The organism is Shewanella sp. M-Br (assembly GCF_036245925.1).
Lineage (GTDB): Bacteria > Pseudomonadota > Gammaproteobacteria > Enterobacterales > Shewanellaceae > Shewanella > Shewanella oncorhynchi.
This window is the reverse complement of sequence record NZ_BJBV01000018.1, coordinates 1-113,737: the sequence shown is the minus strand read 5'-3', so window position 1 is coordinate 113,737 and position 113,737 is coordinate 1. Positions and strand designations below refer to the sequence as shown.

Sequence of the window (113,737 nt, the reverse complement as noted above, 5' to 3'; positions counted from 1 at the left end):
ATGGTTAGCAGCTTATTCAGCGCTTAACCGTTGACCCCGCTGGGTCAGTGGATGCGCATTATAGGGATGTCAGATTTTACCGCAACCCCTTTGGCGCGAATAATTACGAAAAACGATTCAAGCGCACACTTTTTAAACTAAAAATGGTATTTTAACGCCAATATTATCGAATTTGTGCTGAGTTATGGGGAAAGATAAGGTTCATCAGCGCTAGAAATGACAAGAGCCAACCTATTGGTTAGCTCTTTAATCTCATGCGAGATAGCTTTACTTCTGATTTCTATCGAACAAGAGCGACAGCCGACACAGCTTATATCGCAACCTTGGTTGACGAATCAGCCCATGATGAACTGATTATAAGTAGTAGAACTCCAACTAACCCACGCTTTTTAAGTAAGCCGGCACATCGGCAATACTGTCGAGTACCACTGTGGCATCACTGTCATCAGCAATAACCTTACCACTGCGCACTAATATGCGTGTGGTCACGCCCGCCGCTTTCGCTGCCTGCATATCTTCGGCTTTGTCGCCAACCATGACTGAGTGCGCTAAGTCGATTTTTAAGAATTGTGCCGCATCATTAAGCATACCCGGCTTAGGTTTGCGGCAATCACAATCGACCTTATATTCCCCTATACCTTTTTCGGCATGGTGCGGGCAATAGTAAATACCATCGAGCTCGACCCCTTTGTCGGCAAAGTTCCAATCCATCCACTCCGTTAAGCTGTGGAATTGGTCTTCAGTGTACATGCCACGGGCAATACCAGATTGGTTAGTGACGACAACTAACTTGTAGCCCATTTCTTTTAAAGAGAGGCAAGATTCAAACACACCGTCAATATATTCGAAGTCATCCACTAGGTGGACATAACCATGGTCTTTGTTAATCACACCATCACGGTCTAAAAATACTGCTCGACTCACTGTAATACTCCCAAATCGCCTAAGGCGTTATCGCGCTATTATTCCATTCATTATCAGAAATTGCACCGCGAAGTTATGCTTTTAGCGCTAAATTGCACGTTAGTGATATTTCGTGGCTGTACAGGCAAATCTCTATGGACAGCTTGTGTCTATGCGAGATAGTAATTGTCCCACCAAATCAGCGTACAAAAAATCCAGCAGTGAAATGTGTAATTGCACTTTTTAATCAAAATACTCAATCGAAGAAGCTGAACAGCGTTTTTACAAATAATTGCCACTGTTACCATCGAAGCCACTCGCAAGTAATGCGCTTCAAATCGTAAGAGAAAACCACAAAAAACCCCGTCGTTTGGACATTGTTAGTCTCTTAGATGCTGCACTCAATCAAGCATTTCCCTTTATTTGTGGTGTTTTTAACGGTAATCTTGGGCAAATAACGAGAAAATACCCGAAATAGACGGAAATAATGAGTCGAACTACGCCTATCGTCCACAAAACCCGCACCCAGTTAGTTGTGGAAGTGCTCAGAGAGAGAATTCTTTCAGGTGACATAGCCGCAGGAGAACCCCTCAGACAAAGTGCCTTGGCTGAAGCGTTAAATGTCAGCCGTATTCCGGTGAGAGAAGCATTATTGCAACTCGAAGCCGAAGGACTCGTTAAGTTTGAGCCCCATAAAGGTGCGACCGCGACCGTGTTATCCGTCGAACAAGTCACCGAACTTTTTGAATTACGTGCAATGATCGAAACCGATCTGCTTGCGAAAGCGATCCCACGACTTCAAGAGGCTGATTTAGAAAAAGCAGAACGTGTACTCGAGCAATTGGAGTCGGCCTTCAAACATGAAGATGCCGTCGCCAGTTGGAGCGAGTTGAATACGCAATTTCACACTTGCTTATATCAGGCGGCTAATCGCCCACACACCCTTGAGGTTGTTCACGGCCTCAATACTAATTGTGATAGATACATTCGTTTGCAGTTATTGCTCGCGGGGGGAATTCCTGCCGCAGAGCATGAGCACAGGGCTTTGCTCAACCACTGCAAACTGAGAGAAACAGAAAAAGCGACGGCGCTACTGCGTCATCATATTCTGCATGCCGCAATGACAATTCGAGATCTCGTCGCCAAACAGGTGGTCTAGATCACGGACGGCCATTAGAGTTGCCGATAAGCTTTGTTGTCGATTCAAGGCAGCGCTCAGGTTCTGCCTTTTTTATTTGAGAGAAACCACCATGCAGTACGCCACTATCACAGGTTGGGGCAAATGTGTTCCACCAGCCACGCTGACTAACGATGATCTTGCTACCTTTATCGAGACATCCGACGAATGGATTAAATCTCGCACAGGGATCAGCCAGCGCCATATCAGTCATGTAAATACCTCTGAACTTGCTTCAGTTGCAGCACAACGTGCGCTCGCAGCTGCAGGTATTGATGGCAGTGAAATCGACATGATCATTCTGGCCAGTGCCAGCCCAGACACTTTGATCCCAAATATTGCATCCACTGTACAAGCTAATATTGGCGCCAGTTGTGCCGCATTCGATATCAATGCTGCCTGCAGTGGCTTCTTATATGGATTAGGTTTAGCCAGCTCACAAATCAAGAGTGGCCAGAGCAAGAAAGTATTAGTCATTGGTGCTGAACGTTTATCTTTCTATTTAGATTGGTCACGCCGCGAAACCGCAGTGCTATTTGGTGATGGTGCGGGTGCCGTTGTGGTTGAAGCGACAGATGTTGCCGGTGGCGTGCTCGGTTATGAACTGAATAACGATCCTGAAGGTCGTGATATTCTGAAAGCGGGCTTTGGCACGGCGATGGACAGATTCTCAGCCGACTCATTGGACTTTTTCATTGAATTCGATGGCCAAGAAATCTTCAAGCGTGCGATTAACGGAATGAATAAATTGAGCACTAAAGTGCTTGAAAAATGTGGTGTTGATAAGGATGAAGTGGATCTCGTGATCCCGCATCAAGCCAACGAACGTATTATTGATACCTTAGTTAGCCGAATGAAAATCCCGAAAGAAAAAGCCTTCGTGAACATCGCTAATTATGGCAATACCTCGGCGGCGACGATTCCAATTGCTATTTGTGATGCGTTAGAACAAGGCATTATCAAGCCGAATCAAACCATACTCTCTTGTGCCTTTGGCGCTGGCTTAACCTCTGCTGCACTCTTGCTGCAATGGGGAAATCGCGTCACACCTATCAATATCAGTGATGCCGAGTTACCGCCTTGCGATAAAACAGGCATAGAGTTAGTCAAACGCGCTGTAGATTATTTTTGTAAGCCGTAAACGGTTTTTGCAAAACGATTACATAGTGTTTCACTAAAACAAAAAGCCATCTTAATCGATGGCTTTTTTAGTATATGACTACAGAGCTTATTCATTCAGCTTGCTAATGATCATCTCATCCCAATAGATAGCTTGATTAAAATGTTCGGCGAGTTTTTGATTTAACTCGTTAAAGCCTTTAATCACGCCTTCGCTGCCACTAATACAAGACCAGACAAATCGATGGCAATTATTGTCGAATAAATCATATTCCAGATACTGATAAATCGCCTGTTCAGCACGGGGCAACACAGACTCGGCAATAAGAGGCTGATGTTGGTGATTACAGGCAAGATAGATTTGGCTACCGGTCCGTCCCGCTAAAAAACGCTTTACCGATACAGCCCGCACCAGCCCTGAGCCATGTAACTCTACGAGGCAATCATCACCAAGCCAAATACCAGTATGCTCAATCACACCAAAAACATAACAACAGACGATACTGCCTGGGATTGGCGCAACTTGTTTTAATCCCTTTTGCCATTGACTCGGCGGTGCCACCATAGCGCGATTGGCAACGGGGTACTTAGGGGCCTTACCGAGTAATCTGTCACGCTCAAGTTGCTGACGCTGCTCGCGCTCATCGGCCAGCAAAACCGCACCGATTACGGCACCACCCACCCAAAGTAAAGGTAACGGCATCATATTCTCCTACACACTCAACTTAGTAGAGTGAAGTACAAGTTGGTTGGATTGCCAAGTTAACGGCAGGTTGAATTTGAACAGAGGATTAAATGTCAACTGAGTTTAGCTTGTCAGTGATTAACCTAAGATGAAATCAAAGTGAAATCAATCCATCTCAAATGGATTCACTCACCACAAAGAGTGATTTCTGTTAACACTGACTAAGTCGATTTTTGCAGTAAATCAGCCACAGTAAGCTTTGCTGCACCGCCCATGGCGGCCATTTGCGCGAGTAATAATTCCCCACAACCTAAGGCATCGGTCAGCGCGCTATGGGCCGCATAAATAGGTAAACCATAACGCTCGCGACAAGCGCCAAGGCGCAAACTCCCCTCTTTAATCACTGAGTGCTCCCGTAGTAAACGGTGCTTTTCAACCATTAAAGTATCAATTGCAGGTAAAACAAGGGCTTGATGATAAATCGTCAATAAATCCTGCTGTAAAAAACGACAATCTAAAGGGGCATGATGTGCCACCAGCACGCGTCCATAGGTTTGATTGATAAACCAGCCCATGGCTTCCTCAATGGTGACGGCTTGTACCAAATGATTATCAAGAATGCCGTGGATCGTCGCACTTTGGCCTACACTACCGCGAATTTGCACTAACTTTTGCTCGGCGCGTGCCAACGGGATCTCACCGCGCTCAATCGGCACCAATCCAATGCTGAGAATTTGATCTTGCTGTGGATTGAGCCCTGTCATCTCCAAATCCATCGCCGTTAACGGCGCTTCGGATAACGGCATTGCCAGTAGAGGCAACAGCGACTGATAATAGCCTTTAAATAAATGATGTTGGCAACGCAGCGCCCGCCAATTGAGCTGAGTTTTCAGCAACAATGTATTCATATCAAAAGCTTCGCATAAATTTCATCTTCATCCCCGCCTGCGCCTCATGCACGACTTTAAAAGCGTCACGTAACTGATGACGAACCAGCGAAGACAAATGCCCAGGCAGCAAATAATTACTCACCTCTACCCCTTGATTATGTTGATAACCTTGGTTCGATAACCGCATATGGGCGATAAACTCGTGGGCATCAGCCAAATTGAGCGCATCTTGTCGATTGAGGATATTCGCATCCATCAAGGCACGAATACGTTTTGCAGTATTCACTTCTTTAATGCCCGCAGACAAGGCATAGACACGGGCAATATCGTTAATCAAAGCATTACCTTTATGCTTCAAATCTATGCCTTTAACTTCGCTACCATCCCGCTCGAGTACAAATTTGCGAAAAAATCCTAACGGCGGCGACTCCACCAGCGAATTGCCAGTCATACCCGCGAGAAAAATATCGTTATCGCGGGTTTGAGCTAAGACTTTATCCTGTAAGGCATCAAACAAGATTTGTGGACCGTAAACCGATCGCATATCGAAGAAGATGCTGGCGTGCATTAACGCCTTAGGCTCAGGCGTTATGACCCATTTTTCAAATACCTGTTGCCACTGTTTGAGTGACATCCGCCATTGGGGATTTTGCGCCATAATATTGCCGGGACAAAATTCATAACCGCATTGGTCAAGCCCTGCGCACACGGCATGGGTTAAGGCATCAAAATAACCTTTAGCAAAATCATCCATCTCTTCTGCGACTAACAAGCCATTATCTTGATCTGAACACGCAGCCTGATCTTGTCGTCCCTGGGAGCCAAATGCCAACCAGCAAAAGGCCATGGGCGGTTCACCGAGTAATTGCTGATTGAGCACAATTAATCGCCGCGTCAGCGCATCGGTGACAGAGGTTAACACTCGGCCAATTTCTTCAGCTCTGGCATCGGCACTAATAAGATTTTGCAGCAATAGGGGAATTTGCTTACTGACGCCAATTAAACTGGCAAGATCCTGCTGCCGTTCAATCTCACCAATCAACAGTAGCGGTTGTGAGCCCTGCCCTCGCAAGATGTCGGTACTGGTCACCATACCGATAGCTTTATCTTGATCGATAATCGGTAAGTGATGAATGTTATGCTCACTCATCAGCAGCATAGCTTCAAAAATCAATGCATTGGAGGAAATCGAGATAGGTGAAACGGTCATGGCTTGATGCACAGCAACGCTGCCATCAAGCCCTGCTGCTAACACGCGATTACGCAAATCCTTATCGGTTAAAATGCCAACCAATTTATGATTATCCGTCACCAATAAGGACGATACTCGGCGATTTCGCATCAAGAGTGCCGCCTGAGTCACGCTAGCTTGGGCATCAATAACGATGGGAGTGGAAGACATCAAGGTACTTATCCGACTTGTGGTCGTCAGATCCTTTGCCTTAAAGCGGGCCTCATGGCGTAAACGCTTTGCGAAGGCGCGGGTAAAAAACTTATCGAAGTGACGACTCTCACTCCTAAGGCTATCAAACAAGGCTTGGGGCAGATGATAAACTAGACCGTCTTCAAGAATAGCGACTTTATTAACGACTTTTTCCCCTGATAACAAAGTAGAAAAGCCAAAAAACTCACCCTCGCCCACTCTATCCACCAACACGCCGTCAGGATCGCGCACCTCAAAGGCGCCGCTACGCACCATATACAACTTAGGCGAATTCGCGTCGAAATTAACATAACCAGAGGCTTTGCTGTAATACCCAACAGTAACAGCCTTAGCGCAGCGCACGACTACATCCTCAGGCAGAGCATCAAAGGGCACAAGCCCCTGTAGAAATTGCACTACGGGTTGTAACTCACTGGCATTCATAGGCAACACCTTCTTTAGGCGAATTTTTACTGAGATGTCATCACTATAGCCTGCATTGTCGCTACGCTACATTCGACTAAAGTCAGCCGCAAGCATAATAAAGTGACGCCCCACAGAGTCATAACGGCTGGCCAAAAAGCAATAAAAAAGAGCGCCGAAGCGCTCTCTTGTGTTGATACTCACCATTACGCAGTCAGGTTAGTGGCCGCTTGCTTCACCCGAACCTTTAGGGAAACGAATCGATTCAACCATCTCCTGAACATGCAGTGGTGTTGCCGCAGTGACTCGACTCACTATCGCTGCTACACCGAAGTTCACCAGCATGCCTACCATACCAATACCTTCTGGTGAAATACCCAGGAACCAGTTAGCAGCTATGTTAGCCGTTGGATCAACAAATTTGAAGTAGATGATATAACCCGCAGTAAACAGTAGACCCGTTAACATACCGGCAATCGCACCTTCTTTATTCATTGTCTTAGAGAAAATACCCATAACAATGGCAGGGAACAGTGAGGAAGCCGCTAATCCGAAGGCGAATGCCACCACTGCCGCCACGAAACCAGGAGGGTTCACCCCAAAGTAACCCGCAATCACAATGCCGATACCTGCCGCCAAGCGAGCGTATAGCAGCTCTTTTTTATCGGAAAGGTTAGGCATTAAATTCTTTTTCAATAGGTCGTGTGAAACCGACGTTGAAATCACCAATAGCAAGCCTGCAGATGTTGATAACGCTGCTGCTAAACCACCCGCCGCCACGAGGGCGATAACCCAAGCTGGTAAATTAGCGATTTCTGGCGTAGCAAGTACGATAATATCGTTATCAATCTTCATTTCATTTTTGCTAGCGGGATCTTCAATCTTACCTGACGAATAGTAAATTTTACCGTCGCCATTTTTGTCATCCCACTTAATCAAACCGGTTTTTTCCCAGTTCTTAATCCAATCTGGTGCAGACTCATAAGCCACACCTTTAGAATCGGGACCGTTAATAGTTTCAATCATGTTCACGCGGGAGAACGCTGCTAACGCAGGCACTGTGGTGTACATAATCGCAATAAAAACAAGCGACCATCCTGCAGTGATACGTGCATCTTTCACCTTAGGTACAGTGAAGAAACGCACGATAACATGGGGTAAACCCGCGGTCCCCACCATCAAGGCACCCGTAATACAGAACACATCTATCATGCTCTTAGAACCGTCGGTGTAAGGTGCAAAGCCGAGCTCAACCGAAACGTTATTGAGTTTTTCTAACAAATATACACCGCTATTATTGCCAGCGGCATCCAGTAACTCAGCACCAAAACCAATTTGCGGAACTAAGTGGCCTGTCATCATCACTGAAAGGAAAATAGCCGGAACCATAAAGGCGAAAATCAGTACGCAGTATTGGGCAACCTGAGTGTAGGTAATCCCTTTCATACCACCGAGTACCGCGTAGAAGAACACGACCGCCATACCGATATATACGCCCGTATCCACATCCACTTCAAGGAAACGCGAGAACACAACACCCACGCCACGCATTTGCCCTGCAATATACGTAAAGCAAATAAAGATAGCGCAGATAACCGCGACTGTACGTGCCGCCTGTGAGTAATAACGCTCACCGACGAAATCTGGCACAGTAAACTTACCAAATTTACGTAAATACGGTGCCATACAAAGGGCAAGCAATACGTAGCCGCCCGTCCAGCCCATCAAGTACACGCTACCATCGTAACCGACGAAAGACACAATACCCGCTAACGAAATAAATGACGCCGCTGACATCCAATCTGCCGCCGTTGCCATACCGTTCACAACAGGGTGAACACCGCCGCCAGCAACATAGAACTCTTTGGTTGAACCCGCACGGGTCCAGATTGCAATCCCAATGTAGAGCGCAAATGAGAGCCCTACGATAATATATGTGAGTGTTTGAACATCCATCTCAAAGCTCCTTAGTCTTCTTGTACGTTATATTTTTTATCTAAGGCGTTGGCTTTTGCCGCGTAGACAAAGATAAGCGCAACGAATACATACATAGATCCCTGTTGTGCAAACCAGAAACCTAATTTGAATCCCATGAAATGGACTTCATTGAGTACATCAACCAATAAAATGCCGCATCCAAAAGAAACTGCCGCCCAAATGGCTAATAAGCTCAGTACGAGACGAATATTCTCGCGCCAATAACCCTTTGCCTTGTCGTTGTTTTCAAAACCCATAGTGACTCCCCTGTGCTGTTTTAATTTTAAGTCATGTTTAATCTAGCAACAGCTGGTGTGAGCACAATCACGACTTTCGTCTAACCCGTGATTCAAAACACTGTCTGCAAATAGCGAATAGAAACAAATTCAAAGAGTTAACAATGATATTACATTTCGATACGGTTTTAACTTTTTTAACAGGTTAGACCAATGTCGAACATGAATGAGTGGGATGTGAATGGAGAAAGAGGATTTTCATCCAATAAATAGAAATAACTTATTGTCTGAACTAGGGAAATTAGAAATTTAAATGACCTTTAATACGGCTCTAGACTGGCTAAAAATCAGATGATTTAAGATTTTTAGCCTAGATTATTGAGGGTTTTAATCATGAGTTTCTCAATCAATTAGAGACGTTAAATCTCTCATCAAACCTAGGTCAGGCCAATTGCTTACCGTTTTATTTCATCATGTTATTTCGTCAAAATGTTAGGGTTTGACTCACTGCCTCTTTGCAGGTTTACAACAAAAAATAACCCAGCCTATGCTGGGTTACTCAATCTACCTTGAGGAAACGTGACTAAGCGTTACTCGCAACAAGCGGCTTTCATCGCATGATACATCGCGTGCCGTCCATCTATAAAATGCCGTTACTTCGCAGCTAAAAACCTCACTAACGCCGCCAATTCTTCTGCGGTATGTGCGGTTGAGGTCAGCATATAACGGCCATTAACCAATAATGACGGTACCCCCTTGATCCCAGCAAGCTCAGCTTGAGAGTCATAATTCATTAGAGTGAATTTAGCATCGACGGAATTCATCGCGGCATCGACATCACCCACCTTAGCGCCTTGGGCAATGAAAAAGGCTTTTACTTGCTCTAGGGTGGTAAATTGCTCACCTTTCTCATGAATTTGCTTAAAAATGGCACCATGGGTTTGCTTAGTCATCTTTAATTTTTGCGCCATATAATAGGCAAACTGGCTCAATTCCCAAGCAGGACGACCTGCACCAACGGGGGTACGCTCAAAGGCCACATCTTTGCCAAGCAGCTTTACTGTCGACTCAATGAGCGGTTCTTGCTTATAACAATGTGTACAGTTATAAGAAAAAAACTCCCGCAGCACTGGCTTTTGCGTTTCGGTAATGCCCGCCACAGTGACATAATCCTTGCCTTCTTCGAAACTTGCAGCCTGCAGGGCAAAGCTGGCACTCAGCATTAATCCGCACGCAAATACTGCTATAGGTCGAACTCGATTAAACACGCTCATTATATTGTCTCTTTTTATTCGTCGTTTGTTTAAATAAGGATTACACATTTGCTCAAGCAAACTTGGGACCCAAAGATAACCTAAAAGTTCGACTTTTACCTTTTACAGTAATGAACCTTTCTCAACATGCCGCTAGCATATCCAGCGGCGAAACATACTGATATCGAAAGCCTAAATCAGTGACAATCGCGTCAGCTTGGATGACTTTACTCGGCATAGATTGTTGATTAAATTCTGGCGCGACTAAACCTAGAGATTCGGCAGCAGCTTGATAAAACTCAGCTTTAGTCGGATGTGAAGGTGCGCAAAGATTATAAATCGGCGCCACTGATAATCCAGAATGAGTTGCCGCGAGAATTGCGCTAACGGCGCGCACACAGTCACTAAGATGGACTAAATTTACCGCGACATTCGCCCCACTCACATCGGTTTTTCCAGCAAGAAAACGCCCAGGATGACGTTTAGGACCGACGAGTCCAGCAAAACGAACGATACAGGTATGGGGCAATGCTTGAAATAAAGCTTCAGCATCTAACAGCACTTGGCTATCGCTTGATTCTGCCATCGCATCGGCTTCTGTCATCAATTTATCTTGGGTCGGATATACGCCCGTAGTGCTGATAAACACAATCCGCTGATATTGCCAGCCTTGAGTTAATGCGATGAGTTGTTGTAATTCTTCAAGATAAGCGGCATTACCACGCTTTAGCCGTGGAGGAATATTGACCACCAGATAATCAGTCTGAAATAAACCGCTTAACGCCTGAGCATCGGGGGCAGATGATGCTTCGTGGCCCAATTGCAGCGGATAGGCTTCAATCCCGACTTCAGTTAATACCGATAATTCTTCGGCACTGCGCTTACAGCCAGTGACTCGATAGCCCTCATGGACAAGTTGCTTTGCCAAAGCAAAACCAAACCATCCACAACCGACCAAAGCAACACTGGATTTTACTGCGCTGTTTTCTGCTTTTACATTCGCCATATTAGCCCTAAGGGAATCACATCAGCGGATAGAATACGGAACTTAGCGCATAAGATTCAAGTTTGTAGCGAACTAAAATAAAAACTAATCCCTTTATCGACTTGTAAGGTACGAATCGCCCCCTCGGACAACTCTTCCGCCTTAATGGCTTTTTGTACTGTCACGCCTTCATTACTTAAAAAACGCAGCGATGGCTCACTACCATCCTCTTTGCAGGCCCAGACTTGGGGTTGACTCACATCTTTAGTCGTCATCATGACTTTTGCGATACAGCCATCGGAGAGTTTCACTATGGTTCCTGGTGGATAAATACCGAGAATTTTAACCAAAATAGCGATTAAAGATTCGGCATGTTTAGTGGCCCGATTCTTAAACAAATAACCTAAAGCGACTTGAGGGGAGGATATTTGTTGACCACTGAGCTGTTGATCGTAGTCATTTGCCAAACTTACGATCTGCGTAATGATAGGAATTTTATGGTCAGTTAACCCATCAGGGAAACCTGAACCGTCAATAAACTCATGGTGGTGTAGCACAATGTGTAGTACTTCTTTAGGGAATAATCCGGAACGATTGAGCATGTCATAGGCGAAATTAGGGTGCATTTGCAGATAATTTGACTCATGAGGTGTTAAGGCTCCGCGCTTACGGCGAATAACATCAGGTACCTTAAGTTTACCAATATCATGTAACAAACTACCAAGAGCAATATCACGCAGTTCCCTTGGACTTAAATCCAGTGCATGGCCCATCATCATTGCTAATACTGCCACAGAGACGCCGTGCTGGGTCACACTGACATCGTTATCATCCATTCCGACCAAAGTGAGGAAAGGTTTGTCAACTTCCTGTAGATGGCTGAGCAAGTCTTCTACCAATGACGCCGACAATCGATAGGCACCTTCGGGATCACTGGCTATCTTGCCAAATACATTTCTGCAGTTATTTACGTTCTCAAGGAAACGTTTTTGGCTTAAACGTATCGCCTTACGGGTATCGGCCTTAAGATCTCGCTCAGGTGGAACTTCAATTTCATCTTCAACATCCTTATCTTCCCTAACTGTCTCCGATCCGCGATTCAATTCAGATAACAAAAAAACATAGGGAACACCTAAGCCACGGATCATTTCGATTTGAGCGGCACTGCTAATATCAACACGGTTAAATAAAAAAGGGTGGTTCGTCCATGACAAAGGCAACTTGACTCTCATGCCAAGTTGAATTTCTGACAGTAACAACTTTTTTTGAGGTACTTTTGCCACGCAATATGACTCCTTTCAAATGTAATGTGGGTATAAACAGATGGCCTCATCTGCGTATCCAACAGGGCACATTTAAGCTAAGTACATATAACTATAGATGATTCAAAGAATTCAATGGCGAAATAAGGTAAAAATCCTTATCAAACTGAGGGATAGAACACATCGTCATGTGCCCCACCGCTCAGATCTAAATAAAGTTATTATATAACAATACGATAAAAACTAAGGCTGAAGTTCTTTAGCTTCTTCTTTTGGCCAATCACGGAGGTAATAACTGAGTCGCTTCGATTTAATAAGATAAATACTCGACCAAAACAACATTAAAGCATCTAAAGCAAGACTCCAATGAAACAGAAATTGGCCATGGATCAATCGCTGACCCAACAAAACGCCATCAATAATCAACAGCAACCACAACCCCCATTTTAAATGCACAAAAATCGGTCTTAACCATTGGGGCGAACGGCGACGTTCAGCAATCACCACAAGATAAATCAAAACAGCGCCAAGTCCCGCCCCGAGTGCTAGCAAAAAATCTGACTTTTCAGGGTAAAAAATCCGCACTAACTCAGAACGATCACCCATCTGAGTCAGCGAGGCGATAAAAATACACCAACCACGCGCGAGATAAGCCAAAAGCGCATATAAAAAGATGGGCGGTTTAATGTGGCCTTTATCATCGAGCCAAGTGATGTGACTAAAATTCAAATAGGTTTCCAATCAGCAAAATCTAAAACAGCATATTAAGGAGATGGTGCCAATCGCAGTTAATTCAATAGCCAAAGCAGATAATCTTTCCGCACCTTGATTATTTTCAGACAAAAAAATAGCGCCTTGGGCCAGGCACTATTTAATATCGGCTATTCGGCGGTATTCACACCTTGATACAAGGCTGCAGCCGCTACAGCCAACGTTGAATCAACATCAAGCCAACGCCCTCTCTCAACTGACGCCAATCAAGCGTTGGCCGCGAGAAGAGCTAACAACTCATCTTCATCCATCACTTTAACACCAAGCTCCTGCGCTTTAGCCAGTTTTGAACCTGCCGCCTCACCTGCCACTAAACAATCGGTATTTTTGGAGACACTGCCTGCCACTTTCGCCCCCAGCGCCTGCAACTGCGCTTTAGCATCATTGCGATTGAGCTGATTTAAGGTGCCAGTCAATACCCAAGTTTGGCCTTTAAGCGGCTGTGCATCTGCACTAGGTGCTTGAATGGCGGGCCAATGCACACCTGCAGCAACTAAAGCATCAATAACTTCAAGGTTATGGGGCTGGGCAAAAAAATGGGCCACATGCTGGGCAACGACAGCACCAACATCTTCTACTTCAGTTAACTGCTCCACAGTTGCCTCCCGCAGCGCATCTAGACTGGCAAAGTGCGCCGCCAAGTTTGCTGCCGTCGCCTCGCCCACTTCGCGAATACCTAAGCCATATAAGAAACGCGCGAGAGTGGTGGTTTTGGCTGCTTCAATCGCGGCAGCTAAATTGGTTGCCGACTTCATCCCCATGCGGTCAAGCATAGTCATCATGGAAGCGGTGAGCTTAAACAGATCCGCAGGACTTTGGACGAGTTCTTTATCAATCAATTGCTCAACGACTTTGTCGCCCATACCATCGATATCTAAAGCCTTGCGGGATGCAAAATGCTTAATCGCTTCTTTACGCTGCGCTTCGCAGAATAAACCACCGCTACAGCGAGCCACAGCCTCACCTTCTAGGCGCTCGACTAAACTGCCGCATACAGGGCAATTGTGTGGGAATACAATATCAGTCGCTGTTTCAGGGCGTCTTTCGGGCACTATGGCAACAATTTGTGGGATAACATCGCCAGCGCGGCGGATAATCACCGTATCACCGACCTTAATGCCTAAACGGGCAATTTCATCGGCATTGTGCAGAGTTGCATTTGATACAGTGACGCCGCCAACAAACACTGGCTTTAAGCGTGCTACTGGCGTGACAGCACCTGTGCGGCCCACTTGAAAATCAACGCCTTCAAGTTGGGTCATTTCTTCCTGTGCGGGGAACTTATAAGCAATCGCCCAGCGGGGTGATTTAGCCACAAAGCCTAAACGTTGCTGCTGGGCAATGTCGTTAACTTTCATCACTACGCCATCGATTTCAAAGGCTAAATCACCGCGACGGCTGAGAATATCTTTGTAGTAGTCATAGACTTGGCTTAGTTCAGCGCAGACTTTAATTTCGCTACTTACGGGTAAACCCCACGATTTAAGCTGCTGTAACTGCTCGAAATGGGTTTTAGCTAACGAATGGGAATCCGGCTCCACCACACCGAGCGCATAGGCATAAAAAGCCAATGAACGGGCAGCAGTAATTTTACTGTCAAGTTGTCGCAAGCTACCGGCTGCTGCGTTACGCGGATTCACGAAGAGTTTTTCATCTTTGGCGCGCGCCCTGTCATTCAAAGCTTCAAAAGCGGCTTTTGGCATAAAAGCCTCGCCGCGTACTTCAACGAGTTCAGGGAAGTCATTACCACGTAATTTAAGCGGGATCGATTTAATGGTTTTAACATTTTCAGTGATGTCTTCACCCACTGAACCATCGCCGCGCGTCGCCGCACGCTCGAGCACACCATGGCGATACAAGATACTCACGGCAAGGCCATCGAGTTTAGGCTCACAACAAAAGCTCACCTCACCCACTTTATCGGTGACACGCTTATGGAAAGCACTGAAATCCGCCTCATCGAAGGCATTATCTAAACTCAACATAGGCTTAAGGTGCGTGATTTGCTCAAACTTAGCCAGTGCCAATCCGCCCACCCTTTGAGTCGGTGAATCAGCGACAATCAAATGGGGATACAAGGCTTCTAACTTGAGTAAACGCTGCATCAACCTGTCGTACTCAGAATCGGTAATGCTCGGTGCATCGTCTACATAGTAACGAATGTTGTGCTCGTTCAGCGATTGGCTGAGCGCCTGCATCACCTGCGATGCGTTTTCTGGGGTGACGTCTTTAGACAGAAGTGTATCGAGTTGAATGTCTTGCATATTCTTTATCCAGAATTCTTTAGAACACAAAAAGTAGATCACAAAAAATGAGGCCGCAATCGCGGCCTCATCAATGTATTAACCGCCAAGTTGCGGTGTCGGCTTAAGCGTTAGCGCGAATGCGGTGTAAATAATCTTGCTTAGTGAACTCACCCCAAGGTTGACGTTGTCCGTCAAGCACGACCGCATCGATATCATCCGCGAGTTGACGCGCCGAGTTAAGCATAATCGAAAAGTTCATTAGGGCGTCACCGTAACAAGGCAAAGTCATGAAAAACACCACGCCTTGGGTACTGAACTGCTCCATATTATCCGGATCAAACACACCAGGCTTTAGCATATTCGCTATCGAGAACAATACTTTACCATTGCCAGCATTATCCACATGGCGATGGAAAATATTCATATCACCATATTTAAAATTCAAAGTTAAGAAACAAGGCAGCAATTCGGCGCCGTTAAGCTGTAGGCCATCTTTAGCGACCACGTGTAATACCAGTACGTCGCGTGGTTCACCTAACTCATCTTCAGCGGCTTGTTCGGCAACCTCTTCTTGATAGCTATCTTCTTTATATTCATTTTCGTCAAACAAGGCCGTTTGCTGCGGAGCTGCACTACGTAACGCATGTTCCTGCTCAGCCGCTTTTTGCGCGACGATAGCCGCATGGGATTGACCCATTGGCGGAGTTTGCGTGCTCGCTTGAGTGTTCAAGACGGGCTCTTGACGCGAGACTTTCGGGCCACGGTGTTGCTCTTTTGCCACGGGTGGCTGCAAGCTAAAATCAGGCTGAGCTGTCACTGGCTCGTGTTTAGGGCCAACTTTCAACTCTGGTTTAAATTCTGTTGATTTAAACTCTTGTGGTTTAAATTCAGGCTTAGGTTCTAGCTTTACTTCCTGCTTCAAATAAGGGTTGGCCGCAGGAGTTTCGTTGTTAGGTGCAAGTTCACCGGCTTTGCGCACGCGTACGGCGCCAATACCATCGGCATCAAACCCTTCTGAATCGATCCGCTTCGGACTCGGCTCACCTTTCTCAGCCTGTTTCTTATAAAAGTTGCTCATTGGGCTATCTTTCAATGACTTAGGCTGTTGTCTTCTGATAGACCAAAATCCATGCACCAGCACAGCAACTATGGCTATGGCGCCTAAAACGAACAATACTAGTTGCAAATCTTCCATTGGTTACCCTGTCTTTCTTCTAGTTATCCAGCGTCAGCCATCGCCACCGCTTGCTCTATGTCTACCGCAACTATACGAGACACACCGGGCTCGTGCATAGTCACGCCAATAAGTTGATCCGCCATTTCCATGGTTATTTTGTTATGGCTGATATAAATAAACTGTACGCTCTGTGACATTTCTTTTAGCAATCGACAGAAGCGTTCTACGTTGGCATCGTCTAATGGCGCATCCACTTCATCTAACATACAGAAGGGAGCAGGATTCAGCCTAAAAATGGCGAATACCAATGATAAAGCGGTTAATGCTTTTTCACCACCCGAAAGAAGATGGATTGTGCTGTTCTTCTTCCCCGGTGGTTGGGCCATGATAGTCACGCCCGTTTCTAACAAATCGTCGTCAGTTAACGCTAAATAAGCTCGGCCGCCACCAAACACTTTCGGAAATAAGCGTCCGAGATCTTCGTTGACTGAATCAAATGTCGTCTTAAAGCGGCTTCGGGTTTCCTTATCTATTTTACGGATCGCTTCCTCTAAGGTTGCAAGCCCTTTATTTAAATCGTCATCTTGATGATCAAGATAAGATTTTCGCTCACTTTGCTGTTCAAATTCTTCGATCGCTGCAAGGTTAATGGCACCTAAACGAACAATTTTCTGCCGTATTTGATCTAAATCACTCTGCCACTTGTCTGGCATCCCCTCTGCGGGCAAGTTTCCAAGGATTTCAGACAGAATGATTTGCTGTTCCTGTAAGGCTTCCAGCTGACTATTCGCTTGGCCTTTTATTCCTTCACGACGTAACTTTAACGTGCTCAGGCTTTGAGTCAAGCCCTCAAGCTTACCAAGCTCTTGTTTTTGCTTTATTCCTATACGGTTTAATGTGTCTGTGAGCACACTTTGCTGCTGACGAACCTCTTTTAAGCCCTGTTGTTGCTCATGTTGTTGCTTTAGTAACTGCGTTAACTGCTCAGTCAGCTGCACACTATTTTGCACCCCACTCAATTGGGCAACTTTGGCAAGTTCTGTTAACACAGACTCGCGGGAGTGGATGAGTTCATTGACACGCACTTGCTGTAACTCAATTTGCTCCGTGCTCACGGCCATGCGCATCGTCACAGCTTGCAAACCCGTCGCAGTGGCTGATAATTGACGTTCAACCTCAGTAATACGCCCTTTTAATGCTTGATGGCGCGCACTATCTGCCTGTGTGTCTTGGATGAGTTGCCGCTGAATATCTTCACTAGCCTGCAGCGTCTCATCGAGCTCCATTTCTTGTTCTACTAATAATTCGCATTGCTCGCTTAAGCGTTCAATATCAATCAAACTCGCACTTAAAGCTGCGTCGAGTATACTTTGCTGTTCGACGCGCGCCTTCACTTGCTCGATTAAACCACTAAGCTGCATCGACTTAGTCGCTTTGTCTAACTGCAATTGATGTAATTTTTGCGCGCCATCGGTCAGTTGCAGTCTTTGTTGCTGCAAAATAGCCGCAAGATCTGTCATCTTGTCTTGCCGAATCTGCAGGGATTGTTGCAAATCGAGGATATTTTTCGCTAACTGAGCTTGCTCTTTACTGAGTTGCACCAGTGACTGGGCGCCCTCTGTTTTCGTGATTAAAAAACCTTGTCCCAGTAGATAACCGTCGGCAGTGACAATCCGTTGATCGGATGTTAGCTGTGGCAGCAGTTCTTTCGCTGCATGGATATCCTTTGCCCACTTAAGCCCCGCTAACCAAGGGGCGAGATTCACCTTAGCCTGTAAAAATTCACTTTGGTTTGATTGTGACGCTAATGCTTGAAACCCCATTTCAGTTTCAGTGACGCCAACGGGCAAGGTCAACAAGCCATTTAGGGCGAGTTCGGCCGCGGTTTCCCAACCATTTTCAACGGTTAAACTCTGCCATAACTGCGGTTTATCACTCTGCTGTTCTTGCTTAGTCAACCACTGTTCAACCAGCTCATGGCGCGCTTTAGTCGCAGTTAATTGCTGCTGAATTTGCTCAGCGCTATGGCGGGCTTCATCTAAGGCTTGCGTACTTGCACTTACACTTTGTTCTTGCTGATGATTAATTTCATTTTGCAGTGTGAGCGCATCATCCAAAGACTCAATATCTTGCTGCAATGGTGTAATACTCGATGCGAGATCACCGTCCATTAACGCCGAAAGTTGCGCCTGCTGCTCACGACTTTGCTGCTGTTTGTGTTGCAGTAATTGCTGCTGATGCACTAACTGGCTGCGACGCAGTTCAAGCTGTAACTTATGCTGAGAAACATCTGCTGCCTGTTGGCGCGCCACTTCGGCCTGCTGCTGACTGCGTTCAATGCTCATTTCCCATTGGGATTGCAGCTCATCCATGAGCTCTTGTTGCTCATCATGCTGTGGCCCAAGTTTGGCAAGTTCAAGCTCTAACGCGCTAAGACTCGCTTTATAGCCGTTAAGCTTATCGGTGTTTTGTTGGATCTGCTCTTTGACTTGCGCCAACTGGGTTTCGAGCTGGGCGTCGCGCTGCTTTTGATTCTGTAGCTGTTGCTCTAACTTAGCGATTTCAGTACCGGTCAGATAATAGGCTTCAACGGCTCGCTGCTCTTGCTCCGCCAATTGCGCGAGTTGCACTTGCAATTCAGTGGTTTGTAATTCATCGGTTTGCGCGAGTGACTGCGCCGCCGCTTGCTGCACTTCAATAGCACTTATCTGCTCAGATAGGCTCGCCATCTGAGCTTGCAACTCTTGATAGCGCATCACAAGGAGTTCAGCATAGGTCTTACGCTCGGCCTGTTTAAGCTCACGATATTGTTTAGCGGCTTTAGCCTGCTGCGCGAGTTTATCTAACTGCTTACCGAGTTCACTGCGAATATCGCCCAAACGCTCGAGGTTTTCGCGGGTATGACGAATACGGTTTTCAGTTTCGCGCCGACGCTCTTTATAGCGGGAAATCCCGGCGGCTTCCTCAATAAAGGTGCGCAAGTCTTGGGGTTTAGATTCAATCAGGCGGGAAATAGTGCCTTGCTCGATAATGGCATAACTTCGCGGACCAAGACCTGTGCCCATAAACAAGTCGGTAATGTCTTTACGACGACACTTTTGACCATTGAGAAAATACCAAGACTCACCGTCGCGGCTCACTTGACGCTTAACGGCGATTTCTTCATAACTGGCATACTGACCAGCGAGGCGACCTTCTTTGTTTTCAAAAATAAGTTCAACACCCGCCACAGACACAGGTTTTCGCGCACTTGAACCGTTAAATATCACATCGGCCATAGAATCACCGCGTAGGTGCTTCGCCGAGCTTTCACCGAGCACCCAACGCACGGCATCGATCACGTTCGATTTACCGCAGCCATTTGGGCCAATAATGGCGGTTAATGCCTGTAAAAAAGGAATTTTCGTGGGATCGACAAACGACTTAAAGCCGGCAAGTTTTATCTGTTTTAATCTCATGGTGCCAGTTAGCGCGTCTCTGAAGTCTGGCCCGAAAATGAGCCTAGCGGTGCAAATGCATTCTGCTGGCAACTTTAACAAAGCAGGCAGCATTTTGTAACGCTTTTTATTGAATTCATGCGGCTTTTAGCTTGTCATCTGTCCATGAGTTGATCACAATCGCATATAGCTGTCGCTTAACTTTTTGGAAAAACGATATGACACAGAAAAAAACCTTGCCCTTCCCTGCCAAAAGTGGCGTTAATTATTTTCTCGATGGCTTTGGTTTAATCACACGTAAAGGCCTGCGCACTTTCGTATTTATTCCGTTAATGATTAACCTTCTGCTGTTTGCTGGCGTCATTTATGTAGCCATAGGCCAGTTAGATACGCTATTCACTTGGATGAATGCCCAGCTCCCGGAGTACTTAAGCTGGTTAAACTTTTTACTTTGGCCGCTCGCCGTCACTACTATGCTGGTGATGCTTGCTTTTGTATTTAGCTCCGTCATGAACTGGCTCGCCGCCCCCTTTAATGGTCTGTTGGCTGAAAAAGTCGAGCAGTTGTTAACTGGTAAGCAGCTGAATACCGGTTCTGGTATTGATTTAATCAAAGACTTACCGCGTATCCTTGGGCGTGAGTGGATCAAACTCAAATACTATCTGCCCCGCGCACTGGTATTTTTGTTATTGTTTTTAGTGCCTATGGTAGGCCAGACGCTGGCGCCGATTTTATGGTTTCTGTTCAGCGCTTGGATGATGGCGATTCAGTACTGCGATTATCCCTTCGATAACCACAAGGTCAGTTTTAAAGATATGCGCTTTGCCTTGAATCAAACCCGTGGCACCAGTTTTAGCTTTGGCGCCACTGTGACGCTATTTTCGATGATCCCCATAGTCAACTTTATCGTCATGCCAGTGGCGATTTGTGGCGCGACGGCCATGTGGGTCGATAAGTATCGTGAAGCGTATCGCAACCATGCCATTGCACCCGAGTAATTACATCAGCAGTGCTGAGTCATGGCTCAGCACTGCTCCCCAATTTTTTTAAACCCAATAATCCAATCATGTTTCGCCTCGTCAAAATCAACGCAAACCTTGTAACAATTACTCGCTATTGTTAACTTCACGTTTTCTGGCAAAATGCGCGCCACGAATGTGTTATTTGAGTCTTTTTTGTTGAAATCAATCTTAGCCATCATCTTATCTAGTCTTGCTTTTCTACCTGTAACTTGCCTTGCTGGCTATGCCAGCCAATTTCAGTTAGCTATTCCAACACTTAACAGTGCTGCCAATATCGACGGTGAGTTGGACGATGCCATTTGGCAACAAGCCGCAGTCACAGAGCTCAAATACGAAACCCAACCAGGGGAAAACATTGCCGCATTAGTGAAAACCGAGGCGCGAGTCTATGCGACTAAAACCAGTCTTTTTGTGGCATTTACTGCCAAAGACATTAATCCCAAACTCATTCGGGCCACACTCAAGGACAGAGACAAGCTGTGGAGTGATGATTTAGTCGGAATTAAACTCGATACTTTTAATAATGCCCGTTTAGCGTACCAATTTTTTATTAATCCCCTTGGCGTGCAATTAGACTCAATTGAAAACGAATTAACGGGTGAAGAAAGCGAAGCATGGGATGGGATTTGGAAATCCGCAGGCAAGATCACCGCCGATGGCTATCAGGTCGAAGTCGAATTACCACTGAGACTGTTCAACTTTGACGACAAGAAAAGCCTGCAAGAATGGGGCTTTGAGTTAATTCGTTATTATCCACGCAATGAAAAACATCGCCTATCGACCCATAAGATTGACCGTAATACGAGTTGTCAACTTTGTCAGTTAGGTGTGGCTTCTGGCTTGGCGGGGGCAGAACAAGGACAGGATGTACAAATCACCCCGACTTTTATCGCCAACCGTAACGAACATAAACAGGCGGATGGCTGGGAAGCTGATAACAATCTCGAGCCAGGTGTAGACTTGCGCTGGGGCATTAATTCCAGCACCTTACTCAATGCCACCATTAATCCCGATTTTTCCCAAGTGGAATCCGATGCTGGCCAGCTCGATGTGAACAGCACTTTCTCCTTGTTTAATGATGAGAAACGGCCGTTTTTTTTGGATAATAAAGACTATTTCGACACACAGGTGAATCTGCTGCACACCCGCAATATTGTTGCACCTGACTATGGTATCAAACTGACAAGTAAGAGCGATGATCACACCTTAGCTCTGCTAGCGAGTAACGATAGCCAAACCACGTTTTTGGTACCGGGAAATTTAAGCTCTGAGGTTGCCTCGCTTGATCAAGAAAGTTTGAACCTTGCGGGACGTTATCGTTTCGACATGAGCAAAACTTTCTCCATCGGCGGGTTACTTACCGCGAAAACGAGCAGTGACAACACTCACAATAGTGCAGCAAATGCCCCCCATAATGGGATCAACAGCCAACCCGATTACCACAACTATGTCATTAGTCTGGATGCGAAATATCAACCAACACCACAGGACAGTTTCACTGCGCAAGTGGCCCAATCGGATACTCAGTACCCCACTGGAGTCTATCGTCAATTTTGTACTGACACTGAAAAGGCCCCTAGTAATGGGTTGCCCTGTGGCCAATCTCAGCTTGATTGCGAACTCGGTCACTGCCAACTCAACGAACAAGTATTACGTAGCAAATCTGATAACCGCTTTGGCGGCAATTTATATCAGTTAACCTTTAAGCACGTAGAACGAAATTGGTTTGCTTACAGTGAATACAACGCCGTTGATCCCGATTTTCGTGCCGATTTAGGCTTTGTCGAAAAAATCGATTACCGCACCTTTGAGGCTGGTGCGGGTTTGATTTGGTATCCTACGGGTACATTTAACAAGGTGGAGTTAGCGGGAGATTGGGATATCACTCATAACCAAGCAGGCGAACGACTTGAAGAAGAGTATGAAGCCTACATCGAAATCCTCGGCGCATTACAAAGCGAAATCACCTTTGGTGTAGAAACCCGTGAACGTGTGGGCCCTCGCCGCGATGCTTCACAACTCACTATCGCCGGAAATAGTCAACTATATGATGAAACCCAAGTGTGGTTTTATGGCGCAGTAACCCCGTTATCGCCCCTGAGTATGGAGCTTGAAATGTACTACGGCGATGAAATTGATTTTATCAATGATAGGTTGGGCACTAAAACGCAAATGAACCCGAGTATCAATTGGAAAATTGCTAATGGACTTTCTATCGATATATCCCATCTTTATCAGCAAATGGATGTGGAACAAGGTGCACTTTTTACCGCTAATCTGAGCGATGTACGCCTCAACTGGCAATTCAGTTTACACAGTTTTATTCGCCTTTCTAGCATTTACACCCGGATAAATCGCAATGTGGCGCAGTATTTATATTCGGCGCCGCAGAGTGAGGAAGCGCATTTAGGCAATGAGCTCCTCTACGGTTATAAACTCAATCCGCAGAGTGTGTTCTACCTCGGATACTCTGATAGTTTACAGGCTAATGATGAGTTAATCCGCCTGACGCGGGACGAGAAAACCTACTTTATGAAGTTAAGTTACGCATGGCTGCTATAAACAATCATTGCCTTAAACAGAAAGCAACTTAGGCAAACAACTGACATAAAAAAGCCCACATCTTCCTCGATGTGGGCTTTTTATTATGACGGTGAGAATCTTAGACCTTCTGCAGAATAACACTACCAATAGAATATCCTGCGCCAAACGAACTCAATAAACCTAAATCGCCAGTCTTAAAGTCACCGGAAAACTTGTGAAATGCAATCACAGAACCCGCAGAAGCCGTATTGGCGTACTCATCTAACACCACGGGCGCTTGTTCCGCTGACACATCATCCCCAAGCAACTTTCTCACCACGAACTGATTCATGTTGATGTTCGCTTGATGTAACCACAAACGTTTGAAGGACTGTGGCGTTAACGCTTGTTCGGCCAGATGTTCATCCAAATGTTGGTAAATCATCGGCAACAGCTCTTTAAATACCTTGCGCCCTTGTTGGTGGAATAGCTTATCGGCTTGATGGGCCGCACTCGGATCGCAGCGGTTCAAGAAACCGAAATTACTGCGAATATTGTTCGAGTAATCGGTAAAACAGCGGCTTGAGATGATCTTAAACACATGGTCAGATTGAGCTAGGCTTTGCTCTTCCAGTACCAGAGCCGTCGCTACATCACCGAAGATAAAATGGCTGTCACGGTCGCGATAATTCACCTGTGCCGAGCAAATTTCAGGGTTGATCACTAGCACTCTTGAGGCAGAACCCGTAGCAATGGCATTAGCCGCGGCGACAATTGCAAACGTCGCCGATGAACACGCTACCTGCATGTCGTAACCATAACCCCGCGTACCCAGTGCACGTTGAATTTCAATCGCCATAGCAGGATACGCACGCTGAGTATAAGCACAGGCAACAATCACTAAGTCAATTTGTTCAGCCTTGAGATTGGCATTTTTAAGCGCCATCAATGCGGCTTCAAGGCCAATCTCAGCCTGCATAGATAATTCGTCACTGCTGCGCTCAGGAATCAACGGCATCATGACTTCGGGATCCAGAATGCCCTCTTTCACCATCACATATCTGTGCTTGATGCCTGAGGCTTTTTCAATAAACTCGCTCGATGAATAGGACAAAGCCGCAACATGGCCTTGCTCAATTAAGCCTGCATTTTCAAGATTGAAAATATCCACATAAGCATTGAAGCTCTCAACTAAGGCTTCATTGGAAATACTGTGGGGCGGCGTAAATAGGCCACTCCCCGAAATGACGACCTGTTTCATAAATGCTCCAAACGGGTACTGGTTGTAAGGTGAGCAGAGGATGCATCATCACTCGTAAGCACAGGTGCTAACTCATTTTGCCCCTGCGCTTGTTGCTCTAATCGTTGCTTTTTATGCATTTGCACTAAGTCTATCACGACTGTTGAAGATATTTTATCTTGGATCCCCTGCCGATTGGCATCCCAAAATATTTGCATAAAGCCAAGTAAGCCTGTGGTAAAGCCTGCGGCATAGCCACCATAACGGCCAAACGCGGCCCATAAACTGATGTTGGCACCATCGAGCTGGATCACCCGAATGCCCAACATCTTCTTACCTAAGGTTTGACCATCAAATCGTGCAGTAAAGACGGTAAAGTAAAACGCTGCCCAACCAAAACCCAGCCCCATATCACTCAGAAAGCCTTTAACCCAAGCGACAACACTATGGCTTGTAGCTTCATCAACGGTTCTGAGGCGAGAATATTGCGAAGAGCTCACATTCACTGCATCAGCCACCGCGCTTTGCGGCTGTACATCCGGCGAAATAGCTTGAATAGGCTGAAGTGGCTCAGGCGGAGAATCTGTTGTCGCCAACTCAACAGGAAGCGTAATAACAGGCCATAGACTGCCATTAAGCACTTCCGCCTGTAACTTTTCACTGTCTACGGCAGGCAAACTACTGTTGGCTATGGTTTCTAGCACCATTTCACGTTGATCATTTTCTGCCATGCCCTTTGATACTGAAGCGCTTTTTATCGCTTCATGTAGGGATTGAACTTGAGTTTTACCACAAGCATAATTATTGCACTGGCTCAACGACATCAATGCTGGTAGTGACGTAATGATTTGTTCACCTAATGCCAATTGTTGCTCTACTCCCTCACTGCTTTTAACGTCTGTTCCATTAAAATCAAACAGATTATTGGCGGTTGTCAGCAACATAAAAACCAACATCAAGGCATAAAGTCCCCACTTGAGTAAACGACCAAACTTACGACTGCGCTTTTCAATCCAGATAATACTGACCACCAGCAAGACAAACATCCAATCCATCTGCTCAGCTAACACAGTGATTAGCAAACCATCAATCAGTATGGCTAACATCCGCTTCAACGGTGTCGCCAATGGGGTGTATAACACGGATGCTGCAATGGTAAATGCCTTTGGTGTTACCATCGTTTTTGGATCTTTACCCAGATCCATTTGTTGCTGCTTCATCTTTGCGCTTGTCCGATACGAGTGATAGGCTAGTTTTACGATTGAGACATCAAGAAGTTATCCCTGTTAATGCCACAATCTTTTTTATGTTAGCAAGAGGTTAACACAGTTAAACTGGCTGCCAATCAGGGTTTGCGAATAACAGCACACCCTTTAATAACCAAATCGAATAAAGAAGAACAAACAATCACTTCTAAAAGCGCCACAGCAGATTATGATTCAGTAGTGCCAACATAGGAGCAAGCAATCCATGAGCAAAATTTTCGAAGATAATTCATATACTATTGGTAATACACCGCTAGTACGTTTAAACCGTGTTAGCCAAGGTAAAGTGCTGGCCAAAGTCGAAGCCCGTAACCCAAGTTTCAGTGTTAAATGCCGTATCGGTGCCAATATGATTTGGGATGCCGAAAAGAAAGGTCTATTAACAAAAAATCACGAGCTGATTGAGCCGACATCAGGCAACACAGGTATTGCATTAGCGTATGTTGCCGCGGCCCGTGGCTATAAACTGACCCTGACCATGCCAAATACCATGAGTTTAGAGCGTCGTAAGCTACTCAAAGCCCTAGGCGCAACTCTCGTGCTGACTGAAGGCGCGAAAGGCATGAAAGGTGCGATTGATAAAGCGGAAGAAATTCGCCAATCGGCTCCTGAAAAATACATTTTATTGCAGCAGTTTAATAACCCTGCTAACCCAGAAATCCATGAAAAAACCACAGGTCCAGAAATCTGGAATGATACCGATGGTGAAGTGGATGTGTTTGTTGCCGGTGTAGGTACTGGCGGTACAATTACTGGTGTAAGCCGTTACTTGAAAAAAGTGGCCGGTAAAACCATCACCTCAGTTGCGGTTGAGCCAGCAGATTCTCCTGTTATAGCTCAAACCTTAGCGGGTTTACCTGTGCAACCAGGGCCGCATAAAATCCAAGGGATTGGTGCAGGCTTTATCCCTGGTAACTTAGATTTAGAATTGATTGACCGTGTTGAGGCTGTAACTAACGATGAAGCCATCGACATGGCCCGCCGCTTAATGCAAGAAGAAGGCATTTTAGTGGGTATTTCATCGGGTGCCGCCGTTGTCGCCGCCAACCGCATCGCTGAGTTGCCAGAGTTTGCAGGCAAAACCATTGTGGTGATTTTGCCATCGGCTGCCGAGCGTTACCTATCTTCAGTCTTGTTCCAAGGCCAATTCGGCGACGAAGAAAACGTTCAATAAACGACGTTTTATCGTCCTTAAAATACCCAGCTTTTGCTGGGTATTTTTATTTATGGCATTCCATTATTTAGATCTCGATTACAGAGCATAAACAAGTTACTGCTCAAGTTTGGATACAGCTCATAGTTCTTTGTATCTCAACTGGCTTTCACGGCTAACTTAGTTATAAAGAACGGACCCGCTCGCCAATTCATTCCTTTTTATGTCTTTTTACCGAACACCAAGTAATATCAGCGCCTTCAATGCGAAGTTTGAAGCTCAAAAAATTGCCTTTGGCCCCATCAGCTTTCAAGTCGCCCACTGCCTACTCAAATTCGATGTGCTAGCCCAAATAGATAACGCGGCCGAGCATGGGATCACTGCAGCCGAGTTAAGCCAATCCACCCCACTGAGTGAATATGCCTTGGGGGTATTGTTGGATATGGGACTCAGTATGGGTTTAGTTTGGCAAAATGAAAATGGCTATGTGCTCGACAAAACTGGGCACTTTTTACTGCATGACGACATGGCCGCCATCAACCTTAACTTTGTGCAGGATGTTTGCTATCAAGGCCTTTTTAACCTTGATACCGCGCTACTCGAAGGCAAGGCCGCAGGACTTAAGGTGTTCGGTGACTGGAATACCATCTACCCCGCCTTAAAAGATCTACCGCCCAAAGCGAAACAGAGCTGGTTTGCCTTCGATCATTACTATTCGGATCATGCCTTTCCACAGCTTCTGCCATTAGTGTTTGCCCATAAGCCAAGCCATTTAGTGGATATAGGCGGCAATACGGGCAAATGGGCACTGAGCTGCTGTGATTATGACGCAAACGTTGAAGTCACGATTATGGATTTCCCGGGGCAACTAGAGGTAGCCACACAAAATGCACTCGCACGAGGTTTTGCAGCGCGCGTGCATACCTTTGCCACCGATCTGCTGGACGACTCCCTACCCTTTGTCGAAGGCGCCGATACTTACTGGATGAGTCAATTTTTGGATTGCTTTTCAAAAAGCCAAATCCTGAGCATTTTACAACGCACGGCAAAGGCAATGACATCAAGCAGCCAACTCTTTATCGTCGAAACCTTTTGGGATAGACAGCCATCGGCCGCCTCCGCCTATTGCGTAAATGCCACTAGCCTCTATTTCAGCGCCATGGCCAATGGCAATAGCCGCATGTATCACTCTAAGGATTTATTGGCCCTGCTTCACCAAGCGGGACTGTATGTGGATGAAGACACAGACAATCTTGGCCTAGGACACACGCTACTGCGTTGTAAACTCAAACCTTAAGTTTAATAGCAACACCAAAGTAAACAAAGCTTATGCAATGAATAAAATTAATCAAATTTATTTATCATGGATGCCCGCAGTACACTAAATACATCAAAACAGCGCCCCAAAAAAAGCGATGTTAAGCATTGTCAGTATTGAGAGGTATTCAAAATGACTTCAAAACGCAAACGCTGGACATCCCACGCAGCTAAACTTCCCAGCCCTATGGCTGGGTTGGCATTGGCAATTGCCAGCTTAGGTTGGACATGGGAGAACATGACACCTTCACTTAATGGCGCAGGACAACTCACAGGCGCCATCATCGCCTCTGTGTTGCTGTTATTGCTCATGGGTAAATTCATGCTTCATCCTAATATTTTAAAGGACGAGCTAAGTCACCCTGTGATTGGTAGTGTAATCCCCACCTTCGCCATGGGCTTGATGGTGGTGTCTAAATCACTCGGCGATTATTTCCCCCATGCAGGCTTAACTCTGTGGCTAGTCGCCATTGGTATCCATGTGATCTTCCTAAGCGCGTTTATCTACTATCGCGCCATTGATTTTAAACTCGAGCACATGGTGCCAAGCTGGTTCGTACCACCCATTGGTATTATCGTCGCGGCGGTGTCTTTCCCTGTATCTGATTACCAATGGTTAGCAAACGCCATTTTGGTTTTTGGAATGTTAGCCTACTTAATCATGCTGCCTTTGATGCTCTATCGCCTCATCTTCTGTCAGGCGATACCTGATGCAGCTAAACCAACCATTGCCATTCTCGCGGCGCCCGCCAGTTTATCACTTGCAGGTTATCTGACCGTTTGCGAGCAGGCGTCGATCCCCTTAGTCGCCTTACTACTGAGCATCGCCATTCTGATGACCAGCATCATCTACTTGGCCTTCTTTCATCTGCTAAAACTGCCCTTTAGCCCAGGCTACGCAGCCTTTACTTTCCCTATGGTTATCGGTGCAACCGCCCTCTTTAAAACCGCAGCTTGGTTAACGCAGTTCAATAACATGGGTGAGTTAGCGATATGGATAAAATACTTAGCAGAATTCGAACTGGTAATCGCCACCTTAGTGGTTGCCTATGTCGCCCTACGTTATTTAGGACACTACTTTCCACTGCAATTTAACGTGGTAGAGCACAAATCAGTTCTAAATAGCAAATAAACAGAACAGCTTTTTGTAAAAATAATTAACCATACAAATGAATTGTTCACTCAAAAAACTAAACAATAAACCGAAAGCGAAGTGAATAGATATTCACTTCGCTTTTATATTTAAACAGTCAAAATTAAATAATCAGAAATAGCATTTGATTAGTTTTTATTCTTTACAACATTTCATTCCATAATTTTACTTCTAGTTTACTGACGCGGTGTAAAAACATCACCATACAAAATTAAACCGCATGAAAACCCTTATTGATAACACTCCTCAATCATCCAATCTAAAATATATGGAATGACAAACCATATCGTTATTAATTTTTACTTTTTCACATAAAATAGTTTCAAACTATTATTGAAAACAACAAAATTAAAACACAATAAAACAAAACATTAGCAACAATAAAAAAACACAAAGAACCAATAATAAAAACAAAAAGCCAAATAAAAAACAAAACCCTCAGATTAAAACCTTATCTGCCACCGATTACACACACACCCTACTTATATCTGCATTTTAAAAAGAGAGTAAATAACAAATTTTAAACAAAACTCCAGCATAACCAATGTTGCACTTGTTATTTTCTTGTGGTTATATCCTGAACTCAATTAAATGAGAGCTTAATTCTTTACATAAGTAACCATTTAAGAAAAATAAAAAATAAACATACAACATGTGTTAAGGGAGAATAAAATGCGTGCAAATTCTACATTAGCCAAAGCCGTTCGCTTTGCATTAATAAGCGGAGCAGCTACTGCCGCGTTAACCACTTCGATAGTATATGCAGCTGAAGATGGTGCCAAAGTTGAACGTATTGAAGTAACAGGTTCACGTATTAAGCGTACCGATATGGAAACCGCAACCCCAGTTACAGTACTAAGTGCTGATGATATGGCAAAACAAGGTTTTACTAACGTACAAGATGCATTGCAGAGCCTGACTTCAACAACAGGAGCAATGACAACTCAATCAGTACATGGTTTTACACCAGCTGCGTCATCAATCAGTTTACGTAATGCGGGTGCAAGCAGAACGCTAACATTGATTAACGGTAAACGTCTCAACCAATATCCTAAACCAGCAGGTGGTACAGACAACTTTGTTGATACCGCAAACTTACCAATGGAAGCTGTTGCTCGTATTGAGATATTACAATCTGGTGGTTCAGCAATTTATGGTGCAGATGCTGTTGGTGGCGTAGTAAACATTATTTTAAAAAGAGATTTTGATGGCGTCGCATTAAAATATCGACATGGTGATACTACTGAAGGCGGTGGTGGAAGCGATCGAATTGCGCTATCTCTGGGTTCATCTTCCGAACGTGGTAACGTCTCAACCTTCATCGAATTTACTGATACTGAGCGTTTGAATGCAACTGATAGAGCTGTTTTTGGATTAGATACAGACAAAGTACCTTATAGTAAATATTCACAATACAGCTCATATGGGGCTGGCATTACAGGTAAAAAACCTGCTGGTGGAACGACACCAAAAGGCCAACGTGTCCTCACTGCGAGTGAATGCGAAGCGGGCGGTTTTCTTTGGACAGGTAGCGCATGTGGCTTTGATCGCTCAAAGTGGCGCGATCTATCACCAGAAAGCACCCGTTTTATCAGTTCAACGAACTTTAACTATGAACTTGCAGATAATTTGAACTTTGTAGGACGTCTTGATTTTGCAGAAGCAAAATCAACAACACGTATCGAACCTATGGGTATCGATAACTACACAGTCAATGTTGCAGGAGACAAAGTAACTTTAGGCGTTGATTTAGATGATTCACTGACAAAAACATTCGACAAGAATACAGGTCTTGGTGGAGATTTTAAAAATGCCGAAAATGGTGACTACAACTATATTCGTCGTTTGCACGAATTCGGCAACCGCGCAGGAGAAACAAGTACCCGTAACTATTTCTTCACCGCGGGCTTGGAAGGCGTGATCGCTGATGATTATAGTTGGGATACATCCGTAAATTACGGCCGTACTAATGTGGATGTATTCAATAGTGGCTTTGCGACTGTGGGTGGATTATTTAATTATCTAGCTCAAGGTACTGACGGTAAATCACTGCTTGCGCCTATCAGCACAAATGATGTCAGCGGTATAGCGTACACTCCGTTTGAAAAAGCTCAATCAACTCAAAAAAATATTCAAGCAAATATCACAGGTCCAGCATTTGAACTGCCAGCAGGTTCAGCAGACTTTGCTTTTGGGGCGGAATATACCACTCAAGACTACTCATCAGAATCTGACTCAGAATCTGTTAAAGGCAATATTCTAAGCCGTGGTGGTTCATCAGGTGCTGGTGAGCGTTCATACTGGGCAACCTATATGGAATTAAAGCTTCCAGTTCTTGAGGACTTAACACTTGATGCGGCTTTACGTTATGACCGATATGATGATTTCGGTGGAAATTTGTCGCCGCAATTAACCGTAGAGTATCGTCCACTTGATGAATTATTAGTTCGTGGCTCTATCAGTAAAGTGTTCCGTGCACCAGATATGCATCGCGTATATGGAGATGCAACTAAAGCATATAGCAATATCATTGATTTTAAACAGTGCCAAGCTCTAGGTGGAACTCCATCTCAGAAAAATCCAGATCCAACACTGAACAAAATCTGTAATGAACTCAATATTGATATCACTACTGGTGCTAACAAAGATCTTAGCGCTGAAACAGGCTATACGGCCAACATAGGTGCTGTATATGGTGGCGATAGCTTAAATGCTTCACTCGATATTTGGGAGTGGAAACTGGATGACATGGTAAGTGACATCTCTGCAAGCAAAGCTGCTCGTGAATATGAAACTTATGCAAACATGATCACCCGTGACGCATTAGGTACTATTACTCACATTAATACCGTCGCACAAAACCTTGCTTATCAGAAAGTTCGTGGTATTGACTTAACCACTGGTTACGGATGGGATGTCGCTGACTTTGGTGAGTTAAAACTAAACTTTAATGGTACTTATATTCTTCTTTCTGAAGGACAAACAGATCCTACAGCAGCAATTGATGATGACATCGATGATGGTGGTTTACCGCAATATAAAGCCAATATCATTTTAGGTTGGTATATAAACGATTTTGAAACAACTTTAGGTGCTTACCACACAGCAAGAATGCATGGTGTTGGATATAAATCGTTTAAAAAAGCTGCATTAGATAAAGGTTTGGCATTCGATGAAAGTGCAAACGAAATTGCATCACAAACGAAGTGGAACTTAACATCGGCTTATAACATCACAGACGCAATTAAAGTGACTGGCGGTGTAATGAACTTATTTAATGCTGGACCAAACTTTGATCCAACAGATACAGCCTGGCCACACTATAACCGCTCATCATATGATGCGCGTGGTCGTGAATGGTTTATCGAAGGCGAAGTTAAATTCTAATCTCGCATTTATTAGTTCGAACCTAATCAAAAAACGGCATCTTCGGATGCCGTTTTTATTTACTTCATTATTTACTTCATTATTTACATATCATAGTAAACCGACATAAAAAAGTGCCCAGCTACCTGCTGGGCACTTTCACTTCAGACTGATAATTAAAGACGTTTTAAGAATGTTTAGTCAGCTTAATCTCACTCTGATGCTGAGTTTTTTCAGTATGTGAATGTGGTGCAGAAAAGTGTTCATGATGAGCTTTGTGTGATTCAGCCAAGGTGACTTTACCCTGCTCTATCCACCAATAACCTAAACCAACAATCACACCGCCACCGACAATATTGCCTAAGGTTACAGGTATTAAATTATTGAATATAAAGTTTGCCACGGTTAAATCGGCAAATTGTGCTTGAGTAACCCCTAAAGACACGAAGAACTCTGGGCTGGCGATTGATTGGATCATCATGCCCATAGGCACCATAAACAGGTTAGCGATACTGTGTTCAAAGCCACTACTGACGAACATAGCCACAGGTAAAATTAACAGTAACGATTTCGTCAGCACATCACGGCTGGCAAAGGTCATCCACACACCTAAACACACCAACATGTTACATAAAATGCCTAAACTAAAAGCTTGGACCCAAGTATGGTGCAGTTTGTGCTGTGCCACTTTAAGTGCATTTAATCCCCAATTACCACCATCGAGCTCATACATACCTGCGGCAGTGATCAAGCAAACCATCAACATGGCTCCGACAAAATTGCCGGCATACACGCGGCACCAACATTTGAGTAATTCAGCGCCAGTGACCTGTTTTTGTGCCCATGCAACAGTACTGAGCACAGAACTGGTGAACAGTTCTCCACCGCAAACAACCACTAAAATTAAACCTAAACTAAAGGCTATTCCGCCAACGAAACGAACTAAACCCCAAGACGCATCGCCTGCGCCAGTGGTTACGGTTAAATAAAAAACAAAGGCTAAAGCGATAAATGCGCCAGCAAACACGGCTAAGCCAAAGGACTGCCAAGGTGCTTTAACCACTTTGCTTGTCCCGTAAATTTCAGCCTGATTGTAACAACTAAAATGAGCTGAAACCTGTGGCGCTTCATGTGCGCTGTTTGTCACAGTTGGAACTGATGACGATGGATTTGGGCTTTTCATTGCATAACTCCAACTTCAGATAAACAAACTTGAACGCGTAGCATAGGTATCTCCAGCAGCGCCATTGCGCAGATAATACGAATCAAAACCGAGATAATGATTTGCTTAAATGATGATTCACTAAAGTCTCGCTTTGTATCATACAACGCGCTTATGCTGTGAAGCAGATATTGCTAAAGCGTGATGCTATTCACACCCAAAATGTGAAAACTTTGAAGCCAAAAACACAAAAGGTTAATTGGTCTTACCATGGTGACACAATTTTCATCGCGAGAATGTGGCTTAATTAAGATGGTATACGATGCAAATCCTGCACGTTTCCATCTCATATTTAGTGAACTAACGCTTAAATTAATGCCCTATAGATTCAAGTTAACCTCAGCAATGACACATTAAATGACCAAGAGCTTGACGCGTGTCTCTCGGTATTCATTAAATTGAACCGATACTTTAGCATTTACAGTTTAGTCCAACAGCAAGTAACAAGTTGCCTGCATCATAACAAACTACTGTATTTAGCCACTCTTTAACCCTTCCTGAATGATTTAAGCATTGCATGCTTTATTTGATGGCGTTATGACATGCCGTCTCCTAAATCGACACTAAGTTAGCAAATAAAAATAAATTAATACAAATAGCTAGCATCAAACTTATTTTTAATATCATAACCACTGTGACAGCTCCCATTATCGAGCCGTGACTCCCACCAATCAAAATCAGCCTATACGAGGATAGATTTATCCTTGCTAAAGGTGGACAGTAAATGGGAACAATATAGGCAGGCTGATTTAAGAGATAATGGGGTTCAGATGTCACACCAACTTAAAAAGCGTGCCGTATTCCCTATTGTGGTAAAAAAATGCTACCTAGCTAGCAAATTTGGGATTAACAGAGCATAAACCAAGCCGTTTAAGATGCGATAGCGACAGACCTATGTTAATATACTTATGGACAATTGGTCTTACCAATTATAAAGATTTATCAGTAGCCGATAATCAAAGTAAGCGAATATTTGTCATCTTATCGGATATCAATAGACAGACTTTTGGAGTGACGAGCGCTTCAAAATCCAGTTCCCATCATAGGGCGTCATCATGAAGGGAGCTTTATTTCAGGAATTAGCTATTGGCTTATACTCAGCATTGCTTAACGCTGATCGCCAATAACCTTTTATCTCAACCAGAAGGTATTAGTACGATGACCGACAAAACTGAACTGTTTGCCAACGCATGGGAAGGCTTTACTCCTGGCGATTGGAAATCTGAAGTCAATGTACGTGACTTTATCCAACAAAACTACGCGCCTTTTGAAGGCGACGAGTCCTTCCTCGCCGGTGCCACCGAAGCGACCACAAAATTGTGGGATAAAGTCATGGAAGGCATCAAACAGGAAAACCGTACCCACGCGCCTGTTGATTTCGACACTAAGATGGTTTCAACCATCACTTCCCACGACGCTGGCTATATCAACAAAGAATTAGAAACTATCGTTGGCTTACAAACAGACGCGCCGCTAAAACGCGCTATGTTGCCTAACGGTGGTATTCGTATGGTGGAAAGCTCATGCGCCGCCTACGATCGTGTACTGGATGAAGATGTTAAATACGTTTATTCAGAACTGCGTAAAACCCATAACCAAGGTGTGTTCGATGTTTACACCCCCGAAATTATGGCCTGTCGTAAATCAGGTATTTTAACGGGCTTACCCGATGCTTATGGCCGTGGCCGTATCATTGGTGACTATCGCCGTGTGGCACTTTACGGTATCGATTACCTGATGAAAGATAAGTTTGCCCAATTTAGCTCACTGCAAGCGCAGTTCGAAGCGGGTGAAGAGTTATCTAACGTTATCCAATTACGTGAAGAAATTGCCGAGCAACACCGTGCATTAGGCCAAATGAAGAAAATGGCTGCCAAGTATGGCTTCGATATTTCTCGTCCAGCGACTAATGCACAAGAAGCGATCCAATGGACTTACTTCGGCTATTTAGCTGCAGTGAAGAGCCAAAACGGCGCTGCCATGTCATTAGGTCGTACCTCTTCATTCCTCGACATCTATATTGAACGTGATCTGAAAAATGGCACCTTAACTGAGCAACAAGCTCAGGAAATGGTTGACCATTTCGTGATGAAATTGCGTATGGTGCGTTTCCTACGTACCCCTGAATACGACGAATTGTTCTCAGGCGACCCAATTTGGGCGACGGAGTCAATCGGCGGTATGGGCTTAGATGGCCGTACGTTAGTGACAAAATCAAGCTTCCGTTTCTTGAACACCCTTTACACTATGGGTCCAAGTCCAGAGCCAAACATCACGGTATTATGGTCAGATAAACTGCCAATCGGTTTCAAAAAATATTGCGCCAAAGTGTCTATCGACACTAGCTCAATCCAATACGAAAACGATGACTTAATGCGTCCTGATTTCCAATCAGACGACTATGCAATCGCCTGTTGTGTGAGCCCTATGGTTGTGGGTAAACACATGCAGTTCTTCGGTGCTCGCGCTAACTTAGCGAAAACCATGCTGTATGCGATTAACGGCGGCGTAGACGAAAAACTGAAAATCCAGATTGCCCCTAAAGCAGACATGATCACAGACGAAGTGCTCAACTTTGATGATGTGATGAATCGCTTAGACGGTTTAATGGATTGGTTGGCGACTCAATATGTCACTGCACTGAACTCAATCCACTACATGCACGATAAGTACTCTTACGAAGCCGCGCTTATGGCGCTGCACGACAGAGACGTACGTCGCACTATGGCTTGTGGTATTGCGGGTTTATCTATCGCAGCCGACTCACTGTCTGCCATCAAATACGCCACCGTAAAACCAGTGCGTGATGAAAACGGCATAGCAGTTGATTTCGATATCAGCGGTGACTATCCAAAATTTGGTAACAACGACCCACGTGTAGATGATATCGCCTGTGACTTAGTTGAACGTTTTATGGCGAAAATTCGCGACCGTAAAATGTATCGCAATGCGATCCCAACGCAGTCAATTCTGACCATCACCTCAAACGTGGTTTATGGTAAGAAAACCGGTAACACACCCGATGGTCGTCGTTCAGGTGCGCCATTTGCACCGGGTGCAAACCCTATGCATGGCCGTGATGAAAAAGGCGCAATCGCTTCTTTAACCTCAGTGGCAAAACTCCCATTTGCCCACGCTCAAGATGGTATCTCTTATACCTTCTCAATCGTGCCAAATGCGCTGGGTAAAGATGATGATGCTCGCCGTACCAACTTAGCAGCATTGATGGACGGATACTTCGACCACAATGACAAAAAAGAAGGTGGCCAACACTTGAACGTCAACGTGATGAACCGCGAGATGCTCGAAGATGCCGTTAAGCATCCAGACAAGTATCCACAGCTGACCATCCGTGTTTCTGGCTATGCAGTGCGCTTCAATTCACTGACGCCAGAGCAGCAACAAGATGTGATCACGCGTACATTCACAAAAGGTCTGTAAGCTAAATTAGTCAAGGCTGTAGTACACTGTGCTACAGCCTCACTTATTTTAACAGGAGTCACAATGGCAGTTATCGGTCGGATCCACTCGGTGGAATCCTTTGGCACAGTAGATGGTCCCGGCATACGGTTTATCACCTTTATGCAGGGCTGTTTAATGCGCTGCCAATATTGCCACAACCGTGACACTTGGGATCTTGATGGTGGAAAAGAAGTTCTGGTCGATGAGTTAATGAGTCAAATCATCAGCTATCGGCCTTTTCTCGATGCCAGCAATGGTGGTGTTACGGCCAGTGGTGGTGAAGCCATTTTACAGGCCGAATTTGTCGCCGAATTATTCACGGCTTGTCAGCAAGAAGGTATTCATACCTGTTTAGATACCAATGGTTTTGTACGTAAGTACACGCCAGTGATTGATGAGTTGCTCGACCACACTGACTTGGTCCTGCTCGACATCAAGCACATGGACGATGAAAAACATATTGAGTTAACTAAAGTCAGCAACCATAGAACATTACAGTTTGCGCAGTATTTGGCAGAGCGTAATCAAGCGACGTGGATACGTTATGTAGTAGTGGGCGGATTTACCGACGATGAAGCATCGGCATTACAACTGGCCGAGTTTATCAAGCCCATGAAAAACATTGAAAAGGTAGAGTTACTACCCTATCACGAATTAGGTAAACATAAGTGGGAAGCCATGGGCGAAAGCTATCAACTCGATGGAATATCCCCCCCGAGTCGAGAAACCATGGAAAAGATCAAAGCGGTATTTGTCCAGCAAGGGATTAACGCGATTTATTAATCCACAGTAACAAAAGAGCCAAAAGGGATAACCGCGGCAACGGCCTAAAGTTCTTCCCAATAACTGGCATCTAGACGCTCAAAGGCTATTTTTAAAATCAGTGCCATATCGAGGTAACAGGCCTTAGCGCCTAACGTGTGGCAATTGATACCCATGGATGACAACTTCGCACTCAACTGGTTAATCCAGTCGAACAGCGTTAACGGTAATGGATGGCGAGCTCGCCAGCCTAACCACAGCAGCCCCTGTAACGGTAAGCTGATGAAAAATAAACCGAGAGTGACAGCTTGGGGCAGAAATGCCCAACCATGAATATACAGCTGGCTCATGCTCACAAAAATCGCCAGCACTGGCATCACCAGTATGGCGAGCTGAGTCGCTCGGACGACCCGATACTCAGGAAAATAAAAACCCAGTTGTCTAACCATAGGCCAAGTCTTCATATACTGATGACCATCACCTAAGGTTTTGAGGATCTTAATGCTCAATCTTAGACACCAACTACAATGGAATACTGCTCTTACCATAGCACAATCTGGCGAATCGCCCCAAGACTGATATGGTAAAAACACCGCAGTTCCTCATTATTTTGAATCGTTATATTAAACACAATGGCAAAGGGTTTACACATGTCAAATAAACTGGTTTTAGTTCTCAATTGCGGTAGCTCTTCTCTCAAATTTGCCGTCATTGACGCGCAAACAGGTGACGACCAAATTTCTGGCTTAGCCGAATGTTTTGGTTTAGAAGACTCTCGCATTAAATGGAAAATCAACGGCGAAAAACATGAAGCAGCCTTAGGTGCATTTACGGCTCACCGTGAAGCAGTTGAATACATTGTTAATAAAATTCTTGCGGAACAACCTGAATTAGCAGCAAAAATTCAGGCCGTTGGCCATCGTATCGTTCACGGTGGTGAGAAATTCACTCGCTCAGTGATCATCGATGAGAGCGTGATCAAAGGTATCGAAGACTGTGCTTCATTAGCCCCACTGCACAATCCTGCTCACCTTATCGGCATCCGCGCGGCAATGGCCTCTTTCCCTAAATTGCCACAGGTTGCTGTATTTGATACCGCTTTCCACCAAAGCATGCCAGACAGAGCTTATGTCTACGCCCTGCCTTACAAGTTATACCGTGAACACGGTATCCGTCGTTATGGCATGCATGGCACGAGTCATTTATTCGTTAGCCGTGAAGCGGCAAAAATGCTCAACAAGCCAATTGAAGAAACGAATGTAATCTGTGCTCACTTAGGCAACGGCGCGTCAGTCACCGCCATCAAAGGCGGCAAAAGTGTCGACACTTCTATGGGGTTAACCCCATTAGAAGGTTTAGTGATGGGCACTCGTTGTGGCGATATTGACCCTTCAATCATCTACCACTTAGTTCATCAACTGGGTTACACCTTAGAAGAAGTGAATAACCTGATGAACAAGCAAAGTGGTCTGCTGGGTATTTCCGAGCTGACCAACGATTGCCGTGGCATCGAAGAAGGTTACGCCGAGGGCCATAAAGGCGCGACCTTAGCCTTAGAAATCTTCTGCTACCGCTTAGCCAAGTACATCGCCTCTTACACTGTGCCACTGGGCCGTTTAGATGCAGTCGTCTTCACCGGTGGTATTGGTGAAAACTCAGATTTAATCCGTGAAAAAGTGCTCAACATGCTGGAAATATTCAATTTCCATGTCGATAGTGAGCGCAACAAAGCGGCGCGTTTCGGTAAGAAAGGTATCATCACCCAAGATAAAGGCACGATTGCCATGGTGATCCCAACGAACGAAGAATGGGTTATCGCCGAAGATTCCATTAAACTTATCAACAAATAAAAAGGCCGAAGCCGTTTGCTCACCCAAACGGCTTTATACCTTACGTAGCCGTACTCACAAGCAAATTTGCAGAAACTATTCTGCCAAAAACCATCGAAACTAGAGGTTTTTATGTCTCGTAATATTATGTTAATCCCCATAGGTACTGGAGTCGGCCTGACCTCCTTAAGCCTTGGGATGGTGCGCGCACTGGAGCGCCACGGGGTTAAGGTTCAGTTCTTTAAGCCTATTTCTCAGCTTCGTCCAAACGATAATGGCCCAGAACGCTCAACCACTATTCTGAGCAAATCGCCAACAGTAAATCCCTTAGAGCCCTTCGACATGGCCCATGCCGAAGCCTTAATTCGCGCCGACCAAATCGACGTCTTAATGGAGCAAATCATCGCCCGTGCGGCCGATTGCGCTAGCAACACAGAGACCTTAATTGTCGAAGGTTTAGTGCCAACACGTAATCATCCCTTCGCCGATGATGTGAACTATGCCATCGCTAAAGCCATGGATGCCGACGTGATTTTTATTGCCACACCAGGCAGTGATACGGCTACAGGGCTAATGAATCGTCTCGAAATCGCCTATAACTCTTGGGGCGGAAAAAAGAACAAACGCCTGATTGGTGCTGTGATCAACAAGATTGGTGCCCCCGTTGACGACGAAGGTCGCGCGCGCCCTGACTTATCTGAAGTCTTTGATCACCAAGGTGTTCAACGCTCAGATGCGGCCAGCATGTTCCAACTGCCGGGTAAGAGCCCACTGCGCATTTTAGGCAGCGTGCCATACAACCTTGATCTTGTTGCACCTCGTGCGTCGGATTTAGCGAAACATTTAAGTGCACGCATTCTAAATGCTGGTGAAATGCATACCCGCCGCCTGCGTAAAGTAACCTTTTGTGCCCGCAGTATCCCGAACATGGTCACTCATATCAAGACTGACTCCTTGCTTGTAACCTCAGGTGATCGCTCAGATGTGATCGTATCAGCCTGTCTTGCGGCCATGAACGGCGTGAAAATTGGTGCCCTGTTATTAACTGGTAGCTACGAGCCAGAGCCAGAAATCCTTAAGCTGTGTGAACAGGCCTTTGAAACTGGTTTACCTGTGTTCTTGATCGACAGTAACACTTGGCAAACCTCGCTCAACATTCAACGTTTCGACCATGAAGTACCCGTTGATGACGCCGTCCGTATCGATCTGGTGCAGGATTATGTGGCCAGCCACATTGACCAAACGTGGATTGAAAGCGTGACTAAAAACTCGCCCCGTGAGCATCGCCTGTCACCACCAGCTTTCCGTTACAAACTCACGGAATTAGCGCGCGCCGCCCACAAGACTGTGGTGCTGCCAGAAGGTGATGAGCCGCGTACCATTAAAGCGGCGGCCATTTGTGCAGAACGCGGTATTGCTCGCTGTGTGCTTTTAGGTAAAAAAGATGAAATCCTGCGTATCGCCGCACAGCAAGATGTGGTGCTTGGCGAAGGCGTGATCATTATCGATCCAGAAGAAGTGCGCGATCGTTACGTAGAACCTATGTTGGAACTGCGTCGCAGCAAAGGCTTAACTGAAGTCGTTGCCCGTGAACAGTTAGAAGACAACATGGTGCTCGGCACTATGATGCTGGCGCAAAACGAAGTCGACGGTATCGTTTCTGGTGCGGTTAACACCACAGCCAATACCATTCGCCCACCACTGCAATTGATCAAAACGGCACCGGGCTCAAGCTTAGTTTCATCCATCTTCTTTATGCTGATGCCAGATCAAGTGCTTGTTTACGGTGACTGTGCGATTAACCCAGATCCCAATGCTGAGCAGTTAGCTGATATCGCCATCCAATCGGCAGAATCAGCAAAAGCCTTCGGTATCGAGCCAAGAGTGGCAATGATCAGCTACTCAACTGGCAACTCAGGTACAGGTTCTGATGTGGATAAAGTGCGTGAAGCAACCCGTATTGCCAAAGAAAAACGCCCAGATCTGATTATTGATGGTCCATTGCAATACGATGCGGCAGTCATGCCAAACGTTGCACGCTCTAAGGCACCTAATAGCCCTGTCGCTGGTCAAGCTACCGTTTTCGTGTTCCCAGACCTTAATACAGGCAACACGACTTACAAGGCCGTACAGCGAAGCGCCGATCTGATCAGTATTGGTCCTATGCTGCAAGGTATGCGCAAACCTGTGAACGACTTGTCTCGCGGCGCGTTAGTCGATGACATCGTCTACACTATCGCACTAACGGCAATTCAAGCCGCACAAAACGACGCAGCTAAAGGCTAACAGCATTAAATCTGCATAGCGTTACGCACAAAAAAGCACTGGTTATTACCGGTGCTTTTTTATGCTCAAATTTAGCGTAAACCATACCGTTGATCGCAAGAATCGCTTAATGGATAAGTCGAAATTACAAAAGATGAAGAAAAAACGAGAAATATCGAATTATGCAGTGTGAATAAGCTCGGCAAATTGCGAAAAATATCCACAAGTAGAAGTGGAACATAATGGAAAGCAGAAAAGCGTCACTTTTTAACCAGCAAATAAAGCAAGACAATATCAGTGACTTACAAAGTATCACTGAAGTCTTCAACATAGTTTTCCACAGTTTCTGTGGATAACCTTTTTATATGACTCCTAACTATATGCCACACACATGAGGTTTGAGTCAATGCTTTTCACAATAGACAGCGAATCACGACAAGACTTGTACATTACAGCTAAAATCGCGATACTCGGAACAAATTCCAATAACTAAAACTTATGCGAACTCTATTTTTTTTCTCCCTCCTGTTTCTCTTCGGTTGTGGCGATCCCTCAACGCAAGAGCAGCGCCAGTTATCACCGGAAGAAGTGAGCTTAGGCTTTTTTCAAGCGATTTATGTTGATCGTAATGTTGAACAAGCCAAGCAATACGTCGACGATCCCATTAAACAAGTGCTCACCCATTACCACATTGCCGCAGCCGTACAGCGTAATATGCTCGGCCTATCTATGACCAATGTTGAAATGGAAATTGATGATATCGATATCGACTTCTTCCGCAAATTTACCAAAGACGTCATTGTTGTGGTCAAAATGAAAGGTCTTAAAGGTGGTCAACCATGGATTGATGACAGGACCATACGCCTACACAAAATTGGGAGCCAATGGATTATCGTCGAACTTCTGCCTGAAAAGCGCAAAGTTAACGGTTAACCCCCTTTCTTGCCTGCTTTCACCGCGCATACCTTGTCATACAATCATTCTGCTTACTTTCTGCCAAAAAAATAGCAACCCTAAGGTTGCTATTTCAATGTGCTTGTTTTGTTACGTCCGACTCATAAGTACCGTCAGTTTAATCGTTATCGATTAAGCTTGGATCACTTCTTCTTCGCTTTCAGCAGGTAAAGACGTTAGTACATCGTCTTTCACTTGATAATAAGCATTTTCGTATTCATGAACTTCCATAACAACTCCTGCTTGATTGGGTAAGGTCGCAGAGGCTTGCCATTCTATGCTGACATTTTGCCTATGAGGAAAGGGATACATTCCGTGGGCGGGAGTATAACAAAGCAAAAGCCATAATTACAGAAAACTTTCAGTTTTGTATAGCCAAACATGGTATTTAAGGCTAGTTATCATTTAAATAGCTCACAATCAGTGATTCGACATGAAAGACTTTCACTTTCTACGAGGGTATTGAGGCCATGCTGACGCCATTTCATCATTCGCTTTATACACAAAAGCGATTAACAGAAATCGCTTACATAAAATGAATCTAGGGAATGCCATTAGATATTCAGGGCAGGCTTTATGGTGAAATTTCGCCCTCAAACACTTAGACCAACATCAAGTCAGTGAAGTGATTGAAACCTATGGGCGATCGCAGCTATCTGAGCGATTAAGCTACTGAATAATAAGTGCAGAGTAATAAGTGACTGTGTAATAAGCGACAGTGTAAAAAACTAAACACTCAACCTAAGCCGACAAAAAGGCCAGTTAAGCTAAATCAGGCCTAGGCTTGAGTCGATAAGCGGTAGCGAAGCACCTTAAGTGACTTCTCTTCCGACACATCCATAAAGGCTAGCGGATTGGCTAAGCGCTCTATGTATTCGAGTGCAGGTGCTGCTTCCGCTACCTGTTGACGCAGGAAAGTGGTATCGAGTTCAGGTGCATTTAGACACAGTAATACTTCGCCATTCTCGGCAAGCAACTCAGGTAAACGCCTAATTAAACGCACATAATCCTTAGTCGCAACAAAACTGCCCTTCTGATTGCTCGGTGGATCGGCAACAACAATGTCGTAGGGACCGAGCTTTTTCAGTTTGCCCCAAGATTTAAAAATATCATGGCCTAAAAAACGGGCTCCCGCGCTAAAGCCATTCAGCAAATGGTTCTGCTTACCTATGCCTAATGCGCCTTTGCTCATGTCCATATTCACAACTTCATCGGCCCCCCCTTGTAATGCCGCGACCGAGAAACCACAGGTATAAGCGAACAAATTAAGCACCTTTTTATAACGGGCGTTTGCTCTCACCCACTCGCGGCCATTGGCCATATCGAGGAAGAGTCCGTGGTTTTGTCCACGCATTAGGTGCACCTGAAACCGTGCGCCATTTTCGCTAACGATATGCGGCTCAGGCACTTCACCTTGCAATAATTGGGTAAACGTCTCCCCCGCACTACGGTATTGGTAGACTAAATTCAATTGGCTATCTGGCCGAATAGCTTGCCAGCGCGCTGCAATCGCCTGTTGGCAGAGGGTTAAATCCGTATCCTCCAAGGGAGTAAAGCTGGTCAGCAATAGTACGGGTGCAAACCAATCTAAACATAGGTGCTCACAACCCACGTAATGCCCACCGCGGCCGTGGAATAACCGCACCGCATCATCACCTAACTCAATTGTCGCTAGCGCTTGTATAAAACTTTGCATCTTCTATTACTTACTCTCAGTTGCACTTGTATTGGCTTCATCGCCATTGGGAATTGCATTTTCCGTGTTACTGGCCAAGAACTTATCTTCGATATCGTCCGATAATAAAATGGCTAACCAATTACCACTCTTACTCGATTCGAGGGCAATTTTAACCACCATAGTCAATGGCACTGACAGCAACATGCCCACAGAACCTAATAACCAGCCCCAGAAAATTAATGATAAAAACACCACTAAGGTCGATAACCCCAGACCGCGCCCCATAAATTTAGGCTCAATGATATTGCCCATCACCATGTTGGCACCCACGTACAAAAGTGCAGTCCCCCCCGCAGCCGCAGGGCCAAGCTGAATAAAGGCCAACAACACCGCTGGAATGGCGGCAATGATAGAACCAATATTGGGAATGTAATTAAACAGGAAAGCAATCACCGCCCATAACATGGCGTAATCCACGCCGATGAAGGTCAATCCCACACCGACGATGATCCCAGTAGCCAAACTCACTAAGGTCTTGATCACCATGTACTGATTCACAGATTGTAAAAAGCGGTCAATCTGCTTTAAGCGCATATCGGGATCGTCCAATGCCAGGTGCAATTTCTTTGGCAGCGACTGAGCTTCAAACAGCATAAAGACGATAGTGAGGATGATCAGAAATAAATTCGCCATCACATTGCCGACACCCGATAGCATATTCGTGGTCATAGACAAGGCCATACCTGGGTCAAAATAGGCTAATACCTGATCCTTCGAAATCTGAATATTTAATGCCTGTAATTTATGGATAATCCACGAAAACTGCTCCACCAGCTGATCGCGATATTGGGGCAATTGTTTAGAAAACTCATTGACAGAACTGCCAACGACTGAGGCTAACCATAGGCCCATCAACACAATAAAACCCATCAAGAGGATCACTGCCAGCCATTTAGGCACACGGAACTTTGTCATCAAACCGATTGCAGGATTACAAATCACCGCAAGAAAACTGGACAGCACAAACGGCACCACAATCGGGCTCGCCGCCTTAATCCCTGCCAAAATAATCACTACAAAGGCCATAACCGCAAAGCCACGATAAGCAGCAGAGGGCGCATTAGGTCGAGTCATTTATTAAAAATCCTTCTTGATCTTAGATAAAATTGTTAGGCTAACCCTTGAAACCACTTAACCTCAGCAACTTTAGCTTAAGATAGCCATTTGTCATTATGAAACCAGAAACCGCGATTATACGCATTAAAAACTTAAGACTTCGTACTTTTATTGGCATTAAAGAAGATGAAATTCAAAATCGCCAAGACGTGATCATTAATGTCGTGATCCATTATTGTGCCGAACGTGCCCGCAACAGTGACAATGTCGAGGATGCGCTCAATTACCGCACAATTACCAAAAAGATCATTGAACTGATTGAGAATAACCGTTTCTCATTACTCGAAAATCTCACCAGCCAAACGCTGGCCATCGCCAGTGAGCATCCTTGGGTTGAATTTGCCAGTGTCGAAATCGACAAACCCCATGCACTACGCTTTGCCGATTCAGTCTCGATGGAGTTATGTTATCAAAAATAATCTGGCTAAAAATACTCCGACTAAGTGATCGTTGCACACCGCATTTTGGTATATATCCGCAGAGCTTAACCAATTAAGAGAGGTTCCATGAATATACTGATCACCGGCGCAAGCGGCTTTATTGGTCGCCAATTAGTCGAACGACTGGCGCCATATCATCAACTGACGTTATTAACTCGCTCAGTGCAACAAACACAAAAAATGCTCGGCAATCAGCACCATTACCTCGAGAGTCTCGATGCGCTAAGCGACTTAAATCACATTGATGCCATCGTAAATCTTGCGGGTGAACCCATAGTCGCTAAACGTTGGAGTAAAAACCAGAAGCAGCGCATTTGTGATAGTCGCTGGAATATTACGGCAAGATTAACTCAGTTAATACAACAGAGTAGCACTCCTCCTCAGATCATGGTGAGTGGTTCGGCAGTAGGTTATTACGGGCGGCACGATGATAAATTACTCGATGAGTCTAGTGGCGCCCATGTTGAGTTTAGCCATGACATCTGTCGAAAATGGGAACAAGAGGCGCTAAATGCAACCTCAGAGCACACACGCGTCTGTATTATCCGTATTGGTATCGTGCTAGGCAAAGGTGGTGCCTTAGAGAAAATGTTACCGCCATTTAAACTCGGACTCGGTGGCCCAATTGGCCATGGACGCCAAGGTATGAGCTGGATCCATGTGCAGGATCTCATTTCCCTTATTGATTTTTTACTCACTCAACAACACTGTAAAGGCATATTTAATGCCACTGCACCCAATCCAGTGAGTAACGCTGTGTTTACCAAAGCGCTCGGAAAAGCACTTAATCGCCCAGCGTTAATCACGACCCCACCGCTTGCATTACGCTTAGCGATGGGCGAAATGTCGGAGCTGCTGACGGAAGGGCAATTTGTTTACCCCAAACGTGCCCTCGAAGCGGGTTTTCAGTTTCAATTCAGTGATCTTGATAACGCCTTAACAAACGTGTTAGCCAAATAGGCTAGCACGCTAGAGCCTAAACTCAGCTTAAATATGCTGATAAAATCAGTCGCTAATGCAGGCGGATCTTAGTACTCAAATCCGCTCAACAGCCAGGTATATTGTAACGTCAATCTTGCCATTATTTTAGCAACACTAGAAAAACAAGAATGTAACATCATGATTTATATTATGATTTAGCGACAATCCGTCCATTTTCTGCTAAACTCGCCTTCATTCGGTCATAGGAGGCACGCATTAATCGCCTCAGCCTTGACCACAGATAGACTCAGCAACACCTCATAAATAGACAGTTATTTATGCTCAGGAACAGGCTATTTAATCTGCTGTTCTTGGTCTGTAGACCATAAAACGATACACACTCGCGCCTACTCGTCCTTTAAATTTTTTATCGGATTGACACTGATCTGTCCTCGACATCAAGCGCTTAACATCCAGCATTAGCAGGTACTTAATAACAAGATGGGTTACTTCTCATTGGACATTGTGCCCAATGAAACGCCCGCACTAAGACAGTTTGTAAGGAATTTTCATGCACATGACCTATATGATTGGCGAGCTAGAATCATTTTTAATTGCCATTTTCGTGCTGTTTATCGGCCACTCTATCAATCGCCATGTACGTGTTTTCAGGCAATATAATATCCCCGAACCCATAGTGGGTGGCCTTGTTGTCGCCGCGGGAGTCACATTTCTTCACTTTCAAAATATCAGTCTCGACTTCAGCCTATCACTGCAAAATACCTTAATGCTGATGTTTTTTAGCACAATCGGCCTCTCGGCAAACTACAAACTATTGCTCAGCGGTGGTAAAAAAGTCTTCATCTTTTTAGGTGTGGCCTCAGTGTATATTGTGATTCAAAATGCCGTCGGCGTCAGTTTAGCCAGTCTATTGGGGCTCGATCCCATCATGGGACTTATCGCAGGATCAATTACCCTGTCGGGCGGGCATGGTACCGGCGTTGCTTGGTCACAAACCTTTGCTGAGCGCTACGGTATCAACACCTTAGAGTTTGCTATGGCTGCGGCAACCTTTGGTTTGATCATGGGTGGGATCATCGGTGGCCCCGTCGCGCAGCGATTAATCGGTAAGCATAATCTTGTTTCTCGCTATGGGGTTGGCCGCAAGCATCACAGTGAACATCCACATTTAGTCACTTATGATCACTTAGAAGAAGACCAAGTCACCGCCAAAACCATATTAGAAACTCTGTTTGTGCTGTTGTTGTGTGTTGCAGGATCAAAATGGCTCACGCTGTGGATCAGCCAATCGGGTATTGCATGGCTAAAGATGCCCGACTTTGTATATGCTCTTTTTCTTGGCGTGCTCATCGCTAATCTCACAGAACTCACCCGCGGTTACAAACCCCATACCGAAAGCATCGATGTGATAGGGACTGTCGCGCTGTCACTCTTCCTCTCAATGGCCTTAATGACTTTAAAGTTATGGGAAATTTTTGATTTAGCGATCCCGCTACTGGTGATATTACTGGTACAAACCGCAGTGTTGGCCATTTTTGCCTATTTCGTGACGTTCAAAGTCATGGGCAGTAATTACGATGCTGCGGTGATCACCGGTGGCCACTGCGGCTTTGGTATGGGGGCAACCCCAACAGCGGTAATGAATATGGGCGCGCTAGTCTCACGCACAGGGCCATCACCCCAAGCCTTTATGGTAGTACCTATCGTCGGTGCCTTCTTCATCGACATAGTTAACTTAATTGTCTTACAGGGCTATCTGAGCTTTATGAAGTAGTTGTTTATAACTCAATCACTTAAAAAATAGGGCGCCGACTTTGGCGCCCTATTTCATGGTTCAAAATAATTAAGACTAGAATTCACGCATTAAGCGTTCAGGCCGAGGCAGGTAATAATCATCATAATCAAGGGAGAAAACGACTGAACTTGAACGGCCAACAATCTCATCACGGGGCACGAAGCCAATAACCCGAGAGTCAGCGCTGTTATCACGATTATCACCCAGGGCTAAATAATGCGCATCCGGCACTGTGACAGGTCCAAAATTGGCAAGCCTTGAGGGTACAGGGTTAAGGCGAATACTATGGACCATACCGAGTAAATATTCCTGCATTTCTGTCACATCAGCGGGAGCATAAGCACTCAATGCTTGGGATGTGTAGCTGAGCAGTTCGCCGTTTAAATACAAGCGATTATCCTGCATCATCACAGTATCGCCTGGCACAGCTATTACCCGCTTAATCAGCTTTTTATCGGCCTTTTTCGAGTCAAATACCACAATATCGCCACGAGCAGGATCTGCCAGTTTAACTAATGCGATATGCGTAAATGGCACCCTAAGATCATAAGCCATCTTATTAACAAGAATGCGATCCCCCTCGACGATAGTCGGCAGCATAGAACCCGATGGCACAGTATTCCAATCTGCCACAGCGCTCCTGAACACTAACATTAAGCTGATAAACAGAAAAAAGGAGCGATTATCCTTAAGCAGTTTTGTTATTCCTTTGAACATAATATTCCCTCTATGGCATATATAAGCTAGTCGATGTCCTCAGTTAGATAGACCCATTGCGTTGCACTAAGTTCTGTTGCTACCTGCTTAAGCACAGATCAATTTGTAAGCCGATGTAAAAAGCATATTCAATTCAAGTGCAGCAGAATCAACCCCATAACAAAAAAGCACTGAGCTTATGTCGCATCAGTGCTTTTAATGTTGGCTCAGCTTGTTGTCTTAATAAGCTTTATGTTTTAGCCCATCAACAGAGTTCACAAACCGCCCTAGCTCCCAGCCTTTAATAGCTCAGAGCAAGATTGGCTGAGCAATTGTCGACAACGCCAAACCCCTAGTAAGGCGACGATTAAGGCTCCAGAAACAGGGGCAATACCCCACCAAGGCCAGTGCATGTATACATTAAGTTCAAATACTTGCGTCTTAAGTAGATATAACGCAAATTCGGCCACAATTACGGCTAACACACCCGCAATACCGCCAAGTAAGGCGAACTCTAAACCCGTTGCACTGCGCAATAACCATCCTGAAGCACCAAAGGTACGTAACACCGCCAGTTCACGTTGCCGAGTTGCCATGCCAGCCTCAGTCTGTGCAATCAAGACTAAGGCACTGGCTAATAACACTAAGGCCAGCACTAAAGACAACGACAGCGACACTTGCTCAATTATCTGCCGCAACTGCCCCACCATAGCGCCAACATCTATGATAGATATCGTCGGAAATTGCTGAATAAGCGCAAGGATCACTGCATCCTTAGGCGTACCATCGGCACTCAGCGCTTGGCCGTTTGTTGCGGGGTCATTTGTTGACTGGTCATTTAAATAAAAACTCGCCATCGAAGTATAAGCAAAAGGCGCGAGCGCTTCTTGAGTGAAAATCATAAAGAAGTTCGGTTGCAGCGTTTCCCAGTGTACGGCACGAATACTGGCAACTTTAACTGTGAGCTCTTGATTATCAATCACGTAAGTCAGCTTATCGCCAAGACCAATACCTAGACGCTCCGCCACGCCGGACTCCACCGACACTTCATCAGCGGCTTGATTAAAATGCCCCTCTAACAGTTCGTTGTTAGCAGGCAGTGTATTGCGCCACGTTAGGTTTAACTCGCGCGAAATGCCCACTCTTCCCTTTTCACCCGCTTCTGACTGTTCATTCGAAATCAGCGCTTCACCGTTAATTTGAGTTAATCGGCCACGGATCACCGGATAAATATCTGTCGCCACTATCCCCTTCGCCGTCATGAAATCATTCAAGGGCTTTGCATCATCAGGCGCAATATTGACAAGGAAATAATTAGGCGCATTTTCGGGCAACTGTTTTTGCCATTCGTTAAGTAAATCTTGTCTTAACGCCAAAATAGTCAATAACAGTACCAGTGCAGCGCTAAAGCCAACCAATTGCACCGCATTTTGCCGCGCACGACGCCTTAGCCCCGCCAGCGCTAATTGCAAAGGATTGGTAGTCTTCATACCAACACTGTGTCCTGCTCGTATCATCACAAATCCAAGCAGACTTAATAGCACAGCCAGCAATAGCACAGCCGCGACCACAGTCAGAGTCAAAGTCCAACTTTGGGAATACAAATAGCCCAGTAGCGCCATAGCCCCTAGACTCAGTAGCAAATGCAGCCACATACCAAGCTGTAAGCCTTCTAACTGACGCTGCAACACCCGAAGTGGCGGAATAGCCAGTAAACGCATCAATGGATAAGCCGAAAACATAAAGGCGCTGATGAGCCCAGTGCTGATACCGAGTAATAATGGCCGTGTGAGTGGCGGTGAATAGGCCGCAATTTCAGGTGGTAATAGATAACTGATCCCAAAATCGAGTAACCCTCCCCCAATTAGACCTAGACCAATTCCCAGTAGTGTTACCAACAATAAATGAGTACCAAACAACAGGCGAATTTGCTTTGCCGAGGCGCCAAAGGTTTTCAGCATGGCCACCACATCGTAATGACGCTGACAATAACGCTGTGCGGCAATACCTATCGCCGCGCAGGCCAATGCAATGCCCATCAAACTTGCTAGCAGTAGGAAGCGCTCAGCTCGCTTAACCGCTCCCGCTATCGGCGAGTCACCGGATTGCACATCGACCCAACGCTGGGTGCTATTCAAAAGCGGTTTAACACTTTGCTCAAAGGCCGTAAGCGAAGCTTCATCGCCAGCAAATTGATACAGATAAGTCACGCGGCTGCCCGGTTGAATCACTCCCGTTTTGGCGACATCCTCCATGCGCATCAATACCACGGGCGATGAAGCAAAAGGATTAAAGCCCGCGTCGGGTAAGCGGCTGATCTCATTGCTGAGCACAAATTCACTGTTACCTAGTTCGATGGATTTGGGATAACCCAAAAGTCCGCCTAAGCGAGTCTCAAACCAGATTTCGCCCGCTTGAGGTAACGCCTTGGTTTTACCGCTGGTGAGTTCAATATCGCCCTTAAGCGGGTAACCCGACTCTACGGCGCGTACTGTGACTAACTGAAACTTATCTCCCGAATAGACCATGGAATTAAATTGCATGTTAGTCACATGCTTAAGCCCAAGCGCTTCGGCTTTGGATAAAATCGCCGCATCAATTTTAACCGGCGAATCGATAATACGGTCGGCAGCAATAAACTGTGAAGCTTGACCACTAATTGCCACTTGCAGACGTTCACTCACCCGCGCCAAGCCACTCACAGACAAAACCGCGAGCGTAATAGCGAGGATAATCAATAACAATTGTCCCTGCTGTAACTCGCGTTTAAACAGGCGCCATGCCAGACTTAACTCCATTATTAAGCCTCCTTAACATCGGCTAGCGGTTCTGTTTGAGTGATATCTTCCTGTAAATGGCCGTTATCCATCACCAATTGACGCTCACACCGCTTGGCCAGCAGCAGATCATGGGTAACAAGGACTAAGGTTGTATGGCTTTCTTGATTAAGCTCAAACAACATATCGGCAATCTTATGGCCGTTGACGCTATCTAAATTGCCTGTTGGTTCATCGGCAAACAAAACTGTAGGTTCACAGATAAAAGCGCGGGCAATTGCCACCCTTTGCTGTTCACCACCCGAAAGCTGTTTGGGTAAATGGGTCAAGCGATGGGATAAACCAACCCGCACCAACATGGCCTGCGCTTTTTCCTTGGCATTGCTCACGCCTGCAAGCTCGGCGGGTAACATGACGTTCTCGAGCGCAGTTAAGGTATCAACTAACATAAAGGATTGAAAAATAAAGCTGACCTTCTGTTTACGCAGTGCCGCTTTTTGCTCTTCATTCAGTGGTGATAATGCCACACCATCGAGCCAAATCTCCCCCGACGTAGGCGTATCAAGCGCCGCAAGCAATCCCAATAAGGTGGATTTGCCTGAACCTGATGGGCCGAGAATAGCCACACTCTCACCTTGCTTGACATCTAAGTTAATGCCCTTGAGGATAGTGAGCGTTCCTTCCTGAGTAATCACTGATTTTTCGAGGTTAACAACATTAATGGCACTGTTTTTTAAGATGACGTTAGACATAGGATCCTTCTTATATAAATCGTTCTGGTATCAATCGCTAAGATTAAAATCAATGGCGAAGACCCTAGGGGCATTCATCCTACTGAGTGTACTCATGGTCACGCCCGCTCACGCGGCAAAGATACTGATCCTCGGCGATAGCTTAGGCGCTAGCTACGGCATGGCAGAACAGTCAGGCTGGGTAGCACTACTGCAAAAAAATCTGCCCGAACATCAGTTTACCAATGGCTCAGTGAGCGGCGAAACCACAGCGGGCGGCCTACGCCGATTACCCGCCTTGCTCGATTCTGTTGCTCCCGATCTTGTGGTCATTGAGCTAGGAGGTAATGATGGTTTACGTGGATTCCCCCCAACGCAACTCGAAAATAATCTAATCCAAATCATTACCCTAGCCAAAGATAGCGGCGCAAAAGTGCTGCTGACCGAGATCATGGTACCGCCTAACTATGGCCCTCGCTATACCCAAAAGTTCACCCAAGTGTATCAAGACATATCTAAAACCCAGGATATAGTGTTGATCCCCTTCTTTATGCAGGATATCGCGCCCCATCCAGAATTAATGCAAAGGGATGGCATTCATCCCAACGAAAAGGCGCAAGCTCAGATTGCGGCTTGGATGCAACCATGGATAGAAAATGCGTTAACCCAATAAAATAGCTGCTATTTTAAGCTAACGAACCGCTTACTTAGCTAAACTCATGTTCAACGGATAAAAACGTGTTCTAACGCAAGATTCACCCTATAGATAAACAGTAAAATTCGTGTTAGCAAATGGTTAACTCAAACAAGGAGTCAATATGTCCCTTAGCCATCAGCAAAAAGTGTACATACCCAAGGAAGCCCGTACCAATCAATACATCACAGCCGAAATCAAGGTGACGGATGAGCTACTCAATCAATATCCCGATTATCAAAGCTGTTATCAAACGTTAAGCCGTTTGATATTTAATTTGGCAGAACAACACGATCTCCGTAATGTTCACGTGATCACTAACGATAAACTGCCAGTAGTGCGTTACCATACCGAAGCATATTGCTTCCAAACCACTGAACAAATTCTATTTTTTTATAACCCAGCCTACCACGAAGCCCAAAACTTATTCTCGCAAGAAAACTATCGCGCCCGTAAACTGCGCATTGTATTTCTCGCCACAGGTGACGATATTCGCAGTAATTCCGCCAGTTTCCATATCAAGGTGCGTGAGTTACTCACTGAATTAATGCCCTTAATGCCAATAAGCGATCTTAAGGTTAAGGTCCGCGACCATCAGCATTTATCCTATGATCTGTTCGCAAAAGCTAAGGGCTATAAAGAAACCTATGGTTATAAACTGCGCGCCATCGGCCCAAGATATAAAGCCAGAAAATGTGAGTTACCAGAAAACGTTAGCTCTCTCACCTATGTGACGGTGAGCTTACCGCTGAGCCGCAAACTCAAACAGGGTTTATTACCTGACTCAGCCACTGACTTTACGCCTTTATATCAGCATCTTGAAGACTGCTTCCTCAAAGCGGCAGCGAATAGACAACTGACACGCCTTGCTATGATAGCGAACGGCTTAACACCGCTTGTGCGTAACAGTAAGTTTGAAAAGCTCGACAGCAAAGCCGAAGTACAAATGATAGGGTTCGATCCTAATGCGACTGAGCAACAAGTTATCCGTCGCTGGGATGCCGATAACTTAGTCGAAGCCGCGCACTTTACCATAGTGGCAGGTACCAAGGATTGTGACGATTCGGGTTTCGGTCGCTTTATGAACAATGTTGAAACAGCTCTGAAGGCCTTCGCAGCGGACATAGGTGTCGATCCGGAGCGTGAAGATCTCATCGTACGCTTCCATCAACATATCAGCTATCAAATCTAACCCACTTCGGTATTAGCCGCGAAAGCTCAGCAAATGAAAACGCCTGCAAATGCAGGCGTTTTTACTTTTATTCACCAATAGACAGAATTACATAGGACGATTTTTTTCTATGAGGCGATTGAAAATAGCGTTCACAGACAAAGAAGCACCGTGGGCAATTTTATCGGCAAGTTTCTTTCTCACCTGATAACGTATCTTGTACACAGTACGCTCTGTGGCGAGTGACATTATCACATCATCGCTGGTCGAAATCGCATCAACTAAACCTAATTCAATAGCTTGCTGACCGTACCAATGCTCGCCAGTGGCGACTTTCACTAAATCCAACTCAGGGCGATACTTACCAACAAACGCTTTAAATAAGACGTGGGTTTCTTCGAGTTCTTCTTGAAACTTCTGTCTTCCCTCATCGGAGTTTTCACCAAATACTGTCAAGGTGCGCTTAAAATTACCAGCCGTATGTTGCTCATAATCAATTTCATGCTTTTTCAGCAGGCGATTAAAGTTAGGCAGTTGAGCAACAACACCAATAGAACCGACAATGGCAAAAGGTGCAGCATAAATTTTATTCGCTACACAGGCCATCATATAGCCACCACTGGCGGCGACTTTATCAACACAGACAGTCAATGGAATATCAGCTTGGCGTAAGCGATCTAACTGGCTGGAGGCTAAACCATAACCATGCACCATACCACCGCCACTCTCTACATTGACAACCACTTCATCGCCTTTTTCTGCGATAGCAATAATTGCACTGATTTCTTCACGCAGTGATGCAACCTCAGCGGCATCGATACTGCCCTTAAAATCAATCACGAACACTTTGCCCGTGCAGGCTTCATCTGCGGCCTTGTCTTTTGCCTTTTCGTCAGCTTTTAATTGCTTTTCATAGGCTTTGAATTGTTTCTTTGACAGAAGTTCTTCTTTTAAGCCATGCTTAAGTTCTTCTAACTCTTCAGACAAGTTAGTGATCCTCAGCTCGCCCTTATCTGACTTGTGTTTTACAGTGGAAGCCAACACCACAATAATAACGGCAACGATTGCGACCACTATTGTGACGGCTTTCGCCAAAAATATTCCATACTCGTATAAAAATTCCAAAGTGTTCTCCGTTAGAGCGTTACATCATTCAGTCAATTGTGCGCTATTCTAACAGCCTAAAGGCCCATAAAAAAACCCAGCAAAGGCTGGGTTTTCCGATTAAGGCAAGATTAGTTAGGACAAGTCGCAATGACCTCACTGTTTGTCACTAAAATCGTCGCATCGCCCTTACCTGCAGTAGCTGCATAGGTTGCCACTTGAGTCTGCATTTCAACCGTGGCAGCCGCGGCCATACCATCCGTTGATTCCTTTTCTTTAGGATCAACAATCGAACTGTGGTGACCTTTAGCGAAGCGTACAACGCCATGACCTTTGCTCGTGCTATCGGCACAAGGTAGCCCGATGGCAGCAATCAGCGGCTCAGTGCCCGATAATGGGAAGTTATCGACGCGATTAGGCAGCACTTGGTCTGCTAAGTTACCGTTACCATCACCCGCCACTTCAATTAAGTGCACAGGTAAGCCAGTCGCTTTTAACATAGCAGCATGGTTAACAGGATCTGCAGAATCTACCGCTGTTTGAACCGCAAAGGCAAACGTCGGAATAAATTGGGCATATACCCCCTGCACCAGTGCCGCATATTCAGGGCTACCAGGCTCATAACCTGCTGTATTAGCCGCATCAACCTGTGCTTGGAAAGTTGCAGATGCCGTAATATTACTAAACAGCACTGGGCCAAAGGTTGCAGAACCTGCGAATGATCCTGCTAATCCACCTGCTGGCGCAACTAAGGATACAGCATTGATAACATAAGCATTTGGTAAGGCATCGCCGGTTGCTGGATTCTTCATACCTGTGCTGGCATAGGTCGCAAAATCGGTGCCCACAATGGCGCCTAAACTCAGACCTTGAGCACTGATTTTAGTCACATCAAATACTTGCGGCTGACCTGCTTGTGCTAAGCCCTGTGCTAAGCCCGTAAGAGCAAGACGCACCCCTAAATGGTCCATCGTCGCTTGACGGAAGTTATCTCGCACCGACAAAGTGCTAGAAATATTCACAAACACCAACGGGTTACCATTTTTAAAGGCATCCGGTTTACCGACAACTGCACCGAAGGCAGGATCTGTCGCAGAGACTTCATAAATCCCATCACCGTTAGCATCGAATGAACGCGCACCGTGAAGTGGCATATCAATAGCAACAGTTGCAACCCCCATTGCCGCATACGTGCCGGCATAGGCCAATGACATTTCTTTACCGCCACCTAAACCGTGAAGGGCAATTGTTGTTGGCCAACCAGATGTAGGAGGAATAAACTCACGACCTTGCTGTTGATAAAAAGCGGCCAATTTCGTTGCATTGGGCATAGAAATCAGTACAGATACTGTTTCATAACCTTTGATTGCTGGAATAGGATTGAACTTAGTCAGATGTTTGGTTTTATCAACTGCCGTACCATCATCTAAAACCCATGTTTTACCCGCCATTAACGAGGGATTAGCTAAAGCATCAGCAGGGTTAGCAATACCATTAGCCACCGCTTGCATACCAAAATTATTCTGGCTGAGTGTGCCCGCTTGCAGTGCAAGTAGCACAGATACAGGGCTATCACCTTGGGCTTTCCAATGACCATTAATTAATGGTTTACCTTCAGCGGATAAACAACCAACTGAAGAACAATCACCGTAAATAGGCAGTTTAATTTTTGCCGTATACACATCAGCCAAGTTTGCGGCAACATAGGCAGCTCCAGCAGCCGGTGTTAAGCCCGCCACTTGAGCCACAGTCAATCCAGTTGGTGTTGGCATCTGGGCAAAGCTTGGTGCATAGGGAGCCCCCTTCGCCATCAGCAATTTGGTGGTTTCATAGACGTTAGCAACAGACTGAGTGGTAAATAAGCCAGAGTAACTGATGGTTAAAGGATCGACCTTATGGGCCGCAGCAATCCCTTTCTCATAACTATTCACTAAGGTTTGCAGCATCAATTGATCTGGTGTTTCTAAAGGTAACGTATTGATATCCAGCTTCAACAAACCATAGGTCGTTGAAGGAGCGATACCACGACCTTCAGAATCTTGAATAAGATTCGTTGTCGCATAAATATAAGATTGCCCAGCTTTGAGTGGCTTAAGCGGAATTATCACCACTTTTTTGCCCGAAGCGGTTGATATAAAGTCAACGCCAAACTGCAACTCAGCACCCACTTTACAGGCTGAAACTGACGGTTTAGCCTTACATTCGGGATCAGATGATAATGCGCCGCCTACCGTGGCTTCAAACATTCTGACAGCACCCGGTTGTGCAACCGATGCCGCCATTAAGGTCAGCGGTGTACCGTCATGTTTTTTCGCCAAATCGATATCAATAGAAATCGGTGATGTTGTCGACCACCCATCTAACGCCCCAAGCGCTATTTGTGGATCAACATAATTGCCCGAGCTTTCACCCGGAATTGATAATGTGCCATCTTTGGTGCCACTGAACAGCAAATCATTCGGTAATGGAACTTTTGAATTAGCAGGGTCGAACACCATGTGCGATTCAGGGATGAGCACTTCTGTCTTATCCTTGAGTTCATTAAAACTGTCCTCACCACATCCTGTGAGGCCCAGTGCAGATGCAATCGCAACACCCAAAATGAGTCTTTTCATCTTTTTTCCCCAAATCTTGTTGTAATAGTTTTGTTTTCCCCAAGAAATTAGTCACAATAGCTTTTAGATCTGTGACCAATAGGGCTTATGTTAGCCCCTAACTCATTTCAAGTTAACGTAAAAATATTGAGTTAGCCACAAGTTTGTCACAAAGATTTTAGCTATTGATAACAAAGTTTCATTCATTTGTTTGAAACATGCGTTTATCACTTCGGCGACTCTAGAAGTGGCGGGCATTCTCGCCAAGAGGAAAAAGAGACTCATGTTGGAATATCAAGCAGCAAAAGATTTACTCAAGGGCAAGACGATTTTAGTCACAGGCGCTGGTGCTGGCATAGGCCGTACCGCCGCCATTGAGTTTGCAAAACACGGCGCCACTGTGATTTTACTTGGTAAAACAGTGAAAAAATTGGAAGCTGTTTACGACGTAATAGAACAAGCAGGTTATCCCAAACCTGCCATAGTGCCATTGGATCTTAAGGGCGCAACGGAACAAAATTATCGCGATATGGCCGATACCATAGCCGAGCAATTCGATCATTTAGACGGCTTATTACATAACGCTAGCTTACTCGGTGCCTTAGGTCCGTTTGAACACATAGATATTCCATCACTCGAAGACGTGCTCAAAGTGAACGTCACGGCCCAAGTCATGCTAACTAAAGCATTACTACCTGTGATGCGCCAAGCACCCAGTGCATCTATTATCTTTACGTCGAGCAGTGTGGGTCGTCAAGGCCGCGCCTATTGGGGACCTTATGCTTTCTCTAAATTTGCCACCGAAGGCATGATGCAAGTTCTCGCCCATGAATCCGATGGCACCTCAGTTCGAGTTAACAGCATAAATCCAGGAGCTACCCGCACTGAGATGCGCGCTAAAGCCTACCCTGCAGAGAATCCACTGGATCTCAAAACCGCTGAGGAGATCATGCCGACCTATCTCTATTTGATGGGTCAAGATTCTAGTGCCGTCAACGGACAGCAGTTTAACGCACAGTAAATTCATTTTTTATACAAAAGCAAAAAGGCCGCTTAGCGGCCTTTTTCATTGGGATAAAACAACTTAGCTACGCTGACGCGATGGCTTAGGTTTTCCCGAACCTGTTACTTTATGCTTACGTACGGCGCGGCGAATTTTAGCACTCTTCACCTGAGCACGGGCTACGCTGTGTTTATCGGCAGCAAGCATAGTACGTGTTTCGGGCTCAAGACCCGCCAGCTTACGCAAGTAGTTAACTTGCTCTACGGGCAATTCAACCCAGCCACCGCGAGGCAGTGATTTTGGCAGTTCGACCATACCATAACGAATACGGATCAAACGGCTCACCTGTACTTCTTGGGATTCCCACAAACGGCGCACTTCACGGTTGCGACCTTCGCGTAAACAAACATGCCACCACTGGTTCATGCCTTCGCCGCCCGCTGGTTTGATGCTATCAAACTGCGCAGGGCCGTCTTCTAACATGACGCCAGTACGTAAACGTTGCACTGTCGCCTCAGGGATTTCACCAAAGGTACGCACTGCGTATTCGCGGTCGACTTCGTTCGATGGATGCATTAAACGGTTCGCCAACTCACCATCTGACGTAAACAACAATAAGCCTGAGGTGTTAATGTCTAAACGACCAACCGCCACCCAGCGTGAATCACGCACTTTTGGTAAGCGATCGAATACCGTTGGACGGCCTTCAGGATCTTTACGACTGCAAATTTCGCCTTCAGGTTTATGATATGCAAGCACACGGCAAATCACGTCTTCGGCAGACTTTAACGAAATGGCTCTGCCATCGATACGCACTTTAGCATCCGCTTCAATACGATCCCCAAGGCTAGCAATTTCACCATCAATACTAACTCGGCCTGCAGCAATCCATGCCTCCATCTCACGACGGGAGCCATGGCCTGCACGGGCCAAGACTTTCTGCAACTTTTCACTCATTAGTATTATGCTCTTCTGACTGTTCTGGCGATGATTTCAAACCTGAAAAAACCGCCTGCAATGACTCAGTATCCGACAGCGGCGGTAAATCCGCTAAGGTGTCTAAGCCAAAATATGCTAAAAATTCTAAGGTAGTGGCATATAACGCGGGTCGCCCCGGTACTTCTTTATGGCCAACTACTTTAATCCAATGTCTATCTGACAAACTTTTTATGATATGGCTACTTATAGCCACACCGCGCACCTGTTCAATATCGCCGCGAGTCACAGGTTGACGATAAGCAATCACCGCCAAGGTTTCTAATGTCGCACGCGAATATTTAGGCGCCTTTTCTTGCCACAGAGGCTGCAAAAATGGACTCAAGACTTCTAAGGTCTGGAAGCGATAACCCCCAGCGACTTTCACAAGTTGTACACCTCTGTCTTGATAATCCTGCTGCAGCTCATCCAATGCAGCTTTTATTTTGTCTCTGGAAACCGTGAAATCCACCAATACAGTGTCTTTCAACATTTTCGCCGACAAGGGTTTCCCCAATACAAACAAACTCGCTTCAATAAGCTGTTTTAATTGAGTAGGATTTATCTGCATCAATTAATAGGCCTTAACGTAAATAGTTGAAAACGGCTCTGTTTGGTACAATTCGACCAATAATTCTTTGACTAATTCCATCAAAGCTAAGAAGGTGACTACCACGCCGGCACGGCCTTCTTCTAGGGTAAATAAACGTTCAAATGCCGTAAAATCTTCCGAGTTCAGCATGGCTAAAATCTGGCTCATGCGCTCACGGGTCGATAACTGTTCACGCTTAACATGATGATCTTCATAGGCATCGATTCGTTTGAGTACATCACCAAAGGCACGGGCAATTTCAAACAACGAAACTTCTGGCGGGATCATTAACGGCTTAATGTCGGGTGCTGCCACTGCTTTGGCTTGAAATACATCCCGCTCGAGCCGCGGTAAATCATCGAGTTTTTGCGACGCTTCTTTAATCACTTCATAGGCTTTAAGCTGCCGAATAAGCTGTGCCCGAGGATCTTCCTCAACCTCATCTTCAGCCACCATACGCGGCAGCAGCAAACGGGATTTAATCTCGGCAAGCGTTGCCGCCATCACTAAGTAATCGGCAGCAAGCTCGATTCTAGCCTGAGTCAGCAACGTAATATATTCTAAATACTGCGCGGTGATTTGCTGAATGGGTAAATCGACAACGTCTAATTTTTGCTTACGGATCAAATATAAAAGCAAATCCAATGGCCCTTCAAAGGACTCGAGGAATACTTCTAATGCCTCCGGCGGAATAAACAAATCCAGCGGCATTTCGGTCATTGCCTGACCACGAATAACGGCTAAGGGTAAACTTTGTTGCGTGCCCTGCATCCGCTATCTTGCTCCGTTAACACTGCGCTATCCAACCTAGGCTAACGCCAAACGCGCGATTATACCTGTAAATCTACGACGATAAAACTGCCAAATGTTGACTACCACTATCCGAATCACTTACCCGCATCCATTAGCGATAAATCTAATGCGGCAGATTTAGAGGAACGGCGTGATATCACCCGCGCCTTCACGTAAAATCTCGGCGCCATCTTCAGACATATCAATCACAGTCGTTGGTTTTTCGCCTAAATAACCACCGTGGATAATCACATCCACTTGATGCTCGAGCAAATCACGAATTTGTTCAGGATCAGACTCGGCAAATTCCGCATTCGGCATCACTAAACTGGTCGACATCAGCGGCGCATCTAAGGCTTCAAGTAAAGCCAGTGCGATCACATTGTCGGGCACACGAATACCTATGGTCTTTTTCTTGTCATTTTGTAAGCGACGCGGTACTTCTTTAGTCGCTTTGAAAATGAACGTATAAGGCCCAGGCGTGCAACTTTTTAGGATGCGATACGCCTGATTATCCACTTTAGCGTAAGTCGCAAGCTCGGATAAATCACGGCACATCAAGGAAAAGTTATGATCGTTCTCAATTTGACGAATTCTCGCCATCCGCGTCATCGCGTCTTTCTCACCAATCAAGCAGCCTAAGGCATAGCCCGAATCGGTGGGATAAACAATTACACCGCCGCTTTTCAATACGGCAACCGCCTGACTTATAAGCCGCGTTTGCGGATTTACTTCATGTACATAAAAAAACTGACTCATGGTCGTTCCATCCAAGATTCCGATTGCCAGACCCAATCAATACCTTGGGGCTGATACAGATTTTTACCTAATTCTATCCAATTGCTCGGAAAGTGAAAATCACTCCCTATCGATGCGAGCAACTGGTTTTGGACACTCAGCGCCACAAGATTGGCCCTGTCGTCTAATGTTTGCTGGCCAAGCACCACTTCCATGGCATCTCCACCCGCTTCTTTAAATTCACGCACTAAGCGCTTAAGCCACTTAGCCGATAACTTATAACCACTGGGATGCGCCAACACGGCTAATCCACCTGCGTTATGGATGATATCAATGGCACTGGCCATATCACCCCAATTATTAGGCACATAACCGGTTTTACCGCGGGCAAGGTAGCGTTTAAAGACGCTCGGCATATCCACAGCATGACCATTTTCAGCCATCCAGCGAGCGTAATGTCCACGGCTCAATGCCGCATCACCCGCCAACGCCTTAGCACCTTCGTAGGCACCTTCAATGCCGGCTTTAGCTAATCTATGGCCAATTTCTTGAGCCCGTAATTCACGTAATTCGCGCTGGTTTTCTAAAAATGCTAATAGCGCTGGATTATCAGCATCGAAGTTAAGCGCCACTATGTGGATATCGTAACTGTTCCAGCGAGTAGAGATTTCCACGCCAGAAATCAATTTCAATGGAGTAGCTTGTGCCTGATTAAAGGCACGGGCTTCAGGTAAACCAGCCACTGTGTCGTGATCGGTAATGGCAAATAACTGCACACCCTTTTCAAGGGCTCTTGCCACCAATTCAGACGGCGTTAACTGGCCATCGGACGCGGTCGTGTGGCTGTGTAGATCAGCCAATATGCTTTGAGTATTCATGGCGCTATTGTACGCGAACTTGTTAACAAATGCGCTGTTATCTCGTATTTTGTGGCTGAGTAACATCAATTTTATGCATCATTGCAGCGAATAAATCGCAGGAAGTGAAAAATATTCAATTGACATTCAGCTCCAGCTAAGGTTTTCTATACACCAATTGACTGAATTAGCGAGACCCTTTTGAATGACACACATTAACGCTTCATTAAACATCATTTGGTGGTGGCACTTCCCAACGTAGCGGGTGGTGTGAAGCTCTGTGCTCATTTGAAAGTGACCAGAATCAACAAGAAGCCCGCAGAAATGCGGGCTTTTTTGTTAGGTGCGAAAAATGTCGGCAGACTCGGGTAAAAAATTAAGAAAGCGAGATAACTCATGATGTTAAAGACATTTTATAAGGTAGCTGGAATATGAACATGCCCAAACAGACATTCGCACGCTCAAGCACACTCAAGGCGGCATTAACCTACCACAGCGATCCACTACGCTTATATCAGCACATCACCCAAGATGCGCCCCATACTATGTTGCTCGAATCGGCCGAAATCGACAGTAAAGATCACTTAAAAAGCATGGTGATGACCCATGCCGCCATGATGATCCGCTGTGACGGTTATCAGCTGACCTTCACTGCACTGACCGACAATGGCGCGAGCTTACTTGCCCCTATCGAACGCTTTTTTAGCCCGACCGCCCACTGCCAAAGCGCGCAATCCACCTTAGTGGTGACATTGCAAAAAGACACTCAATTGCAGGATGAAGATGCACGCTTAAAATCGACCTCGCCACTCGATGGCCTGCGGATGTTTATCCAGCAGATTGATTGTGGCGCCCATACTGACAGCCAGACCAAGCCCGCCTTTGAGGATCTGTTTTTAGGTGGCGTGCTGGCCTACGACTTAATTGATACTGTCGAACCACTGCCCGCCGTACCGAACCGCGATAACGATTGTCCTGATTACTTATTTTACCTCGCCGAAACCTTAATCCTTATCGATCATAAACTGAAACAAGCCGACATCATTACCCATAATTTCAGTCGTGATTCAGCCCAGTATGCCGCCATCACCGCAGCGCTAAGCGAACGAGTTCAGCAGTTAAGCACACAATGTAAAACTCTGGGTAATTCACCTGCCGATATACCGACACTGGTCGCCATCGACGCAACTGAGCAAGTCAATATTTCCGATGAGGTGTTCAAACAAACCATTATCGATTTGAAAGAACACATTATTGCGGGCGATATTTTCCAAGTGGTGCCATCCCGTAGCTTTAGTTTACCTTGCCCGAATACTTTAGGGGCTTATCGTGCCCTGCGCCTGACTAACCCTAGCCCTTACATGTTTTATTTCAGGGGCCATGATTTCACGCTTTTTGGTGCCTCACCAGAAAGTGCGCTCAAATTTGATGCCAGCAGTAATCAGGTGGAAGTCTACCCGATTGCCGGCACCCGCAAACGCGGTAAAACCGCCACGGGCGAGATTGATTTTGACTTAGACAGCCGTATTGAACTTGAACTGCGTTTAGATAAAAAAGAACTGTCGGAACACTTAATGCTGGTCGATTTAGCGCGCAATGATATCGCACGCATCAGCCAAAGCGGCAGCCGCAAAGTCGCCGAATTATTAAAAGTTGACCGTTATTCCCACGTGATGCACCTCGTCAGCCGCGTAACGGGTCAACTGCGCCAAGATTTAGATGCGCTGCATGCTTATCAGGCTTGTATGAATATGGGCACATTAGTGGGCGCACCAAAAGTACGTGCATCACAACTGGTACGCCAAGCAGAAAAAGCCCGCCGAGGCAGCTATGGTGGCGCCGTGGGTTACCTTAATGCCCTTGGTGACATGGACACTTGCATCGTTATCCGCTCCGCCTTTGTTAAAAATGGCACCGCCTTTATTCAAGCGGGCGCGGGCGTGGTATTTGATTCGGATCCCCAAAGTGAGGCTGATGAAACCCGTCAAAAAGCTCAAGCCGTGATTTCGGCAATCAAAATGGGCGCTGGGCTGCCAGTCAATGAATCATCAGCGAATGACGCGTCAGCGCAATCCACTTCAGTAGAATATAAATAGGAGCCAAACATGAAACTCTATCTACTCGATAACTTTGACTCCTTTACCTATAACCTAGTGGATCAATTTCGCAGCCTAGGCTGTGAAGTGGTGATTTACCGCAACGATGTTGCCGCCGACTTTATTGCTGAAAAACTGCTTAACGAACAAGAACCCGCAGCGCTGGTGTTATCACCCGGTCCTGGTGCGCCCCATGAAGCAGGCTCTATGATGGCGCTTATCGCCAAAGTCGCGGGCAAGGTGCCTATGCTGGGGATCTGCCTTGGACATCAAGCTATGGTGGAATATTACGGCGGCACAGTAGCGCGCGCACCTTTTGTGGTGCACGGCAAGGCAAGCCCCACTTTCCATGACGGTACTGGCGTATTTGCCGGTTTGCCTTCTCCCCTGCCCGTTGCCCGCTATCACAGTCTGGTCGCCACTCACGTGCCTGATTGCTTACAAGTGATAGCAACCACTGACACTATGCCGATGGCAATTTTGCACCCGCAGCATAGAGCCGTTGGGTTTCAGTTCCACCCAGAATCGATTCTGACGACGCTGGGCAGCACACTGCTCATTCAAACCTTGGCATTTCTGACCCAAGACATGACAGCAGGAGTAAATGCATGAGTACAAACCATATTCAGCCTTTACTCGATGTTTTATACCAAGGTAAGAGTTTAAGTCGCGAGCACACCGCCGAACTTTTTGGCGCGTTAATTCGCGGTGAAATGAGTGAAGCCACTATGGCAGGCATGTTAGTCGCGCTCAAGATGCGCGGCGAAACCATAGATGAGATCAGCGGCGCCGCCGATGCCATGCGCGCCGCCGCCAAGACGTTTCCCTACTCGAATGGCGATAACCTTAGCAATGGAATCGTTGACATAGTTGGCACGGGTGGCGATGGCTTTAATACCATTAATATTTCCACCACTGCGGCCTTTGTTGCCGCGGCGGCGGGCGCCAAGGTCGCCAAACACGGCAATCGTAGCGTGTCGAGTAAATCGGGTTCATCGGATCTTTTGGCGCAGTTTGGCATTGACTTAACCATGTCACCAGACACCGCCAGTCGTTGCCTCGACGCATTGAACCTGTGCTTTTTATTTGCGCCCCACTACCACGGCGGAGTAAAACATGCGGGGCCGGTCAGGCAAGCACTGAAAACGCGCACTTTATTCAATGTGTTAGGGCCACTTATCAATCCTGCCCGCCCCGAATTTATGTTACTTGGCGTTTATAGCCCTGAGTTAGTCTTACCGATAGCGAAAGTATTAAAGGCGCTTGGCACAAAACGCGCTATGGTAGTGCACGGCAGCGGTTTAGATGAAGTCGCGCTGCACGGCAACACCCAAGTGGCCGAATTAAAAGACGGCGACATCATAGAGTATCAACTCACGCCCGCCGATTTAGGTGTGCCTTTAGCACAAATCAGTGACTTAGAAGGCGGCGAACCAGCGCTGAATGCCTTGATCACCGAGTCAATTTTAAAAGGCCGTGGCACAGATGCACATGCCAATGCGGTCGCCATCAATGCGGGTTGTGCTTTATATGTGTGTGGGATTGCTGATTCAGTGAAAACAGGAACCTTACTTGCGCTCAGTACCATACAAAGCGGTAAAGCCTTTGAATTGTTAAGCCAATTAGCTAAAGTCAGCAGTGAAACAAAGGAATAAGTGGCAATGACTCAAGAACTGATAACAGATAGCCAAGATATGAGAACTCAGCCACAGGCAGCAACAAACCCTATGCCAAAAAGTAATGTGTTAACCCGTATAGTCGATACCAAAGCGGCCCATATTGCCGCCCTGAAGCTGCGTTTCCCCGAGGCCAGTCTGTCGCCAAAAATCTCTGACCGCAGTTTATTTGCCGCACTCAAGGCGCCCAAGGCGGGTTACATTTTAGAATGTAAAAAAGCCAGCCCGTCCAAAGGGCTTATCCGCGATGTGTTTGATGTAGAAGCCATTGCCGATATTTACGGAAAATATGCGGCGGGCATTTCGGTATTAACCGACGAGCAATTTTTCCAAGGGGATATGGACTATATCCCTAAGGTGCGCGCTAGGGTGAACCAACCGATTCTGTGCAAAGATTTTTTTGTGGACGAATACCAAATCAAACTCGCCGCCCACCAAGGCGCCGATGCGATTCTTTTAATGCTGTCCGTGCTCGATGATGAACAATATCAACGTCTAGTGAAAGAAGCCGCTAAGTATCAACTCGATGTGCTGACCGAAATCAGTAACGAAGAAGAACTTAAACGCGCCATCGCATTAGATGCGCCGATTATCGGGATCAATAACCGTAACTTAAGGGATTTGAGTACCGATCTCGCCACCACAGAAACGCTGGCGCCACATATTGGCAGCGACCGCGTGGTGATCAGCGAATCAGGCATCTACAACAATCAGCAAGTACGCCGCCTGAGTCCACTGGTTGATGGTTTCCTCGTCGGCAGCTCAATTATGGCCGAGGCTGATATCGACTTAGCCTGCCGTAAATTGATCTTCGGTCACAATAAAGTCTGCGGCCTCACCCGCATGGAAGATATTCGCGCCGCAGCAACAGCAGGCGCCGTCTATGCCGGGCTGATTTTTGCCGAAAAATCCCCGCGCGCGTTAACCCTTAACGCCGCTGAACAATTGCTCAGGGAATATCGCGCATCCGCGGCTCCCGCCATTGAATTCGTCGGCGTGTTTGTTAATGCCGCGCCAAGCACCATTACGGATATCGCAGCCTGTTTGCAGCTATCTGCCGTACAGCTTCATGGCACTGAAACTGAACTTGAAATCGCACAACTCGCAGAGCGACTTGAGCAAGCGGGACTCACAACTCAAATTTGGAAAGCCGTCAGCGTCGATGCGCAAACGGGTGAGCTTGGTAACTTACCTCAGGGAGCATCGCGATATCTCTTTGATAGTAAAACGGCAGACCAATTTGGCGGCTCGGGCCAAGCCTTTAATTGGCAAAGCATTGATGTGAAATCCCTCTGCCCACAAAAGGCCTATGCCATGTTGGCGGGCGGACTCAACGCCGACAATGCGGCCAGTGCCAATGCCCAAGGATTTTACGGTTTAGATTTTAATTCTGGCCTAGAAACCGCCGCAGGAATTAAATCGGCGCAACTGATCCAAACGGCTTTTGCCCATTTACGTCTCTAGCCTATCGCGCTAAGCAAGAAGCCCTAGATGCTGTTGGTGCTCGACAAGCGTGATGCTCAACAAACAATATGAACCTATTAATGCCAGTGGCCAAATAGATAACGATGCGGTTAACCCCAAGACGCTATTAGCACCATCAAGCCACTGACAAACTGATTGATAAGATAAGGAAAAGGTATGTCAAAGTTAAAGCTTAACCCTTATTTCGGCGAATACGGCGGCATGTATGTGCCACAGATTTTAGTGCCAGCCCTTAAGCAATTAGAAACTGCCTTTGTGGAAGCGCAGGAAGATGACGACTTTAAAGCCGAATTTACCGATTTACTGAAAAACTACGCGGGTCGCCCAACAGCACTGACCTTAACTCGCAATTTAAGCCCAAATCCTATGGTGAAAATCTACCTTAAACGGGAAGATTTACTCCACGGCGGCGCCCATAAAACCAACCAAGTGTTAGGCCAAGCCCTGCTGGCTAAGCGCATGGGTAAAAAAGAAATTATTGCTGAAACCGGCGCAGGACAACACGGCGTTGCCACCGCCCTTGCCTGCGCGCTGTTAGGCTTAAAATGTAAAGTCTATATGGGTGCCAAAGACGTTGCGCGCCAATCACCTAACGTATTTAGAATGCGTTTGATGGGTGCGGAAGTGATCCCTGTCACCTCAGGTTCTGCCACCCTAAAAGATGCCTGTAACGAGGCGATGCGCGACTGGTCTGGCAGCTACGAAAAGGCCCACTATCTTCTGGGCACCGCTGCGGGGCCACATCCGTTCCCAACCATAGTGCGTGAATTCCAACGCATTATTGGCGAAGAAACCAAGAAACAAATGCTGGAACGTGAAGGTCGCCTGCCCGATGCCGTTATCGCCTGTGTTGGCGGTGGTTCCAACGCCATCGGCATGTTTGCTGACTTTATCGACGAGCCCAGTGTCGAACTGATTGGCGTCGAACCTGCGGGTAAAGGCATAGACACGCCAATGCACGGCGCGCCGCTTAAACACGGTAAGACAGGGATTTTCTTCGGTATGAAAGCGCCTTTGATGCAAGATAGCGAAGGCCAAATCGAAGAATCTTACTCGATTTCAGCTGGATTAGACTTCCCATCCGTTGGCCCACAGCATGCGCATCTTAATGCCACTGGCCGTGCCCGTTATGAATCGGCTACCGACGATGAAGCCTTAGAAGCCTTCCAACAACTGGCGCGCTGTGAAGGGATTATCCCCGCATTGGAATCGGCGCATGCTATCGCCTATGCCGTCAAAATGGCGCGCGAGTGCACCAAAGAAACCATTTTAGTGGTCAATCTTTCCGGTCGTGGCGACAAAGATATTTTCACCGTTTCTGACATTTTGAATGGTAAAGAGGTATAACGAACATGAGTGATACATTGACTAACCCAGGCCTTTACCAAGCGGCCCGTTACCAAGCCACCTTTGCCAGACTCAACGCCGAAGGCCGTGGCGCTTTTGTCCCCTTCGTTACCCTTGGCGATCCTAGTCCTGAGTTATCGCTAAAAATTATCGATACCTTAGTGCAAAACGGCGCCGATGCCTTAGAACTGGGCTTTCCATTTTCCGATCCCTTGGCCGATGGCCCAGTGATCCAAGGCGCTAACCTGCGTTCTTTAGCCGCAGGCACGACTCCAACGGCGTGTTTTGAATTACTGGCGCAAGTGCGTGCAAAATATCCTGAACTTCCAATCGGTTTGCTGCTGTATGCGAACTTGGTGTTTGCTAATGGCATAGATGCGTTTTACGCCAAAGCGCAACAAGCGGGTGTGGATTCAGTACTTATCGCCGATGTGCCAGTGGAAGAATCAGCGCCCTTTAGCGAAGCCGCAAAAGCCCATGGTATTGCGCCAATTTTTATCGCGCCGCCCAATGCCGACAGTGAAACCCTTGCACTGGTTAGCGCCAGCGGAGAAGGTTACACCTATCTCTTATCCCGCGCTGGGGTAACAGGCACAGACACGAAAGCTGGCGTGCCGGTAGAGGAAATTTTATCTAAATTAAAAGCCTTTAACGCCCCACCACCGCTCCTCGGTTTTGGTATTGCCGAGCCTTCACAGGTAAGCGCCGCCATCAAAGCGGGCGCTGCGGGGGCGATTTCTGGCTCTGCCGTAGTAAAAATCATCGAAACCCACCAGCACGATGAAGTTAAGCTACTTGCAACGCTTGGGGAATTTACTCGCGCAATGAAGGCTGCAACCTAAGCGAGTCTTGATTTAAATAATCCAATATAAATCAAGAATTCAATTACAAATAAAATAAGTGAGGTAGACTCGTCGCCTCGCTTATTTTGTTAATATTTACCAAGCTCTATGTTTACTCAGCCTTTATCTCCCGCAAACACTATCTATCAAGGCAATACTGACACTCACGCAGTACTACACTGACAGCGTATTTATTTAGTCACAGTTCCTCGATAGAATGCCCTATCGAAGAAAAACGGACTTTTTATGCAGTATCGGATCTATATTCTCGAATTAACGCCTTGGGGCTGTGGTTTTGAAGGTGAAGTTGCAGGTAAATGCGATAATGGTGCGCCAATTTGGTTTTACTACCAAGGTAGCGATCAGCAGGCCGAAATTCGCTTTCCGGTTAACCAATGGGTCACAGTTGAATTGCTTGGCCGATTAGCAAGTGCCAGTCTTCAAGCAGATATGATTAAACAAACGCCACACCAGCATCTGAAATTCCCGTTGCATAACTGTCACTTTGAAGCTTCGGGACAAATCATCGAAATCAGCCAAACACCCGAAGATACAATTTACCTGTTGCAATCAAACCTACCGCTCCCCTTTGATAATGAACTTGGGAAATCCCCTATCTCGCTAGGCCATTGGGTCAATGTTACAGGCGAGCTTTGGGTAACAAATTGGATGAATTGAGTCGATAAAAAAAGGTATAGTGCTAGCCTGTAACAAATCATTCGCCTGATACATATCCATTAGAGGATCCGATGACCATTTCTAAATCTTTACCCGATAACAAACCTCGTACTTTTTTGGGAACACCCAAATTACCGGCCAAGTATGCCACTGTGGTGATGCCATTTTTTCTCTCTATTCTCATGAGTTGTATCGTTTCTGGGATCAGCACTTTCAATGGCGTTGGCGCTTCACCGCAATTTCTCGAACTCTGGCTCGGCGCTTGGCTGATCTCATGGGTTGTCGCCTTTCCGACACTGCTGATGGTGTTACCTTTGGTGCGTAAAATCACAGCTCATTTTGTCGATTTACGCTAGTTTTACGACTTAATCTTCCGATTTAACTATTTTATTTCAAAGCCGTTTTAGGACGGCTTTATCTTGAACTCCTTCTCTTATGCGTACAGCAACTAAAAATTACATCGATAATTGCTCGATCTGTTACCCTGCCAATATTCACTTAAACTAAAACAGTACGACCTACACCATACCAATCGTATTAAATCAAAGCGCTCATTGAGCCCCCAGTCCACGCTTTACAATGGATTTACACTGACCGTTTAGCGGCACCTATGTTTATTGTATAAGGATGACATGACTCCCACCTAAATCAATTTTCCTCTGCTCTCGAACCAACTCAAGCATTAATGTAACCCACTGTATTTATATATTTTATAAAAATAGAGCTCGTAAAACCCTAAATGATACATCCTCAAAACGCTGCCTAATTATCACTCCTTTGTCATTTACTTATTTGTACCATTAACCGTATCTGCCCCCCTTATTCATCAGTTAAAAGTATTAACCCACAGCCTCACACAAATGAGAATGATTTGCATTTAAATATTTTCACATGCTAATTTACCTACCGTTGTCGGGACAGAGACAGCAGGAAATGGCCTAAGGACTGAGCTAAAAATAGCGAGTTGAACAACGCAAGATAAATAGCCAAACAGTCTATTTTGATAACCGCATTCACTTTGGTTTGCGTCCTTAGGTAACTGATTACTGGATCGGCAACGCGCAGCAGCATGTTGCCAAGGAGGCGTAAGTGAGTACACAGCAAAGGGAAATGGATCGCGAAATCTTTGATCTACTTGGTATAGGCATTGGCCCATTCAATCTTGGCCTCGCCGCCTTATCAGAACCTATTGACGGCTTTAACTGCTTATTTTTAGATGCTAAAACCAGTTTTGACTGGCATCCAGGCATGCTACTCAAATCCTCAAGATTGCAAACACCCTTTATGTCGGATCTGGTGACTATGGCCGATCCCACCAGCCGCTACAGTTACCTTAATTTTGCCAAGCAAACGGGCAGACTTTATCCCTTTTATATTCGTGAGAATTTCTTTTTACCTCGCCACGAATACAACTTGTATTGCCAATGGGTGAGCCAACAACTCAGCAACCTTAAATTTGGTTTTAAGGTCACTCAAGTGGATTACAACGCAGGTGAAAGTATTTATCGAGTTACAGGTTTTGATAGGCGCAGTGGCAAAACCCATACCTATCAATGCCGAAAGCTAGTGTTAGGCACAGGAACAGAGCCATATCTGCCAAAGGATTGCCCCATTCAAGATGCGCGGGTCATGCATACCGCCAGCTATATGCAGCAAAAAACCTACCTGCAGAGTCAGAGTGCCATCACAGTAATTGGTAGTGGCCAGAGTGCGGCGGAAGTGTTTTACGATCTACTGCAAGATATTGATACCTATGGTTATCAACTCAATTGGATGACACGATCAGCGCGTTTTTATCCCTTGGAATATACCAAGCTTACTTTAGAGATGACCTCGCCAGATTATGTCGATTACTTCCACGAGTTGACCCCTAATCAAAGATGCTCACTGATCGCCAGCCAGAAACAGCTCTACAAAGGGATAAATTCTGAGCTGATAAACGACATTTACGATTTGTTATATCAAAAGCGCCTATTGGCCGATTTTCAATGCCGACTGATGACGAATGCGGCACTGACTCATATCGAGCCCCAAGCCAATATGCTCAAGTTGCATTTCCACCACAATGAAAAAAATCACACCTTTGAGCAAGAAACGGGCGCCGTTATTTTAGGCACAGGTTACCACTATCGTTTACCCGAGTTTATTAGTGGTATTAAGCAACAAGTCGAATTCGATGACGCCGGACAACTTAGCGTGCAGCGTGATTACAGCATAGATATTCGAGGGGATATTTTTGTCCAGAATGTCGGTTTGCATACCCATGGGATAAGCTCTCCAGATCTGGGGATGGGCTGTTATCGCAACGGCACCATCTTAAAAGCCGTGCTCGGTTATGCGCCCTACCACATTGAGGAACATATCGCGTTTCAAACCTTCGATCCGGCCAAACTTGCCAGTCATCAGCCCTGCGGCGCCAGTGCAATTAACACGCTGGATCTTAATCCAAGACATTTTCCTAAGGCGCCGCACAGAAAAACTCAAGTTGATGCGCCACAAACTATCCCTCCAACCAAGATTCCAAGTTCTGGCGCAAGTTCAACCGTGAGTTCAGGCGCGGGAACCAATATGCCGGTCTTAATGGCGCCGAACCAGGAGGCATAATAATGGCAAGCCAATTTAGCAACCATTGTTTAACACAACTATCCGCTATTTCGAGCATTAATGGTTTTCAGTTCAGAGCGTTAGACCTTACACAAGACATTCCAACACTACAGTCTTGGTTTAACCAAGATTACGCCAAGTTTTGGGGTATGCAGGGCTTGAACCTTGATGCCATAAAAAATCTGTTAGCAACGACAGAGCACAAGTTTGCCTTGATCGGTGAATGGCAGGCCAAAGCGCTATTTATGGTGGAACTCTACGATCCCGTCCACGATGAAGTCGGTCAGCACTATCGTGTTGCGCCGGGTGATTGTGGTATGCATCTGATTATCGCGCCGCCCGATGGCAAACCCGTCAGCGGCTTATCCTTGAAGGTGATGGATGCGATAGCGCAGCTCGTGCTTGAAAAACTGGCCTTTAATCGCCTCGTGGTTGAACCCGATCAACTCAATAGCAAAATTCATCGCTTAAATAGCCTGATAGGCATTCGCTATGAAAAAGCGATTCAGTTAAACACTAAAGCTGCTTTCCTCGGATTTTGCACTGCGGCCCAGCGCCTTCGACCATCGAGCACGCCCTCTTTGACGAGCCTAGCCCAAACAACCTCAGCCCTGCCAAGCTCAGATCAGTCAACGTCTGCTCTGCCAAACTTAGCAAGCCCAGCCCTAGCAAAGCCAAGCTCGCTCGCGGCATCTGCAATCTCTCCCATGACATTATCGACTCTTTAGGTGAATTAGATGAACTTACCCACAAAAGCCTTATTAATTAACCCATTGCCAACGCAAGATCATCATGATCAAGCAGTACATGCTCAACAAAGCTCGGCGCTATCGACAACATCAACTTCTATGCCAGAACATTTAACCTCCGCCTATTGGCAAGCGGCTAATCGTCATTTAGTGAAGAAAATCCTCTGCGAATTCACCCACGAGAAGCTCATTACGCCGACCCTGTACGGGCAAAAAGCGGGGCTCAATCACTATGAACTGCGGCTCAAAGACAGCACTTATTATTTTAGTGCGCGGCACTATCAGCTCGATCATCTCGCGATTGATGCCGATACCATCCGCGTTTCACTTGCAGGACAAGAGCAAATCCTCGATGCAATGTCGCTGATCATTTCCCTTAAAAATGACTTAGGGATCAGTGAAACCTTACTGCCCACGTATTTAGAGGAAATCACTAGCACCCTCTACAGCAAGGCGTACAAGTTAGCGCATCAGGCGATTCCCGCAGCCACGCTGGCGCGAGCCGATTATCAGAGCATAGAAGCGGGTATGACAGAAGGTCATCCGGTGTTTATTGCCAATAATGGCCGGATTGGTTTTGATATGCAGGATTACCGTCAATTTGCCCCTGAAAGCGCGATGCCGATGCAATTAGTCTGGCTTGGAGTGCGCAAGAGTAAGACCACGTTTGCAGCCCTCGAAAACTTGAGTCACGACGCGTTACTCAAGGAGGAGCTTGGCCAGCAGTTCGATGAATTTCAGCAGCATCTTAAAACCCAGCAGCATGATCCACAGGACTTCTACTTTATGCCTGTGCACCCTTGGCAGTGGCGTGAAAAAATCGCCCGCGTCTTTGCCGGCGACATAGCCCGTGGCGATCTGGTTTATCTTGGTGAAGGCAATGAGCAATATCAAGTGCAGCAATCGATACGCACTTTCTTCAATCTTGCATCACCGCAAAAGTGCTACGTCAAAACCGCGCTTTCTATCCTAAATATGGGCTTTATGCGTGGTCTATCGCCCCTTTACATGAGCTGCACACCGCAGATCAATGCGTGGGTTGCAAACTTGGTTGAAAACGATCCTTACTTTGCCCAACAAGGCTTTGTGATCCTGAAGGAAATTGCCGCAATAGGTTATCACCACACCTATTACGAGCAGGCACTCACCCAAGATAGCGCCTACAAAAAAATGCTTTCTGCCCTGTGGCGCGAAAGCCCACTGCCACACATTGCGCCTAAGCAAAATCTGATGACCATGGCAGCGCTACTGCATACGGATCATGAAGATAAGGCCCTTATTGCAGCCTTGATAGCCGCCTCAGGCTTACCAGCAAAGGATTGGGTCAGTCGCTACTTAAACCTGTATTTATCGCCGCTGTTACATGCCTTTTTCGCCTACGATCTGGTCTTTATGCCGCACGGGGAAAACCTGATCTTAGTGCTCGATGAATATGTGCCAGTCAAGATTTTGATGAAAGACATAGGCGAAGAAGTCGCGATACTCAATGGTGCGAAGCCGCTACCTGATGATGTAAAACGCCTTGCGGTGAGCCTTGAAGAAGAGATGAAGCTTAACTACATCTTACTGGATATTTTTGACTGTATTTTCCGCTACTTAGCACCGCTGCTCGATGAGCAAACCAGCGTCAGTGAAAGCCAATTCTGGGAGTTAGTGGCGGACAATGTACGTGACTACCAAGCCCAGCATCCACATTTGGCCGACAAGTTTGCCCAATACGATCTGTTTAAGGACAGTTTTGTACGCACCTGCCTTAATCGTATCCAATTGAATAACAACCAACAAATGATAGACCTCGCCGACAGGGAGAAAAACCTGCGTTTCGCCGGCGGCATCGACAATCCCTTGGCGGCCTTTAGACAAAGCCATGCCTTTAAGCGCCCTATGCTTAGCAGCGCTGAGCAAAGGACACGTTAACACACCACAAAGTGGATAACCCCGAAACTTTAGCATGGGCCAATGTTGGCCCAGCTTGTTTAACCCCCAACCTAAACGGAATTAAAGATCAACATTATGAAGACTTTTCCTCTCTCCAACATCGCACTCGTCTGTCGGCAAGTCCTCGTTAACCCGAAGCTATTGCTGTGCTCAGCCATGTTAGCCACGGTTCCCTATGCCACAGCTGACACTGTCGATGCGGATAGTAAAACTAAAAAGCACCAGAAAGAAATTGAAGTCATCAATGTCATTGGCGCTAAGGATTTACACGACAACCGTTATAAAACCCAAGCAATGAACACGGCAACTGGGCTCGATTTATCCTATCTAGAAACGCCGCAGTCGGTCACGTCTATCACCCGCCAAATGATGAATGATCAACAGCTTAATAGCGTGATTGATGCCATGACCAGCGTTGCGGGGATCAATGCCCGCCCAATGGATAACGACAGATACAGTATTAGTGCCCGCGGCATTGCCGTGACCAGCATTTTGTACGATGGCGTACCCACCACCTACGATACCCGCTTCAACTATGGGGATAATCTGATCGACACCGCCATCTACGAGCGAGTAGAAGTGGTACGCGGCGCGACTGGCCTCATGACGGGAGCCGGTAATCCCTCGGCGGCCATTAACCTTATCCGTAAACGCCCAACTCAAGAGTTTATGGGCAACACCTCGTTAAGTGTGGGCTCATGGAATAATGTGCGTGGTATGGTCGATGTTTCCAGCGGCTTAAATGACTCGGGTTCTGTGCGCGGTCGCGTGGTGGCCGCCTATCAGGATAAAGATTCATTCCAAGACAGGTACGAGCAGCAGCGCACAACGCTATACGGCATAGTCGAAACCGATATTGGCGATAGCACCTTATTCACCCTTGGTGTCGATTACCAAGATGCTACGCCGAGCGGCACTATGTCGGGCGGTTTACCGCTATTTTACAGCGATGGCAGTCGCACTAATTATGATCGTGCCACTTCAACGGCGCCCGATTGGGGCTCGGCGCATACCCAAGGACTCAACACCTTTGCGAGTCTCGAACACAGATTAGATAACGGTTGGAACCTAAAAGGGACTTACACCTACGGCGATAACTCATTGGAGTTCGATGTACTATGGGCCACGGGATATCCTGATCCTGTAACCAATATCGGCGCCACTGCAGGCTCTATCGCCTATGTCGACGGCAGTCGCACCCAACACAATGTGGATTTGCGCGCCGAAGGACAATACCAACTCTTTGGTCAGGAACATCAATTGATGTTTGGCTGGAATGGCCAACGCCAAGAGTTCGCCAATCCCTACTATTATCCCACTGCGGCAGTACCGCCTTTGGGGGATTTTCGCGATCCGAACTTCCAATATCCAAAACCTCAATGGAAGGAAACCTATACCACGGGTTCATTTGGCGAAACCAAACAGAGTGCAGCCTATGTGGCGACTCAGCTTAATCTCAGCGACGCGTTAGCTGTCCTCGTCGGATTACGCCTCAATGAGTGGGAAACCGACCAAGATAATTTTGGCAGCCGTTACGATTTCAACATCAGCAACGAACTCACCACTTACTTCGGCCTCACCTACGCCCTGACCGAGCAATATTCGCTCTATGCCAGTTATACGGATATTTTTGCACCGCAAACTAAGCAAAGAATCGATAAAAGCTACCTAGATCCAGTCAAAGGGAAAAACTACGAAGGCGGGATTAAGGCGAGCCTGTTCGATGAGGCTTTAGATATGTCGCTGTCGGTGTTTGAGATCAGGCAAGACAATGTCGGAGTCAGCACTGGCGATGTGATCCCAGGAACAACAACGCAAGTGTATGAAAGCGTAAACGGTACAAAAACACAGGGATTCGAATTTGAATCGACGGGTAAAATCACTGATGACTGGAATCTTTACTTAGGTTACACCCAGTTCACTAGCGAAGATCCTGAAGGCAAACGTGTCAGTACCACTTCACCACGCCAGCAATTAAAACTCTTCACCACTTATACCTTTGGCGGTGATTGGCATAAATTGCAAATAGGTGCGGGGGTTAACTGGCAGAGCCGCGTCTACCAAACAGTTAATTCGCCACTTGGCAAAGTCGAAGTCGAGCAAGGCTCTTACGCGCTAGCGAGTCTAATGGCGAGTTACGCCTTCACCGAGCAACTTAAGCTCAGCGCAAACCTGCACAACGCCTTAGATAAAAGCTACTACAGCCAAGTCGGTCAATACAGCCAATTCCAATACGGTACGCCGCGAAGTGCCAGCTTAACCTTGGACTATCGCTTCTAAGTCAGACTTTTATTGAGATCGTTCGAAAAAAACCTTGTGAGCCCCAATCTTTGGCTCACAAGGTAATCATTTACATGGGCTTATCAATAACCGCAGCAATCAATCACAGCCATTAAGGAGTCACTATGGCAAGCCAACGGAGAGACACCAGACTGCAAACATTGTGCGATACCTCGCCAAGCCACAACGCGTTGAATCAAACTATTTTGTCACTCAATCAGCTGTTACATGAGCGGGCCCCCTTCTATGGCGAACACCTTAGCGCAACCCAGTCACCTACAGGGCTCAGTTTTAATGAATGGAGCTGCGCCGATACTTATCAAAAACTCATTGCACGTTTTGCCATCGCACACCCTAGCGCAGAAACTCAGGTTGAAACCGAGGTTAGTCAAACAGCTGCAACCAGCCGAGCGCCCGCTTTCGCCATTAAAAGCGCCTTAGTCAGTAAAAGCACTACGGCCAGTAGAAAAGACACTCGCAAAGCGCTGCATTCACTTTGGGGCCAATGGTATTTTGGCCTTTTAGTTCCGCCTGTGATGGAGTGGATTTTTAACGCAAAAAAAGCCGATTTCGAGCCTATTCACTGGCAGCCACAGTCCGTGTTTATGCAGGTACACGCCAGTGGCCGAGTGGCAAAATTTGAATTTAAAATAACAAAGCAACAGCCAAATACCGCTTTGACCTTTAAAAAACACCACGGCATCGAACCACTTTCCCAAATAAACACTAAGCCAAGTTTCAAGACAGACACTAAGGTACAATCGCCATTAACCTCATATAAGCCGCCAGTTGATAAAGAACTCGCCCTACAAGGCCTTATCTTAAACTTACTGCAACCGAGTGTTGAGCGACTACTCACTTTGAGTCCCGTGCCCGCTAAATTATATTGGAGTCACTTAGGCTATCTGATCCACTGGTATCTAGGAGAGTTGGGATTATCTCAGCAACAAAGTCAGCAACTTAAGCAAGCTCTGTTTCGCAGAACGACCTTTTTTGATGGCACCCAAAATCCACTGTATAACAGCATCAATTTGATTGTTGAACCCAAAGAAGGCAGCACAAACATCCAATGCATTCGCCGTACTTGCTGCCTAAGGTATCAACTCGCCAACACTGGCCAATGCCACGATTGCCCACTACTAAGTCGCCCTAACGCTAAGACAAACGCAACCAAACAGGCACAAGTCTAACTTGCCCATTAAACCCATTTAATGGGCAAGATCGCAATCCTAGGCCCATGGTGCTTTTGCCCTTATGTTGCACATGCTACACTCAAGCCCATGTCTCTTTAACATGATTATTTATGAAACAACTGCTTGATTTCCTGCCCCTCGTCATCTTTTTTGCCGTTTATAAATTTTTCGATATTTATATCGCCAGCGGTGCATTGATCGCAGCCACCGCGCTTCAATTGATCGTGACCTATGCGCTATATAAGAAACTTGAAAAGATGCACTTAATCACCTTTGCTATGGTGACAGTGTTTGGCACACTCACTTTAGTGTTTCACGATGATTCTTTTATCAAGTGGAAAGTGACCATTATCTATAGTTTGTTTGCCATCGCCTTAGGTGTCAGTCAATTGCTCAATAAATCGATATTAAAGTCGATGTTAGGCAAAGAAATGCAAGTAGACGACAAAATTTGGGCTCGCGTAACTTGGTATTGGGTGATCTTTTTCGCCGCTTGTGGCCTAGTCAATATTTATGTCGCCTTTAGTTTGCCATTAGAAACTTGGGTCAATTTTAAAGTGTTTGGTTTAACCGCTTTAACCTTAATTAATACTGTCCTGACCGTATTTTATCTTTATAAACACCTTCCCGAAGATCAACGCAAGGAACTCAAATAATGTGGTATATGATTTCAGCTCAAGATTTTGAGAATAGTTTAGAAAAACGTTTAGCTGCACGCCCAGCCCATTTAGCTCGCCTGCAAGCCCTCGCCGATGAAGGTCGTTTACTGATCGCTGGCCCACACCCAGCCATAGACAGTGAAAACCCTGGTGATGCTGGCTTTAGTGGTTCACTGGTTGTCGCAGATTTTGAATCCTTAGTCGCAGCAAAACACTGGGCCGATGCCGATCCCTATATCGAAGCGGGCGTTTACCAAAGTGTTGTGGTTAAACCCTTTAAACGAGTCCTGCCTTAATGAAAATAGTGTCCTTTAACATCAATGGTCTGCGGGCACGCTTGCATCAATTGCAAGCCTTAATCGATAGCCACCAGCCCGACATTATCGGCCTGCAAGAAACCAAAGTGCACGATGAGGCGTTTCCATTAGCCGAAGTCGAAGCCATGGGATATCAAGTGCATTATCACGGCGGTAAAGCTCACTATGGTGTTGCCATGCTGTCTAAAGTCGCACCAGAAAAACTGCAAAAGGGTTTTCCAAGCGATGATGAAGATGCCCAGCGCCGCATGATTATCGGCACATTTACCCAAGCGAATGGTCGTCCATTGACTGTGTTCAACGGCTATTTCCCCCAAGGCGAAAGCATAGACCACCCAACAAAATATCCTGCTAAACGTAAGTTTTATCAGGATTTAATGCACTACTTGCAGACAAATCACAGCAACGATGAAGATATCGCCATCATAGGTGACATCAATATTTCGCCGACCGATTTAGACATAGGCATAGGTGAAGTCAATCGTAAGCGTTGGCTAAAAACCGGCAAATGTAGCTTCCAACCGGAAGAGCGTGAGTGGTTAAAAACCTTACAAGACTGGGGCTTAATCGACACTTTCCGTCAATTACACCCAGAGCGCATCGAACGTTATTCTTGGTTCGATTACCGCAGCAAAGGTTTCGATGACAACCGTGGCCTGCGTATTGATGTGATTTTAGCAACGCCTTCACTGGCAGCACGTTTAGTCGAATCCGATGTCGATTACGATCTGCGCGGCATAGATAAACCCTCAGATCATGCCCCCATTTGGAGCACGTTCAAAGAGGCTTAATCAGCTAACGTTCGACCATCTTAGTAGATATAAAACATCGGCTTAGGTCGATGTTTTTTTATGGGCGAAACATATTTTATCTTTGTCGTTCGATGAATAGTCAATGAGTCAGGTTTGAAACTGAACGTAATTCACTTTTGGACAGATATGTCTTGAAGACGAGTGTTTGGGGACCAATAATTTTAGTTGTGAGGAGTTTAGCGTTTGCAGATATCCACTCACACATGCTTGCCATGGTATTTGCTCGTCGACTCGCAGCCAGTCCATCCGTGGATGCTCGACCGCCCCATCTGATGTGAAAGGATTCACAAATGCCGCGATGGCATGGACGCCAAAGAGCGGCCATAGGGCGGACGGTCGTCTCGCAAATCACCATGGCTCACCTGTTTAGCATCGGCGAAACCTGTTTGTTTTAAAGAAATACGTAGCATGCTTTGGGACAAAAACGTGTTAGGTCATCAGCTATAACAGGTGAATTTCGCACAGAAATTTCTATGGTGTAACGCCTTGCTCAGTTGCATTTTTGGAGTAGAAGCTTTTGTGTTATCAAACACAAAAGAAGGAACGGAAAAATGTCAGATACAGCAATTTGTTATGTTCGCATTCTGATAATACTATCAACATATTGACGGACCATTATTCAACTTTCACATAGAAGAAATTACATTTACAACTGAAAAGACCAATTTGAGGATCTTTAGGTGTAATGCCCTTACGTTTAGCTTGTGAGTTAGCAACTTCTACAGCGTGCTTAATCTCATTAATTTCTTTGCTAGAGAGCCTTCTCGTATGCCCATGTACAGGACATCGTTCTCGTTCTCCATCACCCGATATTCGCTCTCCTGACATATCGATGCCCTCTTTCTAATTTCTACCGCTTTAAACATAACGCCACCAGCAACTGCCGGAGTGAGTTGGAAGCTTTTTTACGGCTTTTTGCAAAAAAGAAGACAGTTTACGGAGGTCAGATTGACTGGCCTTGTTAAACATTTTAGAACTTGAGCGAATAACCACTGGAAACCCACTCATTGAAATTTTCCGCCAACAATACCATAGACTCTTTCGCTAAATCGCCGAAAGGTACCCTATAAACTGGCCAGTCTTCTGAACTTATATTATGTGTGGTATCGAAGACAATTGACTCTCCCCCACCATCTGAACCAATAGCAACCAACCCAGGCAAGTATTGCTCGTAGCAATAGGCTTCTGTTAATTCGGATATCTCTTTAGCGCTCCAGAGCACAACTGAGTCATCTGGTTCTTGCACGCCAATCGGAGTTTCTGCCCCATTAGTTTCAAGCAAGAACTTCTTATACTCACTCGGAAGATCTGTTCCTAACCATTTCTCAAGAGCCTGAATTTCTTCAGCACTTGCTGGATTTTCCGGATATTCGAATTTATCTCGATATTTGCTCATAATGCTTAACGCCCATTTAAGGGGCTGATAATCGTTTGCTAAAATTGTGTAGCGAAGCGAAGTCGAGCAAACTGTTAGCAATCCCGCTTTAAATGCTTGTATGGGTTAACGTTTGGCTAAGGGGCAGGCTTTAACCCATCACTGAGAGCGGAGCGAACGATTTGAACCACTATTTAGGCTATCACAGTTACTCAAGGTCTACACAAACCTGCTTGTGCCATGCAGAAAGATTCGGCCATTCTTCCTTAGTGCTGCCGTTGTGAGACCAATAAATTATCTCACCCGTCTTTGCTATGCAGAAATAGTCGCCATTATCCTCGATGAATGGCAAAAGGTCTCTTGGAAGACCCATGACATTCCAGGCTGTTTCAGCAATGTCAAAGATATCAAGATGGCCAGAGCCGGGTAAAATTACCGCAGGCTCAAAGGTAGCGTTTGCAACATCGCTGCCAGACTTCAAAAATGATCGGTAGTCATCATGAAAACTGATGCCCAGTTTGCTTTCTGCGCTAGCTATTTCGGTATCTGTCGGGTTTCGAAATGGATCGTTATTCATAATTATTGTTGCCTAACGTTAAGCGGCGTCCCAAGCCAATTTTAATTGACCGAGGCGAACAAGTGATACTCTGGTGAACGTTTATCATCAACAAACAATTTAAAATTGCTTGATATTTTTCTTAAATATTTCCGATAAAGGTTAACACAATCAGCCATATAGAAACCATCAATTTCCCCAAATTCTATTTTTACAAAACACAGATTTCCACCGCCAACCACAGTGAAATACCCTCCGCAAAAAGGACATTTTCAGACATAACTTTCTCCCCTGAAATCTATGACCGTCAATTTAGATAATGTCACGCTGATAGAACGGAATGGGGCAATATAACTAAATAGTTCTTTGGGTACTTCCAAATTAAAATGGCGGAAATCTAAGATTTCCGCCATTTTCGGATGATACGTTACTACTTAACATAAGACTCAGTATCGGGCGTTATTGCTCAACACCCCATGCCGACGACTCACATTAAAGGTGACACATTAACTCGTGCGGTACTGCTTTAAAATGCCATCTAACTCGACCGAAGCATGGTGCAGATCATTGGCTAAGGTCACACTGCGCTGGGCCGTTTGTTTGATGGTTTCCGACTGATGGCGGATTTCATTCAATTGTCCGGCAATGTCGCGAGCGGCGACACTCTGCTCTTCCGCCGAGGCGGCAATTTGGCTGCTCATATCAAATACCGCATTGACCGATTGCGCCATGCCTTGAACATCATCACCGACGGCGATAATCGCACTGCGACCTTCATCGGCCTGATCGACTATCTCCATGGTAATGCTAGATAAACGACTCGTGCCAGATTGTAAGCCTTCAATCATGGACTGAATTTCTACCGTGGCCTGTTGAGTTCGACCCGCTAAGGTACGCACTTCATCGGCTACCACAGCAAAGCCACGACCTTGCTCACCGGCACGGGCCGCTTCAATGGCCGCATTTAAGGCTAATAAATTGGTTTGTTGGGAAATACTGTTAATGGTTGTGACCACGGCATCAATACTCGCCGCATCCTTAGACAATTGTTCCACCGATGAAAACGCCGCACCAATCTTAGTTGAGAGTAAACCAATGCTTTCCACTGTATGGCTAATACGCCCACGACTGGCCAACATTTGGCTTGAATTTTCCTTGGTTTGCAACGAAGTATTACTCGCATTAACAGAGACTTCTTCAATCGCTGAGGTCATTTGTGCCATCGCCACGGCAACGGAATCGAGGAATTGATGTTGGAACCCAATCAGTTTATCACTGGTGGCCGCCTGTTGATTAAATTCATCGGATGCCAATGATAAGGTCTGTGCATTTTTGCCAATGGCTGACACCATTTCACTCATATTGTCGGCGCAGCGATCGATTTCGCGGGCAATCAAACTGAAATCGTCAGTACCAAAGAAGTTTAATCTAAAGCTCAAATCACCATCGGCTAAGCGTTTGATGGCTAAGTACATGTCCCATAATCCACCACCGAGTGAAGTCGAAATCCAGTAACTCAGTTGGAATAAAGGCAACAAGCCCACTAATGCTAACCAGAACATAAAGTTAGCATCGCTACGCGCATCGGCTTCCCACTCATGGACATTCTGTGTCAGTTGTAAGGCTTGACCTGACACACTGGCGCTGGCCGTCACTTTATCCCCTTGACGCTGCGCGTCACTTTGCCTTGAAGTTACAGTTAACCCGTATTGGCTGGCAAATTGAGATAAGGCGTCAGCTTGTAGCTTTTGCGCCATTGCAACTTGCGCTAGGGTATCGACGCTAGCTTGAACCCGAGCGATAGAGGCCTGCTCAAGGTTACGGTGCGCATGTTGATAGTTGACAAGCGCCACGACGGCCGTGATCAGCGCCACCATAGAACACACTACCCAAAATTTTCCGTTGAGACTGAACTTGATCAATATGGCATCAATGGTACGAAACTGGATTTGTTTCATCTTGATAATTCCTAAGAACAAAATGCTATTTGGCACTAAATCAGCAGTATAGCTCAGATTGTCACGACAACTATGTCAGTCATAAGATCTGAGCAGGTATTATGCTAATCAGCGCTAGCAACTTGGTTACGTGTGGCGGCAGACCACTTTTGTGTCAGAGTAACCAACTGCCCTGTTAACAGGCTCATGCTAAAACCTAATAAGCCACCAATGATCAACGACGGCACGACATTGGCCACATCACCCGCCATAGCAAAGGTAGTGCAACAGCCAATAAATGCGCCGGGAATAAAGCTAAGCTTTTGATAACTTGCCTGTAAACACATGGCCGAAGTGGCTATGCCGGTAAAAATATACCCAAATACGGGCGAAATAAAAAAGCTGCTACCCGAGATAATGAGCCAAGCCCAAAATACACCGGACAGGTTTGTGCACCACGCCATCATCACACCCTGAAAACCAGCCTTAGGTTGAGCAAAAAAAGTGCTACAACCTAAAAAGCCGATCCAAGTGACCAGATGAAAAGCATCTGCGACGCCACACCAAATAGCCGCCAATAGGCCGGCAGAAATAGCGACTTGCCAACGATTTTCCATGGATGACCCCTTTAGTAATTCTATTCACGGAAGTTTATACCCTTGGGCGCTCTAAAATGTGTATTTTGAGGTAGCTAGGGTAAACATATTGGTTAAATTACCTCTATTTCGGTAACAAAAACCTGATCTATTGCTAATTTTCGGCATTAATGCCCGTAAAATCGCTAACAAGCAAATTTTTTGTGGTAAAAAAACGAAAAAAGCGCTTATTAGGCGCTTTTTTGTTCAAACGGCTTTCAGTTAACCCTCTTGCCGACACTTACACTCGCAATAGTTTATTCACGGGAAGATCGCGGATCCTCTGCCCCGTCGCCGCAAAAATCGCATTGGTTAAACTAGGGGCAACGGGCGGCACACCCGGCTCACCCACGCCTGCGGGCGGCGCATCGGATGCAATAATGATGATCTCCATATCGGGGGTTTGGGGAAGTCGCAGCAAAGGATAATCGTGGAAATTCGATTGCTGCACTTTACCCTCTTTGTAAGTGATTTCCCCCATCAAGGCTAAACTCAGGCCAAATATAATCGCACCTTCTGTCTGTGCTTTTACCCTATCAGGGTTAACTATTGTGCCCGCATCGATAGCAGCGATGGCATTTAGCACTTTAAGCTGTTTATCCTCACTCACTTCTACCAGCATAGCCACAGCGACGTAACTGACAAAACTGCGGTGCACGGCAAACCCCCAGCCCTGATTTTTACCCGCCTTGGGCGCCTTAGTTTGGGCTTTTTCGACCGCATCAATGACCCCAAAATAGCGGCTCACGTCCACGGGATGACGATTGAGCTCTTCGCCATAGTTGCCATATTTAAACTGTTGGTCGGTAAAGGTCTCACGCCTTGCTTCACCTAACAGGCTACGCCACATTGCAGGGCAAGAAACCTGAGCTCTGTGAGCCATTTCATCGACAAAACTGCCGACACTAAAACCGTGCTGAATGTTACACACAGAGCGCATCCAACCAATACGGCTATGCGCCTGCGCTTTTACCGCTTCGTATCTTAAATTTGGCAAAGCAAAGGGCACATCCACAAAGCCTAAATCCAACTCACCGCCAGAGGGATATTCCACCCCTTCAGCAAAGGTTGAACTGATCGATGGGAATCCCGTACGGGCTAAAAGCGCGGTCGGTTTGTTGCTGGCATCAAACAGCGCCTTATAGGACTGGGCGCTGATAGCATGGTAATAACCGTTTTGGATCTCATCCTCGCGGCTCCAACTCACTTTAATTGGACGCTTGAATTGCTTCGATAACAGCGCGGCTTCAACGCTAAAATCAGGTTTGGATTTACGCCCAAAACCACCACCCAATAGGGTGACATTCACTTTAATCGCATCTTCATCCATACCCAGCGCTGCGGCCACATTTTGCTGGGTACTTTGCGGCGTTTGGGTCGATGCCCAGATTTCACAGCCCTTTTCAGTCACATGGGCGGTGGCAACGGGCGGCTCGATAGAAGAATGAATTAAATAAGGCACGGTATAAACCGCCTTTAACGTATTCGCTTCGGGCCAGTTTTTGACCTCATCGCCAACTTGGCGCACAACATTACCGCTTTGCTGTACCCGCTCGACCAACTCTTTCAAATAAAGGCTTGAATCATGCTGACTGTTGTCGGCTTGAGTCCAAGTGACTTTTAAAGCTTTGCGCCCTTCAAGGGCACTCCACGTGTTTGTGGCGATGACAGCAACGCCACCTAAAGCCTGAAACGCGGGTGCGCCCTTAGCGGCGGGCAAACGATACACATCCACGACACCGGCCACTTTGCGCGCTGCGGTATAATCCAAGCTTGCCACATCGCTCCCGAGCACGGGCGGGCGCATGATGCTGGCGTAGAGCATGCCCTCGAGTTTGATATCGTAACCATAAATCGCGCTGCCACTTAACATGGCATCCATATCAACGATTTGACGTGATGCGCCAATCTGCTTGAAATCTTTAACGTCTTTAAAGGTTAATGACTCAACGGCAGGTACGGGTTGCTCTGATGCGGCTAACGCTAACTCGCCGAACTTGGCCGAGCGGCCCGATTTAGCATGCAACACTTTATGGCTAGCGGTATGCACCTCACTCACGGGAACTTGCCAGCGCGCAGCGGCAGCCTGCTCTAGCATGGTTCTTGCCATCGCCCCCATCTGGCGCATGCGGTCGTAATTTTCGCGAATACTGCGGCTACCGTCGGTGTTTTGGCTGGCATAACGTTTATCAGCTAAACCTTGAATAGGGACGATTTTATCCCAATCCGCTTCTAACTCTTCGGCTAAGACTTGCAGAATGCCGGTTCTGATCCCCTGTCCCATCTCGGAGCGATGGCAGGTGAGATATACTTTGTCGTCTTCACCAATGGCAATAAACAGATTCAGCCGCGCTTCTTTATCCTGCGCCAGCGCCATGGGGCTCCAAGTTAATCCACTCGCCCCTAATGCTAATCCACCACCCACTGCGCCAAACAGTTTTAACACATCGCGGCGGCTGATATTTTCTACGGCAGTAAAAGTACTCATATTAGCCCTCCTGTTTGGCATAGTTTTGCAGTGCGGCTTTGATCCTAGGATAGGTGCCGCAGCGGCAGATATTCCCCGACATGGCCGAGTTGATTTGTGCTTCAGAAGGTTTCGGATGCTGCGCCACTAACGCCGCAGCCGACATCAGTTGTCCCGCCTGACAATAGCCGCACTGGGGCACGTTATGTTCGGCCCAAGCATTTTTAAGCTTTTGATTATCCAGCCCTTCAATTGTTGTCAGACGTTTTCCCTGTGCCTGCCCCAAACTGGTTAAACAGGCGCGTACGGGTTGGCCGTCTAAATGCACAGTGCAAGCACCGCATAACCCTGCACCACAACCATATTTAGTGCCCGTGAGCCCTAAAATATCCCGTAACGCCCACAGGATTGGCATTTTAGGATCGGCATCTAAGGTGAATGATTTACCGTTGATGAAAAGTGTTTGGGTGGAAGCGGCGGTACTGGCTTCCTTGATAACTGCAGTGGTTGATAATACTTCTGCCATAACTCACTCCTTAAGTGCCAACCACGACGCAAGATCGGCTTGGGTATCAATATCAATTGCGGCGCGGGGTAGTGTTATAGCGACTAACGCTCCCTGCTGTGCTTGTTGTTTTAGAATCGATTTCGCCCCGCGATCACCACTCAAGTGAGTGAACTGCGGTAATGTAGAGGCATTAAAAATAGCAGGTACGCCTAAATCATCCAAATAATGGGCGGCAACGTCTTTACCGGTTTCATGCCATGTCAAAATCAGTTGTCGATAATCGTCTGCACTCAAGGCCACTTGGTCTGCCAATGTCAGCAGCATGGCATCAAAGCCCTGCTCCTTGGCATAGCTTGCCGCCAAACTCACTGAGGATGCCAAGCCTGTTTGCCACTGTGGATTAACTAAAATATCAAAGGGTTGGCGGGAATGAAGCTCGACTAATAATGGCTGCAATATGTGCTGATGAGCACCGAGTATGATTAACAAAGGCGTATGCTGGAGCGAATGAATGTCTTGGCGATCCACACCTAAATCTTGGCAACTAAGCTGCTGTAAACGCTCAACATGAGTGTTAATGATGGTTTGTTCGCGAATTTTCGTAGCGCTATGTGATGGTAGAAGTTGCGCTAACTTTACCCCATCAAAGCGCTTACTCTCACCCGCCGCAAGTACCACAATCAGCAGCCGTTTGGATGAAAGTGGCGTTTGCTCTGTCAACGTTAGCGCTGCCGACTTTGGTGCTGAAGACATTAGTACAGAAGGCTTTTGCACTGGCGGCAACGTCATCAACGCATTATCTCATCGAGATGTTTTAAGGTTGCGCCATGGAGCACGCCGTGACACTGGGCCAAAATACTTAACGCCACGGCACTCGGTAACTCGCCGCCAAGGGCAAGCCCCGCGGGAGCAGAAAATACCCCAGTAAAAGATTCAGCACTGAGCCCTGCCATTCCAAGCACTTTATCCCGTCGATGGGCGGGACCAAGCAAGGCGATATAGGCTAGCGGATGCGCTTGAATAACCTTTAATGCCGCAGCATCTAAGCCCAAGTTATGGTTCATCACCACGGCGCAATCCAATTGAGCGATATGATTCGCGGTTAATTCCCCCGCGGTCAGTTTCACTATATGGGCATGGGGGAAATCCGCCGCTCTGGCATAGGCGGTACGACCATCGAAAACAGTCACTTGCCAACCTAAAGTGTGGGCCATGGCGGCAACGGGCTTAGCATCGATACCACCGCCAAAGATCCCAAGATAGAATCTTGGTCTCAAGGGAATAATCAATGATTCTCCCGCGTCTTGGGTGAAGACGCCCGTGCGAACAAAATCGCTAGCGGGGAACGGCGTCAACTCCTCAGAATAAAACGCAGCGTGATACTGGCGCGCATCAGTCCCCGCTTTGACTAAAGGCAATTGGTAAAACCCCGACCGACCGTGACGAAATGCCTGCACTAGCTCAACTAAGCCAAGATCATGATTCTCTTTTAGCAGAGGGATCAACATGATATCTACTATGCCACCACAACCGAGTCGATAGCTGGCATCGGACTCATCGCTTGCATCATAGGTGACGCACATGACTTGCTTAGTCTGCATGGCATTTTGAGCATGGCGACGTAAATCGGCTTCTAAACAGCCGCCACTTAACATACCCACGCCTTGACCAAACTCATGGAACAACATCATAGCGCCGGGTTTGCGATAGGCCGAACCTTGAATTTTGGTGATCACCGCAAGCACCCAAGCGTCATCCGCCAGTGGTAGCCAATGCTCTAGTAAATCTTCGATTTGGTGATCCATCCGCAAGGACTCCATTGGGTTAGGGAGATTTAAAAAATTTAATGCGCTTATCGCTATTGAAACTATCAACCGTTAATAACGCAGCTATCGACGTCTATTTGTCATCAAAGCTTGACGCAAGTTTTATCAGTAAATAAAACCGCTTCGTCAAACGCTCGCATTAAACATATGGACAACCAAGTTAGCAAAGGCGTGTGCGTATTGAAAGGAGTAATAGATTTCAAAAAGTGTTGAAGCATAAAATATGTTCAGGGGAAGTTAAAGAGGAAGAATTGACGTCCATGTCTGAGTGGCGTTTGTTCGCAAATCAACCACATTTCATCTAAAACTGGTATTCGCCCGCCTTAGTGCGCAGTATCTGGGATTGGTTGTCTAGACTAATGGATGTCGATTCAATCTGTTCGATAATCTGTGATACTTCACGGGAATTATCGCGGATCACCATCATGCTCGAAGCGATTTCTTTAGAAACCAAGGATTGTTCTTCGGTTGAAGCGGCAACCTGAGTATTGATCCCATGAATCGCTTCCGTACTATGGCGAATATCCTCAAATACTGCCACGATACGTTGCAGTTCTACCCCCGCCTTTTGCATTAGCGTCGCCGCTTGAGTCACAGATGTACCCACTTGATTGGTACGGCTTTGAAGGCTTGCGACAATATCATCGATTTCCTTGGTGGAATCTTGAGTGCGCTGGGCTAATGATCGAACCTCATCAGCTACCACTGCGAAGCCTCGTCCTTGCTCACCGGCCCGTGCGGCTTCGATCGCGGCATTCAGTGCCAGCAAATTCGTCTGCTCCGCAATCGCCTTAATCACACTCAACACATTGCTGACTTGGGTACTTTCGTTCACTAGATGCGACATAGAGTCTTGAGTATTCCTAAACTCAGTTTCTAATACCGACATGGCTTTCAACGCTTCCGATACTGTCTGTTTACCTACAGTGACATGCGTTTCATTTTCGGCGGCGCGGCTTTCAGCATTCGAAGTGCTCTCACTCACATGCACTAAGGTCGTGGTCATTTCTTCCATCGCACTGGCGCTGGCATCCAGTTCTCTCGCCACCCGATTTGAGCTTTCACGCGAAATTTGAATTGATGCTTTAGTTTGCTTAGCTAAATCAGCCACCTCTTTTGCAATGCCATCCGTCGTCGATAATGAACTGGCAAGGGAAGAGATAAACAAGTTGATTTGATTAACGATTTCGCCAATTTCCCCCTGAGTCGTAACAGAGATCCGCCGCGCAAGATTTTTAGAACGCTGAATATCGAGCAATTCAACACAAGTCTGCACTAAGGGAGTCACAATCCTGCTCTTAACGATAATAAATCCGCCAACGGCGGCTAAAATCACGATAAATAACACCAGTTGGGACCAGTTTAATGCCGCATGCAGGGAGTCGAGTCGGTTATTCACATCACCATCGGTACGTTTATCCAATGCTGTAAAAAACTCATCAATCGGCTGCATGATCTTAGCTTTTTCTCTGTGGTATTGGTCGCTATGTAATAACTCCCTCGCCATAGTTAAGTTAGGCTCACCTTTGATCGTGTAAGTTTGGGTGTTGGGATCCATAAAAATACCTTTGACGGCATTCATGGCTTTCACTTCGAGGGCAACTAACGCATCTGAGTTTTGCTGAGCTTGTTCAAGGTAACGGAATTCTTCATCAGAAAAACCGAGGGACTTCATTTGCGTGTTTATCGCAATGCTAGCACCGTCGGGTTTTGGCTTATCGCCATAGCTCAGCACCAAATCCCAGTAAATCTGGTGATATTTTTCAGGTCTAGACTTCTCACCATTACGGATAGCCAAAATATCCATATACATTTTTTCGTATTTTTCATCACCCGTAACAGCGTAAGTTCGAGCGAGACGCGTTAGGTCATCGGAACTTTGTCTTAACTCATCGGCGACTTGATAGGACTGATATCGGACGCTAGCCGCATCATTAAAGAGATCGATTTTAGACTTAACATTGAAGCTCAATACCGCAGAAATCACGGCACTCGCGACTATGGTCGAAAAGACCACGCTCATCATTGTTTTTGTTTTCATACTTACCCCAGTAGACGGAAGAACTGCTTTAAGTCTAGAAGGAAAAACAGAAAACATAAAAAAGGTTGGTTTATTAGTTGAAATAATCATTTGATTTGCGAGTGATTATCGCTCACAAATCAAGCAATGCTGAATGGCGTCTCAATTACAGTAAAAGTTGGTCCGCGACAAAGGGGTTATGCTCGCGCTCTTCGCCAAAAGTCGACATAGGACCATGCCCAGGAATGAATTCAACCTCGGCGCCTAAGGGCCACAGTTTTTCGGTGATCGAGTGAATTAAATCCTGATGATTTGATTGGGGGAAATCAGTGCGGCCGATAGAACTTCGAAACAAAATATCCCCCACCCACGCCAACTTAGATTGGGCAGAGAAAAGTGCAATGTGTCCCGGCGTATGCCCAGGGCAATGCAGCACAGATAAACTTTGCTCGCCCACTTTAACAATATCGCCATCCTGCAGATATTGATCCGGTTCAAAGGCATCGCAATGGGGAAAACCAAAATTTTGGCTTTGCTTAGGTAAGTTATCAATCCAGAATTTATCGGCAATATGCGGGCCAATAATCGGCACATTGGCGGCTTTCGCTAAGGCTTTTGCACCACCGACATGATCGATATGCCCATGGGTAAGGAGGATTTTTTCGAGGACGAGTCCAAGTTTCGCCACTTCGTTTTGGATCCTATCAATATTCCCACCGGGATCCACGACTGCCGCACGCTTGGTTTTTTCACACCAGATCAAGCTGCAATTTTGCTGAAAAGGTGTCACTGGAATAATCTGATACTTCATAGCTTCAATCTCGTGTTATCCATAAGCGATAGATTACGCTAAGAAACTCATCATGGCTCAAATTTATATCCAAAAAATTGATCTTCACCAAAAGCTAATCAAATAATCCTAGCTTACGACATAAACTATTTTGTCTATACCCAAGTTAGCTGAAGATACGCGTTTCAGGTAGCCTAGGTTACTGCATCTTCAGCTTATTTGGGTATACAATCTGCCAATCACAATAACATGATCCTCTGCCATTAAGGTTGTTTGATGAAACCCGATATTATTCTCGCCGGAGTGCTGGCGAAAAAACACACTTTTACCTTGCCCCTCAACTATCAAAATCCAATTGCAGAGCAAATCCAAGTGTTTGCCAGAGAACTCTGTAGCCCAGAAAACAAAGATAAAAAACTACCTTATATCGTATTTTTTCAAGGCGGCCCTGGATTTGCGGCCATGCGTCCCGCCAGCAACAGCGGCTGGATCCGCCGCGCATTAAAAGAATATCGAGTGTTATTACTCGATCAACGTGGTACAGGCTTATCAACACCGATTAATTACCAAAGCCTGCAACACTTAGATCCCGCAGCTCAAGCGGATTACCTAAGCCATTTCAGGGCTGACAATATCATTCGTGATGCCGAAACGATTCGTGCCCAGCTTTGTCCCGCCGAAAAGTGGGCGATTCTCGGCCAAAGTTTCGGGGGATTTTGCGTGTTACATTATTTAAGCGCCGCCCCTCAAGGCGTCAGTGAAGCCTATATCACGGGTGGCATACCATCATTAACCCGTAGCAGCGACGACGTCTATCTTGCGACTTATCAACGCGTACTGGCGAAGAATAAACAATTTTTCCAACGCTTCCACGATGCTCAACATCTCGTCACTCGCTTAGCAAAACATTTGCTTGAAAATGAAGTGTATTTGGCAACGGGTGAACGCCTCACGGTTGAAATGTTGCAACTGCTGGGTATTAATATTGGAATGGAGCAAGGACCTGAATCGGTTTATTATTTGCTTGAACAAGCCTTGATCAACACGGCTTCAGGGACAGTCGTTAACCCGTTATTTTTAAATCATTTCGGTCAAATGCTCGATTACAACACTAACCCAATTTTTGCCCTGTTGCATGAGGCCATTTACTGCGAACACTCAGCTTCACAATGGTCTGCACACAGGGTTAGACAGCAATTCCCCGCCTTTAACTATCAACAAGGTAAACCGTTTTTATTCACAGGTGAGATGATATACCCATGGATGTTTGACCAATTTAGTCACTTAGTGCCGCTTAAAGCCGCGGCAGAAATCCTTGCCCATAAATCAGATTGGCCAACACTTTACAATCTAGAGCAACTGGCACAAAACCGAGTCCCTGTTGCAGCGGCCATTTACAGTGAAGATATGTTTGTAGAGATGCAATACAGTTTAGAAACCACAAAACAAGTTGGCAGGCTAAAGTATTGGTTAACATCAGAATATGAGCACAACGGCATCCGCATGGATGGAGAAAGCATACTGGATAAGCTCATCAGCTTAAACCGAGGCGACACCTTAAGATAAATGTGAGCTTTAAGGGCTAATTAAGTTAATGCTGAGATTATATGCCTGCTCCTCATCAGTTGAGTGATTTTGGCAAGCTTTAACGACCCATTTCCGTATGAGTAAACCGTTTTGGTTTACTCTTTTTTTTGCAAAAAATGCACTCACCTTCGGCGAGTGCATTGCCCAATAAAATAGACGACAAAGCAAAGTGACAAAATCTTAAAACTATCGCTTCATTTTAGGATAAGTAAATTCATGACATTGATTACAATAAACTTTGCTTTCTTTATGTTCTTGATGACAGTAGGTACATGGTAAATCAGAACCGTAATGTAAACTGTCATGGGGATTGGGCTCGACCGAATGCCTCGCGTCTTCAGGTCGCTTAGTCAGTTTAGCCACATCCTGAGGAGAACCATGGCAGTTAGCGCACACTGCGGCATCAGGTATGGTCTTACGCTTTACATCACCATGACAGGCAGTACAGTCGACCTGACCATTTTCACTTGTCATCACATCCTTATGATAATTCTTAATATTCATCGCATTTGTTGTTATTGGCAGCATGAACATGCAACCAAGTAAAAGTGTATATAAGGGTTTTAACATCAGACTCTTCCTATAGCGGGGCATATTGCCCCGCATAACATATTAATAATTTGCGATAAATTCAGTTGAAGTTTGGATATCAGGCGTGAATGGGCGATCTTGAGCAACAAATGGCACTTTTTCTCGGTAAGCCTTGTACATGGCTTCGGTCGCTTTACCTAAATGAAGATCTGGAGTGGCCAACTTACGTAAATCAATCGCTTGACTTGAATGCAGCAACTCTAAACCGTAGATCACACGTGTGTTGTCAACAATCTGGATCAAATTGTCCGCAGCAAGCTTGAGGTTAGTGAAAGTATCTTCAATTCCCCCCGCAATTGAGATCCCATCAAATGACACTGGGGTCGCCAACTGTTTATTACGAACTTGCATATCTACAAACACTTTTTGAATCGCGCCAAAAGCATGACCATTATTACCTGGAGCACTTAAAAAACGGGGTAAGTTAGTAAAATGGTCATCAGATAAATGGATGGTGCGCATAACACTGTTATGGGATACATGTGTCAGAGCGACACTCAAGTTTTGTACTGCCAATGCAACAGGCAAAGGTTCAAAGTTCGTGGTTGGAAACACACCACCTTGCCCTTCGACGATATACTTAGCAACCTGTGGAAACTTCGCATACTCATTCGATGCGCCAACAATAACTGCAGGGTTATCATCCGAATGATTTATTTGAATATTTACCACATCATTCAATTCTGCTAACGCTTGTTCAGCACTGGCTAACGTGTATGCTGTCGTTCGGTAACTGAGAGGGTCCTGCAAAGGACGTTCATCATTAAGCTGCCATAAATAACTGCCATCTAACTGTTTTAGAATGTCACTTGTGCTGGCTTTAATATAAGGGAAAGGACGAATATCATTGGTTTGTGGTAAAAATGGAGCAACATTACCATTTAATCCCTCAAGGCTTAAACCAAATAGCGTTGGCGAGATAGAGAGTAATTGCTTGGCCTCACGGTAACCTTTCATCGCATAAGCTACTGAAAACGAATTGTTAGACAGAATTGATAGCGCATCTTTCCCCATAGGCACAAGTGGTGTAATTCCGGCATCCGCCATAGCATCTTTACTGCTAACACGTTGTCCTTTGTAGAATACTTCCCACTCACCCACCATAGCTAACCCGACATGGGATGAGAGCAAAATATCCGCTTCACCTACAGTACCGTGGGCGGGGATGACTGGCGTTAACCCTTTGTTAAGGTATGCCTCATAGAGTTCAGCCACAACAGGTTGCACCCCTGTTTGTCCCGCGAGCATAGTATTTAAGCGTACCGCCAAAGCTAATCGAGTTAACCGAATCGGTGCAGCGTCACCGACGCCAGCACTATGGGCTCGAAAAGTGCTGTAGTTAAAGTTACGTGATGCCTCAAGCACTTCATCACTTAACTTGCCATTGGCATCAAATAACTTGTGATCTTTGTTCAAACCAACGCCCACAGTAAGACCATAAACAGGCTTACCTAAACGAGCAGCTTCCATCAACAAACTATTAGCTTTAACGAGTTGGGTTTTCGCTTGAGATGCAATCTTGACTTTAGCGCCATCGGCGATTGCCCATGCTTGTTCTTGCGTTAAATGTTTACCATCGAGGACAACGTGCTCCATCGCTAAAGCACTCCCAGAGAGTAGGCTTAAAGTAAGCGATGCCATCAACACTGATTTATTCATTACCATTCTCCAATACATTGTAATTTTTAATAAAATCTAATTATGCTTGCTTAAGCACCGCCGCCTTTGCCGCGGCACAATTTCGGCCCGCGTTGCGACCAGTAACAACGCCCTCTGCGACAGCACAAGCGCCTAAACGGCTAGCACCGTGAATTCCTCCGGTTGCTTCACCTGCGGCATACAGCCCTGGAATGGCTTGGTTGGTGACTAAATGCAGTACTTCTGATCGGGTATTCACTTTAACGCCGCCCATGCAATAGTGAACTTTTGGCCACATACGAACGGCATACCAAGGCCCTTTATCTAGCACAATGGCTTCTTGCAGAGGACGTGCGAATTCTTTATCAACACCATTTTTTACCGCTTCGTTCCAACGGGCGACTTGAGCTTTTAGTGCTTTGGCTGGCATACCATAAATAGCAGCAAGTTCGTCTAAGGTTTCTGCTTTACTAATCACCTTATATTTCAGTCCCCAATCTAAGGTTTGCGCCTTACTAGCCCCTTCTGCATTAGTGAAACCAATAGGATAAACAGGCTGACCATGTTCATCACGGCGAGTCATGATAGCGTCAGCTCTCGCTTTACGATCTGCAAGTTCATTGAAAAAACGTTCACCAGTGCGCACATCCACCACAATACCGTGGGGATAGGTCGCAATCGTGTTGAACTGGGATGCAGTACCAAAGCCTTTTTCATCGGGAGATGCCCATGGGCCGAGTTGAATTTGGTCTAAATGAATAGGGTTAGCACCTAAGAGCATCATTTGCTTTAGGGCTTCTGAAGTTGCACCAGCATGATTGGTGGAATCTAAGTCGTTATTTAACTCAGGTAGTTGCATCATGCGATATTCAATATCGCGACCAAAGCCCCCCGTTGCCATGACAACACCACGGCGCGCGCCTATGCGACGTATTTTACCGGTTCGCTCATTAGGGAAATAAAAACCTTCACGAACTTCGACCCCAATCACGCGACCATCGAGATCTTTCACAAAGCTTTCGAGCTTGGTCTGATTTCTCATCACCACGCCTTTATCTCTCGCGGCGTTAATCAGCGGTCTGATAATACCTGCCCCTGAACTTTCAACGGTTTGCAAGACTCGTTGTATTGAGTGTCCACCAAAATGCTGCACAAAAGGTTTCCACTTAACCCCATGTTCAATCAACCACTGACAGGATTCAGCCGTGCCATTACACACCAGTTTTAACATCTCAACATCGTTCATGCCCCGACCTGCTCGCATCATATCGGCGACCATTTCATCGACAGAATCATTAATTCCGGCCTGTTTTTGCAACTCAGAGCCCGCCACAGCCATGGCACCGCCATTGATTGTTGAGTTACCGCCAAAGACAGGCATCTTGTCCACAACCATCACACTGACACCGACTTCCCTTGCTTGTAATGCTGCAGACATACCAGCAAAGCCGCTGCCGACGACCAGCACATCTACAATCTCGTCGAATGCTTCAGGAACAGCATCGCAACTTGCTGTTGCAGGTAAGGCTATTGCAGCCCCAAAGCCCGCAGCCATCACAGCCCCACCTTTTAGCAACTGCCGACGGCCCGTATCAATATCTTGAGTTTTACTCATGCTTACTTCCTTCAATAATGGCTGGAACTTGTCAGCATGGAAGTGCATGCGCTGTGCCAAGCACCTAAAAAGAGGTAATTAAGTGGGGAACTTTGATTGGAGGCACGGAATCACGAAATATAAAGATCTACAATCACGATACTTAATGATTAACATGAAATATCAATGGAAAAACACTTTTATCACGAATCGACACTGAGATTATGCAGTAGCCTACAACTCGAAAAGTCCCTGCAAAGTTACTTCGAGTTTATTCGGGATGAACTGCCTATTGATGGGCTATTTATTAATATTTTTCGCAAACAATTTAATGACATACAATTTATTTCTCATGTCAATGCTAACCAATCATGTACCTTAGATAGGCAAATATCTATCCCTGAAGAACTGGCTAAGTGCTTAGATGATCCTCAACGCCCACGCGTGAGAATTGTTAATGATATTGAGCACGACCCAATCACAGCTTTAGTTGCGCCTAAGGTGATCAGTGGTATTCGTTCGCTGATCATTTTGAGAATGTCTATCGAAAATACCCACCTTGGGATAGTCGGATTTTATGCCAAAACGACAGGCGTTTTTCGCCCTCGTCATGCTGATTTAATTGCTCCGCATATGCATGCATTAGCCTTAATCACTGCACTAAATCTACGCGGACGTAATTTACTTAAAGAAAATGAAGCACTCTCAAAGCAGAATGTGAGTCTTCGCAGAACACTGGATGTCCAGAATGGCGTAGTGGGAGCCAATTCAGGCTTGAAACACGTCATGCAGCAAGTGCAATCTATTGCCAAGATTAATACGACCGTCCTAATGCTGGGTGAAACGGGGTGTGGAAAAGAAGTGATAGCTAATGCTATTCACGAACTTTCTGAACGTTCGGATAAGCCCTTTATCAAGGTCAACTGCGGCGCCATTCCAGATACTTTGATTGACTCCGAACTCTTTGGTTATGAAAAAGGGGCATTTACTGGGGCTGAGTCCCGTAAAATTGGCTACTTCGAACAAGCCAATGGCGGCACTATCTTCCTCGATGAAATTGGTGAGCTACCACTATCCGCACAGGTTCGATTACTCCGTGTGCTTCAAAATAGCAGTATTACCCGTGTGGGTGGGCATGATGCTGTACAGCTGGATATTCGTATAGTGGCTGCCACCCATAGAAATTTACAAGCTATGGTACACAGAGAAATGTTTCGGGAAGATCTTTGGTATCGCTTAGCTATTTTCCCTATTGAAATCCCTTCATTAAGACAAAGACGTACAGACATTCCTTTACTCGTACAGCATTTTATCGAGCAACTGAGTTCAAAGTTCAACCTGCCTCAATTACCAAGAGTTACACCGGAACAATTGAATATTCTGAATCAATACGCTTGGCCAGGAAATGTCCGAGAACTCATTAACGTGCTCGAACGGGCGATAATACAACAACCTTCAGGACCGTTAGATTTTGGCTTCCTTGCTCCACATCAGGGTGAGGAAATTACGACCCAAGCAAATCAAACCGTTATCATAGATCCAAACTATGCGAGCGATAAACTTGTGCCCCTTGATGTTATGACCAGAAAATATATTAGTCATGCACTGAGGATTACAGGTGGAAAACTCTATGGTCCAGGAGGTGCGGCTGAGTTATTGGACATCAATGCCAATACCCTGCGCAGCAAAATGAAGAAACTGGGGATTGTATAATCTTTCAAGGCTAACGAGTGCTCTATAACAAAAATAGAAAGCATCGGTTAACAAAGTGCATAAATAACAAAGGTCACATAAGTGACCTTTGAAAAATTAATGATAACCATAGGATCTAGAAGAAATAACGGATTCCCACCGCATAGTTGTTATCTTGTAGATCTTCATAGGCTTTATCATCCATACTGCTGAAATCTATTTTGGCCTCAACGTACATAATTGTGTCGCGGCTATAGCGATAATGCAGACCTAACACTGCAAATTGGCGTGTCCATTTTCCTTGGATCGCAGTATCTACATCGGTATCAAGATCTTGATATGTCAGTAATACTGTTGGAACGAAACCATTATCATACTGATAAGCAACAATAAACTCTGCTCCAGTTGAATCATATAAATCTCCGCCCACTAATTCGTTTTGCTCACTCTTATGGGCGTTAAAACCTACGTATAAACCGTCAGCATCACGACCTGGAGCATATTGATAGAAACTACCGTATTGGGCGCCAATACCAATAATTTGATTAGTGTTATCAACCTCTTGGCCTGCAAGATTTCCGGTAAAATCACCACGATTAAATCCCGCTAGCACTTTAAATTTATCAGTAAAGTTGTAAGTTACACTTGCACCGTAGCTAGGTTCGAAACTCAATTCGGAACCATCATTCAAGGGAGCACCACTGCCATCATACAAGGCAACATCGCTATTTTGTTTAGAGGCATACTGCACTGCGACATGTAGATTACCAAAAGTATTACGATATTGCAGCGCAGCATCGGCACGCCCTGCCCCTGTTAAACCACCGTCACCGAAGGTATAGGCCCCCACTGACCACCCCGTAAAAGCATTGAGCACATCGGTTGTGTAAGCGACATCATAGTAAGCCCCCCATTGCTTACCAAAACTGATCTTTCCCCATTTCTCATGGGACATCCCTACATAACCCAGTCGATTGAATAAAAAATCTGAATTTTTAGATGCAGATAACTGACCGCCACCTTGGCCTTGCGTGTATATAAGGCCGTCATCACTGGTCACCATATTGATACCCCATTCCGTATGGGCAAAGGAGCTCCAGCCATTTTTCTCTTGACGGTCGAAACGAAAACCAACACGAGAAAAATTATCTATAACGGAAGTTTCATGACCATCATTTAACGCGGCAAAACCTAACCAACCTATCATGTTAACGCTGTTAGTTTGGTCATTATACAACTCAACGGCTTGAGCAGTTCCCATTAACAATAAGCTTGGGATCATCAAAGCGAGCAATGTCTTTTTCATTTCATCTACCTTTAAATTCAGCGAAACCACATATAATCACATGATTTATTTAATATATTATTTTCCCCAATCAATACTAAGCAGGTTATATGCCACCGGGAGGAAAAGCTGAAAATCAAGGTGTTTTTTAGATACGGATCAGGCAATCTCGAAATATCGTGATTATCGGTTGTTAAATACCGTTAGATAAATTAAATGTCGTTATTACATCAAGAGACAATAACGACATATATGCAACAAGTGTGTCATTACACTGCTGTTGTAGATTTGCGGCTATTAGAAGCTGAACGACTGGTTGATCGAGTTACCGAACTTTTGGAACTGGTCTTTTGGGAAGCATATTTGTTGGAACCATTGTTTTTTGTTGTACCTATACCTTTCGCTGAACTTGATTTTTTAGAGTACGACTTACGATAACCGAATTTATTACTTGCCGTTTTACGATAACCTTGGCCTTGTAAACCATTAAGCGCGGTTGGCAGTTGTGCGCCTGCATTCTGGATAAGCGTGGATAAGGTGCCGAGCAGTGGCTGCATAAAGGCTTGATAAGAGGTTTCTTTATGGCAAATGCCATTCAGACTCGCTTCCCAAAGCGCTGTCATATCCGGCGTAGTCGCACTCGCGGGCAAGCTGTTAATCAATCCTTTCCCCACGTCTGTCGAGACAATAGATTTACCTAAGCGCTGTAAAAAACCGCGTTTGAACAGCAATTCGATAATACCTGCACGGGTAGCCTCTGTACCTAATCCGTCGGTTTCTTTAAGAATTTTACGGATCTCAGGATCGGTCACATAACGGCTAATACCCGTCATAGCTCCGAGTAAAGTGGCATCGGTAAAGGCCTTTGGTGGTTGAGTATTTTTCTCCAACAATTCGCCTCGAGTACAATGCAAAGCCTGTCCCAATTTCAAAGGTGGTAATTGGCCGATAAACTCGTCATTCTCCTCATCGTCCTTACCAGTGCTTTCTTCCGTCGACTTGTTGCCACTCGCCTTACTGCCATTTGGCTCTTGGCGGGCAAAGAGTTGCTTCCAGCCGAGGGATTTATCCTGACGCGCCTTAGTATTAAATAAGCCACCCTCGATTGTCACTTGCACTGTGGTTTCACTGTAACAATAAGCCGGATAAAACTGGGCTAAGTACTGGCGAGCAACATGAAGATATAACTGCCTCTCACGCTGACTCAAGCTAGATAAGTTAGCCGTCTTCTCTGTGGGGACGATTGCGTGATGGGCGTCCACTTTTTTATCATCCCATGCTTTAGATTTAAGACGGGGATCGGGTGCATCAGCACCTTGCAATAACTCAGCAGCACCGCTACTGATCGCCTTAAGTACCGAAGGCGCAAGGTTATGTTGCTCAACGGGTAAATAACGACTGTCGGAGCGTGGGTAAGTAATGAGTTTATGACGTTCATACAAACTTTGGCAGGTATCGAGCACATCCTTAGCACTCATACCAAACCGTTTGGCCGCATCAATCTGTAACGCGGATAAGCTGTAGGGCAATGGTGGATTCTGTTTCTTGTCCTTAGCCACTAATTGAGTGACTAAGGCTGGTTTATCACTGATGCGACTCACCACATTTTGCGCTAACCCTCTCACTAACACTCGTCCTTCTTCATCCATATAAGGCTGACAAGCTTCGCTAGGTTGCCACTTGGCGCTGAAGGTTTCTTGCTTCTCGGTCGCCAAATGCGCCAGTACTTCATAAAAAGGTTTAGATTGAAAGTGAGCAATCTCTTCATCACGGCGCACCACTAGCCCAAGCAATGGCGTTTGTACTCGGCCGACGGATAACACGCCTTGATAACCGACCTTTTTACCTTGGATGGTGTACGCACGCGTCATATTCATGCCATAGAGCCAATCGGCACGACTGCGAGCTAAGGCCGATGTGGATAAAGGAATAAACTCGCGATTGCTGCGTAGCTGCGTTAGAGCCCGTTTTACAGCTTGTGGGTTTAAGTCACTGATCAGTAAACGCTGGGTTTGATGTAGCTTGTCCCCCGTCACGCCAAGATAGGCAATCACTTCATCAACGAGTAACTGCCCTTCACGGTCAATGTTACAAGTTTTATTTGCAAAAATATTTAAACCATTGTTTTTTATATGATTAGCAATTATTTCACACATTCATAGATTTTCATAAAAAAATTAAAGCCAGAAAACTGAATGTGACTAGCTTTCGCCCTATAACTAAGAACCATTTACATGATAAATAGCATCAAATCGAGATTTTCAAGCTAAACCCACAAGCAATAGCATAAGCGTCTAACCGTTCAAAACTTACCCGTTCTGGATACTTCTCTATTTTCAATACGCTACTATGTGATAATCCTATTTTATCCGCAATCTGTGCACTACTTAAACCAGCATGCATCCTCATACCAGTGAATGCTGCTGACAATTCCTCTTTGCGTTGTTCTGCTAAGTAAGCTCCTAACACTTCATCATTTTTAAAAGCCTCAGCTTTTAGAGCGGCGAAAGACCTACCTTTAACTGCATTCAACTTAGTCATAAAATCTCCATTGGGTGTTGAAAATTTACGAAGTTATATCTATATCACATTTCTCGAATTCTTTTTAATGCAGCTAACTTACCTTTTAACAATAAAATACGCATATTTCCTTCATTAACAAATTCTAAAATGGAGTTTGTTTTTTGAGGATATTGCTTCATTAAGCGCTGATATTCTTCAAGCTCAGATTCGACCACTATAGACTCAGTTTCATACTCATTTTGTAGAGTTTGCATATCAAACCTAAATTGATTGCACCTATTGATTCTGTTGAATTTTAACTCCATCGAACTAGTTTGAACGGCTCGAGTTTTCTTTATAAAATTAGTATGTTTAAAATTCAGTGATTTACTGTAAATTACTTTGATAGGACTTGGGTTAGCATCTCTAACTAACAAATTCTTCTTAACTAAACCGCAAATCTGCTTGTAAACGAGCACTCTCGCCTCAAAAGGATCCCAGAAAATATTGTTGCAAGCTAGCAGCTCATTACGCAATGAAGTCACTGTAAAATGGTTTAGGTTCTTTTCAATGAGAAGGTAGTAGATATGCTCATTGAGTTTAATGGTTTGAGACATGAAGCGCCACCAAACAAAACTTAGGATTACTAAGTATACTAATATCAGTAAAACTTAGACAATTTAAGTTGTTCAAGGTATCCAGATAAAACTAAGTAGCTAAACCGAACCAGTTCCCAGACAGGCTCAAAGAGGCTTTGTTTCCTAAAAGGATAAACAACTATATGACCATTTCACAACACGAAAAACAAGCTTATATCCCTTATTATGTCGTTAATTTTTTTTCGCCGTGACAGGATATTATTCTGATTCATTGCTTATAACTTTGTATTTTCACTATTAGGAAACAAAGCAGCTCAAAGAAGCTCGTAAGCGAACGAATATGACTCCAAAAGAATTAGGTAATTGGCATTGATCCTAGCTTTACCACTACATAGCAGGATGAATCACTATGAGAAAGAAAGGCACACCCATAACCCCTTCAGCTCATGGCCGATGAGCTTGGTGTGCCTTTGAAATATTTTTTGCGATAGTACCGAATCTGCGGAACTCGCTTGTTTTGATGAATAGGTTCCCCTTAAAAAGCAAACTTAAACAGATTGAAAAATTAAACTATCTAATTGTGACAACATAAAATTAAAATAAAATAAAATATTATTTTTTAAAAAAATCTAGATTTATTTTATAGCAGTTTTCATTTTCCTTAATTGTTCAGACTCGTATGTCCAAAGGTTTCTTTTTTGCCTTTCTATCTTTATCTTGGGAGGGAAAATATCATTTATATCACCTCTTAACTTTTCTAAATAACCTCTTTCTTCGTTAATCTGCTTAAACCTATCAACAATAACATCACAAGGTCCTAATTCTGACCCAATCCAATTCCTTTTTTTCATTTCAGCAACAACATAAGTAGTTCCAGCCCCACCAAATGGATCAAAAACCAAATCACCTTCTACTGTTACCATCTCTATTATTCTATCGAGCAATTTTATTGATAGCTCGTTTGAACCTTCTCTTTTCTTATATTTTGCATGCCTAACAGGCGGAATATCCAACCACACATCAGTAAGGCTGATTCCTTTAGGATTCATTTTGTGTTTATAGCCACCATAGTCCTTTAGGTCACCAAAACATTTAGGGCATACATCCATAGCCAATCTATCGGCTTTAAAAGTATTAGGCTTTTCACCTTTAACAAAATATAATAATGAATAATGCGATGGATATAAACGCCCTTGTATCGGCAAGCTATATTTAATATCTGTAGCAATCCAATGCCTAAAATTTAATCTTCCGTGTAAATAACCAGATAACTTACTATTCCAAAGAGGAATATTCCAAGTAAAGAATGCTCCACCTGGCTTTAATATTCTAATGCATTCAGACATCCACTTCTCAGACCAAGATAAATATTTCTCAGCTTTTATACTATCATCCATTTTTGATGGATATAATTTAGCTAAATTAAAAGGCGGATCTGCAAAGACTAAATCAACTGAATCACTTTTAATTCGACTCATTACATCTAAACAATCACCTTCAAATAACTTTCCATACTTAGATTCAAATACCATTTCTGACATTCCAAAATCAACACTTGACTTTGCTTTGTTGTAATCACTTTCTATAAGCTTAATTAATTTATCTGAATTAAGTTGTATCGCATCAATAATTACCTGATCTAATCTACCCATTTTAACCATTAGCTCTAATTCCGAAATATTAAAATATTTTTCAATATTCTCAAGATCAAGACCAGAAGGAACAATGTTCTTATCATTATAGTAATTCAAATTAGTTGTTGAAACACAAGATTTTTTCGAGGCTAAACTTATCTCCTCTTTTGATTCAGGATTAATATTTAACGCTTTATAAAATTGGTTTGAATAACTCATCTACGCATACCTTCTCTCTGTATATCTATCGATTCTACCACGAACCAACCAGAACAACACTAGAACAAGACCTTTAGGACCACAGTTAATCAATCAATAAAGGTCCTTTAGGACCTTCATAGTAAAACCCTAGTGAATTAGCATGAGAGACAAATATAACCCATGAATAAAATTTTTATGGATAAAAAACAGAGAGATAAATTCAAGTTACAAGTTGGCCTTGAGGTCAGGACTATCAGGGAGAAACTAGGAATTACTCAAGTCCAGCTTGGTGACTCTCTTGGTCTTGAATCTGCATATATTTCTAAAATTGAGAGAGGTGTTAAACCACTTCCTTTACTTAGCTTATTCGAGTTGCTTTCTATATGTGATGAAGAATCTAGTAATCAATTTATAATAAATATGATCAAAAAAGTAAAAGGTAAAAGGCAATGAAAGTCACAGTGGAAAAAACTGGTGATTTCATTCCAGATATTGTTAAAAATGATATTGAATTAATTATAACCAGCACACTTAATGAAATTAAAACAACGGATAGTGAGTTTGTAATAAATGATACATTATGTTTCAAAGTGCAAACAAACAAAAAAATTACGGCTTGCGTTACAAATTCAGCTACGTATATTTCAAATAAATTTCAATCTGAGCTTGCAAAAATCCCAGGTTGTGAAGGCGAAACAAAAATTAATGATCAGTCATTTGATGGATTAATTAAGCGCACTTACACTAACTCCGGCTATACAATAAAAGACAAAAGAAACCTACTCAGTGTTATATATGAATATATTCATGATAATAAACTTGAAGAGTCAATGATACATACTCTATTTCCTATGTTTTATGGCATGTATGTTGAAAGAGACTGTTATGACATATGTTCATTACCTGAATCATCTCATTGTTTATTCTCTCTTTCAAAAAAAATTAAATCTGAATTTAAAATTGGGGTAGAATTTGAAACTGGAAATGTTGCGAGTTCATTTAGAGCAATAAACAAACTAGGTACATTATTTCAACAAGGATATATTGATGCAGGTGTATTTATTACAAGTTCGAACCGTCCAAGAATCTGGCCTACTTCGAATAGAAATGGTTCATTTCCTGAGCTAATGAATAGAAACTATGAAAAACAAATATCTTTACCTCTTATTTGTATGGGCTTTGCTCCAGATAGATATGATAGAAGTGCACCCTATCTAAGCCGAACAGGTGAACTATATGATCTTATCTCTCTAGAAAAACAAGATCATACTGGTCTGTATAACATTTACTTAGGTGATAATGGTGAGGAAATTTTAATACCAAATCTAATTTAAAAATTACTTTGATTATATTATCGATGGACACTTCTAAATTCTACTACTTTCTCATGTAAAATTTTAAGTTCATCAACAAGGTCAGAGTAATTTGGCCCAAATTCAAGAGCTTTTATATTATAAGTTTCTTCCCAATCTTTTTTAGAAATACTACTGTAAATCCCATCAAGAGTTAGTACATAATGTGGAAAGATACTTGATGATGTGATGTTAACATCTTCAAGCGTAAGTAAAATATCCGGGTCATCCATACTACATCCAATAAAAATACATGTGTGAGTAAGAAATATAGCTTTTAATAACTCATAAAATTGAGGATTGTCTCGTTTCGCTTTATGGTATTCAGCTTTAGTAAACACCATTGAACGAGTTTCATTGACACAACCATGCGCTTTGACAATGAGTCGAATATCTGATCGTAAAAGGTCTCCTAAATCATCCGATTTATAAGTTAGAATACGATATCCGTCCGTAGAAGTTTGATGACAGTAATTCTCATAAATTTTATCAAAATTTGTTGTGACAATTATTTCCAAATCCAAATCTAGAATAATTTCATGAAGAGGGCTGGCCTTAAACTTTGGATTATTAAAGCTTTCATTTATTAAAGAGTGATAGTCAGCGGCATTTGCAGAATCTTTTATAGCTTGTAAAGCTAGCAAATATTTTTTTTGTTCAATTAAGATTTTGACTTCTATTTCATCGGATTCATTTTTTATTAATTTACTAGCTGAGACTAAAAATTGTCCCCAAGTTTGGGGGCTTAAATTATCATCACTCAAAGCACTTGCTGATACACCTGCTCCTAAAAATAAAAAAGCTCTTCTTCTAGCAACCTCTCTAATTAAACTAATTGGCCAATTTATCATCACTCACCACCGACATTTTTAAGTATTTTTCTAGAGATAGCATCCATTAGATCACTATAAGTTCTAACCTGTTTACTTTGCGCACCAACAATCCCTGTTGATGAATTTAGTTGATGAATAGGACACTTATTAGTTTGTGATAATGGAACCAAACTATTGACATAAGGGATATGGCCTAGCTCATATGATATATCACTCTTTTCCACTAAGAATTCACTCATGGATTCGGTGAAAGTGGACGGTATTTCTTTCATTACATCATCATATGCTTTTACTGGACGTCGGCCTGTTTTAAAAGACCTAGTTACATACTGTTGAACCGAAAAACCGGCAAATCTAAACTTTAAATTAGTATCTTGGATAATTTCAAAACCGTCTAGTATTTCCTTTTTTCCTTCGTCAATCATGTCATCAATAGTTTTGGTATATATTCTATTCCAGTTTCCAATCCATCCAGAAATATTTTTTATCCCTAACAGGCTAAAAATATCACAACCAAATGGAGTGATAATAAAATCACTTTCCAAAATTATTGACCGATTTAATGCACCTAGTGATGGGCCAACATCAAATACTATATAATCATAGCGGTCTTCAAACTCTTTTGTTAGATGATGACACCAGTTTGTAATTCTCAAGCCACCAATACTCCTTGAGCGCAAATCTCCCCAAGCGTTACTCAAAATGTCTTCTATAATAGACATATTCGGATGACCTGGAATAATATCAGTTTGAAAGTTATTAGTAGTACCTAATACAGGTGTTATCTTTGCATTAATCTGAGGTTCACCATTTTCTAACGGTTTTAAAGCTGAGTATAACGTGTCGTAATCTGAAGATTTATTAAAATATATATCTTCACAAATATCATCACCCAAAATCATTTGAGTTGTATTACATTGAGGATCTGCATCGACTAATAAAATCCGTTTTCCCATATGAATATTCATATACGAGACCAAATTGCATGCCAATGTAGTTTTACCTACACCACCTTTATTATTAAAGAATAAGATTGTTTTCATACAACTTTCCCACCAATGTAAAAAAATAAACTTATCAGTAAGTTACTTGATAAGTAAAGCGAAAATTGTTCTTTCTATGAAGAATTTTTTATTTGTGACCTCGAACTGTTTATATTCGCTCAATACACCTATTCGCAGCTGAAAGCTGTTCATTAAAATTACTAAAATTTGAGTTTTCTTGCTCTTTTAGTTTTAGGCTTAAAAGCCCCGTTCTGTTTGTAAGGAGTTCCCCTCCCTTTCAAACCACTGAAGGTAACCGTTTTAACCTCTATGATTAGATCATAAATGCTCTGAGTAATGGGTTCCATGAAGTGTGAATATTTGATTTCTTTTTGACTAATCGCTTCAAGCTGAGACTCCCAATGTGCCGTCATATCTGGGATTGTCATCCGTGCTGGTAATGAACAGATTAGCTGCGTTCCAACTTCAGTTGCTCGAATATCTTTACCTTTTCGTGTAAGAAACTGTCGTTTAAATAGCAGCTCAATAATCCCAGCTCTAGTCGCTTCTGTGCCTAAGCCATCTGTATCGCGCAAAACTTTTTTAATAGAGTCATCTGTAACATAACGGGCAATTCCCGTCATTGCGGATAATAGGGTTGCATCAGTAAAATACTTAGGAGGCGTTGTCTGTTTTTCCTTCAAATCTGCTTGCTGACAATGAACTTCTTCACCTTTTGATACATTAGGCAGGCTTGTAGCCGAAAACTCACTTTCACCTTGTGTGTTTGGCTTTGAGGGAAACAAGCTTCTCCAGCCTTGAGATACAACATCCTTTTGCTTGGCAATAAACAATCCACCTGACACCTCAGTGTCAATTTGCTTATCGACATACTCAAATGGAGGATAAAACTGAATCAAATACTGCCGAGCGACTAGCTCATAAATATTGTTTTCTGCTGCAGAAAGACGGTTCATATCTGTTGATTTCAAAGTTGGTATAATAGCGTGGTGAGCACTCACCTTTGCATCATTCCATGCTTTACTCTTTAAACTGACATTAGCGTTATTGGCAGCATCACTTAAAGCTGAACACGAGTTACGGATAGCTCCAATAACTTGGGTTGCTTCATTTAAATGCTCTTTAGGTAGGTAGCGACAATCTGAACGAGGGTAAGTAATCAGCTTATGACGTTCATAAAGTTGCTGACACGTATCAAGCACGGTCTGCGCACTCATTCCATATCGCTTAGCTGCATCAATTTGTAACACTGACAAACTATAAGGTAGTGGTGGCGGTGTGGCCTTTTTGTCTTGAGTTACCTTGATGATTTTGCCTTTTTGACCTTGAACTCTAGAAATGACATTTAGTGCTAATGCTTTGGATAGAACTCTATTATCTTCATCCATATAAGGTTCGCATGCCGCACTTGGGCGCCACTTAGCCTGATAAGATTCGCCTTTTTGTGTCACGAAAGTACACATTACCTCATAAAATGGCTTAGGAACAAAATTAGCAATCTCAAGGTCACGGTGAACAATTAAACCTAAAACTGGTGTCTGAACCCGTCCTATAGACAAAACCCCGTTATAGCCAGATTGACGACCTTGTAGGGTACACAAACGAGTCATGTTGATACCGTACAACCAGTCTGCTCTGGCTCTTGCTAATGCAGATGTAGCTAAAGGGATAAAGTCAATATTTTTGCGTAGATTATTCAATGCTTTTGTTACTGCTGCTGGATTTAAATCACTTACCAAACAACGCAATACTTCTGCTTTTCTAGCTTTGGACACGCCACAATGATTAATTACCTCATCAATCAAAATCTGTCCAACTCTGTCTGGGTCGCCCATATTAACTAATACGTCAGCTTCTTTTATTAACTTCTTAACGACAGTAAATTGCTTTTTAGTATTAGCTTTAACGACTAATTTCCATTCTGTTGGGACGATTGGTAAATGCTCTATAGCCCACTTTTTATAATCGGGATTGTATACCTCTGGCTCAGCTTGCTCCAATAAATGGCCTATACACCAAGTGACTACGTCACCATTACCAGCCTTAATATAGCCATCATTTTTTTGATGAGGTTTAGGCAACACATCAACCAATGCACGAGCAAGGCTGGGTTTTTCCGCAATGAATAATCTCAAGATTTCTTACCTGTAATAGAACTAACTTTATAGATAGCTAGCTGTTGC

The 113,737-nt window shown here is 45.1% G+C and carries 88 protein-coding genes, 1 pseudogene and 1 other annotated feature; of the genes and pseudogenes, 39 read left to right on the top strand and 50 right to left on the bottom strand.

Going from position 1 to position 113,737, the window contains the following annotated elements; genetic code table 11:
* Nucleotides 1-375: 375 nt before the first annotated feature.
* Complete coding sequence (gene gmhB, locus AAA952_RS15715) at nucleotides 376-924, bottom strand: D-glycero-beta-D-manno-heptose 1,7-bisphosphate 7-phosphatase (RefSeq protein ID WP_263166084.1); 549 nt, start codon at nucleotides 922-924, stop codon at nucleotides 376-378.
* A 466-nt stretch (nucleotides 925-1,390) separates the two neighbouring features.
* On the opposite strand from gmhB, the gene AAA952_RS15710 reads away from it, so the two are divergent.
* A complete protein-coding gene (locus AAA952_RS15710; RefSeq protein ID WP_028760950.1) occupies nucleotides 1,391-2,062 on the top strand; it encodes a GntR family transcriptional regulator in 672 nt (223 codons plus the stop codon).
* Between the two features lie 91 nt (nucleotides 2,063-2,153).
* On the top strand, nucleotides 2,154-3,221 hold the full coding sequence (locus AAA952_RS15705; protein WP_028760951.1) for a ketoacyl-ACP synthase III: 1,068 nt from the start codon (nucleotides 2,154-2,156) through the stop codon (nucleotides 3,219-3,221).
* Nucleotides 3,222-3,308: 87 nt separating this feature from the next.
* On the opposite strand, the gene AAA952_RS15700 is transcribed toward AAA952_RS15705, so the two are convergent.
* The 12 genes from AAA952_RS15700 to AAA952_RS15645 all read right to left on the bottom strand — a co-directional run bounded on the left by AAA952_RS15700 (nucleotide 3,309) and on the right by AAA952_RS15645 (nucleotide 19,985).
* Complete coding sequence (locus tag AAA952_RS15700; protein WP_338258369.1) at nucleotides 3,309-3,902, bottom strand: lecithin retinol acyltransferase family protein; 594 nt, start codon at nucleotides 3,900-3,902, stop codon at nucleotides 3,309-3,311.
* A 203-nt stretch (nucleotides 3,903-4,105) separates the two neighbouring features.
* Nucleotides 4,106-4,792, bottom strand: a complete 687-nt coding sequence (locus AAA952_RS15695) for an exonuclease domain-containing protein (protein ID WP_338258367.1) — start codon at nucleotides 4,790-4,792, stop codon at nucleotides 4,106-4,108.
* A gap of 1 nt (nucleotide 4,793) precedes the next feature.
* Complete coding sequence (locus AAA952_RS15690) at nucleotides 4,794-6,641, bottom strand: DUF294 nucleotidyltransferase-like domain-containing protein (protein ID WP_338258365.1); 1,848 nt, start codon at nucleotides 6,639-6,641, stop codon at nucleotides 4,794-4,796.
* 198 nt (nucleotides 6,642-6,839) lie between these two features.
* Nucleotides 6,840-8,576, bottom strand: coding sequence for a sodium:solute symporter family protein (locus tag AAA952_RS15685; RefSeq protein WP_131523557.1), 1,737 nt, complete (start codon nucleotides 8,574-8,576; stop codon nucleotides 6,840-6,842).
* An 11-nt stretch (nucleotides 8,577-8,587) separates the two neighbouring features.
* Complete coding sequence (locus AAA952_RS15680) at nucleotides 8,588-8,854, bottom strand: DUF4212 domain-containing protein (RefSeq protein WP_006082142.1); 267 nt, start codon at nucleotides 8,852-8,854, stop codon at nucleotides 8,588-8,590.
* A gap of 632 nt (nucleotides 8,855-9,486) precedes the next feature.
* Entirely contained in the window at nucleotides 9,487-10,107 is a 621-nt protein-coding gene (locus AAA952_RS15675; RefSeq protein WP_263138980.1) for a thiol:disulfide interchange protein DsbA/DsbL, read from the bottom strand.
* A gap of 121 nt (nucleotides 10,108-10,228) precedes the next feature.
* Nucleotides 10,229-11,092 carry an NAD(P)-binding domain-containing protein gene (locus AAA952_RS15670; RefSeq protein WP_198572821.1) on the bottom strand — a complete coding sequence of 288 codons (864 nt, stop codon included), beginning with the start codon at nucleotides 11,090-11,092 and terminating at the stop codon, nucleotides 10,229-10,231.
* A gap of 56 nt (nucleotides 11,093-11,148) precedes the next feature.
* Entirely contained in the window at nucleotides 11,149-12,354 is a 1,206-nt protein-coding gene (locus AAA952_RS15665) for an HD-GYP domain-containing protein (protein WP_338258356.1), read from the bottom strand.
* 222 nt (nucleotides 12,355-12,576) lie between these two features.
* On the bottom strand, nucleotides 12,577-13,062 hold the full coding sequence (locus AAA952_RS15660) for a DUF2919 domain-containing protein (RefSeq protein ID WP_131523553.1): 486 nt from the start codon (nucleotides 13,060-13,062) through the stop codon (nucleotides 12,577-12,579).
* 248 nt (nucleotides 13,063-13,310) lie between these two features.
* Nucleotides 13,311-15,368: an NAD-dependent DNA ligase LigA gene (gene ligA, locus AAA952_RS15655; RefSeq protein WP_338258354.1), complete on the bottom strand. Its 2,058-nt coding sequence runs from the start codon at nucleotides 15,366-15,368 to the stop codon at nucleotides 13,311-13,313.
* A 103-nt stretch (nucleotides 15,369-15,471) separates the two neighbouring features.
* The gene (zipA, locus tag AAA952_RS15650; RefSeq protein WP_338258352.1) at nucleotides 15,472-16,545 is read right to left on the bottom strand and encodes a cell division protein ZipA; all 1,074 of its coding nucleotides are present in this window, start codon (nucleotides 16,543-16,545) and stop codon (nucleotides 15,472-15,474) included.
* Between the two features lie 23 nt (nucleotides 16,546-16,568).
* Nucleotides 16,569-19,985 (bottom strand): chromosome segregation protein SMC, encoded by a 3,417-nt coding sequence (locus tag AAA952_RS15645; RefSeq protein ID WP_338258350.1) that lies wholly within the window; start codon nucleotides 19,983-19,985, stop codon nucleotides 16,569-16,571.
* A gap of 197 nt (nucleotides 19,986-20,182) precedes the next feature.
* Between AAA952_RS15645 and cysZ the strand changes: the two genes are divergently transcribed.
* Nucleotides 20,183-20,962, top strand: a complete 780-nt coding sequence (cysZ, locus tag AAA952_RS15640) for a sulfate transporter CysZ (protein ID WP_131523549.1) — start codon at nucleotides 20,183-20,185, stop codon at nucleotides 20,960-20,962.
* A gap of 144 nt (nucleotides 20,963-21,106) precedes the next feature.
* Nucleotides 21,107-23,548, top strand: a complete 2,442-nt coding sequence (locus tag AAA952_RS15635) for a carbohydrate binding family 9 domain-containing protein (protein ID WP_338258347.1) — start codon at nucleotides 21,107-21,109, stop codon at nucleotides 23,546-23,548.
* A gap of 100 nt (nucleotides 23,549-23,648) precedes the next feature.
* Here AAA952_RS15635 and AAA952_RS15630 read toward each other — a convergent pair whose 3' ends face one another.
* Entirely contained in the window at nucleotides 23,649-24,770 is a 1,122-nt protein-coding gene (locus AAA952_RS15630; protein ID WP_105252150.1) for a beta-ketoacyl-ACP synthase III, read from the bottom strand.
* Nucleotides 24,767-25,969, bottom strand: a complete 1,203-nt coding sequence (locus AAA952_RS15625) for an RDD family protein (protein WP_338258345.1) — start codon at nucleotides 25,967-25,969, stop codon at nucleotides 24,767-24,769. Before AAA952_RS15625 ends, AAA952_RS15630 begins: the two co-directional genes overlap by 4 nt.
* 250 nt (nucleotides 25,970-26,219) lie before the next feature.
* Here AAA952_RS15625 and cysK point away from each other — a divergent pair, with 250 nt between their 5' ends.
* From cysK to AAA952_RS15605, 4 genes are all read left to right on the top strand, one after another.
* Complete coding sequence (cysK, locus tag AAA952_RS15620) at nucleotides 26,220-27,188, top strand: cysteine synthase A (protein ID WP_113940761.1); 969 nt, start codon at nucleotides 26,220-26,222, stop codon at nucleotides 27,186-27,188.
* Between the two features lie 202 nt (nucleotides 27,189-27,390).
* Nucleotides 27,391-28,464, top strand: a complete 1,074-nt coding sequence (locus AAA952_RS15615) for a methyltransferase (RefSeq protein ID WP_263178556.1) — start codon at nucleotides 27,391-27,393, stop codon at nucleotides 28,462-28,464.
* A gap of 153 nt (nucleotides 28,465-28,617) precedes the next feature.
* A complete protein-coding gene (locus AAA952_RS15610; RefSeq protein WP_168824158.1) occupies nucleotides 28,618-29,616 on the top strand; it encodes a TDT family transporter in 999 nt (332 codons plus the stop codon).
* A 693-nt stretch (nucleotides 29,617-30,309) separates the two neighbouring features.
* On the top strand, nucleotides 30,310-33,024 hold the full coding sequence (locus AAA952_RS15605; RefSeq protein WP_113940758.1) for a TonB-dependent receptor plug domain-containing protein: 2,715 nt from the start codon (nucleotides 30,310-30,312) through the stop codon (nucleotides 33,022-33,024).
* A 166-nt stretch (nucleotides 33,025-33,190) separates the two neighbouring features.
* On the opposite strand, the gene focA is transcribed toward AAA952_RS15605, so the two are convergent.
* A complete protein-coding gene (gene focA / locus AAA952_RS15600) occupies nucleotides 33,191-34,186 on the bottom strand; it encodes a formate transporter FocA (protein ID WP_263163338.1) in 996 nt (331 codons plus the stop codon).
* A gap of 1,197 nt (nucleotides 34,187-35,383) precedes the next feature.
* Between focA and pflB the strand changes: the two genes are divergently transcribed.
* Together pflB and pflA are read left to right on the top strand one after the other, a co-directional pair.
* On the top strand, nucleotides 35,384-37,666 hold the full coding sequence (pflB, locus tag AAA952_RS15595) for a formate C-acetyltransferase (protein ID WP_028760972.1): 2,283 nt from the start codon (nucleotides 35,384-35,386) through the stop codon (nucleotides 37,664-37,666).
* Between the two features lie 63 nt (nucleotides 37,667-37,729).
* Entirely contained in the window at nucleotides 37,730-38,470 is a 741-nt protein-coding gene (gene pflA, locus AAA952_RS15590) for a pyruvate formate lyase 1-activating protein (RefSeq protein ID WP_105252135.1), read from the top strand.
* 44 nt (nucleotides 38,471-38,514) lie between these two features.
* On the opposite strand, the gene yfbV is transcribed toward pflA, so the two are convergent.
* Complete coding sequence (yfbV, locus tag AAA952_RS15585) at nucleotides 38,515-38,958, bottom strand: terminus macrodomain insulation protein YfbV (RefSeq protein ID WP_081729091.1); 444 nt, start codon at nucleotides 38,956-38,958, stop codon at nucleotides 38,515-38,517.
* 141 nt (nucleotides 38,959-39,099) lie between these two features.
* Between yfbV and ackA the strand changes: the two genes are divergently transcribed.
* From ackA to AAA952_RS15570, 3 genes are all read left to right on the top strand, one after another.
* Entirely contained in the window at nucleotides 39,100-40,299 is a 1,200-nt protein-coding gene (gene ackA, locus AAA952_RS15580) for an acetate kinase (protein ID WP_105252134.1), read from the top strand.
* A 111-nt stretch (nucleotides 40,300-40,410) separates the two neighbouring features.
* Nucleotides 40,411-42,564: a phosphate acetyltransferase gene (pta, locus tag AAA952_RS15575; RefSeq protein ID WP_028760976.1), complete on the top strand. Its 2,154-nt coding sequence runs from the start codon at nucleotides 40,411-40,413 to the stop codon at nucleotides 42,562-42,564.
* Between the two features lie 477 nt (nucleotides 42,565-43,041).
* Complete coding sequence (locus tag AAA952_RS15570; protein WP_028760977.1) at nucleotides 43,042-43,476, top strand: hypothetical protein; 435 nt, start codon at nucleotides 43,042-43,044, stop codon at nucleotides 43,474-43,476.
* A gap of 799 nt (nucleotides 43,477-44,275) precedes the next feature.
* Here AAA952_RS15570 and AAA952_RS15565 read toward each other — a convergent pair.
* The gene (locus AAA952_RS15565) at nucleotides 44,276-45,193 is read right to left on the bottom strand and encodes a class I SAM-dependent methyltransferase (protein WP_198572813.1); all 918 of its coding nucleotides are present in this window, start codon (nucleotides 45,191-45,193) and stop codon (nucleotides 44,276-44,278) included.
* A gap of 6 nt (nucleotides 45,194-45,199) precedes the next feature.
* Complete coding sequence (locus AAA952_RS15560) at nucleotides 45,200-46,309, bottom strand: AI-2E family transporter (RefSeq protein ID WP_219234382.1); 1,110 nt, start codon at nucleotides 46,307-46,309, stop codon at nucleotides 45,200-45,202.
* 98 nt (nucleotides 46,310-46,407) lie between these two features.
* Between AAA952_RS15560 and folX the strand changes: the two genes are divergently transcribed.
* From folX to gltS, 3 genes are all read left to right on the top strand, one after another.
* Nucleotides 46,408-46,770: a dihydroneopterin triphosphate 2'-epimerase gene (gene folX, locus AAA952_RS15555; RefSeq protein ID WP_006082167.1), complete on the top strand. Its 363-nt coding sequence runs from the start codon at nucleotides 46,408-46,410 to the stop codon at nucleotides 46,768-46,770.
* Between the two features lie 87 nt (nucleotides 46,771-46,857).
* Entirely contained in the window at nucleotides 46,858-47,751 is an 894-nt protein-coding gene (locus tag AAA952_RS15550; protein WP_338258331.1) for a TIGR01777 family oxidoreductase, read from the top strand.
* 532 nt (nucleotides 47,752-48,283) lie between these two features.
* Complete coding sequence (gltS, locus tag AAA952_RS15545; RefSeq protein ID WP_168824169.1) at nucleotides 48,284-49,507, top strand: sodium/glutamate symporter; 1,224 nt, start codon at nucleotides 48,284-48,286, stop codon at nucleotides 49,505-49,507.
* A gap of 75 nt (nucleotides 49,508-49,582) precedes the next feature.
* Here the strand turns inward: gltS and lepB are convergent, their stop codons facing one another.
* From lepB to AAA952_RS15530, 3 genes are all read right to left on the bottom strand, one after another.
* On the bottom strand, nucleotides 49,583-50,245 hold the full coding sequence (lepB, locus tag AAA952_RS15540; RefSeq protein ID WP_263175587.1) for a signal peptidase I: 663 nt from the start codon (nucleotides 50,243-50,245) through the stop codon (nucleotides 49,583-49,585).
* 266 nt (nucleotides 50,246-50,511) lie between these two features.
* Nucleotides 50,512-53,022, bottom strand: coding sequence for an ABC transporter permease (locus tag AAA952_RS15535; RefSeq protein ID WP_338258326.1), 2,511 nt, complete (start codon nucleotides 53,020-53,022; stop codon nucleotides 50,512-50,514).
* Nucleotides 53,023-53,024: 2 nt separating this feature from the next.
* On the bottom strand, nucleotides 53,025-53,753 hold the full coding sequence (locus tag AAA952_RS15530; protein ID WP_212600695.1) for an ABC transporter ATP-binding protein: 729 nt from the start codon (nucleotides 53,751-53,753) through the stop codon (nucleotides 53,025-53,027).
* 52 nt (nucleotides 53,754-53,805) lie between these two features.
* Here AAA952_RS15530 and AAA952_RS15525 point away from each other — a divergent pair, with 52 nt between their 5' ends.
* Nucleotides 53,806-54,405 (top strand): arylesterase, encoded by a 600-nt coding sequence (locus AAA952_RS15525; protein ID WP_263163352.1) that lies wholly within the window; start codon nucleotides 53,806-53,808, stop codon nucleotides 54,403-54,405.
* A gap of 145 nt (nucleotides 54,406-54,550) precedes the next feature.
* Complete coding sequence (locus AAA952_RS15520; protein ID WP_028760986.1) at nucleotides 54,551-55,618, top strand: DUF3083 family protein; 1,068 nt, start codon at nucleotides 54,551-54,553, stop codon at nucleotides 55,616-55,618.
* Between the two features lie 87 nt (nucleotides 55,619-55,705).
* Here AAA952_RS15520 and sohB read toward each other — a convergent pair whose 3' ends face one another.
* Nucleotides 55,706-56,722: a protease SohB gene (gene sohB, locus AAA952_RS15515; protein WP_338258321.1), complete on the bottom strand. Its 1,017-nt coding sequence runs from the start codon at nucleotides 56,720-56,722 to the stop codon at nucleotides 55,706-55,708.
* Nucleotides 56,723-56,832: 110 nt separating this feature from the next.
* Nucleotides 56,833-59,316, bottom strand: a complete 2,484-nt coding sequence (locus AAA952_RS15510) for a VolA/Pla-1 family phospholipase (protein ID WP_338258319.1) — start codon at nucleotides 59,314-59,316, stop codon at nucleotides 56,833-56,835.
* Nucleotides 59,317-59,578: 262 nt separating this feature from the next.
* On the opposite strand from AAA952_RS15510, the gene AAA952_RS15505 reads away from it, so the two are divergent.
* On the top strand, nucleotides 59,579-60,316 hold the full coding sequence (locus AAA952_RS15505; RefSeq protein WP_263206210.1) for a YciK family oxidoreductase: 738 nt from the start codon (nucleotides 59,579-59,581) through the stop codon (nucleotides 60,314-60,316).
* A gap of 63 nt (nucleotides 60,317-60,379) precedes the next feature.
* On the opposite strand, the gene rluB is transcribed toward AAA952_RS15505, so the two are convergent.
* From rluB to rnm, 5 genes are all read right to left on the bottom strand, one after another.
* Nucleotides 60,380-61,255 (bottom strand): 23S rRNA pseudouridine(2605) synthase RluB, encoded by an 876-nt coding sequence (gene rluB, locus AAA952_RS15500; protein WP_028760991.1) that lies wholly within the window; start codon nucleotides 61,253-61,255, stop codon nucleotides 60,380-60,382.
* Nucleotides 61,248-61,844, bottom strand: coding sequence for an SMC-Scp complex subunit ScpB (gene scpB / locus AAA952_RS15495; protein ID WP_113940746.1), 597 nt, complete (start codon nucleotides 61,842-61,844; stop codon nucleotides 61,248-61,250). Before scpB ends, rluB begins: the two co-directional genes overlap by 8 nt.
* A 3-nt stretch (nucleotides 61,845-61,847) precedes the next feature.
* Entirely contained in the window at nucleotides 61,848-62,636 is a 789-nt protein-coding gene (locus AAA952_RS15490) for a segregation and condensation protein A (RefSeq protein WP_105252121.1), read from the bottom strand.
* A 159-nt stretch (nucleotides 62,637-62,795) separates the two neighbouring features.
* Entirely contained in the window at nucleotides 62,796-63,416 is a 621-nt protein-coding gene (locus AAA952_RS15485; RefSeq protein ID WP_028760994.1) for an L-threonylcarbamoyladenylate synthase, read from the bottom strand.
* A complete protein-coding gene (gene rnm / locus AAA952_RS15480) occupies nucleotides 63,413-64,273 on the bottom strand; it encodes an RNase RNM (RefSeq protein WP_105253095.1) in 861 nt (286 codons plus the stop codon). Before rnm ends, AAA952_RS15485 begins: the two co-directional genes overlap by 4 nt.
* Before the next feature lie 211 nt (nucleotides 64,274-64,484).
* Nucleotides 64,485-64,592, top strand: a sequence feature (Trp leader region).
* A 97-nt stretch (nucleotides 64,593-64,689) separates the two neighbouring features.
* On the opposite strand from rnm, the gene AAA952_RS15475 reads away from it, so the two are divergent.
* From AAA952_RS15475 to xthA, 16 genes are all read left to right on the top strand, one after another.
* Nucleotides 64,690-66,348 carry an anthranilate synthase component 1 gene (locus tag AAA952_RS15475; RefSeq protein WP_263183503.1) on the top strand — a complete coding sequence of 553 codons (1,659 nt, stop codon included), beginning with the start codon at nucleotides 64,690-64,692 and terminating at the stop codon, nucleotides 66,346-66,348.
* Between the two features lie 9 nt (nucleotides 66,349-66,357).
* Nucleotides 66,358-66,960, top strand: a complete 603-nt coding sequence (locus tag AAA952_RS15470; RefSeq protein WP_263183502.1) for an aminodeoxychorismate/anthranilate synthase component II — start codon at nucleotides 66,358-66,360, stop codon at nucleotides 66,958-66,960.
* Nucleotides 66,957-68,003, top strand: coding sequence for an anthranilate phosphoribosyltransferase (gene trpD / locus AAA952_RS15465; protein WP_263183500.1), 1,047 nt, complete (start codon nucleotides 66,957-66,959; stop codon nucleotides 68,001-68,003). Before AAA952_RS15470 ends, trpD begins: the two co-directional genes overlap by 4 nt.
* A 6-nt stretch (nucleotides 68,004-68,009) precedes the next feature.
* On the top strand, nucleotides 68,010-69,488 hold the full coding sequence (gene trpCF / locus AAA952_RS15460) for a bifunctional indole-3-glycerol-phosphate synthase TrpC/phosphoribosylanthranilate isomerase TrpF (protein ID WP_338258311.1): 1,479 nt from the start codon (nucleotides 68,010-68,012) through the stop codon (nucleotides 69,486-69,488).
* A 177-nt stretch (nucleotides 69,489-69,665) separates the two neighbouring features.
* Entirely contained in the window at nucleotides 69,666-70,856 is a 1,191-nt protein-coding gene (gene trpB / locus AAA952_RS15455) for a tryptophan synthase subunit beta (protein ID WP_012089560.1), read from the top strand.
* A gap of 5 nt (nucleotides 70,857-70,861) precedes the next feature.
* Complete coding sequence (gene trpA, locus AAA952_RS15450; RefSeq protein WP_338258307.1) at nucleotides 70,862-71,698, top strand: tryptophan synthase subunit alpha; 837 nt, start codon at nucleotides 70,862-70,864, stop codon at nucleotides 71,696-71,698.
* A gap of 246 nt (nucleotides 71,699-71,944) precedes the next feature.
* On the top strand, nucleotides 71,945-72,376 hold the full coding sequence (locus tag AAA952_RS15445; protein WP_263196647.1) for a glycerate kinase: 432 nt from the start codon (nucleotides 71,945-71,947) through the stop codon (nucleotides 72,374-72,376).
* A 71-nt stretch (nucleotides 72,377-72,447) separates the two neighbouring features.
* A complete protein-coding gene (locus tag AAA952_RS15440; RefSeq protein ID WP_028761002.1) occupies nucleotides 72,448-72,732 on the top strand; it encodes a DUF2798 domain-containing protein in 285 nt (94 codons plus the stop codon).
* Between the two features lie 733 nt (nucleotides 72,733-73,465).
* A complete protein-coding gene (locus tag AAA952_RS15435; protein WP_338258304.1) occupies nucleotides 73,466-74,980 on the top strand; it encodes a lysine N(6)-hydroxylase/L-ornithine N(5)-oxygenase family protein in 1,515 nt (504 codons plus the stop codon).
* Between the two features lie 2 nt (nucleotides 74,981-74,982).
* Nucleotides 74,983-75,708 (top strand): GNAT family N-acetyltransferase, encoded by a 726-nt coding sequence (locus AAA952_RS15430; protein WP_338258302.1) that lies wholly within the window; start codon nucleotides 74,983-74,985, stop codon nucleotides 75,706-75,708.
* A gap of 9 nt (nucleotides 75,709-75,717) precedes the next feature.
* Nucleotides 75,718-77,646, top strand: coding sequence for an IucA/IucC family protein (locus tag AAA952_RS15425; RefSeq protein WP_338258300.1), 1,929 nt, complete (start codon nucleotides 75,718-75,720; stop codon nucleotides 77,644-77,646).
* Between the two features lie 96 nt (nucleotides 77,647-77,742).
* Complete coding sequence (locus AAA952_RS15420) at nucleotides 77,743-79,947, top strand: TonB-dependent siderophore receptor (protein ID WP_338258299.1); 2,205 nt, start codon at nucleotides 77,743-77,745, stop codon at nucleotides 79,945-79,947.
* A 125-nt stretch (nucleotides 79,948-80,072) separates the two neighbouring features.
* Complete coding sequence (gene fhuF / locus AAA952_RS15415; protein ID WP_338258297.1) at nucleotides 80,073-81,137, top strand: siderophore-iron reductase FhuF; 1,065 nt, start codon at nucleotides 80,073-80,075, stop codon at nucleotides 81,135-81,137.
* 113 nt (nucleotides 81,138-81,250) lie between these two features.
* Nucleotides 81,251-81,796 carry a septation protein A gene (locus AAA952_RS15410; protein ID WP_028761007.1) on the top strand — a complete coding sequence of 182 codons (546 nt, stop codon included), beginning with the start codon at nucleotides 81,251-81,253 and terminating at the stop codon, nucleotides 81,794-81,796.
* Nucleotides 81,796-82,095, top strand: coding sequence for a YciI family protein (locus tag AAA952_RS15405; protein WP_028761008.1), 300 nt, complete (start codon nucleotides 81,796-81,798; stop codon nucleotides 82,093-82,095). Before AAA952_RS15410 ends, AAA952_RS15405 begins: the two co-directional genes overlap by 1 nt.
* Nucleotides 82,095-82,907, top strand: a complete 813-nt coding sequence (gene xthA / locus AAA952_RS15400; RefSeq protein WP_028761009.1) for an exodeoxyribonuclease III — start codon at nucleotides 82,095-82,097, stop codon at nucleotides 82,905-82,907. The genes AAA952_RS15405 and xthA overlap by 1 nt, the downstream gene beginning before the upstream one ends.
* A 991-nt stretch (nucleotides 82,908-83,898) precedes the next feature.
* Here the strand turns inward: xthA and AAA952_RS15395 are convergent.
* The 10 genes from AAA952_RS15395 to AAA952_RS15350 all read right to left on the bottom strand — a co-directional run bounded on the left by AAA952_RS15395 (nucleotide 83,899) and on the right by AAA952_RS15350 (nucleotide 95,063).
* Nucleotides 83,899-84,324, bottom strand: coding sequence for an SMI1/KNR4 family protein (locus tag AAA952_RS15395; protein WP_113940731.1), 426 nt, complete (start codon nucleotides 84,322-84,324; stop codon nucleotides 83,899-83,901).
* A 187-nt stretch (nucleotides 84,325-84,511) separates the two neighbouring features.
* Nucleotides 84,512-84,880, bottom strand: coding sequence for an SMI1/KNR4 family protein (locus AAA952_RS15390; RefSeq protein ID WP_028761011.1), 369 nt, complete (start codon nucleotides 84,878-84,880; stop codon nucleotides 84,512-84,514).
* A 485-nt stretch (nucleotides 84,881-85,365) separates the two neighbouring features.
* Nucleotides 85,366-86,817 carry a methyl-accepting chemotaxis protein gene (locus tag AAA952_RS15385; protein ID WP_338258289.1) on the bottom strand — a complete coding sequence of 484 codons (1,452 nt, stop codon included), beginning with the start codon at nucleotides 86,815-86,817 and terminating at the stop codon, nucleotides 85,366-85,368.
* A gap of 104 nt (nucleotides 86,818-86,921) precedes the next feature.
* Nucleotides 86,922-87,413, bottom strand: a complete 492-nt coding sequence (locus AAA952_RS15380) for a DUF1097 domain-containing protein (protein WP_028761013.1) — start codon at nucleotides 87,411-87,413, stop codon at nucleotides 86,922-86,924.
* Between the two features lie 259 nt (nucleotides 87,414-87,672).
* Entirely contained in the window at nucleotides 87,673-89,919 is a 2,247-nt protein-coding gene (locus AAA952_RS15375) for a xanthine dehydrogenase family protein molybdopterin-binding subunit (RefSeq protein ID WP_338258287.1), read from the bottom strand.
* A 1-nt stretch (nucleotide 89,920) separates the two neighbouring features.
* The gene (locus AAA952_RS15370) at nucleotides 89,921-90,424 is read right to left on the bottom strand and encodes a (2Fe-2S)-binding protein (RefSeq protein ID WP_028761015.1); all 504 of its coding nucleotides are present in this window, start codon (nucleotides 90,422-90,424) and stop codon (nucleotides 89,921-89,923) included.
* 3 nt (nucleotides 90,425-90,427) lie between these two features.
* Nucleotides 90,428-91,195: a nucleotidyltransferase family protein gene (locus AAA952_RS15365; protein WP_445190386.1), complete on the bottom strand. Its 768-nt coding sequence runs from the start codon at nucleotides 91,193-91,195 to the stop codon at nucleotides 90,428-90,430.
* Nucleotides 91,195-92,211, bottom strand: coding sequence for an XdhC family protein (locus AAA952_RS15360; protein WP_338258283.1), 1,017 nt, complete (start codon nucleotides 92,209-92,211; stop codon nucleotides 91,195-91,197). The genes AAA952_RS15365 and AAA952_RS15360 overlap by 1 nt, the downstream gene beginning before the upstream one ends.
* 322 nt (nucleotides 92,212-92,533) lie before the next feature.
* A complete protein-coding gene (locus AAA952_RS15355) occupies nucleotides 92,534-94,273 on the bottom strand; it encodes a methyl-accepting chemotaxis protein (protein WP_028761018.1) in 1,740 nt (579 codons plus the stop codon).
* A 145-nt stretch (nucleotides 94,274-94,418) separates the two neighbouring features.
* A complete protein-coding gene (locus AAA952_RS15350; protein WP_131523516.1) occupies nucleotides 94,419-95,063 on the bottom strand; it encodes an MBL fold metallo-hydrolase in 645 nt (214 codons plus the stop codon).
* A gap of 255 nt (nucleotides 95,064-95,318) precedes the next feature.
* Between AAA952_RS15350 and AAA952_RS15345 the strand changes: the two genes are divergently transcribed.
* The gene (locus tag AAA952_RS15345) at nucleotides 95,319-96,608 is read left to right on the top strand and encodes an alpha/beta fold hydrolase (protein WP_338258278.1); all 1,290 of its coding nucleotides are present in this window, start codon (nucleotides 95,319-95,321) and stop codon (nucleotides 96,606-96,608) included.
* 207 nt (nucleotides 96,609-96,815) lie between these two features.
* Here AAA952_RS15345 and AAA952_RS15340 read toward each other — a convergent pair whose 3' ends face one another.
* The 3 genes from AAA952_RS15340 to AAA952_RS15330 are packed head-to-tail and all read right to left on the bottom strand — an operon-like array spanning nucleotide 96,816 to nucleotide 100,473.
* Nucleotides 96,816-97,199 (bottom strand): cytochrome c3 family protein, encoded by a 384-nt coding sequence (locus AAA952_RS15340; RefSeq protein WP_338258276.1) that lies wholly within the window; start codon nucleotides 97,197-97,199, stop codon nucleotides 96,816-96,818.
* A 42-nt stretch (nucleotides 97,200-97,241) separates the two neighbouring features.
* Complete coding sequence (locus tag AAA952_RS15335) at nucleotides 97,242-98,879, bottom strand: HAL/PAL/TAL family ammonia-lyase (protein ID WP_338258274.1); 1,638 nt, start codon at nucleotides 98,877-98,879, stop codon at nucleotides 97,242-97,244.
* A 40-nt stretch (nucleotides 98,880-98,919) separates the two neighbouring features.
* Nucleotides 98,920-100,473 carry a flavocytochrome c gene (locus tag AAA952_RS15330; RefSeq protein WP_263146242.1) on the bottom strand — a complete coding sequence of 518 codons (1,554 nt, stop codon included), beginning with the start codon at nucleotides 100,471-100,473 and terminating at the stop codon, nucleotides 98,920-98,922.
* Nucleotides 100,474-100,638: 165 nt separating this feature from the next.
* Here AAA952_RS15330 and AAA952_RS15325 point away from each other — a divergent pair, with 165 nt between their 5' ends.
* Nucleotides 100,639-102,165: a sigma-54 interaction domain-containing protein gene (locus tag AAA952_RS15325; protein ID WP_338258271.1), complete on the top strand. Its 1,527-nt coding sequence runs from the start codon at nucleotides 100,639-100,641 to the stop codon at nucleotides 102,163-102,165.
* Nucleotides 102,166-102,280: 115 nt separating this feature from the next.
* Here AAA952_RS15325 and AAA952_RS15320 read toward each other — a convergent pair whose 3' ends face one another.
* From AAA952_RS15320 to AAA952_RS15300, 5 genes and pseudogenes are all read right to left on the bottom strand, one after another.
* Nucleotides 102,281-103,450, bottom strand: a complete 1,170-nt coding sequence (locus AAA952_RS15320) for a porin (protein WP_263146239.1) — start codon at nucleotides 103,448-103,450, stop codon at nucleotides 102,281-102,283.
* 248 nt (nucleotides 103,451-103,698) lie between these two features.
* Nucleotides 103,699-105,513, bottom strand: a pseudogene (locus tag AAA952_RS15315) (DNA topoisomerase III); the annotation flags it as partial.
* 163 nt (nucleotides 105,514-105,676) lie between these two features.
* Nucleotides 105,677-105,970: a helix-turn-helix domain-containing protein gene (locus AAA952_RS15310; protein ID WP_338258268.1), complete on the bottom strand. Its 294-nt coding sequence runs from the start codon at nucleotides 105,968-105,970 to the stop codon at nucleotides 105,677-105,679.
* A 44-nt stretch (nucleotides 105,971-106,014) separates the two neighbouring features.
* The gene (locus tag AAA952_RS15305) at nucleotides 106,015-106,548 is read right to left on the bottom strand and encodes a hypothetical protein (protein WP_338258265.1); all 534 of its coding nucleotides are present in this window, start codon (nucleotides 106,546-106,548) and stop codon (nucleotides 106,015-106,017) included.
* Between the two features lie 617 nt (nucleotides 106,549-107,165).
* Nucleotides 107,166-108,383 (bottom strand): DNA-methyltransferase, encoded by a 1,218-nt coding sequence (locus AAA952_RS15300; RefSeq protein ID WP_338258263.1) that lies wholly within the window; start codon nucleotides 108,381-108,383, stop codon nucleotides 107,166-107,168.
* A gap of 162 nt (nucleotides 108,384-108,545) precedes the next feature.
* Here AAA952_RS15300 and AAA952_RS15295 point away from each other — a divergent pair, with 162 nt between their 5' ends.
* Nucleotides 108,546-108,818, top strand: coding sequence for a helix-turn-helix domain-containing protein (locus AAA952_RS15295; protein ID WP_338258261.1), 273 nt, complete (start codon nucleotides 108,546-108,548; stop codon nucleotides 108,816-108,818).
* Nucleotides 108,815-109,699 carry a hypothetical protein gene (locus AAA952_RS15290; RefSeq protein WP_338258259.1) on the top strand — a complete coding sequence of 295 codons (885 nt, stop codon included), beginning with the start codon at nucleotides 108,815-108,817 and terminating at the stop codon, nucleotides 109,697-109,699. Before AAA952_RS15295 ends, AAA952_RS15290 begins: the two co-directional genes overlap by 4 nt.
* Nucleotides 109,700-109,716: 17 nt before the next feature.
* On the opposite strand, the gene AAA952_RS15285 is transcribed toward AAA952_RS15290, so the two are convergent.
* The 3 genes from AAA952_RS15285 to AAA952_RS15275 form a co-directional block, all read right to left on the bottom strand.
* Complete coding sequence (locus AAA952_RS15285) at nucleotides 109,717-110,568, bottom strand: SIR2 family protein (protein WP_338258257.1); 852 nt, start codon at nucleotides 110,566-110,568, stop codon at nucleotides 109,717-109,719.
* The gene (locus tag AAA952_RS15280; protein ID WP_338258255.1) at nucleotides 110,568-111,593 is read right to left on the bottom strand and encodes a ParA family protein; all 1,026 of its coding nucleotides are present in this window, start codon (nucleotides 111,591-111,593) and stop codon (nucleotides 110,568-110,570) included. The genes AAA952_RS15285 and AAA952_RS15280 overlap by 1 nt, the downstream gene beginning before the upstream one ends.
* Nucleotides 111,594-111,754: 161 nt before the next feature.
* Complete coding sequence (locus AAA952_RS15275; protein ID WP_338258253.1) at nucleotides 111,755-113,689, bottom strand: DNA topoisomerase III; 1,935 nt, start codon at nucleotides 113,687-113,689, stop codon at nucleotides 111,755-111,757.
* Nucleotides 113,690-113,737 lie beyond the last annotated feature (48 nt).

Coding starts and splice junctions, on each gene's coding strand:
- AAA952_RS15485 (WP_028760994.1), bottom strand. CDS start 63,416: ATGAGTCAGTTTTTTTATGTACATGAAGTAAATCCGCAAACGCGGCTT.
- AAA952_RS15375 (WP_338258287.1), bottom strand. CDS start 89,919: ATGAGTACTTTTACTGCCGTAGAAAATATCAGCCGCCGCGATGTGTTA.
- AAA952_RS15295 (WP_338258261.1), top strand. CDS start 108,546: ATGAATAAAATTTTTATGGATAAAAAACAGAGAGATAAATTCAAGTTA.
- AAA952_RS15510 (WP_338258319.1), bottom strand. CDS start 59,316: ATGAAAAGACTCATTTTGGGTGTTGCGATTGCATCTGCACTGGGCCTC.
- AAA952_RS15335 (WP_338258274.1), bottom strand. CDS start 98,879: ATGAATAAATCAGTGTTGATGGCATCGCTTACTTTAAGCCTACTCTCT.
- fhuF (WP_338258297.1), top strand. CDS start 80,073: ATGGCAAGCCAACGGAGAGACACCAGACTGCAAACATTGTGCGATACC.
- pflB (WP_028760972.1), top strand. CDS start 35,384: ATGACCGACAAAACTGAACTGTTTGCCAACGCATGGGAAGGCTTTACT.
- AAA952_RS15565 (WP_198572813.1), bottom strand. CDS start 45,193: ATGCAAAGTTTTATACAAGCGCTAGCGACAATTGAGTTAGGTGATGAT.
- AAA952_RS15420 (WP_338258299.1), top strand. CDS start 77,743: ATGAAGACTTTTCCTCTCTCCAACATCGCACTCGTCTGTCGGCAAGTC.
- AAA952_RS15305 (WP_338258265.1), bottom strand. CDS start 106,548: ATGTCTCAAACCATTAAACTCAATGAGCATATCTACTACCTTCTCATT.
- AAA952_RS15345 (WP_338258278.1), top strand. CDS start 95,319: ATGAAACCCGATATTATTCTCGCCGGAGTGCTGGCGAAAAAACACACT.
- AAA952_RS15385 (WP_338258289.1), bottom strand. CDS start 86,817: ATGAAACAAATCCAGTTTCGTACCATTGATGCCATATTGATCAAGTTC.
- AAA952_RS15520 (WP_028760986.1), top strand. CDS start 54,551: ATGTCCCTTAGCCATCAGCAAAAAGTGTACATACCCAAGGAAGCCCGT.
- AAA952_RS15310 (WP_338258268.1), bottom strand. CDS start 105,970: ATGACTAAGTTGAATGCAGTTAAAGGTAGGTCTTTCGCCGCTCTAAAA.
- AAA952_RS15705 (WP_028760951.1), top strand. CDS start 2,154: ATGCAGTACGCCACTATCACAGGTTGGGGCAAATGTGTTCCACCAGCC.
- AAA952_RS15355 (WP_028761018.1), bottom strand. CDS start 94,273: ATGAAAACAAAAACAATGATGAGCGTGGTCTTTTCGACCATAGTCGCG.
- pflA (WP_105252135.1), top strand. CDS start 37,730: ATGGCAGTTATCGGTCGGATCCACTCGGTGGAATCCTTTGGCACAGTA.
- AAA952_RS15670 (WP_198572821.1), bottom strand. CDS start 11,092: ATGGCGAATGTAAAAGCAGAAAACAGCGCAGTAAAATCCAGTGTTGCT.
- AAA952_RS15430 (WP_338258302.1), top strand. CDS start 74,983: ATGGCAAGCCAATTTAGCAACCATTGTTTAACACAACTATCCGCTATT.
- AAA952_RS15695 (WP_338258367.1), bottom strand. CDS start 4,792: ATGAATACATTGTTGCTGAAAACTCAGCTCAATTGGCGGGCGCTGCGT.
- AAA952_RS15615 (WP_263178556.1), top strand. CDS start 27,391: ATGTCTTTTTACCGAACACCAAGTAATATCAGCGCCTTCAATGCGAAG.
- AAA952_RS15680 (WP_006082142.1), bottom strand. CDS start 8,854: ATGGGTTTTGAAAACAACGACAAGGCAAAGGGTTATTGGCGCGAGAAT.
- rnm (WP_105253095.1), bottom strand. CDS start 64,273: ATGAATACTCAAAGCATATTGGCTGATCTACACAGCCACACGACCGCG.
- AAA952_RS15425 (WP_338258300.1), top strand. CDS start 75,718: ATGAACTTACCCACAAAAGCCTTATTAATTAACCCATTGCCAACGCAA.
- AAA952_RS15325 (WP_338258271.1), top strand. CDS start 100,639: ATGGAAAAACACTTTTATCACGAATCGACACTGAGATTATGCAGTAGC.
- trpA (WP_338258307.1), top strand. CDS start 70,862: ATGAGTGATACATTGACTAACCCAGGCCTTTACCAAGCGGCCCGTTAC.
- AAA952_RS15290 (WP_338258259.1), top strand. CDS start 108,815: ATGAAAGTCACAGTGGAAAAAACTGGTGATTTCATTCCAGATATTGTT.
- AAA952_RS15330 (WP_263146242.1), bottom strand. CDS start 100,473: ATGAGTAAAACTCAAGATATTGATACGGGCCGTCGGCAGTTGCTAAAA.
- AAA952_RS15470 (WP_263183502.1), top strand. CDS start 66,358: ATGAAACTCTATCTACTCGATAACTTTGACTCCTTTACCTATAACCTA.
- AAA952_RS15445 (WP_263196647.1), top strand. CDS start 71,945: ATGCAGTATCGGATCTATATTCTCGAATTAACGCCTTGGGGCTGTGGT.
- AAA952_RS15300 (WP_338258263.1), bottom strand. CDS start 108,383: ATGAGTTATTCAAACCAATTTTATAAAGCGTTAAATATTAATCCTGAA.
- AAA952_RS15440 (WP_028761002.1), top strand. CDS start 72,448: ATGACCATTTCTAAATCTTTACCCGATAACAAACCTCGTACTTTTTTG.
- AAA952_RS15535 (WP_338258326.1), bottom strand. CDS start 53,022: ATGGAGTTAAGTCTGGCATGGCGCCTGTTTAAACGCGAGTTACAGCAG.
- AAA952_RS15625 (WP_338258345.1), bottom strand. CDS start 25,969: ATGAAGCAGCAACAAATGGATCTGGGTAAAGATCCAAAAACGATGGTA.
- AAA952_RS15475 (WP_263183503.1), top strand. CDS start 64,690: ATGCCCAAACAGACATTCGCACGCTCAAGCACACTCAAGGCGGCATTA.
- AAA952_RS15675 (WP_263138980.1), bottom strand. CDS start 10,107: ATGAGCGTGTTTAATCGAGTTCGACCTATAGCAGTATTTGCGTGCGGA.
- AAA952_RS15610 (WP_168824158.1), top strand. CDS start 28,618: ATGACTTCAAAACGCAAACGCTGGACATCCCACGCAGCTAAACTTCCC.
- gltS (WP_168824169.1), top strand. CDS start 48,284: ATGCACATGACCTATATGATTGGCGAGCTAGAATCATTTTTAATTGCC.
- folX (WP_006082167.1), top strand. CDS start 46,408: ATGAAACCAGAAACCGCGATTATACGCATTAAAAACTTAAGACTTCGT.
- lepB (WP_263175587.1), bottom strand. CDS start 50,245: ATGTTCAAAGGAATAACAAAACTGCTTAAGGATAATCGCTCCTTTTTT.
- AAA952_RS15360 (WP_338258283.1), bottom strand. CDS start 92,211: ATGGATCACCAAATCGAAGATTTACTAGAGCATTGGCTACCACTGGCG.
- rluB (WP_028760991.1), bottom strand. CDS start 61,255: ATGAGTGAAAAGTTGCAGAAAGTCTTGGCCCGTGCAGGCCATGGCTCC.
- AAA952_RS15700 (WP_338258369.1), bottom strand. CDS start 3,902: ATGCCGTTACCTTTACTTTGGGTGGGTGGTGCCGTAATCGGTGCGGTT.
- zipA (WP_338258352.1), bottom strand. CDS start 16,545: ATGGAAGATTTGCAACTAGTATTGTTCGTTTTAGGCGCCATAGCCATA.
- AAA952_RS15550 (WP_338258331.1), top strand. CDS start 46,858: ATGAATATACTGATCACCGGCGCAAGCGGCTTTATTGGTCGCCAATTA.
- scpB (WP_113940746.1), bottom strand. CDS start 61,844: ATGCAGATAAATCCTACTCAATTAAAACAGCTTATTGAAGCGAGTTTG.
- AAA952_RS15710 (WP_028760950.1), top strand. CDS start 1,391: ATGAGTCGAACTACGCCTATCGTCCACAAAACCCGCACCCAGTTAGTT.
- pta (WP_028760976.1), top strand. CDS start 40,411: ATGTCTCGTAATATTATGTTAATCCCCATAGGTACTGGAGTCGGCCTG.
- trpB (WP_012089560.1), top strand. CDS start 69,666: ATGTCAAAGTTAAAGCTTAACCCTTATTTCGGCGAATACGGCGGCATG.
- ligA (WP_338258354.1), bottom strand. CDS start 15,368: ATGCAAGACATTCAACTCGATACACTTCTGTCTAAAGACGTCACCCCA.
- AAA952_RS15280 (WP_338258255.1), bottom strand. CDS start 111,593: ATGAAAACAATCTTATTCTTTAATAATAAAGGTGGTGTAGGTAAAACT.
- AAA952_RS15490 (WP_105252121.1), bottom strand. CDS start 62,636: ATGCAGGGCACGCAACAAAGTTTACCCTTAGCCGTTATTCGTGGTCAG.
- AAA952_RS15560 (WP_219234382.1), bottom strand. CDS start 46,309: ATGACTCGACCTAATGCGCCCTCTGCTGCTTATCGTGGCTTTGCGGTT.
- trpD (WP_263183500.1), top strand. CDS start 66,957: ATGAGTACAAACCATATTCAGCCTTTACTCGATGTTTTATACCAAGGT.
- cysK (WP_113940761.1), top strand. CDS start 26,220: ATGAGCAAAATTTTCGAAGATAATTCATATACTATTGGTAATACACCG.
- AAA952_RS15530 (WP_212600695.1), bottom strand. CDS start 53,753: ATGTCTAACGTCATCTTAAAAAACAGTGCCATTAATGTTGTTAACCTC.
- AAA952_RS15635 (WP_338258347.1), top strand. CDS start 21,107: ATGCGCGCCACGAATGTGTTATTTGAGTCTTTTTTGTTGAAATCAATC.
- focA (WP_263163338.1), bottom strand. CDS start 34,186: ATGAAAAGCCCAAATCCATCGTCATCAGTTCCAACTGTGACAAACAGC.
- ackA (WP_105252134.1), top strand. CDS start 39,100: ATGTCAAATAAACTGGTTTTAGTTCTCAATTGCGGTAGCTCTTCTCTC.
- AAA952_RS15370 (WP_028761015.1), bottom strand. CDS start 90,424: ATGGCAGAAGTATTATCAACCACTGCAGTTATCAAGGAAGCCAGTACC.
- xthA (WP_028761009.1), top strand. CDS start 82,095: ATGAAAATAGTGTCCTTTAACATCAATGGTCTGCGGGCACGCTTGCAT.
- AAA952_RS15605 (WP_113940758.1), top strand. CDS start 30,310: ATGCGTGCAAATTCTACATTAGCCAAAGCCGTTCGCTTTGCATTAATA.
- AAA952_RS15395 (WP_113940731.1), bottom strand. CDS start 84,324: ATGAGCAAATATCGAGATAAATTCGAATATCCGGAAAATCCAGCAAGT.
- AAA952_RS15410 (WP_028761007.1), top strand. CDS start 81,251: ATGAAACAACTGCTTGATTTCCTGCCCCTCGTCATCTTTTTTGCCGTT.
- AAA952_RS15285 (WP_338258257.1), bottom strand. CDS start 110,568: ATGATAAATTGGCCAATTAGTTTAATTAGAGAGGTTGCTAGAAGAAGA.
- AAA952_RS15525 (WP_263163352.1), top strand. CDS start 53,806: ATGGCGAAGACCCTAGGGGCATTCATCCTACTGAGTGTACTCATGGTC.
- AAA952_RS15685 (WP_131523557.1), bottom strand. CDS start 8,576: ATGGATGTTCAAACACTCACATATATTATCGTAGGGCTCTCATTTGCG.
- AAA952_RS15645 (WP_338258350.1), bottom strand. CDS start 19,985: ATGAGATTAAAACAGATAAAACTTGCCGGCTTTAAGTCGTTTGTCGAT.
- cysZ (WP_131523549.1), top strand. CDS start 20,183: ATGACACAGAAAAAAACCTTGCCCTTCCCTGCCAAAAGTGGCGTTAAT.
- AAA952_RS15630 (WP_105252150.1), bottom strand. CDS start 24,770: ATGAAACAGGTCGTCATTTCGGGGAGTGGCCTATTTACGCCGCCCCAC.
- AAA952_RS15340 (WP_338258276.1), bottom strand. CDS start 97,199: ATGTTAAAACCCTTATATACACTTTTACTTGGTTGCATGTTCATGCTG.
- AAA952_RS15405 (WP_028761008.1), top strand. CDS start 81,796: ATGTGGTATATGATTTCAGCTCAAGATTTTGAGAATAGTTTAGAAAAA.
- AAA952_RS15365 (WP_445190386.1), bottom strand. CDS start 91,195: ATGACGTTGCCGCCAGTGCAAAAGCCTTCTGTACTAATGTCTTCAGCA.
- AAA952_RS15390 (WP_028761011.1), bottom strand. CDS start 84,880: ATGAATAACGATCCATTTCGAAACCCGACAGATACCGAAATAGCTAGC.
- trpCF (WP_338258311.1), top strand. CDS start 68,010: ATGACTCAAGAACTGATAACAGATAGCCAAGATATGAGAACTCAGCCA.
- AAA952_RS15570 (WP_028760977.1), top strand. CDS start 43,042: ATGCGAACTCTATTTTTTTTCTCCCTCCTGTTTCTCTTCGGTTGTGGC.
- AAA952_RS15320 (WP_263146239.1), bottom strand. CDS start 103,450: ATGAAAAAGACATTGCTCGCTTTGATGATCCCAAGCTTATTGTTAATG.
- AAA952_RS15690 (WP_338258365.1), bottom strand. CDS start 6,641: ATGAATGCCAGTGAGTTACAACCCGTAGTGCAATTTCTACAGGGGCTT.
- AAA952_RS15350 (WP_131523516.1), bottom strand. CDS start 95,063: ATGAAGTATCAGATTATTCCAGTGACACCTTTTCAGCAAAATTGCAGC.
- AAA952_RS15380 (WP_028761013.1), bottom strand. CDS start 87,413: ATGGAAAATCGTTGGCAAGTCGCTATTTCTGCCGGCCTATTGGCGGCT.
- AAA952_RS15505 (WP_263206210.1), top strand. CDS start 59,579: ATGTTGGAATATCAAGCAGCAAAAGATTTACTCAAGGGCAAGACGATT.